Consider the following 115,343-nt stretch of genomic DNA (forward strand, 5'->3'; position numbering starts at 1 on the left):
TTATAATACTTGTTATCACCAGGTACCATGGTTTCTTCAAAATATTTTAGAGCATGATGATTTCATCTAAACACAATCAGAAAAATTTTTATTTTTCTATTACCTTACACTAGATTCATTAGAGCTATCGATTATTTTGTATTTATTTCCAGTTTTACTTCCAATTAAAAAGCCCCCTAAGCCCTTCCAAAAACACAAATTATCAGAAGGGTTTATCGTAATAATTTTGGAATTCTTAGGTTAAAAATCGAAAAATGAATAATAGAATAATTTTGATCATTTTCTATACTGCTAATTCTTACATTAACCCCACCACATTGCTAAAACAAATAATGACCAAAAGGAAGTCGGTAGACCTATGGTACTAATAACAAGGGTATATACACCAAATCTACCTTTTTCAATTATTTGTTTTTTAATAACTATATATGTTAATACAGGTGTGACTAAATACAAGAAAACACTTATCATTGTTAGGGCAGTTAAATAGTATATAGGGTGAATTTCTATAATATTTTCATTCAAAAAATAAGCAATTCCCTGACCAAATATTCCTAATATGGTAGCTAAAATGATACTTCCAATTATAAGAACATTAGCTTTTATCATCATTCTCACCTCCAATTAATAATCAACAATTAAAAGTCACAGCAAATCATTCAACTTTATTTCAAATCTACATTTGCTTATTTTCCACATGCTCTACTCCATTTTCTGTATAAGATTCTAAAATAATTTTCCCATTACCCTTATAATAAAAATACGTTTTATCATCATTCTTTAGTTTAATACCAACCATAAAATTTTTATTTCCACTTAAATTCGCTATAAACGATCCACTAGAGATAATATCCTTTTTAGAAATGTTTTTTTCGGTTGTCAAATAGTTAATTACACTACCTTCAACACTTTTTTCTTTAAATTTTATGTAAGCAATTAGACTTCCTATCAAAATAAATACAACGAATAATACAATCCAAATTTTCTTCCTCATTTAAACCACCTTTATATTTCCTCGGTATCATTTAGTGTAATTTTACACTTAACCTGTTGTTTTATCAACCCTTTTAATTCTTAATTTTCCCGACGAATGGAAAATGCCTACACTAAGTTACTTAGTATCGGCTCTATTTTTTAATAATTTTATTATCTTTTCAATGACTTTATTATTCTTTTCCTTTGTCCGAATGCTTCCATAGAAACATGATAGGAAGAGCTTTAGCCATATGGTTGTGTCCCTTGCATTGCGTGATCCAATTCTCCTTCATTACTTGACAGGATCCAAAATGGAAATGAGTATAACCCGCGACAAGGTTCCCCTTCTGATACTCCTCTAGCTTTTTTCCTCGCGTTCCCTTTGTTTCTTAAGCATATGGCATATGGAACTTCTCCTTTTGGATGGAAAAGTAGAGTAGTGTAATTCATGTCCTTTCTATTTTACATTGCCATGAAACAAGAAAAGCCATTCATTGAGGATTCTTTTATCCTATTATTCTCGATTTCATGTTCCACCCAATGGTCACCGTTTAAATCTTTGCTGTATTTCACACTTAAAAATACGCTACCTTTTTTTGTTATAGGCTATGTTAAATTTTATTGTTGATTTATTAAGAAAGGCTGTTTTCGTAAAGTTTTGTTGTTTTTGGTATTTAGATTTTCTGTGTTGAAATTTATCCATAGAAACATTTAGATGGGCTGACTCGTCTAATGAGAATGAGAATGATACTAATAATAAACTTTGGGAGGTAATATGATTTGAGAAAAGTTATTCTTATGTCATTATCCTTAACTTTTATATCTTCACTTCTTTTTGGTTGTCAACCGAAAGAAAATATCACTACTGAAACTGCTGTTAATCCAACTACTAAGACGGAAAACAATAAAAAACTGTCAATTAATAGTGATTTTAATAGCGTCAGCATTTCAAAAACAAAAGGTGTTGATGAAATTACTTTTGATGATAAAGAATCTATTGATGCCTTTCGAAGCATATTACCAAATGCAGTAAAAGAAGCTGGCATAGTTAATATGGCTGACCCCGAATTTTATTTGGACATCGGTTACAACAGAAAAAATCACCAAAGTTTGTATTTATGGATAGGCGAAAAAGGACAAAGAAATACATTTATGAAAACGGAAGATACGCACACCATTTATACGGTTTCAGAAGAGGAGACCGATAAATTGATTGAATTAGTTGATTCTCGCTTTAATTAAGCCTTCGTATAAAGTCTTTTTTATTTTTTGGTTATCGAAATCGAGAGAGATTGCTATTTAACTATATCTAGTCTAAGAAGATTTTTTTAGAAATAACTAGAATAACTGAAACAAATAGAAGGATGATTTAAAAGAATAATGAAAGGTTCCACAAGGAATCTTTCTACCAAAGAAGAAACGTTGTTTTCTTCTTTTCTTTCTTCCTTGAATGTTATTTCATCGCATTCTCACCCTATTTGTTCAACCCAAGCACCATGATTTACACCACCCCATCGGGTAGGCTTTCGTCAGCCGGACTGTTACGGTAAATTCTCACGCCTATTAGCCGAGCTTAAAACACGCTTTTCCTTACTGAACAGCGTGCTATTCGACGCAGGGGGAGCCTTTCAGAGCGTTACCTCCTCATTCGACTCCTCGACATAACCCCTTCAGTTTTAGAAATCTAAAACTGCCTGACCTTTACCGAAATTGTGTGACCACATTTCATTTAAGTCAGGAACAGTTCGCACAAACTATATGGCCCTTTAACGGAACAACTCTATTGTCACTCAACAGCTCATTAATTCACCTTTATATTCAGATGCTCTTTTCCTTTAAAACACCCCTTTAGATAACCATATCCAAAAGGGTACGGTGCAACTTTTTTCAAAACGGTTTAACTTTTTATAAACGGTTCATCTTTTTTTCAAATCTACAATAACACTGGTTATCACGGTTTAGCAGGGTTACTTCAAAATACTTTGGAGCATTGCCTCCCTTCCTTGGTCCGAGTACGTCACTTGAAACATATTAGGAAGAGCTTTAACCACATGATTTTGGTCTCTTACATTAATTGATCCAATTAGCCACCATTTCTTGATAGGTTCCAAAATGGAAATGGGTATAACCCGCGATAGGATTCCCCATCCGATACCCCTCTTGGTTGCTGCCGCGCATTCCTTTTGTTTATGTACTATCTTTATTGTTAGCTTTCTACGTTTGAAGAAACGTTGTTTTCTTCTTTTCTTCCTTCCTTGGTTGTTTAAGGATAAATAATAACTTTTCTGAAAGATACTCCACGAAATAAAGGGATATCTCTCTCTTTATTATAGTTCCTAATGCTCTTTCATGCTGTTGTAATCTGCTTTAGCATTGACGATTACATGATCTAATCCTTCAATCCCTAATTCTACTAATCTTGTAGTTACGGTTATATCTTCTATAGAAGGAGTCACATCACCGCTTGGATCCACTCATGGAGTTTTCCTAAGTCTAGCTTTTTAAGTATGCTTAGGATACTTTTAATTACTGTACATTTAAAATAGTAGCTCCAAATCGTTTTTTATCTACATAAGTATCAATTTGCCAATTCCCTTCTGACAATAAATTTATGGAAGAAGAGCAACAACGCATTGGATGGATATTGATAGATTTGAACAGGAAGTCCCTGACGTATCAGTCCAACGTGGTGTTAAATTTGTGATGAAGGTTCACTTTTAACTTCTGGAGGGATTTCAGCAGGAATTAATATGTCTTTTCATCTGATTTCTCCACTACATGGTAAAGAAGTTGCTATAGAGACAGCAAAACGAATGAAATATGAAATTAAGTTATAATTATCCTTTAACTAATTGAAGAAGAATGATATTACTGTTTATGTTTTATTTCTTCAACAAACGGGCACGTTTATGGAAGAACCCGTAGATTTAAGTATGAAGTTATATTTAATTATCAAACTTGGAATTAAAGTGGTTTAGAGTCTTTATCCATGAATCCTCACAAGATTGGTTGAAACCTTGTATATTATTCTTTCTATTAGGTCTGTATGCTTGAAATGGAATTGTCAAAAAATGACCACAATCTTGATAGGAAAAATGTTCATACCTGTGAATAAAATTATATTTATCTAGATATTTTTCAGCAATATTACAATGCTTGAAGGATGGCCATATTTCATCATCTACTGAAGATAAGAACAGGATATCCCCATTAATTTTTTCTAAAGGTATAGAAGCTTTTAGATTCTTTTTATCTTTTAATACAAAATCGTATAAATCAATAAGATTTACAGTTTTCCAAGATAAAAGTTTTTTTAAAAGAAAAGAGCACAATGCTTTCATTGAGATCCTTGCGTAAGGTATTTCACTTCCCTTAAAAGTCCATGAAGAATGACGAGACATTTTTTTATTTTTAGAAATTCCTTCGTAAACATAGCAACTAGGTGTATTAGCAACGATTTTTTTTATTTGAGGAAATAAAGTTCCGGCTAATAAAGCCATCTCGCCACCTTTTGAACGTCCATAAAGATATATTTGATTTCCTTGTGTTTTAGGGTGTGACTGTAAAAAAGAAATAGCATTTTCTATGTATTCTATTGGAATCTCTGATAAGTTTTCTGATAAACCATCAAGGCCAAAATAGGATAATGCAAGGGTGTGAAATCCATGAGAAGCCAATAACGAAGCTATCATCTGAGCTTTTTCAATTCTTCCATCACTACCACTAAGTACAATAATGCAAGGTTTAATCTCATTTAAAGAAGTGTTTATAAATAATCGGCCTGTAAGGTTTTCATTGTCAATTGTGGTGACCTTTACATTACTATCTTTAAATAGTCTTAAACAAGGTTTTTGACATACAACTTCATTATCTATAGTGAGAGTGAAAGTTACAGAATAACTTTCAAAAACATTTATAGAGTCTAGTTTTGTGGGGATATTTAGATTTTTATTAACTTCATATTGACTCATCGAAGAAAATAACCCCATTGAATCACAATAATTATAACTTCCATCAATCGGAATCTGTTTTGATAAGTCTACTACTCCTTCATCATTGGCGATAAAATAACCATAAGAATTCCAAACACCATATGAATGTTGTATTGGAATATTGATACACTGATAATTATCTGTCGAGGCTTCTATTTTTATTTTTTGATTAGGAAGTAGCCCTATAACCTTAATATTTATTCTTTCATCAGCAAAAGATTGATCTTTCGAAAAAATAATGTCTAATTGTTTTGTTTTCATTGACTCATTCCTTTCGTTCTATTTCCTAATATTCACTTTACCATTTTTAGGTTATTAAAGGGACTATTTTTTAATGTGCAATTTTGGTTAATATGGTACATACAAAAAGGCGAAAAACAACAGTTTTCGCCTTTTTCTCATTTTCTGCAGTACAATGAGAAAAAATCATACATTCAAATTTCTTATTTTAAAAAGGGAAACACGATTATGCAAATCTATAAAATTTTAACGCCTATTTATGTAAATGACCTGGAAAAAACCCTTCCTTTTTACGAAGAACTACTTCAAACCAATGCAGGAACAAGATTTCATTATGCTGAAAGGGAATTAAACAATGCCGTTGTTGGCCAACTTCTGCTTATAAGCGGAAACGGATGAAAAATTGGCAGCTGTAAGAAATATCGCTTTGTCTTTTTTAGTAGATGATGTTCTCGCTTATAAGACTTGGCTTTTGGATAATGGAGCCGTAATCCTGCAGGATATTACGAAAGTGTCGACAGGGTACAATATGATGGTGCAACAACCAGATGGTACGCTAATGGAATACGTTGAGCACACCAAAGTTGGTGAATAATGAACAATAGCACGAAAACGGGAAACAAAGGTGCTGCTATCTTCGGCATAATTCTTTATTCTTTTCTTCTTTTATTGAATGGTTTCTACGTTCGAAGAAACGTTCTTTTCTTCTTTTATTCCTTGATTAAAAAATAACAGTAACATCAAAAGATTTCCGAAGAAAAAAAGGGAGATTGCTCTCCCTTTGCCCGTGCTCTTTCATGCTGTAATAATCAGCTTTTGCATTGACGATTACATGATCTAATACTTCAATCCCTAATACTTTCCCGCATTCTACTAATCTTGTAGTTACGCTTATATCTTCTAGGGAAGGATTTACATCTCCGCTTGGGTGCTGGTGACTCACAACGATGGAAGCACTGTTATTAAGAATGGCTGCTTTAAATACTTCCCTCGGAATAACCAAGGAGACATTCAATCCTCCTACGTGTGCGCGGTGTACTGCTACTACTTCATTTTTGGTAGAAAGACACATCACGAAAAATACTTCTCTGTCTTCATCTCCGATAAACTTTGCGGCAACGATGGCTGCATCTTGAGGAGATCGTATGATATATTTTTGCTCGCCCTCCACTTCCTTGATTACTTGTTTAATGCGTACTACTTCATATACTTTTTTCATGTTTCCTCTCTCCTTTCTGCGTTTGAGAGAGGATCAACAATTCGCGCAAACAGGGGGAAGGGCGTGCTGACGAAGAAGCACGCTTGCCAGTTTTGGGTAGGAAAAGTCCAGAAAAGTTCCTTCTTTCTGGACTTTTTCGTTAGAAATCGAGAAAAGCCCAATAACTTAGCAAGCGTTCCATTGCGTAGTTGGCAAGGTTACGCTTGTTTAGCCCACTTGGCTTTTCCGCTTTCTTTCCCAAAACGCCCGCCCTTCCCGCTGTCATAAGCGAACTTGTTACAATAAGGAGAACGAAGGAAGGATAGAAAAGGAAAACAAACAGAAAAAAACGGCAAGGGTTCGATGCCCGCAGCCGTTTAGCAAATAGCTTTTTATTATTTGACATGGCAAAAAATAAAAAAGCGTTCTGTATGAAAGTTCTTTCTTCATACAGTCGTCTTTTTAGAGGCTCGATGCCTCTAAAAAGACGTGGTTTATTAGGGGAAAAAGAGCGATGTTTAAGCGAGCGAAAACGATTCCTGGCAACAGCCAGGAATTTCCCTCTTTTTCTTTATCTTTTAAGCATTTCGGCTCGTTCGATGCGGCGACCTGCCGCAAAGAAGACAGGAATCTACGGCATATAGGCGAAAGCCGTAGATTCCGTTGTTATCGGATTCTTTAGTGTCGAAGCGATACGTACGGAATGACAGAATAAAGTATTTCTTTTCTGATCATTCTGTTGTGCTGCCGCTCTATATCCTAAAAATTACTTGTTATACTACTTTCTTTTTTTCTTTATTTATTGTTTTATTTCTACGTTGGAAGAAACGTTTATGTTATCTTTTCTTGATTATTTAACACTTAAAATCACTTATAAATAGCATGTTTCAAATCGAATACTTTTAGAGAAAGTTCGTTATACTTTACATATCCGTATCGAATCAACCAAATAAAGAATCTTAAAATATCTAGGATTGAAGAACTTTTGTGAAAAAGTTTGATCATATTCTGCTTGTGTTGTGCCATTAATATTTGAGCGGATCTCATAACTTTTCCTAGTCTCTATACCTTTTTCTGTTTTAAATAAATTAAGATATAACGTTGAAACTAATTTTGTAGCACATCCAAAAACTTTTAATAGTACTCTTTTACCTTTATCCTTTATCCCTACATGCTATATACACGAAAACATTATAAAGCGTATTCACTTCAATTCGTTGACAAAGATGGCCCCAAGGTATATGCTATTAGTAACAGAACCCACCACGCCTCTTAACAATGCGGACCAAGGTGGGTCATTTTATTTATTCAAGGAGAAATGTTACGTTGGATTCTGAAAAAGATATTCCAAAAGTTAAATTACCCACTACATATACGGAACAAGTGGAATTATTTAAAAGCAGAAATTTACATATAGAGAATTCTGACAATGCTGAAAAAACACTACAAAGGATCAATTATTATCGACTTACAGCTTACGGACTTACTCTTAAAAATCCGTTAAATAAAGAGCAGTATGTTAGCGGTTCATCCTTTGAAACATTATTTTCTTTATACGAATTTGACCGAAAATTAAGATTATTGCTTTTAGGAGTATTAGAAACCATTGAAATAGCTTTCCGAACACATATTTCCTATGAGAGTGCTCATAAATTTGGTCCTCTTGGCTATAAAGACAAAGAAAACTTTATTAATGAAAAGTTTCATAAAGATTCTTTAGATGAATTGGATACATTGATTAAAAGAAGTCGTAAAGGTGAATTGTTTATTCAACATCATTATAAAAATTATCATGGAGAAATCCCTATTTGGGCGGCAATGGAAGTAACATCCTTTGGATTCTTATCCAAACTATATCGAAATTTAAACGAAGATGTAAAAAAACACATCGCTAAAATGTATTACAATGTTCCATACCTATACCTAGAAAGCTGGTTGCAAACATTATCGAACGTTCGTAATGTTTGTGCACACTATGGAAGATTATATAATAAGTTGTTAACGTTCAAGCCTCGCTTATTTACAAAAGAAAAATATCCACAGCATAAACATGATAATGCTGTGATAATTTAGGCAAAACTTTGGAATAATCTTCCCAAGCCATACCTTGACCATGAATTAATAGAAGTGGTGTTTTTCCATTACTTGGACCTTTACCATAGTTTAATACTGTACCATCCTTTAATTTTATTTGTTTTTCAATAAATCCTGAATTGTACATTTTTTTTAAAGGTTTCTTAATATAAGTCATATTCGTATAAAAATAAGATCCAACCAATATCACTATTAACAGGAATAAAACACCAGTAATTATCATCTTCTTCATCCTTTATTCTTTTATAAGGTATTCTGAATAAAAGCAGAACCTAATTGAATAGTGGATTCTCATTCAAATTTTGAATTCGATAACTATTCCTCATCTGATTCTTTTATAGGCTTCGAATTTAAAATAGCATCAGCAAATGCAAAGAATACTTCTTGTTTGACTAATGCTATGCCTTGTTTTTCATCACCTAACATTAATAGAGAGTCTCCTGGCTTAATATTAAATATATCTCTTGCTTCTTTTGGAATGACAATTTGTCCTTTTGTACCCACTTTCACAGTACCAAAAATATGTTTTCCTTCTGGATGTTCCATTATGAATCCACCTTCCTCTTCATTGTCGAATGTATTCTTTTTCTTATAAGTATAACTTTTCATACTCAGTATATAATTATCACAGATATAGTTCAAGGAATAACTGAATGGGAACAGAGAATATCGGAGAAAAACGATTGAAACTTTATTGGACAAGGGATTGAGAGGATATTGAAGTAGCAAAAGAGACACCCCGAAGCGACCCGAAATTTGTCGAATGTAAGTAAAATATTTGATAGTGAACGGCCCGTTCTTCATTCGCACCAATTCTCTACGAATCTTCTCGCTCTAGGCATGTAATTTTTTGGTACCATTTGACTCTCCTATCTTGGGTAATATCAGATTGAGACTTCTGAGGTCTATGAATTCACTGCTTTTAGGATTTTACGTTTGTTAGGTTATTCCTTTATCATGTGATTGGAACCAGTTTATCCCTTCCTTTTACTATTTAGTTACCATGAAGAAAATTATCTTCAAAATAACTGTATTTCACTTTTTTTTGGAAGTTAAAAAAATAGTTGCTTATTTGGAGAGAAGAACGAGAAAATATTAATTGTACATGGGATTGATATGAAAAAGACCCCGAACTCGCAAAAGATTTTTTTCACGAAATCAGAGTCGGATTAGCAAATGTTTATTTTGGGGTTACACCTTTAAAACCATATGCAAGACACACTCCACATGGTTTGGATGGTTATGACAGATATTTACAGATGTAGTAGCGTTTACCTTAACCTAGTTATTTCTTACTTCCATATTTTCAAAGTCAATGATTAATTTATTTATGAGAAAAAAATCACTCCCTATGATTCCGTCAAATCCATGCATCTCCCTAACATCACCGAGCTGTATAATGAAATCATTCAGTTGGTACTCATCTATATTCATACCGCTCACTTTTTGTTCAATGCAAATTTCAGTACCGCCAATTCCGTACATCTTTCGTGTTATCGCATTTTCTAGATCAAGCAATATTCCGATTTCCTCGCATAAATCCGTATCTAAGATGGTTGAAGAACAGCCAGTATCAAGTAGTACGTTACTAAACGTCTTTTTCTTTCCGTTGTATTCAATCTCAACCGAAACTAGAGGTAAATGATCATCCATTTTAAATTTCATACTCTTCTTCGCACACCTATATATGGCTGCTCAATTACCTTAGTTTCCTCATTATTTGTGTGAAAGATATATAATTCGCGATTTTGATTTTCTGCATGTAATTTTTTATACACTTTCCATGCGGCATTCCCATTTTCAAAGTCATCAATCACTGCCATTTCTTCAATGACTCTTTCTTTTCCTCTTGTTTCCGATTTTAATGCTTCTACTAAGACACAACGTTCTGGAAAATGATGACGTACTTCAGACCATTTCATTCACATGCGCCTCCAGTTCATTAATTAATTTCTTTTTATTATATCATTTTTATCATGCAAAAAATTAGATACCTTCCATTTGGGTCACACTGACACCTCAAAGCGCCTCGTAATTTATTGAATACAAGTAAAATATTTGATAGTGAGAAGCTCGTTCTCCATTCTCTCTATTTCTTTACGAATCTTCAGGTCAATAGAGCAGACACAATCTTCTATACTGCTAATCTAGCAATATTCGAAAAAATCTGGGACGTCACTGTAAATTGCACCCCTTATAGTTGACAGTTTAAATTCGGAAATCATGACCATAATGAATCTTAAAAGGAGTGATTTCCATGTCCAAGCAAAGAAGTTATAAACGTTATTCGTTTGAGTTAAAATTGGAGGCAGTTCAAAAGGTATTGGCAGAAGAAAGTGTATTAAAGGTTGCGAAATAATTCGATGTAACAGATCCAGATTACATTTTTAAAGACAGCGAAAGCCAATCAACTGAAAGTAGCATTCCAGCGTTTTTAGGAAAAAGACATATCTGAAACAGAAGCCTATTTAGATCAATGGCTTTCTTGAGCAAGACGGTCTCAAATTCCAGATATGGTTAAGTTGGCGAAAAGTATACACAAGGATCGTTATGGCATCCTTCAATGGTTTACGAGGTGTATCAATAATGGCATCCTCGAAGCAACAAATGGATTAATTCAAGCTGCCAAACGACAAGCAAGAGGATACCGCTTCACCAAAAACCTAATAACGATGATCTATCTTATTGCAGGTGGGTTGAATTTAAAGGTAACAGAGTTATTAGAGAGTAACCCCTTCATTTAACTTACAGACCACTTAGTAGTTAAATGAAGGGGTATTCCACTCAAAACTGCGAATAGCCCCATAATAAACATCTAATGTATTACTTTGTCCAATAACAGCAACAGGGTATGAATCGTTATCCTTTATTAAGTGTTCAAATTCATCTGGTTGCATTTCAATTTCAATTTCATGACCAGCGAACGAATACGCATATCTAGCCTTCTTATACAGTTCAATTAAAGTATTTACTATATGTTCTCTAATAACTGGTATATTAGCATCATCACTATCTTTAGGAAACATATATTCCCAACCAATTCCAAATAAAAAGCCAAAATAGTTGCTTTCTTTTTGAATTGTAAGATTTAATTCTCCTAGGCTTAACCCCAAGAATGAACCAGATAATTCAAATGTTGTATAGAAGCCATTTAGAAAAGATTTTTCTACTTTATTATTCTGAATTTCGTGTTCAAGCCAAACCTCACCATCAATATCTTTACTATATTTCACACTTATAAATTCGCTACCGTTTTTAGTTATAAAATCTCTAATAGTCTCCATTGTCTCAACTAAATCATTGTCTTTATTGAAAACAATACCGATATTAATATATCCACCTACACCCAATTAGTTCACCTCTTTATAATTAACTCACCAATACGTATAAAATTATCTTTTTGGTATGATTCGAGCTTATATGCAGTAATAAATTCTCCGTTTTCTTTAAAAAATGCAGCATTATTTCCATTGATGTGCATAACAACGGGGTCATCTTGACCACTATGTCTTGTTTTGTCAGAGCAGTATGCGTCGTCAATCATTTTCTCATAGCAGCTTTAGATAATGACTGGAGTTTATCGGGCAGTGAAAAGAGTTTGATAGTAACTTCAATTGATAAAATGTTTTGGAGTTGATATAATAGTATTATGATTATTAAACTGACAAAAAAACAAGAAGATGAAATAAGAATAAAAATTTTTAAGGCTCTTTCGGACCCGTTTAGATTAGAAATTATTAGATATTTAAAAAAGGTAAATCGCGGAGTAAGTTGTGGTGAAATCGGAGAGATAGTTAAAATTAATAAGTCAGCAGGTTCTTATCACTTTAAAGTTCTTCGAGAAGCAGGATTAACTCTTACACGAAAGGAGTCCAGAGAAAAATACGTAACTCTTAATTATGATATGTTTGATAAATATGTGACAAAATTTCTGGATTCTCTTTGAATTCAGAAATTTTTTTATTTGGGAATATTAAATTTGGTAGTTCATTCTTGAAAAGTAAATATATAGGTGGTATACTACATAAAAAAGTTTAAAAGTATTTGTACTTTTAAACTAAAATTTTTAATGGCGTATGTATTATTGTTAAAAAGTATTTGTATATTTGAACTAGAAAGGAGATGGAGATAATTATGGTAACCGATAATATTGCCGCTAAAAGTGTAGTGCGAGAGGGATTTCACCAGAATACAGAAAACCTTTCCGAAATGATTTCTTATTGTGTTGAGAAATTTCCGAATAAATCAATTATATATGCTGATTCTAGAGGGGAAAGAGTTACCACTTATCTCGATACCTATAATGAATCTAAGTTGTTACTTAGTAATTTGTATAAGAATGGAATTAATACTGGAGATATTGTTGTTATAGCCTTAGAGGAACATTCTGACTTTATTCCTTTAATTTGGGCCTGCGTTTTGGGAGGGATAATACCTTGCCCAATAATTCCTCGAGTTACAGATATGGAAGTATGGAGAGGAAGCCTAAATCATATATCAAAGTTGCTTAATAATCCCACCTTCATTATTTCATCGCGTAACCTTAAATTATTTGATATAAGTAATAAAATTCTCAAGGTAGAAGACTTACATAATTCTGTATCTACACCTACAAAAGTTGATAGCAATAACATTCCGGACATCGCTTTTTTAATGTTGAGTTCTGGTTCAACTGGTGCTCCAAAAGCAATTGTCTTGACTCATAAAAATATCCTTAATTCATTAGAAGGAAAGCGACTTGCTACAGGAATATCAGATACCGATATTACCATGAATTGGATTGCTTTTGATCATGTTGCGGCATTAACAGAGTGCCACTTCTTGCCATTGTTCACGGGTTCAACACAGGTTCAAGTTCCAGCGGTTGATATTGTTTCAGATCCACTCTTTTTTTTAAAACTAATTAGCAAATATCGAGTTTCCCATACATTTACTCCTAACTTCCTCCTGGGACAAATTACATCACTGGTAGATAGTGCAGATGGTGGTTTACCAGAAAAAATTCAGCAATTGGATTTTTCTTACCTCAAACGTATTATTTCTGGAGGCGAGGCTAACGTATGTGAAACAGGCGAACGCTTCTTAAATACATTTGCAGACTTAGGTATCAAGCGTTCAGTTATTTGGCCAGCATTTGGTATGACCGAAACCTGTGCTGGATCAATCTATTCAACTAATTTTGAGAATGAAATTGGCAAAAGTGAGTTCGCAACTCTCGGAAAACCTATTCCTAATTTGAAAATTCGAATTCTTGGGGAAAACGGAGAGGTCATGAAGCCAGGTCAAGAAGGGGAACTTCAGCTGCACGGTGCTATGATATTCAGTAAATATTATTCCAATGAAAAAGCTACAAAGGAAGCATTTACTGAAGATGGATGGTTTAGAACAGGGGATCTGGGCATTATTGAGCCCAACTCAGGATCTTTACGCTTAGTAGGGAGAAGTAAAGATAGCATTATTGTTAATGGTAATAATTACTTTCTTTACGAACTTGAAACAGTAATTGGAGGTCTTGAAGGTATAGCCCCTTCTTTTATTGCTGCATTCTCAACCCGACCAGTTGGATCAGATACAGAGTCACTTGTTGTTTTCTATACTCCACTGAGTAATTATAATACGCTTCAACAACTTAGAAATATTAATATTGCAATTAGAAATATCACTATATTACACTGGGGATTTCGTCCTCTTTTAGTGCTCCCTGTATCCAAAGATATACTTACTAAGACAAGTCTTGGTAAAATTCAGCGTTCCAAGCTGCAAAAGAAATACGAAGCAGGAGAGTTTGACAGTTTAATAGCAGATTTTTCTGGCTTAGAAAAAGAATATACTCCACCAATTGTTCCTGCTAAGTATGAATACGAAGAGAAAATAATCAATTTATTTTCGAAGATAACAGGAATTCCAATAAGGGAAATAGGTGCGACCAGTAATTTCTTTTCATTAGGCGGTACGTCACTAGAGATTTTACGTTTACTTACTAGTCTTAGAGAACAATTTGATGTCAAACGAAATTTTTCTTTAGTGGACTTGCTTCGAGCCCCTACACCAAGAGGGATAACTAGTCTTTTTTCTTCCAATGAAACTATTAATAAAGAATACAATCCAATCGTACCACTTCAGGAAAAGGGAGAGGGGACTCCCATTTTTATGATTCACCCAGGAGTTGGAGAGGTTTTGGTTTTTGTAAATATGGCTAATTTTTTCATGGATGAAAGACCTGTTTATGCTTTAAGAGCACGTGGATTCAATCCAGGTGAGAAATTTTTTGAGTCTTTTGATGAACTTGTATCTATCTATGTTGCTGCTATTAAGAAATATCAACCCCATGGGCCGTACTATATTGCAGGCTACTCCTATGGTGGAGCAGTTTCACTACCGGTTGCGCAAACTTTGGAAGCAATGGGGGAGAAAGTACACGTTTTAGTAATTGATGCTCCGCCAGTAATTGAACATCCTCGTGGTAAGGTTGATAGGGTAGAAAGTGCTCTTATGTTGTCTTTCTTTCTCGGCTTTATTGATAAAAGTCAACTTGATACTATTGGTAATAATCTAAGAGAATCTGAGGATATAAATCCAGTAGACTATCTTTTTTCATTGGCACCGACATCGAGAATTCGAGAGCTTGGACAAGATTTGACGACATTTAAACATTGGAATGATTTGGCTTATGGTCTTTCTCAAATTGGAGGTTCTTACAAACCTAGAGGAAGTGTAAATGACGTTACTGTCTTTTATGCTGAACCAATCTGGGGAAGTAAGACTGATTATTTAGCAACAATGTTAAAGAAGTGGGATAAATATTCTCGCTCCCCTGTGCGGTACATCGAAGTTCCAGGAGAGCACCATACAATCCTCAATCCTGAATTTGTTGATAAATTTCAGGAGATATTTCGATCTGAGTTATCGAAAATGGTCAGCAAACAAGGAGTTGAGAAATGATGAGTAATAATCACGTCCTATGCTATGATGAGGTCGGACAGGGTGAAGAGACCATGTTTGTTCATGGCTATATTTCCGATCGACGGATTTGGTCGCAGGTAAGAGAACATTGGCACGATTCGGGTCACTTATTTTTCCCTACTCTTGAAGGCTTTTGGGAAGAGTCTATGGAGGCCAAAGAAAGTGATTTTAGTGTTGATAATCATATTGAAGATATTATTGATTTCTTAGAAAAAGTTTGTACCTCGCCTGTTAATCTCGTTGGATGGTCATATGGAGCGTCACTTGTTTTGCTGGTTGCTGCAAGAAGACCAGATCTGGTGAAATCTGTGTTTGCTTATGAACCTGGCATTTCATCTTTTGTTTTAAATAAAGAAATATTGCAGCAAATCCAGTGTGATCGTGTAGAAATGGCAAGTCCCGCTATAGAAGCAGTAAAAGCTGGGAATACAAAAGAGGCTGTTAAGTATATTGTTAATGGAGCCTGCAACCGAGCAGGAGTATTTGAAGAATTCGATGAGGAACTAAAACAGAGATTCTTTGATAATGCAAGCACGGTTCCGTTGATGTTTACCAAACGGAGTGCCCCAAATTTACCCGTTTCTTCTGAGGACTTAAAAAGAATTTCGTGTCCTGTTACTATAAGTTACGGTGAATATGCTCGTCCTGCGTATAGGCTTGTCGCAAAGGAAGCTGCAAAAATAATTCCCAATTCAATAATACAGATCATTCCAGGCGCAATGCATGTTGTCCCGGTGACGTCCCCGGAGATATTCCTGCAGAAGGTTCTTGAACATCTCAGTGGAGTTGACAGGAGGGTAGCAGCCAATGGCAAATAAACAAACAAATTCAACTTGGGTACTCGTGCTTACATCGCTTGGTTTCTTCATGGCGATGATGGATTCGATGATTGTAACAACCGCGTCAACAGCTATTCGAAATGATTTTAGAGTTTCGGTTGGCGAGCTACAATGGGCGCTCAATGCTTATAACGTTACAATTGCAGCTGTTTTATTGATTGGTGTTGCGATTGGAGGTCGCATCGGGCACAGAAAGTTGTATAATATCGGTCTCTTTATCTTTGTATTGGGTTCAGTCTTTTGTGCATTATCAAGTAATATAGATCTTTTAATAGCTTCTAGGGTAATACAGGGAATCGGTGCCTCTGTAATGACCCCTATGTCGATGGCCATATTAACGGCATCTATTCCTCCTTCCGAACGTGGAAAGGCTCTGGGTATTTGGAGTGGGATAGGCGGGCTTGCCCTCATTGTAGGGCCTGCATTGGGTGGTTTAATTGTTGCTAAGCTCGCTTGGCAATGGATTTTTTGGATCAATGTTCCCATAGGTCTTATTGGTATTTATCTATCGCAACGTAAACTACCAGAAACTCAGTTACAGGGTAATCATTTAAACATCATTGATTCTATACTGATTGTCCTTTCTTCAGCAGGGGTTATCTGGGCGTTATCAGAAAGTACTTCTAAAAAGATCGAGATTTCAACAATAATTATTGGGGTGTTAAGTATTGTTTTGGGAATCATCTTTGTTTTGCGACAGAGGCATGAAAAAAGTCCAATGATTCCACTTTCTTTTTTCAAATCTTGGACTTTCAGTGGGGGAATCATCTCTACTTTTTTACTTTACGCATCTATGTATGGCGTAGTGTTTTTCTTGCCCCAATATTTACAGGTTGTAGATAAATCAAACGCATTGATTGCAGGGCTTCAGCTTTTACCTTGGACAGGGACATTGGTCATTGTAGCTCCAATAGCTGGAAAAGCTGTTGATAAATTTGGTGAACGCTTGGTAGCGATCACTGGTCTGCTTCTTCAAGGAATAGGTTATTTGTTGATTGTGCTAACTTTGGTACTAGGGAATCCATATTGGCTAATGGTTATTCCACTTATCTTTGCAGGTGCTGGCATTTCAATGGCAGGGCCCGCATTACAGAAAGCAGCACTTGGATCTGTTAGCAGAACTGAGATTGCTAAAGCGTCAGGGATCTATAATATGTTTCGGCTCCTTGGTGGTGCGGTAGGAATCACGGTTTCTGTTATTATCTTCTACGCTTTTGGAGATATAGTGACGACGACTGCATTTACGACTGGCTTTAGCGCTGCAATGATTGGATCAGGCGTTCTTTCTCTACTAGGCATTTTTTCCTCAGTTGGTCTTCGCTCAACTCTTGCAAAATGATTTGGGCGATAAAGCTTGATTTCAATATTGAGATTTTGCGATACACAATGTTACTGCCAAAGATTAGCAAAGAACGACTTTTTAGGATAAAGGAATATAGAAAACAAGAAGACAAAATTAGAAGTGTTTTTGCTGAACTTTTAGTACGATATGCGGTCAATCAATTTAGAGGTTGTTCTAATCAAGAAATTAAATTTTGTACTGGAATAAATGGAAAACCGCAACTAGTGCTCCCCAATAATATTTATTTTAATCTTTCGCACTCTGGTTGCTGGGTAGTTTGCGTGGTAGATAATGATCCCGTTGGAATAGATATTGAAAAAATTCAAGAAATTGAAATGGATGTGGCTCAGCAAATTTTCACGCAGAAAGAAAGCCAATTTCTTAAACTTTCAAAGAATAGTTTAGAGCGGAAAAAACGATTTTTTAAGATCTGGACGATGAAGGAATGCTTTCTAAAAGCTATTGGGGAAGGTTTAAGCAGAGACTTATCCTCTTTCTCGGTTGAATTTAATCAGAATTGTTCTCCTAAAATATCCTTTACATCAGAGGGAGAGGATTTAAATTGCATATGGAAATTTAAGCAGTATGAGATAGATAATGATTATATCCTATCAGTAGCTTATACAAGGAAAATAGAAAAAATTCAGATGGTTGATTCTCAAATTTTTTATGATGGTGCTGTTCAATCAACAAATTATCCAAAGATATAGATTATAATAATAAACCAGGTAAATTATATTTGATGAAATTGCTAGCATGTCCATCGTTACTGCTTAACTTATAAGAACCTGTCTGAAAAATAAAGATTAGATAAGATATACATTCGAGTAGAGATAAGATAATCCCTCCCTTTTACCGGCTCCACACATGCAGAGTCGGTGAAAGAGATAAACAAATAGGTACTTAAAGGTGTATAAAGAAAACAGGTTTTGTTATACGTGTACCGTAGTGAGAGGCAGACTCCAATATCGCAAAGTTTCATAGATTGCAAGCTTAAAAGCTGGATTATTCAGCTTGTTCATTCCTTTGTTTTATTTTCATTTGGATTGAAGGTCTGTCTACCCACTAGGACATCAAAAACTACATCCATATAACCCTTAGATGATTATCCTACTATTAAACACTTCAAACAAAGAATCGTGCTGTTCATCTAGTCAGATGGAACAACACTGTTTTTCATTAGCCTTTTCCCTTCTCCATATTTGCCCTCTCTTCCTACAGAAACTAATAATGTTTCATTTCAGGAGGTTATTACATAATCTACATGACTAGATTAAAATTTTCTCAAAAAATTCACTATTATTTTTAACATTTTAGAAAAAGTATTGTTGAAGGCTATGAAAGGGGAGATCACCGCAACCTTTGCATTATCGAAGGGAGGTGAACGCATGGAACCTATTCGTACAGAGTGGCAAGTGCGTTGTGCGTTTAATAGCTTTTGTAAACGAGTATTGAAGCATGAAGCAATCAATGCTTATAACCAAAGGCGACAACAACAAGCACATGAAATGACCTTTTCTGACCTTACACCACAAGAAGAAAATCAGCTTTGTTTTTTGGTTACAGTGCCGCCCCGAAGCGACCTGAAATTTGTCGAATGTAAATAAAATATTTGATAGTGAACGGCTCGTTCTCTATTCGCTCTAATTCTTTACGAATCTTCAGGTCAATTGAGTAGACACAAGCTTGTTCGTGATGTTCCATTCAAATATAATTGCATCGTTTGTTGTTTAAATTCTGCAGTAAAGGTTCAGTTCGGTGTGTTCTTTTATCCATGTTAGATTCTCTATTGTCTTATTCTCCTTGACCTAAAAATAATTGTTCAATTAAGTGTAGCTATCTAGAACAACTAAAATTAGATATTAAATTGTGTATGATCTATGACCATCACTATAAATGTTAATACAATAAAAAAAGATGACTCCTATAAAATACAGAAATCATCCTCTTCTTGTTGCCTAATATTTGTAGTAGTTTTTTCAAAACGTCCATTATAAAGGGGATACTTTGCACAAGGAAAGGATCCTTTTCGATTCTATCTCAATTCATCATCCAATGGTAAAACAACTTCATCCAATGTTTTTCTCCATTGACGTTTCATCTCTGGTCCATACTTTAATGGTTTAGCTTCTGGATGAGCTACTTTGTATAGATCATATTGCTTACTATCAATAACGCTTCCGATATTCGGTATCCGATCCACCCCAGGTACATATTGAATTGCTGATGAATGAAGTTCATTTTCAGCTACATACCAAGTATTCGCAAAATTTTCAATCACTTGATCATGAGCTTCTGTGAAATATCGTCGCTTCACGGCAAAAATATCTTCATCTGGATCGATTTCCTTATCATCAATTGCATTCAATATTTCTCGATAGACTTGCTTGACATTTTCAGACTTCTTCAATTTTTGCAGTGCATTTTCAATTTCATCACGAATGCCTTGATCATTTGCAGAATAAGTATCCAATAGTCGATCAATATACATGGAGTCAATATCGTAAACCTTAATGGCATTCTTGGCTCTTAATGAATCTGGCGAATTTGAAACTAAGTCTTCATTCTTGTCAGCAATTTCATTGCATAACTCTGCTATTGTTAACGCACAATTTGCACTTTCATTCTGTCCTAAGTTATACTTACTCACGCTTCGCCTCCTATTAAAATTGTACCTTTTATGTTTACAAAAACAGTGTAAGGTTAGATTAGTCATCAATCAATTTTCATGGAAAACATCTCAATAAATAAATCCCTAAAAGGTTCGTCAAGTGTGGCACAAACGAGTTTACTCCAGGTACTTATTTCAATCGAATCACTTTCAACACACCAGATTTTATAGTGCTCATCACCATATCTATCAATAGGAACTTCAGTGTCTGTTACAGAATCTCTGAATTTTTCTTCAAAGATATCTTTTGAGTACTGGTTTACAGAAAAATCAATGTGATTAAAGACTCTTTTATCTGGATAGTACTGTGCGTGCACATAATTCGTAATTACAAAATTATCTCTAACTTTCTCAGGACTCCATAATTCTTCAACTTCAATATGATAAAAATTACGACCATCTCGATCCCTATCTGGTTTAATTATCATAACAACTTTATCCAGATACTTAGGATCATAGTGAACTATAATTTCCTTTTTATTAACTAGCTTTTCAATATCCCCAAAGTCAACTGTTATTCCACGATACTTTTGAAAATCCATAGTAGCAGTGCTTATCATCTTATCTGCTGGTACAGCTACTTTTTCATCGCATCTAAGAAATAATTCTTTTTTATATATTTCGTCGTTAATTATCTTAAGAGTATACAGAACATCATCAGTAGCTGCTCCAATCGTAGTATCAAAAAATATATTATAAAGATAATATCTTCCATCAATAATAAATCCTTGCCTCAAAAACTTGGCTTCACTTATTAGGCTTAATCCATACTTATTATGCGAGTTTCTTAATACTTCATATTTACGTATTTCCGCAACACCCTCAATTTCTATCATTTTACTTTTTATTAGATAGCATACCAATGCATATACTAACAACTTATGATCAAATTCAAAATAGTCCTGAAATCTTAACTTTGATGATATAACAGACCAAAGTATTGGAACACTTTTATTAACTTCTTCGTACTCCTTTTTAGGTTTTAATAAACAAAAGCCACTATACCAGAAATTATTATCATCAAAGCATAGCCAACATAATTCTTCAACATCTACTTCACATATCAGATACTCTTCGTAAGCCTCCTCTACTAATGCTGATAAAAAGTATGGTATATTGTCCGGCTCATGAGTAAATAACCAAAATGTATCAGCAGCATAGTGTTTTAAATATACGTTAGGGTAAAAGATATGTGCCACTTCACCATGTGGCTGTTTTTTCATACTCCTAAATATGATAAATCTTTCTTTTCATACAATTATTTTAAACCTCCTACCTTCAATCGAAATCAATCGTTATTCTCTTTTTAAACCCGGTAAAACCGTCTCTAAATACTCCTGCCAATAATCAATTATCGCCTTCCATGTCATGAAGCCAATAGTACATTAACAGTATTTCAAACTCTTGCTTTCTTCCTTTTGTGAAGGACTTTTTCGGCATCTTTCTATATAGGGAATCGAGATTAAAAAGATTACTTTTTTGCTTGTAATCATAATCGTACTTTCTCCAAGTATGTTGACTTTTTTTTCTATGAGTTGAAGGCCAAATATCCTCATTATCAAAAAATCTATTTATCCAATCATAAGCAAAGGCAAGAAGATTAACCTGATGTTTTGCCCAAGTTTTATTGATCCAATCAGTTATTTCTTCCGATATTGATGGTATTCCAAAATTAAACCTTTGCTCGCTTTCTACCCTATGATAGTCTTTTATTAAAAGAAAAAGCATTTCCGTCTGATCCTTAAGAAACGGCAATCTTTTAATCAATCTTGAGTAACAATCATATGAAGCATTTCTAAATTCACTATCAGCATTATACAGAAAGAAGAACTCATTCTCCTTCAAAATGTTTCCAATGTATTTATGTATTTGCTTCCCATATTCATTATAAATGCCAACAACCCATTCCCTAACGTCAGGCTCATACTCCCTAAGCTGCTTACGATACTTCTCTAGCTTTTCATTGTGCAGTACTGTTTTTTCTTCAGCTTCCGTAATATTCAGATAGTTATTAAAGTACTCGAACACATAATCGACGCAGATTTTCATATTTTGAGTACGTGCATCAATGTCAAATTCATTGAGCTTATCTTCTTTTTTTCTTCGAGCAATGTATTCCTCAATTCTTAGCATTTAAACCACCTCAAGCTTTTTCACTCACATGGAGCATAGGTATCACCCTAACAACTCACGGATCTTTTCCGTAAGTATTGCTTTTCTTGCCTCATAAAATTTTTCGAAGTCCTCTATTTCAAGTGATACATCTTGCGGAATCATGGCCTGTTTACAAAATTCCGACTTTTGTTCATCGTTCATATCATTGTAATAATCAATGAGACGCATATCATTTTTGCTACCATTACTCCTACCTTCAAGTAGATGTAAGTTAGGTAGACGATTACGCATTCCACGCCATCTTTTCCACTCTTCCATACTAACAGCTATTGGTTTGCTGCCGTTAAATCTGTTATCTGGATGTAAATAATTTTTGTTCACAGTGACGCCCCGAAGCGATCCAAAACTTGTCGAATTTAAATAAAATATTAGATAGTTAACGGCCCGTTCTTCATTCGCACCAATTCTTTACGAACCTTCTCGCTCTAAGCATGTAATCTTTTGGAACTATTTTTCTCTCCTATCTTGGGAAATATCAGATTGAGACTTCTGATGTCTATGAATTCACTGATTTTGGGATTTTTACGTTTATTGAGTTATTCCCTTATCAAGTGATTGAAACCAGTTTATCCCTTCCTTTTTAGCCTCTTCAGGTGTATGTGTATTAAACTGAGCAAGTATGCTTGAATGAATTTGCTTCACTTGATTAGAGGATAAGCCAATCTCCTTGCAGGCAAGCAGCATATACCCCATCGCTTGTTCCTTATCCATTTCAATTTTAGTATTAATATTTTGTCTATCAGGGGATATAACTTTTATGTTGAAATCTTGATCAGTTAACTCTTTTAACACTTCCATAAAGAGATGCTTATATCTCTCCTTGATCCATTCTTTTGAAAAGTCATTTGCCGCCGTAATTACCAGTGTATGTTCGTCCAATATTTGGCCAGATGTCGGTGCAATCCAAGTATCGAATGAAGGTTTTGATATCCTACTTGAGATTTCTATTAAAATGATCTCCCATAAATCTTGTGAATCAGTTTTAGAGCTTGAATCAGTCATAAACTTATCCCTCCCTAATCAATATTTATTTTTATTATAACAAAGCAGATGAACCATTTACTTTTTAGTCACCATGAAGAAAACAATCTTCGAAATTACTTTTTTTGAAGTTGAAACTATATTTTCTTATTTGGAAAGAAGAACTAGAAAAGATTCATGGACATTGGATTGCTATGAAAAAGACCCCGAAATCGCAAATATATTTTTTAACGAATTCAGAGTCGGAATAGCAAGTATTTATTTTGGCTTTACACTTTCAAAACCATCTGCGAAACACATTCGACGTGCGCTGTATGCGGAAACATATCCACTGGCTGAATATACTCCACTTTATACTCTTTCGATAAATAATCAATATCCTTTGCCAATGTAGATGGATTGCATGACACGTATACAAATTTCTTCGGTTTTACTTTTTTAATTGCATCTAATAATTTACGGTCGCAGCCTGTTCGCGGGGGATCGACTACTACTACGTCTGGGCGCCAGCCTTCTTCTACCCATTTTGGCAGCCAGTGTTCGGCTGTGCCTGTTACGTAGGTGGCGTTTTCGATTCCGTGACGTGCTGCGTTTTTTTGGGCATCAAAGATGGCTGCTTCGATTGTGTCCATGCCGCGCACTTCGCTTGCTCCGTCTGCCAGCCATAATCCGATTGTTCCAACTCCGCAATAGGCATCGGCAATTTTTTCTTTGCCTGTTAATCCTGCTGCTTTTTTTACTTCATCGTATAATGTGACGGTTTGAATTGGGTTTAATTGAAAAAATGCTCTTGCGGATAATTCGAAATTTAAGTCTCCTAATGTTTCTTGGATGACTTCTTCTCCGCTTAAATGCAATGTTTTTTCTCCAAAAATAAGCGAGGTTTTGTTCCCGTTAATGTTTTGTACAAGTGATTTTACTTCTGGCAGTCTTTTTTGAATTTCTGCCATAATTAATTTTTTGCGTGGCACTTCTTTTTGCGTTGTTATTAACACGACTTGTACTTCGCCTGATTGAAAGCCTGCACGCGTTACGATCGTACGGACAATTCCTTTTTGTGTGCGTTCATTATAAATTGGAACTTGCAGCTCTTCTAAAATACGTCTTACTTCTTCTGACACTTTATTCGTTAAAGGATGCTGCACCATGCAGTTTTGAATCGGCACTAATCGGTGGGAATCTATTCCATATAAACCTGCGATGATTTTGCCATTTTTTTGCTGCCCTATTTGGAATTGGCTCTTATTGCGATAATTCCATGGCTCTTTCATGCCAAGAGTTGGACGAATATCCAACTTATCGACTTTAAGCTTTGTGTGCCGTTCCATCGATTGGATGACAATATCCCGTTTTTCCTTCAGCTGCTGATCATAAGCTAAATGCTGAAGCTGGCATCCTCCACATTGTTCGTAAATTGGGCAGGGCGCTTTTACTCGGAAAGGAGATGATTTTCGAATTTTTTTTATTTTTCCTTCTGAAAACTTCGGCTGAACTTTTGTAGCTTCTACAACGACCTCTTCACCTGGAAGTGCGCCAGGCACAAACACAACTTGCCGTTTGAAATAGCCAACGCCTTCCCCATTAATGCCTAAACGTTTTATTGTTAAAGGAAAGGTTTGACCTTGTGTCAGTTTCACCGTATTGGTTTGCTTTTTATCTTTCATTTTTAATGCTCCGTTCTTTTAGAAATCATCCTTTAATAGTAATACTTCTTTTTTCGAATATCCAGCATTACTCGATACTTCTCCATAAATAAAGAGACGCATAGCTTAAGTAAGGCTGCCAATTGACGATTAACGCTTCCATTTGTTCTTTTGTCGGCTTGTTTTCTAATTGAAAAAGCTTCTTTATCGCGTTTTGAATGCCAATATCTGCAATCGGAAATAAATTTTGTCTTCCCAACCCGAATAGTAAAAAGTTCTGTACCGTCCATGGTCCTATTCCTCTTAAAGGAAGCAGCTCTGTCATAATTTCTTCGTCTGTTTTTTGATAAAAACTATTTAAATGAAGGTTTCCGGCCACAATTTGTTTCGAAAGGTTTATAACATATTCTGCTTTTCGTGTGCTGAATTGCAATTCTCTTAATTCTTCAACGGTAAGTTCCGCCACTTTTTCTGGCTGTGGATAAAACCATACACCTTCTTTTTCAAAGCCATATGTCGTGACAAATCTATGAGTAAGTGTATAAGCAAATTTCAGATTCAATTGCTGATGGACAATGCATTTAACCAAGCAATTATATGGACTGAAATCTAATACGATTGGTGTTCCATGATGTATCTGAAATAACTCTTTTAAATCGGTTTGTTGAAAATGCTCATGAACAGATTGCAAGGAAATATCCCATTGAAAAATTCGCGTTAATTGTTGTAAAAGCAGCCCTTCCATCTCTCCTTCAATGCCATAAATTTCAAACTTGGGATTTTCCGTTGTTCCTATTGCCTTTACTGTAGCAACATACGGCACTTTTTCTAATAAAAGTGGTACTTTTACACTTCTGCCTGCTATATCCACTTGATGAAGGGGGTCTAATGCTAAACGGCTTAAAACTAAATCAAAATTATAAGGACCTATAAACTCAACTATCTGCAAAATGGATCATCCGTTCTCTTTTTTCTGTATTATAGCACTTTATTGTTGCAATTTTCTCGGTTTTTGTTGCAGTTTTTCCGATTATTGTTGCAATTTTCCTCATTATTGTTGCAGTTTTTTCGATATAGCTATTCTTCTACAAAAAACGCCATTTTTCGCCCATCATGATAAAAAAACAGACCCAAATTTGGATCTGTCATGAGGTTTTTTTCGTTAAATCATCAAGGCTTTTAAACGTATATCCTCGTTTCTTTAAGTCTTTAATAGCTTGCTCTAATGCGTCGGCATTATCTTTTGATACGGTATGCAGGAGCATAATACAGCCCGGATGCGCCTGTGCCATCATATTATCGTAGCTGTATTTCCAGCCTTTTTGTTGATCTGTTTTCCAGTCCACAAAAGCCAATGACCAGAATACTTGTGTGTATCCTAACTCTTTTCCTATTTTTAACGTACGCTCACTAAACACGCCACGTGGCGGCCGTAAGTAGGCCATGCTTTTTTGACCAGTCAGCTTTTCTGTTTCTGTTACGACCGTTTGTAATTCTGTTTTCAGCTTTTCATCCGAAACTTGCGTGAAATCTGGATGGTGATACGAGTGATTGCCGATAATATGTCCTTCTGCTACCATTCTTTTTACTAAATCAGATGCACTTGTTAAATAGTGGCCGGTGACAAAAAAAGTAGCTGGTACTTGTTCTTTTTTTAATACATCTAAAATTTTTGCTGTATAGCCATTTTCATAGCCATTATCAAATGTTAAGTAGAGTACTTTTTTATCTGGATTATCTTTATAATAAGCTCCATATTTACTCAGCAAATCATCTAGTTCTGTTCCTGCTTCTGCAGGCTGTTCGTTGGCAGCTTTTTTGAATCCCCAGTTGATCGGACGATTGGAGACATTCGCAAATGCAGGTTGAATGCCAACAAACAGCAAGAGACATAACATAACGCTATATTTTGCAATAACCTTCACTTTTTTTCCTCCTAACTTACATAACCTGCTCTTATTGTTTGAGTTAAAAAGGAAAAAATGCTTGGTTAATTTGGGTAAATTTTATTGAGTTTCTACTGTATTCTTTCTGGTAGATGAAAATTTTATTAAGCCGGATAATAAGAATAACATACTAACTGTCCATAAAACTCCTGCAATACCAAGACATAGAGAAATTTCTTCAGATGCCATCGGATGATTAACATCAAAACTGATTGCATTTAATGCTTGGTATATTGCCCAACTAAAAAACACAAAAAAACCAATAACCAGTCCATAAGCAGTTCGAAATGGCTTTCGTTGTTTTGAAAACATTAATAGCAATACAATGATAAACGCTATACCCATTATGATTGAAACTCCACCTATTAGCATACCCATTGTTTCTTGCTCCATTTGCATATTTCTACACTCCCGAACAAAAAATTTCTATCCTATTTATTTTAACATAAAATAACAAACTCTCTTGTAAAATGAAGACGAGGATTTGGAAAGGATTATTGCATTTTATTGTCAATTAGTCAGCAATTAATGTGTTATTTGTATCAAATAAATAAAGGGAGTCCAATTCATATGAAAATTGAACTCCCTATTATCTTGCTTTTTTAAAATTTACTGAAAAACAACTTCTTTAAATTGCCCCAATTTCTCTAAAGATGACTGTTCCACATCTTGATGAAGGGAATTGCCATGTGAATCCATTGTTACGACTGCTTTAAAGCCTTCGACACGTAAATGCCACATTGCTTCTGGGATGCCGAATTGCATCAGGTCGACCCCTTCAACAGATTTAATGCAATCCGCGTAATATTGGGCTGCACCACCAATGGCATTTAAATAAACGCCGCCATGTTCTTCTAGTGCTTTTAATGTTTTGGCACCCATGCCGCCTTTACCGATCACTGCTCGAATGCCAAACTTTTTCATTATATCGCCTTGATACGGTTCTTCTCTAATGCTCGTTGTTGGTCCTGCTGCTTTTACATGCCATTTGCCATCCTCGTCTTTTAACATAACCGGTCCGCAGTGGTAAATAATTTGGCCATTTAAATCGATTGGAGCGTCGTTTGTGCTTAAATGTTTGTGTATCGCATCTCTGCCTGTATACATCATTCCATTTATTTGCACAACATCGCCGACTTTTAATTGGCGGATATCTTCTTCACTGATCGGTGCTTGCAGTGTAATAACTTCTTCCTCACCAGTACTCTGTTTCGTTTCTTCTTGGTTAAAATTAATTTTGTCTCCGTCTTGATATTTCCATTCAGAAATAACTCCAGTCTCTGCGTTTACTTTTACCGCTAAACGACGGAATGCCCAACAGTTATAAGCAACAGAAACGAAGAAGCTTGCCGGAATTCTGTTCATTACGCCTACTTTACAGCCTAAAAGCGTCGTTTCGCCTCCGAATCCCATTGTTCCAATTCCAAGTTTATTAGCGTTTTCCATAACATAATCTTCAAGTGCAGCAAGTTCTGGATACGGATTTGTATCATCTACTGAACGGAAAAGCTGTTCTTTTGCTAAATCATATCCAGCAGAACGGTCTCCGCCAATTCCAACGCCGATGAAACCGGCGCTGCAGCCTTGACCTTGTGCTTGATAAACAGAATGCATGATGCATTTTCTAATGCCATCTAAATCACGGCCTGCTCTTCCTAACCCTTCAAGCTCACACGGAAGACTGTATTGAATATTTTTATTTTCACAGCCTCCTCCTTTTAAAATTAAAGCAATTTCGATGTAATCTTGTTCCCATTGTTCAAATTTAATAACTGGTGTGCCTGCTCCTAAGTTGTTTCCGCTGTTTTCTCCTGTTAAGGAATCAACCGAATTTGGTCTTAGCTTTCCGTTTTTAGTAGCTAGCTCTAATGATTCATAAATCGCTGCTTTTATTTCTAGTTGATTTGTTTGGATTGGTGTTTTAATTTTGAAAGTCGGCAAGCCAGTATCTTGGCATATAGGGGAAATTTCCTCATCAGCCATGCTAATATTTTGGGTAATCGTCGCTAAACTCATTGCAGAACGAGTCCCAGCACTTTCTAATGCCTTTGCTTTTTTAATTGCTCTTCGTACGTCATGTGGAAGATTTGTTGATGTCTCGACAACCAACTGATAGATGCTTTGTTTTAAGTTTTCTACATTCATGTCATTGCCCCTCACCCTATTTTTATTAATAGGAATTTAATCTACTGAAAATTATACTTTTCCTGACAAAAAGTTTTTTGTAATCGTTTTCAATTATTATTTTTGGCTGTTTTCTCAAAGTTTGTTGTTTTTATATAAAAAAATAGGAGAAGAAGTACTCAGCAGACGGAATACACGTAGACTCCTGTGGGAATGCGAGAAAGACGAGACCCCACAGGAGCGTATGCGACGAGGAGGCTCGACGCTCGCTAAACGGACGAAGTGTATGCAGGCTGCGCGTTTAAAAGCAACAATCTATACGAAAACAGCCTTATTTTTTTATAAAGTTATCCAAGAGGAAGAACCTTCTTTTTAATTGAGGTCCTTCCATGATTAGTTTGCATTTATTAATCTCGATGCTTAAATTCATTGCATTTTGATTCAATATCGTCAATCATTTCTATTAAACGGTCAATATCTTCTAACTCTGCTTCTTCTGGATCGATTGCATCCAATACTTCTAAAAACATATTTAATCTTGTTTTTAAAAAATCTACTTGTTCGTTTTTACCTGTAATCGAACTACCCAAAGAGAATCTCTCCTTTCACTATCATAATCATCCTACCGAACTTTTTTCGATTCGGCAATGCTTTTCCTTTTTCCTACCTATCATTTTACACCGTGTAGTAAAAGATGACATAAAAAAAGATTACCAATGGCCATTTTTCCTAGACTAGATACGATATCATGTTCCACTTTATGATACACTACTAAATAGATGCTTTACTAAAAACATATGTATATTAAGATAACGATTATCTGATTTTCTTCTATTAAATGCATCTTTATAAACAACAACATCGTGAAATCTTTCACTAAGTTTTCATACTCTATTTGATTCGAGCCAGCTTTTATTTGTTTTTTAAAAAGGGTTTGACAATCTTACCGTTTCGCTCAATAATGACTAAAGATTTGAATGAAGAAGGTGTAAATTAATGATTTCTCAAAACACATCTATTAACCCAAGTGTTGACCCGTGGGAAGCGTATATGGATATCGAGCAGCACGGGAAGCTAACACTTTCTAATATAGAATTTACGACCACTACATTATGCAATATGCGCTGTGAACATTGTGCTGTCGGGTACACGCTGCAGCCAAAAGATCCTAATGCCCTTCCGATAGACTTATTATTAAAACGATTAGAGGAGATTCCTCACCTTCGTTCTATCAGCATTACTGGCGGAGAGCCGATGATGAGCAGAAAATCGGTCGAAAATTATGTGGTGCCTTTATTTAAGTATGCACATAGCCGTGGTGTGAAAACCCAATTAAATTCTAATTTAACATTAGGATTAGATCGTTATGAACCGGTTATTCCTTATTTAGATGTTCTGCATATCTCGCATAACTGGGGAACAGAGGAAGAATTTGCAGAGACAGGCTTTGCGATGATGGCAAAAAAACCCACTTATGAACAAAGGAGCAAGCTGTTTCAAAATATTATTACAAACAGCAGAGCTTTAGTAGAAGCTGGTGTTGTCGTGTCTGCTGAAACGATGTTAAATAAGCGAACGCTTCCTTATTTAGAACATATTCATCGTCAAATTGTCGACGAAATGAAGTGTCAAAGGCATGAGGTGCATCCAATGTACCCATCAGACTTTGCTTCAACATTGGAAACCTTATCTCTTGATGAAATTCGCGACAGTATTCATCATCTGTTAGATATACGCGATGAAAATGTTTGGATGTTATTCGGCACCCTTCCTTTTTATCCGTGCAACAGCAAGGAAGACGATTTACAACTCTTAAATCGTCTATATAATAGTAAAAACGTAACCGTTCGTAATGATCCAGATGGACGTTCTCGTTTAAATGTTAATATATTCACAGGCGATGTAATTGTAACCGACTTTGGTGATACTCCCGCTTTAGGAAATATTCAACAAGACCACCTGGGAAGTATTTTTCAAAAATGGATGGCAACCGATTTAGCCAATTCTCTTAATTGCCACTGTCCAAGCGTTCGCTGTTTAGGGCCGAATGTGTTAGTGAAAAACAGCTATTATGAAGGCGTTGATTTTTCAAAAAGAAAAGCATTAATTGCAAAATAAAAAATGATTAAAATAATAGTCTGTTTATAATAAGAAGCGTCGAAGCTGGACAGTTCTATCTAACTTGAAACATATAAATTCTGGTGCTTGGACAAGGAATTGCTTCTCTTACCTTTGTTTTGTTCTTGATCAGGCGTCTCAAAGACTAAACTCGGGTTTTTTCCCCTTGTTTTGTCCTTGATAAGACATCTTAAAGACAAAACTCGGGTTTTTTCCTCTTTTTTGTCCTTGATAAGGCGTCTCAAAGACAAAACTTGGGTTTTTTCCCCTTTTTTGTCCTTGATAAGGCGTCTCAAAGACAAAACAAGGTTTTTTTCCTCTTTTTTGTCCTTGATATGGCGTCTCAAAGACAAAACTTGGGTTTTTTCCCCTTGTTTTGTCCTTGATAAGACATCTCAAAGACAAAACTCGGGTTTTTTCCCCTTGTTTTGTCCTTGATAAGACATCTCAAAGACAAAACTCGGGTTTTTTCCCCTTTTTTGTCCTTGATAAGACATCTCAAAGACTAAAACTCGGGTTTTTTCCCCTTTTTTGTCCTTGATAAGGCGTCTCAAAGACAAAACTTGGGTTTTTTCCCCTTGTTTTGTCCTTGATAAGACATCTCAAAGACAAAACAAGGTTTTTTTCCTCTTTTTTGTCCTTGATATGGCGTCTCAAAGACAAAACTCGGGTTTTTTCCCCTTGTTTTGTCCTTGATAAGACGTCTCAAAGACAAAACTCGGGTTTTTTCCCCTTGTTTTGTCCTTGATAAGACATCTCAAAGACAAAACTTGGGTTTTTTCCTCTTTTTTGTCCTTGATAAGGCGTCTCAAAGACAAAACTGGTTCTAACCACCTTGTTTTGTCCTTTATACCTTTAATGGCATACGAAAGGGACTTCCTAATATATAGGAGTTCCCTATTTTAGTTGAAATCAACAGTATTATTTAATAATTTAAGAAAAGCACACTCGTTTAAGTTGAATAATTATATACTTTCGTACCTTTCAAAAAAGGATGCAGCTGCATCCTTTTTCTTTTAAACTTATCTTGGCTTATCAGTTGCAAGGAATCCAAAAGAAATATGATCTTGCACAGGAATCCAGGCACCGATTCCTTGTGATGTCACGTTTTTCACGATAATCGTCTGTTTTCTTCCTTTTAACATTAAATATACTTCGCCATATGTTACTTTTCCCTTTTCATTTACAGCTGGTGCATATCCATATAAATAGCCAAGGTTTTTGGCAGGGATATTATAGACTTGGTCTTTTTTTGTTCCTGTCCCAATCACTGTTTCAAAAGCAAGTGGTAATCCTGATTTTTGCATTGCTTTTACGAGCATCATTTTTTTCACATCTTCTGCATTTGGAATTTTTGCTGTTAATCCGCCTCTCACTATTTTTTGTGCCTCTTGTACGTAATGAATTTGATACGGTGCATTTCCGCCTCTATTATCAAAGAAGTTGGTGTTAATTTTTTGATATTCCCAATTTGGCGCCGTTTCTGAAGACTCGTAATTTAATGGCCATTGCCCTAGATAAACAATTGCTTTATAGCCAAGTGTAAACGGTGTACTGTTAACTGATGACTCATTTAACATGCGAATTAAATCAGGATTTTCAATCTTTACTTTTGATGAATCAATAAGCTGTTGTGTTAATTCACTTGGCTGCAATTTCGGCATATCTTGCGCCGGATTCGGATACGTATTTTCTTTTGTTATGTTCATAACAGAATTCGGAATAGCTACTAAATTCGATTTAGGCAATTCCGCTTGCTTTTTTTCGTCTTTTTTTGCATAGGCAGGTGTTTGAGTTGTAAGCATCAATATAAAAGTTAATAGGACAAACGAGATTTTTTTACGCATAGTTAGAACTCCTTTTCATTTCAATAACGAATATTTATTGTTATTTTTTTCGGAGTTCGACATTTTTATCCATTAATTTTTTACAACAAAAGTTTTCTGCTTATTTCATCCATAACTTGTTCATGATTCCATTGCAATAAGGATGAAAAAATTGAATAGCTGGTCCGATGCCAAACGCAATAATAACAGTTCCAAGTCCAATTGGACCATTTACAAGCAAAGCAAACAGCAATGCTAATACTTCCCCTATTAATTTAGCCGCCATAATATTTAAGCCAAACCTTGTTTGCATACTTACCATAAAATGATCGATTGGATTTAAAGGAAATCTTGCTTGTAAATACATTGCAATTCCTAATCCAGCAATAATCAAACCAGCAATCAACAGTACAAATTGATTCTTAAAATAAAAATAATTAAAGCTGTTCAATAAAGCAGCCATCCAAAAATCGACAAAAAAACCGATTATAAATACAGTAATCAAGGAAAGGATATCCGGTCTTTTTTTCAACAAAAGTCCATTTACAAAAATTAACACAATGCCGATAATTACGATCCAGCTGCCAATGGTTAAACCGATTAAATGAGAAAGTCCTACATTTAATGCGTCCCATGGTCCTGCTCCAAGATTCGCTTTTATCGTAAGTGTTGCACCAAAAGATAATATGATAAGGCCAATTATATAAAAAAGACTGCGATAAAATACGGACATCTTATCTTCCTTTCTTTTTAAATAGACTGTTTTCTCAAAGTTTGTTGTTTTTTCAATAATACATATGGAAAAGCATTTCTTAGCAGCCTGCATACACGTAGTCTCCTGTATGAATGCGAGAAAGACGAGACTCCACAGAAGCGTATGCGACGAGGAGGCTCGACGCTCGCTAAACGGACGAAGTCTATGCAGGCTGCGCGTTTAAAAGCAACAAACTATACGAAAACAGCAATTAAATAATTACATGTCCTTAATACATATGCACAGTCTCAAAAAAACTTGTCCAAAAAATGCAGAAAATAATAATCTGAATATTTACAACTATCGAAAAATATACTATAATAAGCTTATCAAATAAAAGGAGGGCAGCTAATCAAACCGCTTTTTTAAACTAATAAAGGAGGATTATTAATACTATTGGATATTCATCAATCAAGCTTTATTTTATCGCAAATTAAAATGGAAAAAGGTTGGTGATTCGATGGAAGCGACTTGATTTACTTCCCTAAACAGAACATATTCATTTAAAGGTATACTTATTCAAACTAATATCCGAATAAAGAAAGGAAGATGTACATCCAAAAAAGCCCACCTGCTGTAAAGAAAGCAGGTGGGCTTCTGTTATGCTACTACCATTTACAATATATAAAATCCAATTCCCATAATGACATAGGCGGCAAGCAGCGTCGCACCTTCAAACCAATTTGTTTCCCCATCATTGGAAATAACGATCATTAACAATACCGACGCGGCCATAGAAACAAGCTCCGGCAACGTAAAGACCAAACTCATCGACGTTGGGAAAAATAACGAGATTAAAACAAGCAATGGTGCAACAAACATTGCTATTTGCAAAGTAGAACCTACTGCAATTTCTACCGCAATGTCCATTTTGTTTTTATATGCCATTACGATCGCAGATGCATGTTCTGCTGCATTACCGACAATCGCTACGATGATGACCCCAATAAATAACTCACTCCAACCGAACGACTCGGCTACGACTTCAAATGTATGTACTAAGTTTTCAGATACATACGCAACTGCTAGGGTAGCAATCGCTAAAATACCCATACTCTTTTTGACAGACCATTCCGGCGTCTCTTCATGAGCCTCATTGTTTCCTTTTGATTCTGACTGGTAAACCCCTCTATGTGTTACAAGTTTAAAGACCAATGCTGCTAAATATAATAAGATGAGAATGACGGATATTCCGACACTCAATGATTGCGTTTCGTTCCCATCCATAGATATGGAGAAAACTTCCGGAATTACAAATGCCACAATGACCGCAAACATTAATAATCCCGAATTATGGCGAGCATCATACACATTATAATGCTGTCTTTTGTATTTGATTCCTCCTATAAAAAAGGACAATCCAGCAACTAATAATAAGTTTCCAAGCACGGAACCGGTAAGTGATGCCAAGACTACTTCCGTTAATCCTTCCCTCAATGCAAAAATAGCAATAATTAATTCAACTGCGTTGCCAAATGTTGCATTTAATAGACCGCCAATTCTCGGTCCTGCGACGATTGCTAAGCTTTCTGTTGCTCTTCCCATAAAACTGGAAAGAGCAACAATCGTTAAACAATAAATGATAAACATTAAAATACTCGGCAAGTGTAATAAGGAGCCAATAACGGATAAAGGCACTCCTATAAAGGCCGCAAACATAAAGATTTTATTTACCATCCTAATTCCCTTCCTTTCATTTTAAGTTTAATTTTCCCTTTTCTGCTAAAGATAAACATCATGATATCAGAAGTACATTCCATTTCTCACTTATTTTAACATAGTTTAAACATAGAAAATAAAGGATCAACCAAATCTTTCGACAGTTCGCGGAATTACCGGAATTAACGCAGGATTTCCTTTCCTTTTCGCGAATTTATTGCTATTATGTTTTATTATTTTTCGGAAAACAAAAATTATTATAAACTAGTTAAGTTTTTAGAACAAAGTAATGGGAAATGCATATATAATATGGTAAGATGATTGTAATTAAATAATCTCTGTAAGCAATATGGATGATAACTTCGGCTAAAAATTCAATTGTATAAACAGTTTTTCGTAAGGAATAATGCTGTCACCTGTAGAGGTGGCAGCTTTCGTGTTTTTTAAGGGTAATGAATGTGATTCTCTCTCTCAATAAGAATTAGTCATCTTTGCTAAAAGAAAATAAAAAAGAAAACAGGAGGAATAAAAAATGACAACAGATACAAGAATGCTTTCACAAAGACAAATAGAAGAAGAAACTTTATTAGAAAAAGTAACGCCCCATTTAGAATTAATCGCTGCCATCATCAGCGGTGTTCTTATCTTAACAGGATGGCTGCTTAAGTCTTCACAACAAGAAAGCTTATCTATCGCATCCTATATACTTGCCTTTATTATCGGAGGCTTTGCAAAAGCAAAAGAAGGTATTGAAGAAACGATTGAAAACAAAGAATTAAATGTAGAAATGCTGATGGTATTTGCAGCAATTGGTTCAGCTATCATTGGTTATTGGACAGAGGGAGCTATCTTAATTTTTATTTTTGCAGTAAGTGGTGCCCTTGAAACATATACAATGAATAAAAGCAATAAAGAAATCTCCTCTCTTATGAGTTTACAGCCGGAGGAAGCAGTTAAGCTCCTTCCAGATGGCAGTGAAGTAGTTGTCCCTGTTGCTTCCTTGTCAATCACAGATAAGATCCTGATTAAACCTGGGGAAAGAATTCCGGCAGACGGAAATATACTAATCGGAAATAGTTCTATTGATGAATCGGCGATCACAGGTGAATCCGTACCAGTAACAAAAAGCATTCATGACGAAGTATTTGCTGGAACAGTTAATATTAATGGTTCTATTACAGTAGAGATAACAAAAAATACAAACGAAACGCTCTTTCAAAAAATTATTACACTCGTTCAATCGGCACAAAGTGAAAAATCTCCTTCTCAAGCATTTATTGAGAAATTTGAAGGAACATATGTAAAAGTGGTTTTAGCTTTTGTGTTTGTCATGATGTTTCTTCCGCACTTTCTATTTGACTGGTCTTGGAATGAGACATTTTATCGAGCAATGGTTTTATTAGTGGTTGCATCACCATGTGCCCTTGTTGCGAGCATTATGCCTGCCACTTTATCGGCTATATCCAATGGTGCACGAAACGGAATTCTTTTTAAAGGCGGCGTTCATTTAGAAAATTTAGCACATATTACAGCAATTGCTTTTGATAAAACAGGTACACTAACAAAAGGAAAGCCAGTTGTAACAGAAGTACTTGTTAAAGAAGGCTTATTAGAAAAAGAGATATTGCTGACTACTGCAAGTATTGAAAGTCATTCGAACCATCCATTAGCAAAAGCGATAGTTCAATATGCAAAATCTACTTACGAAGAAGAACTTCTTCAGCCGAACAGCATTCAAGATACTTCTGGATGGGGAGTAACTGCTGTTGTACAAGAAGAAGAATGGAGAATTGGGAAAGCAGAGTTTGTTGGAAAAGAAGCAGCCGAACAATTTCGTAACTATGCATACAATCGCTTAACAGAAGAAGGAAAAACAGTTGTTTTTGTCAAAAAAGCGGAAGAAATCGTCGCATTAATTTGCTTAAAAGATATTGTTCGTGACGAGACAAAAAAGGCGATCGACAAATTAAAACAACAAAATATTTATACCGTTATGTTAACAGGAGACAGTGAAAAAACAGCAAATGCCATTTCAAAAGAAAGTCATGTGCATGAGTATATAGCCGAATGTTTGCCTGAAAATAAAGTAACGCATATTAAAGAATTAAAAGATAAATATCAAAATGTGGCAATGGTTGGTGATGGCATTAATGATGCTCCTGCACTTGCTACGGCAACTGTAGGGATTGCAATGGGAGAAGGTACTGATGTAGCGTTAGAAACCGCCGATGTTGTCCTGATGAAAAATGACTTGCCAAGAATTGCCGAAGCAATAAAACTTTCGAAAAAAATGAACCGCATTGTTAAACAAAATATTATTTTTTCAATAACTGTAATTATACTCCTTATCAGCTCAAACTTTTTACAAATGCTTGATCTTCCATTTGGTGTAATAGGTCATGAAGGAAGCACAATCTTAGTCATTTTAAACAGTCTGCGTTTATTACGTTGATAATAATGATGATGTAACAGTTTTCATCGAATAAAAAAGGCTGACTCTCCAAAAATCGTTATTAACGACTTTTGGAGTCAGCCTTTTATCATTTAATGATAGCCATTTTGTCCATTTGCAGAACTGGATGTTTTATGTTTTGGTTTACTTTTCCCTTTTTGCTTCGTACCGCCGTCTTTTTTTGGCATAATGTGAATCCCCCTATTTTGAAATTTCCCCTTTAATAGTTTGTACTTCATGACATTTTTTATAAAGGTAAATAACGGATTAAACCTGCCAAGTGTCTACTTCAACATTTCTTTTTATCGGTATAATAGGCGTTAATTTCTCCGCCAATCATTATTATCACGCCTGTTAAATAAAACCATATCATCGTGATAATAATGGCTCCGATGCTTCCGTAAGTCGCTGAATAGTTGCCGAAATTTCCAACATAGTAGGAAAAACCGAATGAAACAATCACCCAGCCAACAGTTGCAAATAGTGCTCCTGGAATAGCACTGATGCATGTAATTTTTATATTCGGTGCAAACCAATATAATGCTAAAAAAACAATAAATAAAATAACTGGACTAACTAAAAAGCGCATAGCGCCCCAAACCGTTAAAAATTCATTAGACAAATTAAATTTGGAAAAAAGAAAAATACCTATTTGCTCTCCAAAAACCGGCAATAATAAAGCAATGACCACAACTGCAATCATCGCTAACGTTAAAACGATGGACATGGCTCTTGCCACAATAAATGAACGCGTTTCTTGCACATTATAGGCTTTGTTAAATGCTTTTACGATTGCATTTAAACCATTTGATGCAGACCAGATCGTTGCGATAATCCCGAACGATAATAATGTCCCATTTTTATTTAACACTTGTTCTAAATTTGATTCAATAATAATCATGCTGTCACTAGGTGCAAATGTTTCAAAAATCCCTAACAAGTCTTCTTTTGTTATCGGTAAATAAGGAAGTAATGTCATCATAAAAATGATAAGTGGAAAAATCGACAATAAAAAATAATAAGCCAATTGTGCAGCAAGATCAAACACATCATCCTGCTTTATTTTTTGTGCTAATTTCTTTATAATCGTGATAATGTCTCCTATTTTTCTTCACCTTCCTATACTAAAAAAGAAAATGGTTTGTACTATTATTAAAAGTGATACGTTGTTTTAATCTCCTGTAATAATGCTTCACAGCCCTCTGTAACTAACCCGTATACTTCTTCAAAATTACCTGTATAATAAGGATCTGGTACTTCTTTTCCCTTGTTTTGTTCCGTATAATCTAATAGCAAACGAGCTTTGGCAGTAGGGTCCGCACTTAATTTTTTCATGTTTTCAATATTGGTTGGATCCATAGCAATTAAATAATCGAATTGCTCAAAATCTTCTTTTATAAACTGCCTGGCAACGATCCCTTTTTCACTAATATTGTTTTGTTTTAATATATGTCTCGTTCCTTTATGAGGGGGATTACCAACATGCCATCCACCAGTACCTGCTGAATCGCAGCTTATTTTATCTTCTAATCCTTCTTTTTTTACAAGATTACGAAAAATTGCTTCTGCCATTGGCGAACGGCATATATTTCCTAAACAAATAAATAACACTTTTACTTTCATGATAGTTTCCTCCAATTTAATTATTACATACATACAATACACACTAGCATTCCTACTAAATTGAAGCAATCCTTCTGCTTTTTTCCTTCACGGCTGATTTATCAGCAGGCACAGAACAAGCACTTTTAAAAAAATATTGCAGTTAATTGGGCTGCTAGGCAATGACCATTGACTTTTTCGCAAACCCATGAAAAGATGTATTAAATAGAAGCTTAATATAGATTTAATTGAAGAAAGGAGAAATACAAAACATGAATTTAAATACGAAATCACCTGAGAATGTGGAGTATATGATTGAACAAATAAAGGAAAAATTAAAAGTTTTAAACTTCGGAGCTATTAAGCCATCTCATTTTGATGGGGAAATGTATGAAGAATTAAAAGAAATTTACGAACATGTCATGAAAAAAAATTCATTTAGTCCAAATGAAATGCAAGCAATTGCTGAAGAATTAGGTTCCCTTCGTAAATAATACCTTTTCACCAAAAGAGGGAACAAGTTCATCATTCCCTCTTTTACACTATAAAACGCTGCGTAAAATCAATATATCACATTTTATGATGAAGTGTAGCTATCCTTTTTTAAGCAGGAAGAAGAAGCTGTGGTTCATGATATACATAAAAAGCTATTTAGCTGATCTAATGAAAATCCTTCTGGAATAAACAATACAGCAATATTATAATAAGAATTTCTCCCTACTTAGGGAATCTTTTTATTTGTGATAAGATGAAGAAAAAACTTTTTTCCATTTGTTTACTCATTTCTTCATGGAGTTCAAGTAGACAATCGCCATTTATTTACCAATACGTCTCTGGATAAAATGTATATCTAATTAATAAAGGCTGTTTTCTAAAAGTTTATTGTTTTTGAATAAAATAATAAACTAGCTAAAACACTGAGCAGCCTGAATACACGTAGACTCCTGCGGGAAATGCGAGAAAGACGAGACCCCGCAGGAGCTAGCGACGAGGAGGCTCGGCACTCGTCCGCGGAAAGCGAAGTGTATTCAGGCTGCGGGTTTAATAACAACAATCTATAAGACAAGAGCGTTAATAAAAATACATGAAGGAATTGGACAACATCGAACAAATCGTTCTTTATATGGAACTTGTTGTTAATATTTGATATGATAGTAGTACAGATTTTGATAAGGTGAGTGAGGCTGTATGATTGGAGATCGTGTAAAGAAAATACGACAAGAAAAAAAAATGTCATTGTCAGAATTAGCCGAACAGGCTGGAGTTGCCAAATCGTATTTAAGTTCATTAGAGAGAAATTTACAATCCAATCCATCCATTCAATTTTTAGAAAAAATAGCTGCTGTTTTTCATATTCCTGTTGATCATCTTATCAACGAACAACAAAATAAAGAGGAATTAGATGCAGAATGGCTTAAAATCGTAAAGGAAGCGATGGATTCTGGGGTCTCTAAAAACGAGTTTCGAGAGTTTTTGGAATTTAACAAATGGAGAATTGAACAAAAAAAATAGAACCTCCATCGATAATGTAAGTTCTGCAACTGGGAAGGCACAAAGTTTGTGTCTTTTTTATTTTATGTAAAATACTAGGGAGATACGAATCTAAATTATTCATTAGCCGTTTTAAGAATTAAGCAATCATTTAAATTATTTCGAATAAAATTGCGCACTTCTTGTATATCCATACCGAGTTTTTTTGCTTCCATGATTAGTTGTATCCAATCTGTGTCCAGCTCTTCCTTTAATAATTTTTCATCTATCACTTAATTCTTCCCTCCCAAAAATACGTTTGTATTTTTGCAGTCCGGCTATCATCGTACATATACTTTAGACCCGTGACTTTGCGTCCCTTTCTTTCGAAAGGTTTGCCATTTTCATTACTTTCCCTTACTAACCAAAAAGACTACCTATTTACTATTTCTATATTATACAACTTAGTTCATTTTATATGTGACTTATTTTGTCGGATTATTATGCATTTTACGTTGTTTTTTCCTAGTATTTTCAACATTTTATTTATGATTCCATATAATTTGTCGAATTTTCTGCCAAGTTATTTTTTATCATTTTCCCTATCATCTTCTTTATTACCATCCATATTTTCATAGCCGTTTATAACTTTTCTAACTAAAAAATTTGTATGAATTTGTTCAAAAGTGTTTGCATCAAAAAATGGGTTTGTTGTTAAATCATTATGACATATAGGGCAATACCATGATCCTATCTCACTACTGCTAAAGGAAGGTCTATGACATTTATCACAATTTTTCCTGTATATATTCCCCACCCTCTTTTTTCTATCAATTTTATTCTTCTTAAATTGCAAATTGTGTCAAATTACAGCGGAAAGTTCTTTTTAAATGTTTATATCGTTCTTTTTATAGAACCATCATACGTAGTATAGTTCAAATCTCTTATTTTGGAAAATTCTAAAAATGTTCATTTTTTCTTTTTAACGAACAATTTTCGTTCTTTTTCTCGTCTTTTCTCTTATTAACTAGCTTTTTCATACTTTTTATCGAAGAATTTGTTCGTTATAATGAAAAATATATTTGTACAATACGTAAGGAGAATTATCTAAATGGTAGGAGCACGCATTAAGTCATTAAGATTAAAAAAAGGTTATTCTATTAATGAGCTGTCAGAACGTGCAGGTGTTTCCAAATCATATTTAAGCTATATCGAACGTGGCATCCAAAAGAATCCATCCTTACAAATACTTTCAAAGCTTGCTAAGACCCTAGATACCAATTTGGATGAACTGCTGGAAACAGAAGATGCCATTGTATCAGAAACAGTGGACGAAGAGTGGTTGAAGCTATTGGAAAATGCAATAAAGGAGGGGGTTACAAAAGAAGAATTTTCTTATTGTTTAGATTTTATCAGATTCAAAAAAAGGACAAATGATAAATAGAAAATCATGTTTCAAAAAGGCTTTTTTCGTATAGATTGTTGCTATTTAACCACAGCCTTTACAAAAAAAAAGAATGACTCCAATAGTCTTATCAATAACCATGGAAGTCACACTTTTAATTTTTTACTGTTCGCGGTTGTATTAAAATTTCTACTCGGCGATTTTTCTCTCTGTTCTTTGCTGTTTTATTACTAGCAATCGGTTTAAATTCTCCATACCCCTTTGCACTAAAGGAACTTGGATCCAAGTTATGATTATTTAGCAGCAGCTTCATAAAATTAATTGCTCTTGTAACGCTAAGCTCCCAGTTCGATTCAAATTTAGCATTACGAATTGGAACATTATCGGTATGACCACTAATAATAATACTTCTTGGTGGATCCATTACAAGTAATTTCGAAATTTCAGAGACCACTTTTTTGTCGTGATTCCGTATATCCGCACTTCCTGATGCAAACAAGACATTATCTCTTATTGAGACGAGTAAACCTTCATCCGTTAAAGAAGTTTCCAGCTTGTCTGTTAACTTTTTCTCTTTAATGTATGAATTTACCTTATCCTGAATTTTTTCTAACTCTTTTTGATCTTGCTGCTTCTGCATTTCTTTTAATTCTTCTTCTGTAATAGAAGATGATTCTTTTGTTTTCTGCTGTTTATTTGGATTGTCTAAGTCCACTTTTTCTTCTATAGGAGTTGATGCTGGGCTAGGATAGTCAAATATGCCTGTACCACTCTGAAATTGTTTATTAAAAACATCTGCAAGTGCTGCGAATTTTTTTGCATCGACAGAACTCATCGCATATAACACGATAAATAAAGCCAATAATAACGTTAATAAATCAGAATAGGGAACAAGCCAAGATTCATCTACATGATCTTCATGATGTTCCTTCTTTTTTCTTTTTTTACTCATTATTATTCACACTTTCTGTTTCTTCTAAGAATTTTTTTCTTTCAGCAAGTGGCAGATAAGAAGCTAATTTTTGTTCAATTACTCTAGGCGCTTCTCCTTCTATAATCGATAATATTCCCTCTATCATTAAATACTTTTGCTTTGCTTCTATTTGAGATTTTCTTTTTAATTTATTGGCAAATGGATGCCATAATACATATCCAGTAAAAATCCCCATTAATGTCGCTACAAAGGCTGCACTGATTGCATGTCCTAAGCCTTCTGCATCGTCCATAAATCCTAAGGCTGCTATCAACCCAATAACTGCTCCAAGTACTCCTAATGTTGGTGCATACATTCCAGCCTGTGTAAAAATAAGCGCTCCTGCTTGATGTCTCTCTTCCATCGCTTCAATCTCTTCTGATAAAACATCGCGAATATACTCAGCACTTTGACCATCAACAGATAAAGATAAACCATTTCGTAAAAAAGGATCCTCCACTTCATTCGTTTTTGCTTCTAGTGCTAATAAACCTTCTTTCCGTGCAAGCTGCGCCCATTCAGAAAACATACGAATAAGATCGGGGATGTTTTGTTGTTTTTGCTCCTTAAACAAAATCCCGAATAATTTCGGTACCCTCTTTATTTCACTTGTTGGAAAAGCAATAGTAACTGCTGCTGCTGTTCCTAATAAAATAATTAATATTGCTGCGGGATTGACCAATACTGCAGGGTTAACTCCTTTAAAAACCATACCAACGCCAACCGCAATCAACGCAAGTATTATCCCTATAAGAGACGTTTTATCCATTCAATTCACCTATCTTACTTCATAATATTTCCTCAAGCTGTTGAAAAACGTTCGCTCTCTTCGTCACTCCCCGTTTTTTGCGGTGCTCATTACCAGGTAAAAGTGGAGGAACGACTAAATACGCAACGTCCTGTTGCAACGTCGTTCTGACCAACTTCCTGTTAGCCGCCGCTCCTCAAAAAGGGTCATTCCTCGATAGACAAACGTTTTCAATCAGCCTGAAAGTTTGCAGTCTTACTTTTTCGATACTCTGCTGTATATTGTCAACACTCTTAATCCTCTACTCTATACTTCGACATTTCTTGTCATTTTTTTAGGGAATTTTTCTTTTATTTTTAGAAAATCCTTATTTTGTCACAAATTCTAAAACAAAAAGGCTCTTTTCGATAGATTGTTGTTATTAAACCCGCAGCCTGAATACACTTCGCTTTCCGCTGACGAGTGCCGAGCCTCCTCGTCGCTATGCTCCTGCACAAGTCTCGTCTTTCTCGCTTTTCCCGCAGGAGTCTACGTGTATTCAGGCTGCTCAGTGCTTCAACCATGTTTATTGTTTTATTCAAAAACAACAAACTTTTAGAAAACAGTCAACAAAAAAGACGACATTTTACAACATCCTCTTGAAGTTAAACATTTATTTGTCACTTTTCCCATAGTTTACTTTCTATTTTTTGCTGAAATTTTTTAAACGAAGCGGAATGTGAAGTGCCTCTCTTTTCTCTCATCATTTTATTAAATCGCAATAATTTTTCATTGTATTTTTTTTGCAGTTCTTCTTTTTCTTTATCACAGCATGTTTTTAATAAATCCTCGATTGTTAATAATTCCTGCTTTAGCTGATTTTCTTCTGGACTGAATCCGGCATTCTTTAAAACACGATAAGCCATTCGAAGTTCTTCAGGAACTGCAGCCAAGTCATCTTTAGGCAAAGTTTTTCCAAAACCAGGCAAATTGTTAAATTCTCCATTTTTATACGCTTTTTTTATTTTTTCTTCTGAAATGAGCGAGGAAAAATCCATAATAGACCTCCTAAATCTTTTCTTCATCTTACCAAAAAAAGGTGCGTGTATACAGTAACTTATTCTATGCTTCTTTTTAAGTGAGTATAGAAATGCAGCTTTTATCAGACAATAAAAAAGTCAAAGAAAAGGAGGAAAAAATAATGGCTCGCGGTAAACATTTTGAACATAAGAAAAAGCATCATCCAGGTCCTTTTCCTGAAAATACTCGTATGAGTACACATGTTAAAGATGCACCAGAAGATGAGGAATTTATTGTTACGCAGGAGGCTTTTAAGAATCGGGTGGAGGAGGAAGAGTAATTTCTTCCTCTTTTCCAGACTCGTGACAATCGTTTGCTTTCTTCGTTGCTCTCCTTCCTAAAATGATTATTTATCTAATTTAAATCCTTTTAATAAATCTGCAAATGCATTATTAATTGGTTCAGCTTCTTTTTCTTGCTGCTTCATATACTTCTGTACAGTACGTTTATCTACTTTTCCACCAGATTCTTTTTTACGTCTTGCTTCAAAAGCAGACATTTTTTCTCGATATCCACATTTGCATGCGAAGATTTGACCTGTGCCTTCACCACGAAGTTCCATTTTCTTTTTACATTGAGGACAGCGTGCGTTGGTTACGCGTGCTACGTTCTTTCTATGACCACATTCACGATCTTGGCAGACAAGCATCTTGCCTTTTTTGCCGTTTACTTCAAGCATTGGCTTTCCACAGTCAGGGCAAGACTTTGTTGAGATATTGTCGTGTTTATATTTTTTATTGCTTGCTTTAATTTCTGCGACAATTTCTTTTGTATGTTCTTTCATTTCATTAATGAATACATCTTTTTTTAGTTTCCCTTTAGCTATCAGCTCAAGCTTTTGTTCCCACTCAGCCGTTGTAGCTGGCGATTTTAATTCTACTGGTACTAAATCTAGTAGTTGGCGACCTTTAGAAGTGATATAGATTTCTTTTCCACCACGTTTTTCAATTAGAAATGAATTGAATAATTTATCAATAATATCGGCCCGAGTTGCCACAGTACCAAGTCCACCAGCTGATTTTAACGTATCTACAAGCTTCTTATCGTTTGTTTCCAAGTACTTTGTAGGGTTTTCCATTGCTGATAGTAAAGTAGCCTCTGTAAAACGTGCAGGCGGCTTTGTTTGTCCTGATGTTTGAGCGATTAACTTTGTTTTTAATACATCCCCTTTTTCAAGACGAGGTAATAACTGCTCTTTTACATCATCCGTTGATTCTTCCTCATCGAAACGGTTTTCATATACTTCTTTCCACCCAGCGTTAATTACCGTTTTTCCTTTGGCAATAAATTTTTCATCATTGATTTTTGCTTGTACTGTTAACTGCTCGTATTCAAAAGCAGGAAATAATACAGCTAAGAAACGTTTTACGACAAGGTCATATATTTTGCGTTCTTTATCTGTAAATGCTGAGAAATTCACATAACCTTCAGTTGGAATGATAGCATGGTGATCACTTACCTTGCTATCATCTACAAAAGCTTTCGTTGCTTTAATTGGCTTTTTTAAAACTTTATTAGCGAGTAAACGATATTCCCCTGCACCACACGCTTTTAAACGCTCTGGAAGCGTACTAACAATGTCTGAAGATAGAAAACGCGAGTCTGTACGAGGATATGTTAACACTTTATGTTGCTCGTACAGTTTTTGCATAATATTTAATGTTTCTTTAGCTGAATAACCAAAGATTTTATTGGCATCACGCTGCAACTCTGTTAAATCATATAGAGCAGGTGAGAATGTTTTCTTTGCTTTACGGTCAATGGAAACAACCGTCGCATCTTTACGTCCCAGTGATTGAACGACTGAATCGATTTTTTCTTTATTAAAGCTGCGACTATTGCCATTCGCATCTTGCCAAGTTAATTTAAGTCCATCTGTTTGCGCTTCAATGCCATAATACGTTTGAGGTTTGAAATTCTTAATTTCCTCTTCACGTGCTGCAACCATTGCAACTGTTGGTGTTTGCACATGTATACTGTTTTTAGGGCAGAATTTAATATATTCTTTTAATAGTGATTATATCAATAATAATTTCACCCAGGTACATTTTTATTCTGGGTATAAAAAGTAAAGAAGTATAGTAATTGAACTTACGGGAGGAAACTATGAGATTTGTTGTAAGGGAATTTGATGAAGCTTCAAAAAATGGAGAAATATTCAGTAGTATTGGTATCGGAGTTAAAGAAAATGATTATCTAATATTTCCTTCACCTCTTTCAAATTTCATAAAAAGAGAATATAAGAATAAAGGAAGGGATATTAATAGTCAAAGAAATGCAGCTTATGCAATAACAAGATTTTTAAATTATTTATTTAAAAATAAAGATAATTATCCTGAATTGATATTAAGGGGATTAAGCAGTTTAACTCTTCAACACGGAGCTGATTATATCTCCTATTTATCATTAAAAAGTAGAGCAAACGAATTAAAAAGTGGATATGTAAAAACTGAGATACAATATATAAATAAATTTTACTATTGGTTAATATCAGAGAAAATAATTAAACAAACTTTTAGTGTAGATTACAAGACTACTTATTATGGCAGGAAAAATACGCAAATAGAAAGTAACCTTTTTGAAACTACTAATGATTTAGACATTATTTTACCAATAAGAAATTCCATTCAAAATAATGTTATTAAAGACTTCGGTAAAAATAGAAATAGACTAATTATAGATTTTATTATGACAGCAAAGCGTATTGAACCACTAATGGCGTTAGGTATAGCTTTACAATTTTTTGGAGGATTAAGACGCTCCGAAGTTATTAACTTAAAACGCTCTAGTTTAAAATGGACTAATAGTAACCTAATAGTTGAGATTAGAGACAATCAAGACATCTTATTTGCCGATGCAATAAACAAAGCTGATATTCAAGTTAAATATCCAAGAGATCAAATATGTATTTGTCCTGAAATTATAAAGCCCCTGCATGAAGAGCACCTAAACACGCTAACTAAATTAACTAAAGGAACTTCCGAAGCACTTTTTATCTCAACACGGAATTTCAAAGCCTTAAGGGGCAAAAGATATTCAGCAAAAATTGATAAGATTAAACAACAGTTTCTGAATGACTTACTAATAAAAAATCAAGTCGAAGATTATATACTTTTAACAAACAACAAATGGTCTACACATATTGGCAGGGGTGTTTTCACTAACATATTAATAGATTTGGGTCTAACCCCCACCCAGATTGCATTAGCTAGGGGCGACAGAAGCTTACAGTCCGCATTAAGTTATGTAGATGAAAATACATTACTTAGCTCCATGAATTTAGCAATCAATAATTTTAACATGCTAAAGGAGGTGTAAAGCTTGCGTGACCATATGACACTAAAAGAAGTTTCAACCCTCCTTAATTTATCAATATATCAAACTAGATTATTTCTTAAAGAAGCCTCAATACAAAAGATAGGTATTAATAATTCTAAAGAAGTTATTTATGATACCAATATTATAAATAACTTACGGGATATTCTTGAAAAACGGTATAAAGACAATTGCTCAAATAAATATACTCCCAAAGAGCTTATTTCGTTGGGATGTACTGGACACGATAGAGCTATGCTTAAGAGCGAGCCTACTACCCTTTTCGATAGATATAAGAATTTTACTGGAGTAACTTACTTCTATGACAAATCAGAAGTAAATGCATATTTAGCATCTAAAAACAACAGTTGTGAACTATTGGCACTTTCACAAATAATGGAATTAGTGGGTTTTAAAACACCTGAACAACTTGAACGTGCATTAAATGATTGCAAAATTAGAAAGGAGAAAAAAGGATATAGCTCCTTTAAGTATTATAAGGACTCAGATATAAAATCCTTTATCGACCTGGTTGAAAAAAGGTATTCATTTAATAAAGCCAATCGCTTAAGTACTCAGCAAGTAAGAGAGCTTGGGTTTAGTAAATTAGACAGATTGAGACTCCAGACATATAAAGCAGAGCCTCTCGATAGGATTAAAGAATACGCTGGAGTCCTTGCCTTTTATGATAAGGACGAAGTGGAAGAAAAATTGCAACATAAGGATTTTCTGACTCGTACTATCTGTGAAAAGGAGGCCAGAAAATATTTAGGTTTTACAAATTCGAAAAAATTCAAAAAGGTAATTAAAGAATATGGTATTCCATTAACATCAAATGGAAAATATGAAATTATTTATTACGACAAGTCGAGTATAAGTTCTCTGAAAAATATTATAGATGAAAATTATGAACATAACCTTGAAACCAAAATAACTGGTGATCAAATAAGAGACTTGGGCTATTCTAGAAATCTTATTCGTAAATTAACCTCTATCCGTACACGACCTGTTGATAACGTATATAAGTTTGCGAACGCTTTTATTTTTTATGATAAGAAACAATTTCTATCTCTAACTAAAACTAAAAATGATTTAACTGAATATTATACTCCTGTAAAATTAACTGAATATTACACTTCTGTAGAATTAACGGAATTACTTGATATACCGAATAACATTAATAGATATATGGCTCAATTTAACATCTCCCCTATAAAAATTCCTCCATCACGTCAAAATTATTGGCCTAAGGGCGAGATAGATGATTTTGTTAAAAGGAGAACAGATTTATATAACTACTACGATTCGAATTATTATTTAATTAGCGACGTGGAACATTTACTAGGATATGACATAAGTAAATTCTACAGAATTTGCTCAGATTTGAACATTCCCTTAATTTCTGAAGAATTACCTATTGAAGTCAAGTTTAAGAAATTTTATAACTTTCATTTGGTTTTTCCGAAAGATAAGATCAATACCATTATTGCAAGAATACATGGCCAACATCGACAAATTACCGAAGATAATCGAACTGTTGCTTTAGAACCCGTTAACGTTATACAACATGATTTGAATATTACTCCGGAATCATGGGATTCATTTCAAATGTCTGAATATTTAGGTGATGGAAAAGATGTACCGATTACTGGAGAAGTCAAAAAAAAGTTCTTACCTACTAAAACAAATCATTCAACTACTGTTTCAGGGCCTATTAATGTTATACAACATGATCCAAATACCGTTTCAAGAATAAAAAATTCACTTCAAGTACTTGGGCATTTAGAAGATGAAAAGATCACACAGATTATAGAAGAAATAACAAACTATCCAATGCCATCCGTAAATGGCAAAATAAAAAATATAATTTCTGAAAAAGATTTAATAGCCAAATTGGACTATTCAAAGAAACAGTTTGATGAAAATAAAGAAAACTTTCAAATTCATAAATTTGAGCATGGAAATATTAATTACTATTTGCTAGAGGATTGTTCTAATCTGCTTAAAAAATTATATGAAGAGCAAAACAATTTATTAGGCTTAAACTATACCTTTGCTAAAGCAATTGTTAAAGTCCCCTGCACTGTATTAAATAAAAATAGAGAAAAGTTGCAAATACCATCTCATTTGAGATTTGGTCGCCTAAAAAAACTTAGAACTGTATATCCTAAGAAAGGTATTGATGGTTATTTAAAATCATTAAAAGCTTCCAATTTAATTGAGCAATATAAAAATGAATTAGAATACACTACTCTCCCAGATAAAATCTTTTTGAAAACAGTCAAAGAATTAGATATTCATTTTTCAAATTTAGTTAAAGATACAGAAAAGGCATGGCATAATTTTGTTTCAAAAAAATTATTAAGTTCAAACGGAAATATTAAAACGATCAAGAAACTTTTTGTTCGATTTATTAAAATAACAGAATTACTACAGTCGACGTTAATTTCAAAAGAAATTATGGACATGACTTCTAATGAGATTAATTTCGTATTTTTAAACAATAAAGTTCCAGGTACTTACAAAGAAGTTTTATATGGTTTCTTTAATCACTTACTTTTAAGCTTTCCCAATTGTAAGTACTTGGTTTCAAAGCTTAATAACCCCCATGCGGAAAAAAAGGAGCGATTAGTAAACTCTCAGAACAATAAGCAAATCTATTCGACTAAGGAGTTTTTAACACTACTGGACTACGTTAAAGACATTAAACTCCATAAAGACAATGCTATTTCCGAATATAAGGTAAAGTCAATAGACGGGATGAAGGGGAATTATGAATCCATTTGGTTTTACGTAATGCTTCATTTAAATAACGGATGGAGAAGTAATGATTTTATTGAAAAGATACCTCGTATCCCCTTATCTATCCCTGTGCAGGATTACAAATCATTTGAAAATCACAACTTAACTGAGCTTGAAGCTACAAAAATCATCTGGGAACTAACGTCAAATTTAATGAATGTTTATCATAACAAAAATGGTAAAAAGGCCTATTTCTTTATTTCTGAAGATATGGTATTACCCGTAGCTAATGCCATCGTTTTATGTGAACTTAATGCTCAAATGGCAGATTCAAAAAGAAATAATTTAATTGATTTAGGTAATTCAAACGAATTGACTGTCAGCATGCATGATAAGTTTTTCAAAACTTTCCCTATAAACAATTTTAAATTTAAATCTCTAAAGGCTAACAGTACATTTATAACCTTTGTGAATTCAATCCTAAAGCAAAAAACAAATCGTAACCCGTTGGAGATTACTAAATTCATTAGAAATCATGATTCTTTAGACACAACTAACAGATATGTACATGTAAATGAAGAGCATCTAAATAAAATTAGTAAGCAATTGTTCGATAAAGGTTACTTTGGCTATACCTATGATTATTTAAAACAAATTGTTATTGGGGAATCTCAAAATAGTTCTATAGAAAACAATGAAAAGAATCTGTTAGCCACAGTTTTCGGAGACATATATAAAGTTGAAAATTTCTCCATAATGTTAAATGCTATTGAAGAACAGAGGAAACCTTTATATGAATTCGTTCAGAATTTATCGGGAGAACAACAAAAGGAATTACTAGATTTAATAAATATGAATCAACTGCCGGCCAAAGATTCCTTTTGGCAATGTATTCTCGGCGATTGTTTATTCTTAGATAGAAAATGTAACAGTTGCCCATTTGCAATCCCGCATTTCTATGTCCTAACAAAGACGGTTTATAACCTAAATGATTTGATACCTAAATTAGAACAGATTAAAAACATTTCTTATAAAGGTGAAAAGGTTAGATTAGCAAATTTATTATACAAAAACCTTTCCTTAATAAGTGCTGCTAAAAAACAATTTGGAGAAAGTGTACTAAGCTCATTTTTAGGCAAGGACTATTCAGATTTCCTAAATAACATACGCAGCTTAGAGAGTATAAATGAAAATCTGACAATTGGAGGCACCTAATATGGAGAATAATCATAGTCTAGATTTTTCTTCTACCTCAACTCACTATAATGAAAGTCTCCGTGGTACTTTACAAGACAGGATAAACAGTCTTAAAGAATCGAGTGTGAAGCTTACAGCCGAAGCATCCAATAACAGATGGAACATTTATGATGAATATTTTTCACAAACATATTTTGTAGATTTTGGCTTCGATTCTTTTTCATCAAAGAAGTTTGATACTGACCAATTTATCTTGCTTTTAAAATCTTGGTTTATTTTACTTTTAGAGAATGATATTAGTTTCCATCACTTAACGAGAAAAATAAGGAGAGCAAAGGATGCATTGATCCTAAGTAAAGGATTTAATCTAGAAACAATAGATGAATTCGAACTTAACTATTTTTCTAAAGATCTTAAACCCAGTTCCTTACAATATAAAGCATCTTTACTACTAGAATTTCTAGACTTTTGCGAAGACCTGATAGTGCCAGAAGAATATCTGGAACTAATTTTAAGATACTATCAAAAACAGAATTCAGCAGCAATAAGAAAATTACCATCAAGCCGAGATGTTCTTAAATTTTCCCTAATTGTTGAGGTATACTTTTCTAATGAGGACATTGATAATGAATATTTGGACTACTACCCGATTTATTTATGGTGGAATTTAACAAATATTATCCCAATACGCATTAGCGAATTTTGCAATTTGAAATTTGATTGTTTAATCTCTAGCAAGGAAGGATATCTTTTAACTTTACCTAGAAGTAAAAATAAAAAGAATCGCAAAATAAATTACGATAAAGTTTTGATATCAAATAAAATTGCCAACTCAATCAAATTATATCAACAAAAAATATATTCAGTTAAACCAACTAAAACATTATTACAAACGTCTAGTACAACACGAAATGCAAAACCGGAAGTCTTTAATTACAGAAACTTCAAGAGTCTATTAGACAAATTTTATAGGGAAATTGTTTGTGAGAAGTATGGCTTTAAATTATTAGAGAGCAGTTCAGAGCCCCATACTCAATCACCTTACAATATCTTTAGAAAAATAAGACCAAATGACACTCGTCATTTTGCATTTTTAAATTTAATGTTGCAAGGTTATCATCCAAGTGAGATTGCTAGATTAGGGGGACACAATTCTGTTTATTCTCAAATGGCTTATCATAACCATTTGGAATATTGGATTGATTCCGACCTAATAAAGTTATTAACAAATCAAAAAAGACACACAGGTGACCTTTCAAACGAATTTTTCAAAGAGATTATTTTTAAAAATGCAATGAGTACTACTACGGAAGTTTCTGAAGTTGTTAAAATTCCATTAGAAATCGGTTATTGTACAGATCCATTACAAGACTGTCCTGTAGATGAGCATTATCTCTGTAAACATTGGAGAATAACCTTTGATGATTATCAAAAACATTATGATAAACTACAAACCATTCTTGTTAATCGGGAATCTGTTCTTAAATTATGCATCGATAAACTACTAGCACTTCATAAAACTGGTCTCATTCATCATAAAAATAATGTATATGATGAAAAAAATTCACAGTTCAATTACCAATTAGTAGAAAGTTCTAAGGAAGTAAAGGATGCATTATACCAGTTAGCAAAGCTAAAGGAAAGGTTTGAAATGTATGAAAAGTCGGGGGCGCAAGCCTAATTTATATCCCAAAGATATTCTTCTAAAGATTATTGATGATTTCTTAAGGACCCACGTAAATGTTCAAATTATAAAATATAAAGAAATATTCTCTTATGCACTAGAAGAATATAACAAAGGATTAGTAGATTTTAAACTTAGTGAAGATTTCTGGAGAAAACCTGGTCGGCAAGGAAAATTATTAGTTGATGAAATCAATAAGAAAAGAAGCGCTTTAATAGAGAACAATAATCAACACATTGAAATTATCCCAACAAATGATGTTATAAACAGACTATCACAAGACACTCCAGCTACCAAAAAAAAAATCATTAATCAACTGAAGGTAAATGAGCATGGCTATCGTAGAATATCTACGCGCTACAATCAACTTAAAGAAAAAGAAGCCAAGATGACACAAGAAATCATCGACCTTAAAGCTGAGATTGTAAATCTTAAGAACAATAACGAAATCTATCAAAATGTTCTTTTTCAATGGGCAAACCTATCAAGCGTTAAGGATCTTGGTTTAATAAACCTAATTACAACAGGAAAAACTAGATCTGCTACAGTGGAACAACTATTTAAGGATATTTTTAAAGAGCAGCCTAATAAGGCCATGCTAGGACTTAATACTGACAATGCGATTGATAATGTAGTTCCATTACCAAATAAGGCAAAAAATACACTTATCGAAGACCTAGATTTATAGTTTCTCGGTAAAGTGGCAAAATGGCAAAAACATATTTATCTTTTGATTAAGAGAACCTAACTTGCTAGCATGGGTTCTCTTAATGTAGGCCTATTTTTGTATATCACTATTATTTTTTAAACTTCTTCTGTTTTTTGCATCTCCTCTAAATACCATATAAGTTTTCAACTTCTTTAATTAATTCATGAGGTTTTATTTTTAAAACCTCACAGATAGTAAATATTGTAGTAATACTTGGCTGTCTTTGCGCACGTTCTAGTAAACCAATATAAGTTCGGTCTAGATCGCATTGTAACGCTAATTGTTCTTGGGAAAGTCCGGCCACGTTCCTGCGCTTTTTCAAGACTATACCAAAGGCTTTTGATATCTCCATATGCTCACCTCTTAGTTAATTAACTAAGAAATTCACATATATAATCGACCGACTATAGTCATCACGAAGAGGTGATGCTACAATATTAATAACATTTTTTGAAGGAGATTTTGTATGTCTAGTAAAAAATATAATGAAAATTTTAAAAAGAAAATTGTTCAATTACATCTTGAAGGAAGAGCAACAACTGAACTGGGTAAAGAATATAAAGTTTCACCAACCGCAATCTATTCTTGGATAAAGCTATATGCTGATGAATCAGCTATTTCTTTTAAAGAATTCAACGCTATTCAAAAAGAAAATAAACGTTTAAAACAGGAAGTAGAAATACTTAAACAAGCGATGACAATTATGACTTCCAAATAGAACTAATACGTCTCCTTATTCCATGTACTAAAACTGTGTTATATTAACGGTACAAGATATTAAAGGAGTATGAAGATATGGCAAAGAGCTTAGTATTAGCAGAAAAACCATCAGTAGCTCGCGATATAGCGAATGTGCTGAAGTGTAATAAAAAAGGTAACGGCTTTTTAGAGGGCGACAAATATATTGTGACATGGGCGCTTGGACATCTAGTAACCTTAGCTGATCCAGAAACTTACGATAATAAATACCAAAAGTGGAATTTAGAAGATTTACCGATGCTACCAGATCGTTTAAAACTAACAGTAATTAAACAGTCCGGTAAGCAGTTTAATTCCATTAAATCACAGTTAAATCGTAATGACGTAAATGAAATCATTATCGCAACAGATGCTGGTCGCGAAGGTGAGCTAGTGGCTCGTTGGATTATTACCAAATCCAAAGTAAATAAACCAATCAAACGTCTGTGGATTTCATCCGTAACAGATAAGGCTATTAAAGATGGATTCAATAATTTAAAACCTGGTAAAGCCTATGAAAGCTTATATTTCGCTGCTGTAGCTCGTTCTGAAGCAGATTGGTATATCGGACTAAATGCTACTAGAGCTTTATCAACCAAATATAATGCACAGTTAAATTGTGGACGCGTTCAGACCCCTACTGTAGCTATGATATCTGCACGGGAAGATGAAATTAAAAACTTCAAACCACAAACATACTATGGCATTGAAGCACAAACCGATTCAGTTAAACTAACTTGGCAAGATACCAACGGGAATAGTAGAAGCTTTAGCAAAGAAAAAAATGATGCCATTGTAAAATCACTTGGTAGTCAAGATGCAACAGTTATAGCGATTGACCGTAAAGCGAAAAAATCATTCTCGCCAGCACTTTATGATTTAACAGAATTACAACGTGATTCCAATAAATTATTTAGTTACTCGGCGAAAGAAACATTAAAGATTATGCAAAGTCTATACGAGTCACACAAGGTTTTAACGTACCCTCGTACAGATTCTCGCTATTTATCTTCGGATATCGTTAGTACGCTTCCAGAGCGCCTAAAAGCTTGTGGAATAGGAGAATATCGTTCACTTACAAATAAAGTGCTAAAAAAGCCTATTAAGCCTTCCAAAGCGTTTGTAGATGATAGCAAAGTCAGTGATCACCATGCGATTATTCCGACCGAGGGATATGTTAATTATTCTTCTTTCTCGGATAAAGAGCGTAAAATCTATGACCTTGTGGTGAAACGTTTCTTAGCCGTTCTATTCCCAGCTTTTGAGTACGAACAATTAACATTACAAGCGACCATTGGTAATGAGAAATTTATTGCTAAAGGGAAAACAGTTATTAACACCGGCTGGAAAGAAGTATACGAAAATCATTTTGATGATGAGGAGTCTTCAGATGATGTAAAAGAGCAATTACTACCATCTATAAAAAAAGGCGATGTATTGAAAACAAAATTAATTGTACAAACATCTGGTCAAACAAAGCCACCTGCTCGCTTTACAGAGGCCACATTATTATCTGCCATGGAAAACCCTACTAAGTACATGCAAACGAGCAATAAAGAGCTTGTAGATACGTTAAAAGCGACAGGTGGACTAGGTACAGTTGCCACACGTGCTGATATCATTGATAAACTGTTTAATTCATTCCTAATTGAAAAACGTGGTAGTAAGGAAATTTACATTACGCAAAAAGGTCGTCAACTGTTAGATTTAGTTCCAGAAGAATTGCGTTCGCCGGCTACAACAGCAAAGTGGGAGCAAAAACTTGAATTAATTGCAAAAGGTAAGCTGAAAAAAGACATCTTTATCAATGAAATGAAAAAGCACACAAAAGAAATCGTGATGGAAATTAAAGCAAGTGATAAAAAATACAAGCACGAAAATATCTCTACAAAGTCATGTCCTGATTGCGGTAAACCAATGCTTGAGGTAAACGGTAAAAAAGGCAAAATGCTTGTGTGTCAAGATCGTGAATGTGGTCACCGTAAAAACGTATCACGGGTAACCAATGCACGCTGTCCACAATGTAAGAAGAAACTAGAACTTCGTGGTGAAGGTGCAGGTCAAATCTTTGTATGTAAATGCGGCTATCGTGAAAAGCTATCAGCTTTTGAAGCGAGACGTAAGAAAGAATCCCGCGGTAAAGTCGATAAACGTACTGTTCAGAAATATTTAAAGCAGCAGAATAAAGAACAAGAACCTGTTAATAATGCACTGGCAGACGCTCTAAAAGGATTTAAGTTCGACTAATAATAAAAGCTGAGCATGCAAGAAATTCTACATGGCTCAGCTTTTTTATCTAAATATATTGTTTAATTGCAATAGCTTTTCATTCTTTCTACAATTATTTTGGACATTTTTATATTTTCAAGACCTAAATCGTAGAAAGTCATAAAAAATAAAGAGTGATACATATTATACATGAATATGTATCACCCTTTTACTTCTTGCTCATACGAATAGGTAAGAGTTTGAAGTTATCTCTCCCTTTTCCCCTCGTTTACACCAGTACGTGCAACTTTCACCGCATTAACAACTGGATTCCATGGGCCATACTTCGTAAATCGTGATTTTTTCTGACTTAAACGTATATCAAGACCTAACTCTTCTATTATGGAATAAGTACTTAAAAATGTATATGCTGCTGAAACATGGTAAGAGTGCCCTCTGTTTTCAACTGAAAATACTTGTCCATGTATAAGTGAAGCAGAACGGGGTGTAAATTCTCATTAGATTGCACTCCTTTGTAGCCTTGGAATAAGGTTTGATTAAATTAACTTAGTAAACCTTGATAAAAGTGCAAATAGAAAAAGTGTATTTTGAAAAAAGATTAATCAAAACACGCTTTTTCTATACTCAATTGAATCATCCTTTTATAAAAAAGTTTACTGAAGAACTGCTTTTTTGTAGGTTCTAGCCGAAGATATTATTTGAAACTTGGATTAATATTCTTTTCATAAAACCACTTTCGCTCTTTATTAAAGTTAATAAGTCGTTTATCTTCATAAATTATTTTCAATAATGGGATAAATTCACTTTCCAGAGTTAAGTTCTGATCCTCAGGATCAATTAAAGTATTAGATATAAAATGATACGCTAAGATTCTCTGTCTAGTTAGATCTGATTCTAAAAGATTTGTGATGCAATCAATATATAATTCCTTGAAGATTTTTTTCTTAGAATGACTCATATGTTTAAAATAAGACCCATAAGCAATAGCACTGTTACTCCTTAACATATGTGCGATAGGTTTGAGCTTTTCATCTTTTTCTTCTAAGTAATAAAAATTTTTGCTTAACAATATTTCGTGTAATAAAAATCTATTGTCAGTACTATTCTCAATTAGAACTCTGAATAAATAGCGCAAAAAGTATTCTGTATAAGTATCATTCAAATGTCTACCTTTTCTAATTTTACTTTCACTTATTTTTTCTAGGTTGTCAGATAAGAAGTTTATAAGATGATTTTGAATAACACTTTCCAGAGGAATCCCATTAACAAGCCGAGCAAAGTTGTTTGCTGCAATTTTTCCAATTGTTCTACTAATCCTTGTATCTTCTGTACATATAAACTCAGATATGCACCTTTTTAATTTTGTTAAATTTTTCAAGTCATTAAACATTACTTTACATAAACTTTCAAGGTAAACACCTAATTCATACTCTGAAATTCTTTCTAAATTTCTTCCTAGAACTTTACACTTTTGATCAACCCTAGCATTAGTATGCAACAGAAAGTACAATAAACCGAAAGTTTCTTTTTTATTTAAGATGATTCCCTCACTTTCCAACAATTTCCGAAATATTATTTCTTGACATTTAATACTAGTCTTTATTGCAACAAAGAATAATTGTTCTTTTCCATTATCGCTGTTTAAACCATTTGAAATCTCTTGAGTTAAAATTTTAATGTTATTTTCAATATCTGTGTCTAAGTAAAGTAATTCATAAATAAATAACTCATCTTTTAACTCAAAAAATGATTTTCTTAATAGTGAAAACTCCGACCAATCATTTTTCACTCTAAAATGCAATAGTATTTTATAAGCCCAATATAACGGAAAAACGAATTTAATGACTATATCTTTACGGTCCTCAAATGAATCTTTTGTTTCTATAATTCTTTTACTTGCAAGGTGAACTGAAAGCAATTCATAATAACTATGTTTTAATAATTGAAATAAGCTATTTGTTTCTCTTTCAGAATATGTCAACTTCTTATTATCAATTAAAAAACTTACAACCTGATCAATTTCATTATCGATTTGAGCATCTATTTCGTTAAACGACAGATTCCTTTTAGAGTATTCAATCATTTGCTTTTTCTTCACTTCAGAGTACCTTCTTATAAAATCAAAATAACAGATATTATGCAATTCTTTTTCATTATCACTAACAGTATTTGCGTAAACATAGCAAATCAAAGGGTTTTGCATTAACATTTTAATATTATTATTAATATTTATATTATCTGGAAGTTCATCAATAACATTTGTATCAATATCATAATTATTTAATATTTTGTAACACACTTTATGTTTATTGTTAACTGTACTCATATTAACAAATAAATTAAGAGCGTCATTTTCGGAATTATTTGAGAAACAATATTTTTCCAAGAAACCACTATTGTCCATTAACAAATATTGATCTAGTTCATTTATTAAAATACACCAGCTTATCCAATCATTTTTCGTATAACTCTCTATTTTTTCTTTTAAATCATAATAGATCTTTGCATTTGAATTACATAAAATGTGTAGATCATCAATAATAAAAATGACCCTAAAACTAACTCCATTTCTTTCAAGATTAATTACATAATTATTAATTTCAGACAAACTAGTAAATTTGCAATCTAAAAAATGGGTAAGATTAAATAATACTGCTCCTTCAAATCCTTTCTCTCTTATGTCACTAACAGTTAAAGGAATTCTAATTGAATAGCTTCCTATTTCTTTTTCTATAATATGAGATGATAGGATAGTTTTAAATAAATGGGTCTTCCCTGCTCCAGATTCACCGGTAATCATCAGGACTTTGTTATATCTATTGTTTAAAAGGGTATATATCTGGAATAATGATGGTTTAAAACCTTTTGTAATTCTATTATCTGGTAATTCCGCCAATATTAAATTAACCTTCTTACGCATATTAGTCCTATATTCGTCGAAGGAAATATCTAAACCATTAAATTCCAAAAGTTTATCAATAATTCCTTTCTCTCTTACCAAGCTATTATCACCGTAAGCCCTTGCAAATTCACTAATATGTAATATAATTTTTGTTTTCCAAGTGGGATCTTTAAAAAAATCATTAAAATAGGAGCTATTTATCAAATTATTATCTATTTCAGATTGAAAAGGTAGAGTCATATTATTTTCGAGAAAAGACTCAATCCTAATTAAATACATCTTAATCATTTTTTCAAAATCGTAACTTGATGGTTTAGTTATTGCTGTACCAAACATTTCTTTCATAGAATGAAATCCTTCACTAACCAAACCTTTAAGGTCATCAATTTTTTCGGTTATTTGGTTTAAAGAATCTGTTATGAATTTAACACTCTTATCCGACATTTCTTGTTCGGATTCTTTAATTATTTCGTCAAGTAAACTTTTATTCAATTTTCTATCATCAACTTTAGTATTTGAAGAACGAAGATATATTTCAGATAACAATCGAGTTAATAATAAATAAGTATATTTATCTGTATATCCTTTTAAACTATCTACACACTCCTGTTTTATAATTCGGACAGATTCTTCTCCTTCTACTTGTTCAAAATTCCACTTAATACTTTTCACAAAAGATTCTAGATAGTGGTCTTCGTTAATTCGATCAAATAATGGTTTAAATTCTTTGATTACAGTATCCTTTTCCTTTTTAAGTGAGTCTATTTCTTCGAACAAATCAGGATCTAGCTTAGCAATCCTTTTTTCTATTTTCTGGATTTCTGATTTCTTTTTTTTCTCTGTCATACCTTTCAATATTTCTTGAACTCTTAATTTACATTTAATGATAAGGTCATTACTCAAATTTTCTTGATCTTTATACCAGTTTTTAAGTATTTCGTCATTTCTTTTTATATTTGTATTAGTTTCAAAATGAAATTGACCATTGTAATCTGGGTAGAGATTGTAAAGAATAAAAAAATTGTAGATGGTTTTTTCAATCTCTTCGTCTTGAGTTCCTAAGTTGCTAGAGTAACATTTTACTTGTATGAATTTTAAACTTTTAACATCAGAATTTACTTCTTTAATATCATCTTCTGTTTCACAAAAAATTTCATTTTCTGTATTATTTATAGCATCACATACCCATGTTTTTAAGGTTTTTAGGTACTGATATAGGAATCCTCTATTAGTTTGTATAGCATCAGTATTAGACTTGCATTTTTCAAATAATAAAAGGACATTATTACTCATTACAATTTCTCCTTCAAACAGAAATTTACATAATCAATTTCGACAAATTATATCAAATACCTTCAATTTTATTATTTGTTAAATCCATAAATACCATAATAATAGTTAAAAATCTGATTAATCCTAAATATAAAGAACTTAAAATTTTATTCAACTCTGGTTCGTTAATTTATATCATTACTCTATCAAAAATATTATGGGCAAGGGGCTATTTTTATGCGACTGTAGGAACAGTGGATGAAGAAACAATAAGAAATTATATTGCCAATCAATTGAATGAAGAAAAGAATGACATATTTAGGATAGAAGAATGAGTTTAGTCCCATTTAGTTGGCTTAAGCTTAGGATCTTTCAGAAGACTTCAGTCTTAGTTAACGACTTTTTATCAATCTTTGTTTTATTATCAAGACCTAAATCGTAGAAGGGCATATACATATTAGTCATGTATAATATATATAACCCTTTACTTCTCGCTCAATAATCGCTCCCTTTTCTTGAATAAATATAAAGTGCCTATGAAAGAATATTGATGATGAAGAAATAAATGTATATACATTTTAATTTAAGCTTTCTTAATTATCTAAGCTAAATCATGTTAGGCTTTTAATAAATTCATTTTTCTTGCTAATTCAATTACGTCAGATATTGGTATAATTTCATTTGGCGATACACCATTTAATGTTGCTCCCTTTACTGCAACTCCTACGACTTCATTATTTTCATTAACAATAGGACCGCCACTATTCCCACCATATATAGTAGTCGAAATTTCGTAACGTCTATGCTTGCTCTCATGCATTCTTACTCCTTGTACTTCACCTTCTTGTATTCTAATTTCCTGCCCTTTTCTGTAGTCGGGAAATCCTATAAGCTCAATTGCTTGTCCTTTTTCAATAAATTCATTATATGTGTATCCTTGATTAGAGATATCCATATCTTTTACATTTAATATCGCTATATCTTTATCGATATCATAACAAACAATTTTTGCCCATTGTTGAATGTAATGATCTGTAGATTTGTAATATGCTATATTAAACTCTTTTGTAAATTTAAGATCAAATTCTAAAACATCTATTGCATCAGAAATAACATGAGCGTTTGTAACAAGACCTATATCTTTCAAGAGAAACCCGGTGCCCTGCCCATATACAAACTCTCCTAAATCACCATCCTCTGTTATAAAAAATTCCGTATCAGGATTATCAATAATATATGTATATCTCTCATGAAATTCTATATTAGATAATGGTAGTTTTATAGGTTGGAGTTTATTTATTTGTGCAATTTCATTAAATCGTTTAGCAAGTTTTAAGTACACTTTATCGTGTTTACCTTTTACATGTCCTACATGTGAAATCATTCCTCTTAAGACAAGAAACATATCGGGATTATTGCCTTCTTTCCTTTGGCGAAAAGGGTATTTGGATTCAAATATTTTTACTGCAACATCAAGTTTATCGAGATTTTTCTCTATACAATTTAAAATCGAACGAACTCTCCTGATATAAGTTCTATCAATATTAAGTTTTTCATTTACTACTATTCCTGTCACTGACTGATGTTGTTTCCGATTTTGAAGCCTTGTTTTTTCAGGATTAATTTTAAATCCATATTTTTCTACAATCTTTACTATATTTTCATTCAGTATTACATTACCATCATTATCTAAATAGGCAATTTCTTTAGGGAAGTGCCTTTTATTAGTGGAGAATGTAATGTCATCTGCATAGCGAGTATACTGGCTCCATTTTGTATGTTGAGCAACTCTTGTCAATTCTTTATCCAAACTTTTAGCAAGTATATTGGAGATAATTGGAGATGTAGCTGCACCTTGGGGTAAAAAACCTTTTGGATGACAACAAATGTTCGCTAAAGTAGTAGCTACAGTATCATTAAATTTAAAGTAAGCTATAAACATATGCCTTACTCTTCGAAATTTAATACTTTCAAAGAAATTCTCCAAATCAAAATTAAGTACAAACTTTTTATTTATATGTTCTGATGCGTTTGATACAATACTGCGATTTTTTACAAAACCATGGGATTTTTGATGGCTGTTGAAATTCAGGGTTAAGATATATGCTAGCTTCTTTTGAAGAATAGCTAAATTTGTTGAAGGAGAATAAATTGTACGTTCATTCCCATTTTTTTTAAGTAGTTTAAACATTCTATAATTTATATTCTTATCTCTAATCAGAATTTTCCATAAAAACTCAACTGGTATTTCTAATAGATTAGCTATATCCTCAAAGTCAGTTAAGCTTTTAAACCTAGTATTAATAACTGTATTATTGCTTTTCAGTTCAACCTTTACTCGGTTAGATATAGCAATCAACTCCTTACTAATAAAATAGGCAAGCAAAGATAATTCTACCCTTCTAGGCCATGAAGCGACCAAGTGACACACAATTAAAGACGACAATGCGAGAAAAAGTGCGCAGAATATGAGATACGTTTAAAAATCAGGTAGCGATTTCACCACCATTAGTCAATTAGTCCCTTGCTTGCCATTAAAATTATACTACATTTTTATATATACGGAAATAACCTAGTCTATAAGGAGTACACGTATTTAACTATAATGGCCAGATTGTTGAATAACGCAGTTGATGAGTTATACTAAAAATCGGAAATAGATTTTGAAAAATTATACTTAAACTAACAAGACAGAATAGTCTAATTCAAGAAAATAAGTTAAATTCAAATGAAAAATACTGTAAAATTTACTTATTACTAATTAAGGAAAATAAACTTATATGATTTATAACAAATTCCATATAGAGGTGGATTTATATGCCTAAAATTGACAATATACTAGCAATTCTATGGATGCTTAGTTCAGGTAAAAAAATTACTGCAAAACAAATTTCAAAAAAGTTAGAGATGAATATAAGGACTGTGTATCGTTATATTGATACACTTTCAACAAGTGGTGTACCAATAATTTCAGACACAGGACATAACGGTGGATACACTTTATTGAACAATTTTATTGAAGCTCCTCTTTTTTTTGATTTTGAGGAGCAAACCTCACTATTTCACGCTGCTGTTTTTGCAGAAGAAGCCGGATATTATGGAGGTGAAGTACTAAATAGAGCTATTTCAAAGCTAAGCAAATATTCAAATCAAGAGCAGGAAACAAAGATAAACCAACATTTAACCAGTCTTGAAGTAATAAGTCGATTAAATTCCCTCTCTATAGAACCTTTCTTGAAGGAGTTGGAGCAGGCCGTAGCTGATGGATACTCTGTAAAAATTCTATACCATAAAAGTGGCGAAGAGCAATCAAAGTATAGATTGGTTGATCCGTACAGAATTATTTATTGGAATAATAAGTGGTATGTGATTGGATTTTGTCATCTTAGGAATGATATCCGTAGTTTTAGAGTAAATCGAATTGAAAGTCTAATGCTAACCGAAAATAAGTTTAACTTGCCAGAAAATTTTTCAGCACGTGACTTTTTTATGAAAAACCTCCTTCCAACTATAGTAGATAAGGAAGAGACTATCCTTTTGATTATTAATGGTAATACAAGTGCGTTGGGTGATATTTGCCAACATTGGTTTTTAGGACATTATCTACAAGAACGGACTTCAAATCAAGCAGTATTTCTTCTTGAAAAAAATATGATACATAGATATGTACCTTATTTACTTTTACCGTACGGTAAATCTATTCAAGTTATTGAGCCAATAAGTCTTAAGAAAAGACTTATTGAAGTTTTGTCGGAATTAATAAAATTTCATCAATTATGATAACTTCCCTGACGTTAGCTGTCAGGGAAGTTATATTATAATAGGCTATATCAATTGTAATTGGAGTGTTATTGAATGCAAACAAAAAAAGTTTATCTTTATGTATTTAATACAATGTCAGACTGGGAATATGGATATTTAATTGCTGAACTAAACTCAGGAAGATATTTCAAAAAAGATTTAGTACCTTTAAAAGTAATTACAGTAGGAGCTAATAAAGAAATGATTACTACTATGGGAGGACTGAGCATAAAACCAGATATTTCCCTTGATGAATGTACTCTTGAGAGTAAAGATCTTTTAATTTTACCAGGAGGGACTACTTGGAGTGAAGAAATTCATCAACCTATCTTGGAAAGAATTGGCCAAGCTTTAAAGCTTGGCACTATTGTTGCTGCAATTTGTGGTGCAACTGAGGCCCTTGCGAATATGGGATACTTAGATACTAGAAAGCATACAAGTAATAATTTAGAATACACTAAAATGGTATGTCCTAACTATAAAGGAGAAAAGTTCTATGAGGTGGGATCTGCGGTATCTGATACGAATTTAGTTACTGCATCAGGAATAGCTCCTCTGGAATTTGCGATAGAAGTACTGAAAAAATTAGATGTATTTGCACCAGATACATTACATTCATGGTATAACCTAAATAAGACTCATAAACCTGAATACTTCTTCCAGTTAATGAATTCAATAAATAGCTGAGCTAAAAAATCAACTTAGCAGTTTTATATTAGTTCAAATAAAAATAATGAAGTAACTGAAAAGCTCACTTTCTCTATTTTGTTTTGCAGAGAAGTTGGGCTTTTTAATTTGGAATTTCCTTATCGTTGTAAATCCGCATTTTCCTGACGCTACCCCTAATGGAGATACAAGTAGTTCTTGCTGCTAGTAAGAAGAAAGTGAGTAACGGAGGTTAAATTTAGTGGTTACAGCTATATTGGCAACAATAATTTTTTTAGCAACACTTATTCTCGTTATCTGGCAGCCAAAAGGATTAAATATTGGTTGGAGTGCATGTGGTGGGGCTATCGTAGCTTTATTATTAGGTGTAGTTGGATTTAATGATGTACTTGAAGTGATCGGAATTACGTGGAATGCAACATTATCATTTGTAGCAATCATTCTTATTTCATTGATTTTAGACGAGATTGGATTATTTGAATGGGCAGCACTACATATGGCCAGAGCTGCTAAGGGAAATGGAATTAAAATGTTTGTCTATATTAGCATTTTAGGAGCCATCGTCGCTGCATTATTTGCAAATGATGGGGCTGCCTTAATTTTGACACCAATTGTTTTAGCGATGGTTAGAAATTTAGAATTTAAAGAAAAGATGATCTTTCCATTTATTATGGCAAGTGGATTTATTGCAGATACGACATCTTTACCATTCGTAGTAAGTAACTTAGTTAACATTGTATCTGCAGATTTTTTTAACATTGGATTTGTAGAGTATGCTTCAAAAATGATTATTCCTAACTTTTTCTCAATAGTAGCAACGATTACAGTCTTATTAATTTATTTTAGAAAGAACATTCCAAATACGTATGATTTATCAAAATTAAGAAAACCTGTAGAAGCTATTAAGGACTTTAAAATGTTTCGCCTTTCTTGGTATGTTCTGGGGTTATTACTAATTGGTTATTTTTCTAGTGAATTCACCCAAATACCTGTTTTAATTGTTGCCGGGGTCATTGCAATCTTCTTTTTATTGATGGCCCGAAGAAGTAATGCAGTCAATACAAAAACTGTTGTAAAAGGTGCTCCCTGGGCAATTGTCTTTTTCTCAATAGGGATGTATGTGGTCGTATATGGTTTAGGAAATGCTTGGCTAACTGAATCGTTAGCTAGTGTCATTCAAGCAACTGCTGGTCAAGGTCTATTTGTTGCAACAATAGGTATGGGCTTTATAGCAGCCTTCTTATCATCTTTGATGAATAATATGCCAACTGTCATGATCGATGCATTAGCTATTGCTGAAACCAATACATCTGGCACGATCAGGGAAGCTCTCATTTACGCAAATGTTATTGGGTCTGATTTAGGTCCGAAAATTACTCCAATCGGATCATTAACGACCTTAGTGTGGCTCCATGTTTTATCTCTAAAAGGAGTAAAAATCTCATGGGGAACATATTTCAAAACAGGTATTGTTTTAACGATCCCAATTCTACTTATTACCTTAATAGGTCTATACTTTTCTTTATTAATTAACTAAAAGGAGATATACATCATGACAAAAAAAACAATTTACTTTTTATGTACTGGAAACTCTTGCAGAAGCCAAATGGCTGAAGGTTGGGCAAAAAAACATTTAGGAAATGAATGGGAAGTAAAAAGTGCAGGCCTTGAAGCACACGGATTAAACCCAAATGCAGTTAAAGCTATGAAAGAAACAGGCATCGATATTTCTAATCAAACATCGGATGTGATTGATCCAGAAATATTAAATAATGCAGATTTAATTGTAACTCTTTGTGGTCATGCAGCAGACAATTGCCCAGTTACACCTCCTCATCTCAAACGTGTACACTGGGGCTTTGATAATCCAGCTGGAAAAGAGTGGTCTGAATTTCAGCGTGTTCGTGACGAAATTGGTGAACGGATTAAGCAATTTGGTGAAACCGGGAAATAAGAAGCATCTTGCATAAATACAAAAAGAACCCATTTTGATCAATCTTTTTTCAAAATAGGTTCTTTTTGTGGCTTTGAAATAAAGTTCGATAATTTATAATAAAGTCTAATCATTTATAAAAAAGAATGATAATTTGTAAAAAAATTTGATCAAATTCCTGTGTAGATAGGCAAGATATTTTCTTGTTCCACAAAAGGGCCAGATTGTTGAATAACAGTCTTTTAAGAAATGTTATCTAACGACGCTTGTGCAAAAATAATATTGTTGTTTAATTTACAATAAAGTCATTTAAAAAATAATATTAGTTGTTTAAAAATCTTTATTCCACGAACGGAGCAGGTTAGTGGAAGCAATAGTAATTAGGTTTGACTGGGAAAATTGTCGATGATATTAAAAAAGACACCGAAGTGCCTTATGTTTTTCAAATTAAGCATACCGATAAATTGAAATTTAATTACTTAACATTATGTTTATCTTGGGAGCGAGTTATTTTATCGGTGAATGTATACAAACCATGTAATGCTTGCTGTTAATAATGCTGACGAAATCAAAGCTGTAAGAACACTATATGTTTGCCAAATAAGTATCGTTGACCAATCGAAAGCACAGCACAGTATACCCAGGGCAATCGTAGCGATCAGGAAAATAACTGTTACGATTATTCTCTTTTTTGTCATTGGCTGCCGCTCATTCGTTTTCCTTCTGCGTAATCCTAAGAGAAATAGGAGAACGGCCAATAGGCAAAGAATAATAGTGATAGACGACAAAATGATATCCAAAAGCTGTGTGCCGCTTATTTCATATGACTGAGTTAGATTGCCGTCTAATATATCTTTAACTTTTAGTACCAGGTTTATATTGGTATTTGCGCCGTTGCTCAGCAAGCAGACGGCTGTTCGTTCATTTAGCAGTATGACTACTTCGGTTCTGAAATTTGGATTGCCCCCAGTGTGTTCTATAATCGTTTGGTCGGCGTTTACCGACCAGCCTGCCGCATAATACATATCGTTGACAGCCGAAACAGACATATCACCCCTATGTGATTTTTCGATAACCGTGTGAAATATTTCGGGTATGTCCTGCACAATACCCATCTGTATGCCCATCCAACGCGCCATATCTTTTGTATTAGAAATGATGTAGCCTGCGGGCTTATTCCCAGCATAATCCGGAGCTTTAAATGGAGTTGTCATAAAAAAGGAAGAACGGTAGCCCTGTGCCAACTGTCCAGTGGCTTGAGCATCTTCTTTATAAACATACGTCTGGTGAAGACCTAACGGCTGAAATACCTGTTCCCTCATAAAGTCTTCATAGCTTTGTCGCGACACAATCTCAATAACCAAACCCAATACGTCATAATTAACGGTTCCATAGTTATACTGTTCACCGGGAGGGAACGCCAATTCAGCATCTACGAGCATTTCCACAGTCTTTTGCAACATATCCGGTGTATTGCCTTGTGGAATACTTTGAGTATGCCTAATATTTGTTAGACCACTGGTATGGTGAAGAAAGTTATTTAGTGTAAGGCTTTGCATATCAACAGGTTTCCCTTGATACTTTAACGTAAACCAAGGTAAATATTTTTGGACAGGGTCAGTCATTGAGAGCAGCCCTTGCTCTTCCAACAGCATAATACCCATACCGGTAAAAGCTTTACTGACCGAGGCTAACTCATAGAGTGTATTTTCACTTGCAGACAACCCCTTTTCACGGTCAGCATACCCTGAAGAAAAGTAGAACACTTCATCATCAGCAAGTATTGAGATTGACATTCCCGGCACACCTGATATACGAGAGGCATCATCTAGCAACGCTTGTATTGCCGCAGATTTCGAATCAGACAACGCATAACTTTGTGTTGCGAATCCTGAGAATAATATAAATATCGTTAATACAAAAACAATAATCTTTTTCATAAACTCTCCTTTTTGGAAAATTATAATAGAATAATATAAATAACCTACTTTTACAACTACTAAACTAAATTTTAATTTATCTTTCTATTCACCTATATAATATCAAGTAATTGTGAAAAGTTACACTTAACGAACAGATGCGTTAGTTCAATAAGAAAAACGATCTTCAACAATCGGGCGCGATTGTTGAAGATCCAAAGTAGGAAATGATCAAACTTTTTTATAAAAATTACACATTGTTTCACAAAGAATTAACCCGTTCTGAACAAACTTTTTTCAAAACGGGTTCTTTTAATTTAACTTAAAATATGGGTCAGTGGGTTGTTTTTTGATCAAACTTTATTTTAAAGCTACACTTTTTATTTATCGTAAAATTCCGGTTTGTGAGGTGTTTTTGATCAAACTTTATTTTAAAGCAACAACAATAAAGTTTGGCAAAACCCTGTATTACCGAGCCGAAGAATTCTTCTTAATAGATTTATAATCATCCCTTTATTTTTTTCTGGTTAGATTATAGTTACTTGTATTTTTGCTTTTACCGTATGCATTATCAATATATTTATTTGGATCTTCAAGAAAATCTTCTTCACTAATCAAAGAAATATATGAACCTGTTAAAGAATTCACGTGTTTACATACATCACAAGTATATTCAGGAGGTTCCTGGTTGAATCTATTCTTGTGTATAATATCATAGAGATATTCATCATTCGTATGTATAGCAGCATGTCCATCAGATTTTGTAACTGAATATCTTAACCAAGAATAATCGCCATTGTATTTCATGACAACTCCTAGAACACCATTGGTTCTAGATGTGCGATCATTTCTCTTTATTTGTTTAAGTGAATATTCAATTTCCCAATCAATCCAGTTACTTAATTTCATATTCGGAGAGATTACAACGATAGTAACAGAGGTAGAATAAATCATATCCTTTAATTTCTCTTTGATATAATCAGTTGTTTTATCTGACATATCCGGTGATTCACTCGTTTCCCCTTGATAATATTCAGCATCATCCCCCAATGCCTCCACTATTCTGTCTCTTAAATCCTTAGCTTCAGAATATTTATAGGATATAAAAGTTTTATATGTCATTCAGATTCCTCCCACATATTGCTTAATGATTTTCTTATATCTGTTACGTTGTAAAGCTAGATTACCTATATCACTTTATGCATTAGTGCTTCACTAATTGGTTAATGATTTTTACTACCGTTTCAATTAGTTCGTTAGGAGTCTTGCTTTCATCACCTAAATCAGTATACAAAGGTTTTAATCCTTCAATTCCAACATAATTATCAAAATCATCCATAACCTTCTGCCATAAAACTTTAGTAGTAAAACCAGTAGCCCCTACTGGGATAGGGATTGCCCCATTTTCTGTAGAAATATTAAATTCCTCTATCATGCCATTAGCATCAAGTATCTTGTTAGTTTCATTATCAATCTTGTTTCCGAATATAAAGACAGCAATACCAACATTAGAAAGCATTTCTTTGCGATATTTAGTCCATAATTCAGATCGGGAAAGTTGCCCCCTTGTAATTTGTGGAAATGGTCTACACTTGAGCCTTTCTTCTACCTTGTTATTTTGACTTGAATAGAGTTCTTCTAATGCACCTGAAATGATACAACTCCCTATTCCCAAACCAAATCCAGAAACAATATTATTATTATTTTTAATGAGGGCTTTACTTAATGATGTGCTAAATTCAAAAGACTTCTGCTCACCCCATTCGCCATAATTACTCGCACTTCCGGATACAAAAATGTTTTTTCTTATAACCAGTGAAGTAATATGTTGAAGAATGTCTGTTATTTCAGGATAATCATCAACTAAAAGAACCTTAATACTATATCTTTTTAAATCTTTAATTTTTAAGTTTTGCTTAATTTCCGCATAACGGAATTCTTCTTCATTATTTTCATAATCATTTATATTTACCTTTTTCATAAAGCAATAGTGAGTTCTTGTATTTTCATTCAATAAAATTCTAATCTTACTTAAAATTTGAGATAAATTAGGATCATCAAAACTGAAACCAATAAATAAAAATGTTTTAGATACCAAATCCCCCCGCAAGGCTGTACTAAATAATTGCCTTTTTAAATCATACCCCTCATAATCATCTTTCGTTAGAACTGCTTCATGGGGTAAAGTACTATCTCCATGCATTTTATAAACAATTGCATCACTTCCTGGTACAGAATAACTCAAGTTTTCAGGTGCTATTTTTTTGTCCACCTTCTTACTCACAGCCTCCAAATTAGATTCAATTAACTGATCATAATTGGTTGTCCAATATGTACCTATAGGAAGCTTTGAGAGAATTTTATGATTATCAGTTATTGTTACACTTTTAGTAAATTCATCAATCAAAATTTGATTTATTTTTCCTCTCCCATTAAACTCGTTAACATGATATTGAGCTAAAGCTATTAAATCTGCTTCCAAATCGATATCTAGTTGTAAATCTTCAGCAACTTCCCGTAGTAATTCCTTCCAGTCCACATAGCCAGCAGGGCGTGAGAGACCTGCACCAGCAAATATTGCTGCATTTGAGTCTTGAATTGCCTTTACATAGGTTCTTAAAAACTCCCGAATACTTGGATCATTCTTCAAATTTCAACGCCCTCTCTTTGTATAAGAAATAATCGATACTAAAATATCTGTTGGTTTTTCTATTTTTAAGCTAGAAATTATCTTTGGAATGAAAAATACCATCAAATACAATTTTATCCAACTAAAAGAAGTTGTTCAACTTTATTAATCCTTTGAACCTATTTTTAAATTAGTTCATTCCTCTTAAACACCCTTTACTATACATTAGATTCTTCTTTATCGTTGCTCCTTCAAATTTTAAAGGTATGATTTTCAAAAATATGCCTTAGAGATAATTCGTTATTTTTAACATATGGTTATTTCTTTTGACTTCCTTCTCCATAACAAGATGACCAAAATATATCCCTATACAGAAAGATCATACAAATACTACTTCTACATAATCGCTATCACTAACGGTAATATTCATTAGTTTAGCTCCCTTTATTTGTTGAAATTTAATTCAATTGAACAAAGGAAACATTTCAACTATGGTAGGGAATTCAATATATTAAATTTTCAGTCTATTTAAACAAGAAGGCTCTTTATGAATCAAAATTTGATATGCTAATATTTAAAATTAAAATTTTAACCATAATTATTTGGGTTTAATTGATACAAGTCAGATAAATACTAGAAATATTAATTTCACCCTAGCTATTGACGGGATACATTTGCACACGCCCACAGTTTAATTGTGCGTTGAATTTTGTTGTTAAGGCACGAGTTGCATTTAAACCGATATACCAGTCTGCCTCTGAACGTGCTACTGCTGAAGCATATAAGTTTTCATAAGCTTTACCAGGCTTTAAGTTATTGAAACCATCTTTAATCGCTTTATCTGTTACAGAGGAAATCCACAAACGTTTGATAGGCTTATGAACTTTTGCTTTATCAATAATCCAGCGTGCAACTATTTCGCCTTCTCTGCCTGCATCTGTAGCCACGATTATTTCATTCACGTCACTGCGATTTAACTGTGCTTTTACAGCATGAAACTGCTTTCCGGTTTGTTTCATGATAACTAATTTCATGCGGTCTGGAAGCATAGGGAGATCTTCTAGGTTCCATGATTTATATTTATTATCATATACCTCAGGGTCTGCTAAAGTGACTAAATGCCCCAGTGCCCAGGTAACGATATATTTGTTTCCTTCTAAAAATCCATTTCCCTTCTTTGTACACTTCAATACATTTGCGATATCGCGTGCAACGGAAGGCTTCTCAGCAATTACTACAATTTTTGTCATTTGTTCGAACTCCTTTACTACTATATACCGTCTAATATACCATAGTTTGAAAGCAGAAATTATTTATACATTTCTAATTACAAAAGACGAAGGATTTGGAACAAGTCTCTGTGATTTATGGAAGACTAAATTTAAAGAGAGCAGAATGTGATATTCACTCTGCTCTATTTTTCATAAATTTTTTTAATAAACTCTCTAATTGTAATTCTTTTGTGCTTTTTACATGCCAATCTGCTTTTTGTAAATAGTCTTCTTCGCCAACTCCAACGGAAAACATCGGTGTTTGCATAATTCCACTTAATCCTGCTTCACCGTCTTCAATTGCAGCACAGTTTTTATACTCAACATCCAAAAGATCAGCCGCTGTTAAAAATATTTCTGGATCTGGTTTGCCTTTTTTTAATGAATGTGGGTCTACAATACATGTAAACCAATCACGTACACCAAACTTTTCTAATAAAAACGGCGCATTGGAACTGGACGATGCAATCGCCAACTTTATTCCGTTTGCTTTTAACTCCGAAAGAAAATCCTTCATTCCTGGAAGCATTTGCTCTTCAGTAAAGTCAGCAATCATCTCTTTATAGTAGTCACTTTTTTTATTTCCCAATAATATTTTTTCTTCATCGGACAATGATACATTACTTCTTGAGACAAGCTCCTCGATTAACACTGTTCGTGGAATTCCTTGAAAACGCAAATTATCTTCTATAGAAAAAGGAACGTTTAATTCCTCTGCAATTCTTTTTGTTGCCTCATAATAAAGGGAAACCGTGTCGGCAATAACACCATCAAAATCAAAAATAACCGCTTCTAATACTTTAGTCATGTTAGCCTCCTATAATTATTGCTTTTTTTATTATAGCCTATTAGTTTATTTCTGCCTGTAAAAAAGATACAATAATAAGGAATACTGCACCGATTGTATAAATACATACACTTAAAAGGCAAAGGAGCGTAAAAAAATGAGTACATTCCAACAAAATCTAGAAAAATATGCAGAGCTTGCTGTAAAGGTTGGCGTCAATATTCAAAAAGATCAAACGCTTGTTATTAACACGACGATTGAAGCAGCAGAATTTGTACGCATTATTGTAAAAAAGGCTTATGAAGCAGGCGCAGAGAATGTTGTGGTGAACTGGACAGATGATGTGGTTACGAGAACAAAATATGAACTAGCACCAGCAGAGGCATTTTTAGAATTTCCAAAATGGCGAGCGAAAGAAACGGAAGAGTTGGCGGAAAATGGCGCTGCATTTATGTCTGTATTATCTTCAAGCCCTGACTTATTAAAAGGGATTTCTTCTGAAAAAATCAGCAACTTTCAAAAAGCTTCTGGCAAAGCATTAACAACATTCCGCAAGTATATTCAATCAGACAAAGTCAGCTGGACCGTTATTGGAGCTGCTTCTAAAGCATGGGCAGACAAAGTATTCCCAGATGCACCAACCGAAAAACGAGTGGAATTACTATGGGATGCTATTTTTAAAGCTTCACGTGTAGATAGTGAAAATCCCGTGGATGCATGGTTAAAGCATGACGAAACATTACATAAAAAAGTGGATTACTTAAATAAAAAAGCATATAAGAAGCTTCACTATCGTGCACCTGGAACAGATTTAACGATTGAACTTCCAGAAAAACATTTATGGTGTGGTGCAGGAAGCATCAACGAAAAAGGTTTGGAATTTATGGCGAATATGCCAACAGAGGAAGTCTTTACTGTTCCTTATAAAACAGGCGTTAATGGTACTGTCTCTAGTACAAAACCATTAAGCTACGGCGGCAATATTATTGATCATTTTACTGTTACCTTTAAAGATGGGCGTATTGTGGATGTAAAAGCAAAGGAAGGAGAAGAAATTCTTCGTCAATTAGTTGAAACAGATGAAGGTTCACATTATTTAGGGGAAGTTGCCCTTGTACCTCACCGTTCTCCTATTTCACAATCAAATATACTGTATTATAATACATTGTTTGACGAAAATGCTTCTAATCATTTAGCCATTGGAAGTGCTTATGCTTTTTGCATTGAAGGCGGCAAACAAATGTCGAGTGAGGAACTAGCGGAACATGGATTAAATGAAAGCATCACACATGTAGATTTTATGATTGGTTCCAATCAAATGGATATCGACGGCATTACCGCTGATGGAAGTATTGAACCTATTTTCAGGAATGGGGATTGGGCGTTTTAATAAAATCACATGCGGCAACTACTGAACAAGTTAAAAATTGGATGTGATTATTAAATGATGTTATTTAACGTTTTGGTCATTACATTAACTCTTAAATCAAGGGTTCAAATATTTATTTCCAACCTACACTAATGAACAATTTACTTCTTCTTAATAAAATACACAAATCCCGAGATAATTATTTATCATCGGGATTTTTTTCTAATATATATCTTAAGGTTTCATCTAGTAAAAAGAATACACATGCAATTCCTAAAGAATAAAAAGTCAAAAACCATAAAAATATAATTGGTGCTATCCCCAAAATCAAATGAAAAGCAAAAGAAAAAAATAATCTTGCTTTTCCGATTTTTTTGGTAATAATTTCCACCAACAAAGAGCCAGGTAGACCGTATAATGTAATAGCAATACCTACATATAACATTGAAATAAAAATATTACTAAAAAAATTACTTTTATCAGCCAAAAAGGAACTTGGTGGTGTAAAAATTGCAATAAAAAAGCTGGAAATAACAAATGTAATACATGCTGTTAAGATCTTTCTCTTTATCATATAATAATCTCCTTGAAATAGTGAATCAAAAAGAATATTCCATTATAAACATCAAATATGTAGGCTGTTTTCTCTAAGTTTGTTGTTATTTAAGTAAAAAAAGGGGAGAAGAAGTACTTAGCAGACTGAATACACGTAGACTCCTGTGGGAATGCGAGAAAGACGAGACCCAAACAGGAGCGTATGGGAAGGCACTGAAAAAAGTGTTTTATTAGATATAATTATAGGTGAAACACTTAAATTTATTAGGGTGAAAATGGTATAGAGAGTTTGAAAACGACCATCATTTTGGTTAGGAGAGGCGTCCGCACGACTCCTGTGGGATTAGCGAGACAGGCGAGACCCTGCAGGAGCATAGCGACGAAGCGGCTCGACGCTCGCCCCACGGAAAGCGTGTGGTAAGCCTCGGAAAACCGAACGAAAACCTCTGCGTTGCTTGGATTGTCACTACCTATATATTATAGCATTTACTTTTTCAGTGGCCTCGCTTATGCGACGAGGAGGCTCGACGCTCGCTAAACGGACGAAGTGTATTCAGGCTGCGAGTTTAAAAGCGACAATCTTTACGAAAACAGCCTTTATCAACCATATTACCTTTTACTTAATTCCAATGTTTGAATGATTTGAGCATTGTTGACCAATATTTTAAGCTCGTAGTTGCCTGCATGATAGATGGCAACTGCTTCATTTTTCTTCTTGTTAACGAAGTATGCATCCGGTTCTCCCAGCATTTCCTTTACGTTTTCCAATGTTCCTTTTAGACGGATTCCTGGAATAGAAATTGCTGATACTTGCTCATTTTTTTTATTGTAATAATAGGTTACTTCAGGAAAAACCAACGTAATGACATCTTTTTTCACTTCTTCTTTTATAAAATGTTCATTCGATGTTTTGATCTCATTACTATTTGTTCCAATTGGATATTGACTTCCTATTAACATTCCCTCACTTGCTTTCCTAATAACAGAAGAGGTAATAGCTAAGTTTTTAAACGGATAATAGTACATCTCGTCCATCAGCCAATTTTCTACTATTCCTTTCTCTTGAACGGAAGTAACGTCCAACGGCTCTAATTTCAATTGTTTAGGATCAAGCGTCCATGTGGTAAACTCAAATGTTTTTTCATCTATTTTGTTGATTGTTTGTAAATAATTTTGTTGAATATTTTTTATCTTATTATCATAAATAGGAACTGCCTCATTCGTTAGAAATGATAATTCCCCGTTTTTTATCGTGTACAAATACGCCTTTGTTTCATCTTTGGCTGCTTGCTGAAAAATGGCTGCGATCGTATGCTTATTCACATAATATGTACTTTTGTTTTTATTCATTAAATTAAAAACGAAAGGCTCCTTCATCCCAGCAGCTTGTTTAAAAGCAAAGGGACCATTTTTTTCATTTGCTAAATAAAAAGAAAAATCCCCTTCGATAATTGGATCATCTACTTTACCAAATGTATTATTTTCTTTTAAAGTGTATTGTTTCTCTTCTTCACCAACTAAATAAGCTTCATACTCTTCATTTCCTTCTCTTATATTCCATTCATAAAGAGCTTTTTCTTTTACTTGAGACAGTTCCTTTTTTTCTTCTGTTTGTTTGCTATCGCTAATAGTTTCTAAATTTTGGTTCTTCTCATTTATTCTGATCACTGTCACGATGATTACAGCTAGACATATTAACACTAAAAAAATATATTGATAAGGTTTCATACTATTCTCCTGATTATTTCACGCTTCTAATTATCTTCCAATAGAGATGTTCCAAAATAGAGGAACGCTGTCGAATCTCTTCGCTTTGATTATCCTCCTTTTTGAATACGCTCTAATAATATTAACAAAAGGAGCTACGTTCTACAAAGCAAGCTTTTTCCAAATGCTCTTGCATCACCCGTTATTTCACCATCCAGAAGTGAAGGAAATGATCATTTTCTCCTAATTTCATCCCTTTTACTTGCCCTGCTACATTTTTAAAGGGTAGAATTTATGTATATTTTATATTAAGACTGTTTTTGTTTTTTACATAAAAAACATTTGGAAAAGTGTTTCTTAGCAGACTGAATACACGTAGACTCCTGTGGGAATGCGAGAAAGACGAGACCCCGCAGGAGCGTATGCGACGAGGAGGCTTGGCGCTCGCACTCGGAAAACGAAGTGTATTCAGGCTGCGCGTTTAAAAGCAACAATCTATACGAAAACAGCCTATATTAATTAATATTCTTTTTTTATCTTTATCCGGATGGGTTTACTATTTTTTTTACTATTGTTACTATATAAATCAATAAATCTATGTAGCCAAGAATGAAGGAGGTCAGCATTATGTGGAAAGAATTTAAACAATTTGCCATGAAAGGAAATGTAGTCGATTTAGCTGTTGGGGTCATCATTGGCACTGCCTTCAGCAAAATTGTCAGTTCCTTAGTAAAAGATGTTATCATGCCGATCATTGGCATAATCATCGGAGGACTAGATTTTACTACTCTATCCATCACCTATAAAAAAGCAAACATTCTTTATGGACAATTTATTCAAACCGTATTTGACTTCTTTATTATCGCGTTTTCTATTTTTATGGTCATAAAAGTGATCAATAAATTTAAGAAAAAAGAAGAAATCAAAGAAGAAGTAAAAAAAGCAGATGCTAAAGAAGAGCTGTTAATGGAAATTCGCGATTTATTAAAAGGTGAGGTTGTCAGAGAAAAATAATGAAACTTTTATTATTTTTCAACGTAAATATTAGAAAGTAACCAAAATGGAGGAAAGAACATGTACGCATATAGTACAAGAAATGAACAGATGCCGGCTGTATTAAGAGCTTTTGCCGTTTCATTAGGGATTGCCTTTGTTGGAACAATGGTTGGTAATTATATACCCGCATCGTTGTTTTTACCGTTAGCAATTTTAGAAGTTGTATTGCTTATTATTGCTTTCTTTTTAAGAAAAGGAAAATCTTTATCGTATGGCTTTTTATATTCCTTTACGTTTATTTCAGGGATTACGACATACCCAATTGTAGCGCATTATGTTTCTACAATAGGTGCAAATATCGTGATAATGGCATTTGGAACGACAACAGTTATTTTTGCCGGATTAGCGGTTTATGCAACAACGACAAAACGCGATTTTTCCTTTTTAGGCGGCATGCTGATGGCAGCCTTGCTTGCTTTAGTTGCCATTTCGATTTTTCATATGATTTGGCCATTAAATTCAACAGCCCTGCTCGCTTATTCCTTTATTGGCGTATTAGTATTTAGCGGCTATGTTATCTTTGATTTTAACCGCATGAAGCATCACGGCATTTCAGCAGAACAAGTACCATTAATGGCATTAAATTTATACCTTAATTTTATTAACCTATTTGTCAGCATTCTTCGTATTTTTGGTATTTTATCAAACAAGGATTAATGATGATAAAAAGCTGCTTCATGTGAGGCAGCTTTTTATTTTATTCAATCGATTGATAAGCCTGTAGGAATAAACGAATTCCTTCTTTAATCTCTTGCTCGTTTAAAAAAGAATAGCTTAATCGTATATAAGGGATATTGTTTTCTAACGGATCGCAAATTTTCCCGGGAACAAATGATATCGATTTTTCCAAAGCTTTCTGTTTCAATTGTTCTATTTCTATTCCATCGGGTAGCTTCACCCACAAATTTAATCCCCCAATTGGGCTGTCCCAATGAAACTTTTCAGCGGATAATTCTTTTTCCATCGTTTCCTTTCGTAATTGCAAGGCAATGCGCAGCTTTTCCATATGCAAATGCACTCTTTCTGATGTTAAATAATAAAGAAATGCCTTTTGATTTAACAATGGTGTTCCATTGTCTGCTAATGCTTTTCCTTTTACTAGCCATTTCATAATAACTGGATGGGCCAAAAGGGCACAAATTCTTAATCCAGGAGCTATATATTTACTAAAGCTTCGTAAATATATAACATATCCCCCAGTGTCATACGAAAATATAGGTCTGGGTGGTGTTTGCTGAAAATAAATTTCGTGAAAAGAATCATCTTCTACCATAATGCATTGATATTTTTCAGCAAGCTCCGCTAGTAGCTTCCGCTGTTCTATCGGGATTGTATATCCAGTTGGATTATGGAATGTTGGATTCATATAAAATAATTTCGGTTTATATTTTTTCATCAGCATCTCCACTTTTTCTAACGAAAAGCCGCCCTGCGTCATTTCAACTGGTAAAAGCTTCGCCCCTCTATTTAAAAAAATATCAACGGCTGCACTATAAGTTGGACTTTCTATTAATACATAATCATGAGATTGTACAAATACTTTTGCAATAATATCAATTCCCTGCTGTGCACCAGTTGTAATCATTATCGACTCTTCTTGAATATCGATGCCATCATTACGATAAAGATAGGCAGCCATTCCTTTTATTAATTCTCTGTCCCCCTTAACTGGAGCGTACGTTCCTAATAAATGGGGATAACGGTCAAAAATTTCTTTTACATGCTGTGACAAATATCGATTTGGCAATAATTTCGGATCAATCAGAGAAGTTGAAAACATATAATTTACAGCTTCACTATGTATTTCTGACAACCTGCTATTCTGCACATAAGAATATACTTTCGGCTGATTAAAATGATTTTCCCCTTCCTCTTTATGCAAAATAGGACTTTTCACAAAGTACCCTGTTTTATCCCTCACATAAACATATTCCTTTTCCTTTAATAACTGGAATGCTTTTAATACGGTTAAGCGATTTACCCCTAATAATTCTGCCAGCTCTCGAACGGATGGAAGCTTACTGCCTGCATGCCACTCCCCATTTTTTATTCGAAGGACAACATAATCATACACTTGATGATACAGAGGAGTTTTTGTTGAATTTGCCATGTTTCCCCACCTCCTATTATTATTATCCCTTTAATCCTAGCTCATCTGGTCTACTACTGATCATCTGGTCTATTTATTGTAACGTACTATAACTATTAGATGTTGTTCAAAAAGTCTGGGAACACAAGCTTGTGAATTTTTTGTTCTTATTGTCCTACTTTTTGAACACTTACGTATAGGAGGGATTTCTATGATTGTTTTTTTGTATAGTGTAATGTGTTTTATTTTTGGCACGACTTTTTTAGCAATAAAAGTAGGTATTGACGCTGGGTTTCCCCCATTCTTATCTGCTGGTATACGATTTTTATTAGCCGGCAGTATCATCTTTTGTTATTTTTCTTTTAAAAACCGTAATATTTTGCGTTTATTATTGTGTAAAGAGTTAATTATAACCGGATTTTCTTTAACCTTTATCACTTTTGCTTCTCTTTATTGGGCGGAGCAATATGTAACATCAGGGATTGCAGCGATTCTTTCAGCTACTGGTCCTATGTTAATTATCGTTCTTCAAAGCATCTTTTTGAAAAAACAGACAACAAAAATAAGTATACTTGGTATTTCTATCGGATTTATTGGTGTATTATTTTTATTTTTGCCAGGGTTATCAATTGATGTAAGTACAAAGTGGATTTTTGGATGCGGGATTATTCTATTAGGGGAAATTGGATATGCTGCTGGAACCATCTATTCCAGCAAAGTGATAGCAACATTTCAATCACAATCACCTATTGTGCTAAATGCTGTGCAGATGATTTATGGAGGTTTATTCTTACTCCTAATAGCTGTTTTTACAATGGAAAGCATACCATCGCTTAAAGCAGAAGGGATTATTTCTGTTATCTATTTAACAGTTGCTGGCTCAATGTTGGGACATACTATTTATTACTATCTTGTTGCGAAAACGAATACCTTTATTCCATCCACTTGGCTATATGTATCGCCAGTTATTGCTTTAACGATTGGACGTTTTTTTTATAATGAATATTTTCATCCAATTATGCTGATAGGCGCTTTCTTTATTATTTCCAGTTTAGTGCTTATTAACTTGTCTAAAATTACTGGCTACTTGACCGAAAAAAAAATATTATCTGCGAAATAAATCGATACTTGGTTTGCTGCTTAGCAAATTTAGACAATTATTTTCTAGGAAATTAAAAATCTTATCATTTCCTAGAAAATAATTTGTATTTCGACAGCATTCTTCTGCAGCATATTCTAGATTATCTTTTTTGTATATTATAATTGCTCGCTAGTTCTTCTGTTTCTTTTCTTCTTTTCTTGCGCATTTCAGCCCTTCTTTTGGCTGATTCATACAAGCGGATTTCTTCCTCTGTTTCAGGAATAACCTTTGGAACTGCTGTTGGTTTTCCATTCTTATCAATAGCCACCATTGTTAAAAAAGATAATGCGCATAAATGACATTCTCCTGTTAATAAATCTTCAGCCGTAATCTTCACAAAAACTTCCATTGAAGATGTCCCTGTATATGTAACAAAGGCTTCTAAACAGACAGAATTCCCTTCATGAATCGGATGCAGAAAATCGACAGAATCCGTAGAGGCAGTTACAATGCTTTTTCTTGCGTGGCGCATTGCAGCAATTGCTGCCGTATCATCAATATACGCCATCAGCTTTCCGCCAAATAATGTCCCATACGTATTCGTATCAGTAGGAAACACAATACTAGTTTTAGTTACAAATGACTCATTGCATTTTTTCGACTGCGTCATAGTTCCTCCTTAGATAGGATAATGGAGTTATCTTTCTTATTTTATTATCAGAATAGGTATGTCTTGAGTTGGACAACTGTCTAGCTTCGACGTACAGGATGTACTAGTGCCGATGTCGCCACAGGACGTGGCGTTCTTAATCGGCCAGCGCCTAGCCCTTATGAAAAATAACCCTTTGCCTCTAAAAGTAAAAAGCACTTTTTGAGTCAAATGAACATTTTTCTTCAGGGCTAATCAAGGCGCTTCTGCTTTTCTTATTGTTCCAAATATTCAATAGTACATACTTTGCTCCATTATATGTTAAGAAGGGAAGAAGCGTCTATCATGTACGGAGTTCAAATTATCAAAAACACAATTTATTTTTTTACATATATACTAATTTACTTGCCATTTTTGGCTTTAATTTATCTTTTGCCCGCTTCATTCTTGTTTTGACTGTTGATAGCGGCGTCTTTGTTTTATTGCTAATTTCTATTAATGTTTGATGATGATAATAAAATAACATAAGTGGCTCCGAATACATTTTTGGTAATTCATCTAATGTATCCATCATTTCTTCTTTTGCGCATTTTTCCATCATCTCTTCTTCTGGAGGCATCGAAACAGATGTATCGCGAGCATACATATAAACTGATTCTTCCCAAAACTTTTTCGCTTTTTTCTCTTTTCTCCAATAATCTCTGCATTTATTTATGGCAATTTTATATAACCAACTTTTCACTTTTTCATATTCTTCAAATGAAGGAAAGGCAATATAAGCAGAAATTAATACTTCTTGGTAAAGATCCTCTGCTAATTCTTTATGTTTTACTAACTTAAAAATATAATGAAAAATGGATTTTCCATATTCTTTGATGGCCGTTTCAAAATTATCTATTTTTATTGGTTCATTCTTTATTAGAGGCTCCATCCTTCTCCTCCTTCCCTTGATTTCAAGTCTATATTTAATAAACGTACGGCACGAATAGAACCCCTACACTTTTAAAAAAGTTTTTTCGAAAATATTACTTTACTGCACTCGATTAACAGGACTTAGCCAAATAGAAAATCCGATTTTTTTGCAAATCGTCAAATAATGCAATAAGGCTAAAATGACAGCACCTAAATTCATGCCAATTGCTATTCCTCCCATTTGCAGTTGACTTAAAGATCCAAGATAATAAATAGCCGTATAAGAAATAGCCGTAGACCAAATCGTATGAAACACTGCATCTTTTAATAAACCAAAACCGATTAAATACGCCTGCATCGGAATGATAAAATAATGCAATAAAAAATATGGCCATAGCAGCTGCACAATAACAGCAGCTTTAGATGAATGGAAAAAAGTAAAAGTCAACGGCTCTGCGTAAAAATAAAAGATACTTACAGCTATCACACCATAAATAATCGTAATAAGCATAACCTGCTGCAGCAGCTTCTGCAGCGTATGATAGTTATTATTTGCATATGCTTTCGAAACGGTTGGGATAAGCATCGTCATAAAGGAATGAGCAATAAAAGAAGGGAAAAAGCCAATTGTTAACGCAATTCCTGCAAGCATTCCAAATTGTTCTGTTGCGTTGGCAGCCGAAATGCCTGATGCAACAAGTGCCCCTTTTATTAAAAAAGGCTGAATGGCATGTGTGAACGCATGAAATATCCGCAGTCCTGTTGTTGGTACAGATACGGAAAGCAGATCCTTCCAAATTACTTTGCTGCTTAATACTTCATTTTCCCCTTTTTTTATTCGCTGATATTGAATATAAAACATATGCATTAAATAAAGAAAAACAACGATATCACTGCCGACAATAGTGCAAAAAGCAATTAATACAGAGGTGTCTAAATCAAAAGAAAACCATTGAAATAAAAATACGAGCATCCCTAACTGCACAATCTTCCGTAAAAAATTAGAAACAGCAATTTTCCCCATTTGCTGCTTCCCCATAAAAAAACCTCTTGCAATACTAGTGAAGGAAATGATCGGAAGCATTACTAAAACGAGCCATCTTAAAATAGGATGATAGGACTGAAAGATAGGAATGAGCGGAATGACGAAGGCGGCGATGATTGTTAAGATAATTGTAAAAATGATCGTCCATTTAATAACTTGCTGCAGCATACTTTGATGATATTTTGCGTCTTTTTCCGCAATAAACTTTGAAATAGAAACTGGCATCTCAAAACTTGCCAATAAAACGATCAAAAAAATCGTTGGCAAAACGGTCATAAATAAACCTAGTCCTTTTTCCCCTAACTCTCTTGCCATCACCATATTAATTAAAAATTCAATGCACTCACCAAAAAACGCGGTTACAATCAATAAAAAAGTTCCTTTATAAAATGAACTCATCGATCTCTCCTTTAATCTATCCCTTTTTCACATATGCATTTGTAAAAAGAGAGAAGTTATTCATTCGCTTTTTACAATATATATGAGACAAGTTCAAAAAATATTTTTATATTTTTTGAACAAGCTTTTTTAGATAGATAAGGAGGATCTTTCTTAATCAAACGTTTGATTAAGGTCCGGGAGGCGTCGGTTTTTCTACTTTTTAATAATGAAATTTAAGCAATCTTTATATGTAACTATTTTGAACGGATTAAATAACGCAGCTTGAAATTTATTCAACAAGGGAATGCTTAAAAGCATAAATAACTGCTTGCGTTCTATCTTGTACATGAAGCTTGCTTAAAATATTGCTTACATGCGTTTTTACTGTTTTAATGGCAATAAATAAGATGTCCGCAATTTCCTGATTGCTTTTTCCCTCTGCCATTAATAATAAGATTTCCATTTCCCTTGCTGTTAACTCTTCATGCGGATACTGCTGCCTTTTTTCCCGCATTTTAATCATCATTTTACCCGTTACTTCCGGCTCTAACACAATTTGACCGTGATAAGTGGCACGAACAGCATTTGCAATTTCACTTGCTTTTGATGTTTTTAGCATATAGCTTGTAGCTCCTGCTTCAAGTGCGGGATACACTTTTTCATCATCTAAAAAGCTTGTTACAATAATTATTTTTGCTTCTGGCCATTCGTTGATAATTTCTCGAGTTGCTTCAATCCCATCCATTTCATCCATCACTAAATCCATTAAAACAATATCAGGACGAAGCTCAAGCGCTAATGATACACCTGTTTTCCCATTGTCTGCTTCCCCAATCACATCGATATCCGGCTGTGCAGAAAGATAGGAAGATACCCCAATCCTTACCATTTCATGATCATCTACAAATAATACCTTTATCAATTATTTTCCCCCCTCATTTGCAGCAACGGCAGCTTTACTTCTAAACGGGTTCCTTTTTGCTTTAAACTAATAATCTTTAATTTCCCGCCTATTTCCGCTGCTCTTTCGTGCATATTTTGCAAACCGTATGAACCGGCTTTGCTGTTTTCCACATCAAATCCAACTCCATCATCAACCACTCTTAAAATAATAAATCCATCTCTTTCGATAAGCTGTACTTCTAAGACCGTTGCTTTAGCATGACGCAGCGTATTGGAAACCGATTCTTGTAAAATGCGAAATAAGTGGTCTTCTATGCCTTTATCTAAATTAATATCCTCTAATCTCCACGATATTTCGATCGTGACCTTTTGCAGCAATTCCGTTAATAACTCAATAACTCCTTCTTTTAATGTTTTCCCTTTTAATGCAACTGGCCTTAAATGAAGTAATAAAGCCCTCATTTCCAATTGGGATTGATGAATCGTTTCTTCGACTAATTTTAATTGTTTCGTTTCCCGATCATCAGATAATGGCCTTCGTTCATTTATGGCCGACAATAACATAGAAGCTGCAAATAATTGCTGACTAACTGAATCATGCAATTCTCTTGCCAATCGATTTCTCTCTTCCGCAATGACATTCTGGACTCTTATTTCTTGATCCTCGGCATGTTCAATTACTAGTTTTTGTGATAATTTTGTTTGTTCTATTAACTGATCTTGTAATTTCTTCAACTTTTTTGCGATCGTATTTATCTCTACATAGTAAGATTGATTTAATAATAGAGACCTCTCCTCATTGTCGAATAACTCCTCTAAATCGGAAATTTGCTTTCTCCATCCGTACCCTGATAAGAGTCCAAAGAAAATCCCAATCGTGATAGCCACACTAATTAAATACAGCAGAAATGGAACCTCCATTAATTCTTTATCCCATAATTCCATCCAATTATTTGGCGGAAACACCATTACATAACTGATGCTGAAAAAAAGAAAAAAAACAATTGCCGCACACACGCCCCAAAGTATTTGCCTTTGAACAATGCTCATATTCTTTTCACCTCTAAACTGCCAACGATACAGCTGGTGAATATCTTAACTCGAGTTTCAGCTAAATCAAAGGCTGCATTCCGCAGCTGAGTATTTCGGTTCAGAACATTATTTTCTTGCTCACCAAATATGTCATATGATCCAAACAAGACAGAATGATTGATGCTTACGTCCATATCATAAGGTACGTGCACCTTCACATTGCCAATCAGATTACGAATGAAAATAACTGTTTCTCCCTTAGGCAAAACCGTATAGCTTAAATCGATGATCGTATCGGCAACGCCTACTTGAATATTAACATCATTCCATTCATACACATGATCTGGTGTTTCATTTCGTTGAAAAAAAGTATTTTGAAACATTGGTTTCTTCTTATACAAATCTTCTTTTGTCTCTGTTTCGTTCTTGTCTAGAATAATCGGTTTTATGACTTCTATATCTTTTTTCTTTTGCACAAGCTGGATAAAATAATAAAAGACAATGCTTACTAAGATGAATTTAACCGTCACCATATGCAAAACACTCATAAGCAAGATAAAAAATCCAATCCAAAAAATAACTTTTCGGATTTTCCATTTACTCTGTTTGGCAAAATACATCATTCCTATCGAAACTAAAAAGGAGAAAATTAATCCCGGATTAAATACAAATACTTCTAATAGAAGTATAAATCCTCCGATGACAATAACCCAATTTGTGTAATCTTTTTTTAATCGATGAAACAATCGATTTCCCCCTTTCTTTCGTTTTCAAATACATGAAATAACTAGAATCTTTCTATCTATTTCATGTATTTGAAAGCACTTATCTTGTAATCTTAAGTAATATTTTTCCATTTTAAAAGGCTACCCTGAAAATAAGCACTGTTAAAAGGGGTTTTCCGAAGCTTATCGCTCGCTTTCCGCGGGGCGAGCGCCGAGCCTCCTCGTCACTTTGCTCCTGCGGGGTCTCGCCTGTCTCGCTAATCCCGCAGGAGTCGAGCGAACGCTTCTCCAAACCAACATAGTGCCAAAATCAACAATGAGCTTTAACATAGCTATTCTAAAAGGCGCAAGAAACTTACGCCTTTTTTGTCTAGCTTCAGCGCTAATCAAGGCGCTTCCGCTTTTCTTAGATTACCATTTTTTTTAAGAAGATAAAGAGTCTTCTTTGCTTTTGTCCATATCTTTTTCTAATTTCGCTATTTTCGCATCAATTGTATTCTGGTAATAAGTTGTATTGATTTTTTGTTCTAATGAATCGATATACTTTTCGATTTCTTCAAAGTTAGATGCTGCTTGATCATTTATGCCTTTTTCATCTAATACTTTATTCATTTTAACATGAGCATGCGTAATATTTTCTTTCCCCATCATTTCTAAGCGGCTAATATTCATGTCCTTTAGCTTATGGGTCATTTCGATATACTTCGTTTCCAATTCTATTAATTGTTTTTCTGTAATTTTTATGGACTCTTTTAAGCGTTGACTGCGTTCTTCATATTGGTTTTTTTCTAATAATGCAAATTGCAGCAATTCTTCTTCTCCTGCTTTTTCGGCAATAGCTGCTTGGTGGTTCCTTTTATTTGCCAGCTCTTCTGCCTGTTGCAGCTCTTTCGTAAATTCCTCTTTTAGCTTGTATTGGCGCTCCACCAATTTTTTTACTTTTTCCGTTTCTTTTTCGCATTCCTTTAAATATTGATTCAGAAGGCTAATTGGATTTTTATTTTCTTTTTTATCCAAAATTTCATTAATATCTGCTGCTACGGAATTTTTTATTCTTTTTAATAAACTAGTCATTGATTGCTCCCTCTTCTCATTAATTTTTGCTCATTTTATATAGATTGTTGTTCATTAACCCGCAGCCTGAATACACTTCGCTTTCCGCGGGCGAGCGTCGAGCCTCCTCGTCGCTATGCTCCTGTGGTGTCTCGCCTTTCTCGCTTTTCCCGCAGGAGTCTACGTGTATTCAGGCTGCTCAGTGCTTCCACAATGTTTATTATTTTATTCAAAAACAACAAACTTTTAGAAAACAGCCTTAATTTTTATTTAATTCTGCCCATTGTTTTTCAAAGTTTGCAAAAGGGTCATTATCTTTTTTGCTTGTTCCTGAAGCATTATTCCATTTTTTAAACACTACGTATAAAATATAAGCTGCTGCTAAACCTAAAATCGCTGGCAAGTGGCTAGCTGTAATGCCTAACATTACAACGCCTGCAATTCCCCATAATACCTTTTCCCATGTAGTGCTGCTTTTCAAAAACTGTTTAAACACAAGGTAAAGAATCGCCCCACTTATCACCAATCCAATTAATGGTCCGAGTTGTGACAATAAAATAATTGCCGCAACAGCTCCTATCAAAAATAATCCAAATTTTTTCATTTGTTTATCGCTCCTTTCTTATCTACTATGTTAGCTCGATTGTTATTTTTTCATAACGTGCTCCAGCTTGATTTTCCTCTAAGACTAAAGGCTTAGAAGATACTACTACCTTCAAAACATGTAAAAAGGGACAAAAAAAAGACCCTTCTGAGGTCTCAAATTGTTAAAATAGTATAATTTACTGATCGAAAACGCTTGCTAAGGAACTTCCTTACCCGACTAGTTTATTATAAATAATCCTAGCTCTAGTAGGTTCATGTGTTCCATGAATAATAGCCCGACCGTCTTGAAACAGCACAACTCGATAATCTTCATACTTGCAAGCAAGTAAATACGGATTAACTACCATATTTTGAACAGTGTCTTTCCATACTTTAGATAGTTGCTTTAAGTCGAGTACGCGGGCTGATCCAGGACGAATATGAATCGCATCCCTGCCGCATAAAACATCCGTTTTTGTCTGACTTTGCAAAGACAAATATGGATATACTGCATTTTTCCCACAAGTTGGACAGTTTTCGTTTTTCAATTTTGCTACATTGATTTCTGACTTTTCCATTTTCCAAATATCGTGGGACCATAATATCGGCTCTACCTTATACCCAGTGATTAGCTGCATTGCCTGCGTCACTTGAAATGCTGCGACTAGCTGGACAATTGGACTAATCACCCCAACCGTATCACACGTTATATTTTGTGAAGGAAGATGGTTTATTAAACAATGTAAACAAGGTGTTTCGTGCGGCTGGATAGAAAAAGTTAATCCATAGCTTGAAACACATGCACCAAAAACAAACGGAATATTATGTTTTACGGCTGCATCATTTAGGATTAATCTTGTTTCAAAATTATCAGTTGCATCAATCATGATTGATACATCTTCTATTAATTCCTCGATATTGTTTACATTAATATCCGTTACGATGCTTTTTACTGTTATTTCGCTATTTAAAGCTGCTAATCTTTTCTGTGCAGCAATTGCTTTCGGTAGTTTATTTTCTGCATCTTCTTCTGTATATAATTGCTGCCTTTGTAAATTGCTCCATTCCACATAATCTCTATCGACAATCGTAATCGTGCCCACACCTGCCCTGACAAGCATCTCTGCCGTTGCAGATCCAAGAGCTCCAGCTCCTAATATAATGGCATGGCTATTTTCGATTTTTTTTTGCCCTTTGTCGCCTAAGAATAACTTTTGTTTTAAATAGCGATTATTCAAGATGTCACCATTCCTGTTGTCGGGCTGCTTGCTACTCCATAGTTTTTCTCTGGGATTCTGCCCGCTTCAAAACCAAGCTGTCCAGATTCGATGGCAAGCTTCATTGCATAAGCCATTTTTACAGGATCTTTTGCAGCAGATACAGCTGTATTTAACAATACCCCATCTGCTCCAAGCTCCATCGCATAGGCTGCATCTTTCGGCGAACCAACCCCAGCGTCAACAATAACCGGCACAGATGACTGCTCAATAATAAATTGTAAATTTAGAGGGTTTAAAATTCCTTTGCCAGAACCAATTGGAGAAGCTCCAGGCATAATCGCATGTACGCCAAGCTGCTCTAAACGTTTGGCAAGCACCACGTCATCAGATGTATATGGCAATACAATAAACCCTTCTTCTAACAGCATTTCCGAAGCCTTTAATGTTTCGACAGGATCAGGTAAAAGCGATTTGTCACATCCGATTACTTCTACTTTTATCATATCGCATAATCCAGAGGCCTTAGCCAATTTCGCAATACGCACAGCTTCTTCTGCTGTCTTCGCTCCTGCTGTGTTTGGCAGAAGGGTATATCGGGATAAATCCAGCTGTTCTAAAAAATTAGGCTGTGATTCTTCAAATATATTCATTCTTCGTACAGCAAAAGTTAAGATTTCAGCACCAGACACATCCACTGCCTTCTTTTGGATTTCAAATGATGGATATTTCCCTGTACCTAACAATAATCTTGATTGAAATTCTTTATCTGCAATTTTTAACATATTCATCCGCCTCCTACAAAATGTATTAGTTCAACCGTATCGCCTTCTGAAAGATTACTAGAAGCATACTGGTCTTTCTCCATAATATCTTTGTTTAACTCGACTACGACAATTCTATTTTGCAATTCATACAATGCAAGCAAATCTGCAATCGTATTCACATCATCAGGCAGCGTTACCGATTTTCCGTTTAACCTTATTGTCACGATTCCACCTCCTTTATATAGATACTTTTTCCTGTCTTCCAACTTTAAAAGCTTCTATCCATTCTTGCTCTACTTGATTACCGACTATCAGATCTTTGATCATCTGACCTGTAGCGGGAGCCATTAAAATTCCATTTCTCTGATGGCCGGTTGCAAAAAATATATTTTCGTCTTCAGGATGACTGCCAATAAAAGGATACCCATCAAACGTCCTTGGTCTTAGTCCGGCCCAGTAAGAATCTATTTTCATTTCTGTTACACTTGGAAGCACCGCTTTTGCTTTGTTCATGATTTCTTCAAGGCCGCCGACAGTTGTTTTTTCATTCCAATCATTCCATTTTTGGGTTGCGCCAATGACGAGCTTATTATTATTTCTAGGTACGATATAATGCTGCTTATAAAAGATCGTATGTTTTAAAGCCATTCCTTCATTTATAACAGCTAAACATTCGCCTTTAACGGGAATAATTTGATTTGATAATCCTAGCTGCTGAAAAAAATAATTGCTCCACGCTCCGCTAGCGACAACAACGAAATTTGCTTCCACCTTTCCTGTTGTTGTGCTGATTTCATAGTGGCTGCTTTGTTTTTTTATGTCTAAAACCTGTGTATATTCAAATATAGATGCGCCAAAATGTTGGGCCGCTTTACTAAATCCATTGCACGCAGATGCCGGTGTAACGTGAACATCCTCTTTTAAATAAGCAGCTCCAAGAATGGAATGGACAACGGGCACCTTATTTATTACTTCTTCCGTTGACATCCACTCGACAGTTGGCAGGGATAAAATCGGCTGCAGCTCTTGTTTGTCTTCTTCTGTAAAGGCTAATTTCATGATGCCGCCTTTTTTCAACTCGATATCTATTCCACAAAGCTCTTTTATTTCATCCGAAAGTGTGTGATAGGAAAGCTGACTGCTTCTTACAAAAGAATATAATTTTTCAAATTCTTTGTATTCTGAATGGGCTCCAAGCATGCCCGCTGCAGCACTTGTAGATTTTCCTCCTACCTTCTCACTTTCAAATACGGCAATATTTATTTTTTCTTTAGCAAGATGATAGGCAATGGAGCACCCTATTATTCCTCCGCCTATGACCACTACATCAAATTTTTGTTTCATATTTTAGACACCTTTCATGAAGTTTCTTCACTGCTTCCAAAGGATTAGACGATGAAAAGATACCTGACATAACCGCAATTCCATCCGCGCCAAAATGATGTAATTGGTCTACTTTTTCCTCTGTAATGCCGCCAATTACATATAACGGAACAGACAATTCCTGTTTCATTTGTTGAATCGATTCAAGGGCAATCGGGGCTTTGCCTTTTTTACTATTTGTTGTAAAACAATGTCCATATAAGACATAATCTGCACCGTCTTTTTGTGCTTTTTTTGCCTCTGTTATCGTATGAACGGATGTCCCGATCACTTTTTCCGGATAAAAATCTTTCACTGCTTTCACCGGCAATCCTGCACCCGGCAAATGAACATTTTCAATATGCAGCAAGGCAGCAACATCTAAACGATCATTAATAACTAGCTTTTTTCTATCTACTCCTCTTTCTAATAATCGTAAACATAGCGTATACACTTCTTGAACCGGTTTTGTTTTTTCCCTAACATGGATAAAATCTACAAAATTATGAATATTCGAAATAATATCCTCGAGATCATTTACAGATTTCTGGCCGTCTGTAACAGCAAGAAGATTCACTGAAAATCCCTTCTTTCTCTATTTGAAATGCTGTTTTCGTATAGATTGTTGCTTTTAAACTCGCAGCCTGAATACACTTCGCTTTCCGTGGACGAGCGTCGAGCCTCCTCGTCGCATACGCTCCTGTGGGGTCTCGTCTTTCTCGCATTCACACAGGAGTCTACGTGTATTCAGGCTGCTTAGTACTTCTTCTCCCATTTTTCATGTAAAAAACAACAAACTTTGAGAAAACAGCCCTTTGAAATTACGTGAAGGTTGTTAACAACGTCAAAAAACCACTTTTCTACAAAGAAAAGTGGTTTAAAATATGCATCAAAATAGCCTATATAAAATATATAAGCATACAATACAATTCTCCACTTTCCTACGCAGGTACGAACCTGTTCAGGTTATGAGGGTTTAAAAGTAGCTACTTTTTTCTCAGCCCTTATCAAGGGATCCCCTAGTGATCATTTAATCATTCATTTATAAAGTTAATTTCATTTTATCATACAAATAAAATCAATCAACAAAAAAATTTGTAGTTATTACTATTTAACTGCAATAATAAGCTGTCTTCTTATTTTCTTTTCGCTGCTTTTTTTACAGGTTTATAGTCGACAATCTTTCCTTCATAAAAGTCTTTACGTGATAATGGAATCGCTAATTCTTTTGCCAATTGTTTTAGTTCTCTTTCTTCTCTTTCTGTTACAATATTTAGCACCATCCCATTTGCACCGAATCTTCCCGTTCTTCCCGAGCGGTGGATATATTGGGTTGTATCTGCTGCTAAATCATAATGAACGACATGCGTCACTTTTTGAATATCCAACCCTCTTGCGGCAACATCTGTCGCTAACAGCATATTTGTTTTGTTTTTTCGAAAACCATTTATAGATTTGGAGCGCTCCATTTTGTTCAAATCACTATGAAGCATGCTTGCTTGAAGATTTTTATAGGTTAATTTCTCATGTAAAACGGTTAAGTTCCCTATATCTTTTACAAATACAAGAATTTTACTGTCTGGCAATCTTGCAATCCGTTCCATTACTTTTATTTTATCCCGATACTCTGCTTGGAAATAGATGTGCTCTACTGTTGCAGCCTCGATTGTTTCATCTTTTTTAACGCGGATGATGTCTGGATCCTTTACTAACTCTTTCGCAAGATTGGCTGTTTTCTCTGTTAAAGTGGCAGAAAAGAGAATAACTTGTCGATCCAATAAAGTGGACTTCACAATCTGCTTTACTGATTCTATATGCTCAGCGACCAATAGCTGATCTGCTTCGTCCAAAACAACCATTTTTACTTCATGCATTTTTAATTTTTTTTGCTTAATTAATTCTAACGCTCTTCCCGGTGTACATATAGCAATATGTGGATTCTTCTTTAATTTTTCTAATTGCCTTTTTACATTCGCTCCGCCAATGAAAGAAGCAGCCCTTATGCCACTGCCTTCTCCCCACTTTTGTATCTCAGCTGAAATTTGCATCACCAGCTCTTGAGAAGAAGCTAATATGATTGCCTGCATCCCTTTATGTTCAGCATTTATCTTATTTAAAAGCGGCAGCAAATACGCCAATGTTTTTCCCGTCCCAGTAGGGGATTCTGCAATCACGTCTTTTCCTTCTAATATAAGAGGAATTGTTTTTTCTTGAATAGACGTAGCTCTTTGAAAATTTGCTTTTTCCCAATTTTTTTGTATAAACGGGGTTAAGTTTGTCCAAAATTGTTGATCTTTCATGTCCGATCTCCTTTATGTTTTATGCCTAAATGATAAAACATTTTTAAGCATAAAAATCTATTTACTTATTATAAATTATTCTCTAGAAAATTGATATGTAATCTAATACATTTATCGAATTGAACTGAAGCGATTGAAATTTGGAAATAAATCATCTACCCACGTAAAAAATCCAAGGAAAATGCTTCCTTGGATTTTTTAGAGTGCACATTTCTTATTTCGCTCCAGATAATGTCCAGTTGTAAAGTTCATTATGGAAACCGAATACTTTTGCTCCACCAACTTCTACATTTTTTGTAACAGCAGCGAAGTCATAATCAGAATATAAAGTAATCATCGGTAATTCTTCGTTCCAAATTGTTTGTAGTTCATTATAAATGGCTTGACGTTTTTCCATATCCGGCTCTTGCTTGCCTGCCGTTAATAATTCATCCACTTTAGGATTGCTATAGTTTGTATAGTTGCTTGAACCAGTGCTTCCATAATAAATCGATGCGTCTGGATCAATCGTATTTGTAAAACCGATTAATAAAAGATCATAATCTCCAGCTCTTGCTTTTGACATGATAGTTGGGAAATCATAAGTAGTCGTATTTAATTTTAATCCAATTGCTTTTAAATTTTCAGCAATAATATCTGCTGATTGCTCACGGACTTTATTTCCAATTGGTACAACAAAATCAATCGTTTTGTTAAAGTCCCAACCTGCTTCTTTTAGCAATTGTTTTGCTTTTTCTGGATCATATGAGTATGCTTTTAAGTCTTTATCTAAATATGGGCTAATGGAAGTATATGGCCCGTCAACAATTTCCCCTTCACCTTTTAATAACTTATCGACAATTTTCTGACGATCAATTGCATACGTAATTGCTTGTCTTACTTTCGGATCCTTTATTGTATCTGTATTAAAATTCATCGTTTGATAACCGTATGTTTTTTCTGTTTTCGTTGTCAAATTATCAAAGCCTTTTACTGTATCATAGTCTTGAACGGCAATTTTACCGATGCCGCCAGCAGCGTTCATATTAATTTCCCCTGTTTGCAGCTGTGCAACAAGGTTTGCAGCAGGCATAATTTTGACAAACAATTTATTTAACTTTACATTACCTAAATAGTATTCTTTATTTTTTTCATATTCTACATATTGATCTTTTGCATACTTTACAAATTTGAATGGACCATTTGTTACAGTTGGTTTTTGCATAAACGGATCTTTCTGCAAGTTTTCTGGTGCAACATCTTTTAACACATGTTCAGGCAGAATCATAAACTTAGAGCCTAATTGTTCTTTCACTAGATTCGGATCTAAAGGTTTTTTTGTTTTAAATTGGATCGTTTTTTCATCTACAATTTTTAAAGAAGGAATTTCTGTTACTCCATCTGGGAATTTCCCATTGTCTGTTAATCCATCAATAACAGTAAGGTATGCACCAACTGCTGTTTCTGTTTTTGGGTTTGCAACAAGATTCATCGTAAATGCTACGTCATTGGCAGTAACCGGTTTTCCATCAGACCAATTCGCATTTTTATTAATTTTAATCGTAAAGTTTTGATTATCTTGTGTTTCAAAGGACTCTGCAAGCTTTGGTTTAAATTCAAGCGGGGCAGTCATTTCTAAAAAAGTGTCAAACATAAATTTTTCCAACCATTGAGCGGCAATGTCGGAAGAGTTAATTGGGTTAAAACTTACCGGCGCATTTACTAAGCCGATATACATCGTATTGTCTTTCTTTTCTCCATCGGTCGAAGTAGTAGTAGGGCTTGTACATGCTGCTAACAATAGTAAAGATAAAATTGCAACTAAACTAAATGCTTTTCTGAATGCCTTCATCTGATTTCCCCCATCTTAGTAGTCTTATTATGCTAACATCACTTACTTTAAGCTTTTCGGATCCATTGCATCTCTTAATCCGTCTCCCATGAAGTTAATAGAAAGAACAGATAATAGAATCATAATGCCAGGTGGAATCCATAGCCAAGGTTGTGATGCTAATACCGTAATTGATTGCGCTTCTGTTAACATATTTCCCCAACTTGCAGTCGGAGGTTGTACTCCCATTCCAAGGAAGCTAAGTGATGCTTCCATAATAATGGCTGAGGCAATTCCAAATGTAGCGTTGACAAGAATTGGTGCAATACAGTTTGGAAGAATATGCTGAAAGACAATTTTAGGTGTTGAATATCCTAATGCAACGCCTGCTTTTACATAATCCATTTGTTTAATTGATAAAACACTTCCTCGGACTAGCCTTGCAATTGACGGCCATCCAAGCAGACCTAAAACGAAAATTACATTGATCAGCTTTGGGCCCATAATACTAACTAGAACTAGAATAACCATTAAATATGGAAAGGACATAAATACATCCGTTATACGCATGATGACCATGTCAACCCATTTCCCAAAATACCCTGCAATAGCTCCTAATACGGTGCCTATTGCAACATAAATTGCTACAGCACCAACTCCAACGGATAATGAAACTCTTGCTGCATACAATAGACGACTAAACAGGTCCCTTCCTACTTCATCTGTTCCAAGAATATGATCAGATGAAGGAGCTGCCGCGAATTCCCCATCCACGGAATAAGGATTATGTGGTGCCAATATTGGAGCAAAAATAGCAATTAACGCAATCAGTGTAAAAATTACTAAACCAACAACTGCCAACTTATGTTTAAAAAAACGTTTTGTTATTAATTTCAAATAACTTTCTTCTGCTCCGAGTTGTTCTTTGGCTGAAACTTTTAATGGATTATTAATCGAAATATCTGTATCCATCTTCATATTTGGCACACTCATTTTTTCTCCTCCTTCCTAGCTATATTTAATGCGTGGATCGACAACAGAATATAATACATCTGTTAATAAATTAGAAAATAATACAGCAAACGCTGCTAAAAAGTTAATAGCCATTAACGTAGGATAATCCCTTGAGCTGATGGATTGAATGGTCAATTGCCCTAACCCTGGCCACTGAAAAATTTGTTCTGTTACAACAGCTCCGCCAATCAATACTGGGATTTCCATACCGATAATTGTAATAATCGGAATAAGTGCATTTTTTAAAGCGTGTTTATTTGTAACAACAAATTCTTTTAATCCTTTTGCACGCGCCGTTCGAAGATAATCCTGGCCTAATACTTCCAGCATACTGCTCCTTACATATCGAACCGTACTTCCCGCGATGGAAGTTCCAAGTATCAAAGCTGGAAGAATTAAATGAATCAGCGTATCTGCAAAGTTCCCTTCACTTCCTAACGTAAACATGCCGCCAGTAGGTAAAATCTTAAATACTAATGCAAAAACATAAATACCACCTAATCCTAAGAAGAAGCTTGGGATAGATACACCTAAAAATGAAAAAGTTGTCGTTAAATAATCAATCCATGAATATTGTTTTGTAGCACTTATAATCCCGACTGGAATGGCAATGAGATAAGCAATCAACAGCGCTGTTCCCATTAATAATAAGGTTGGGCCAATTCGATCCACTATTAATTTCAATACTGGTTCATACGTTGTATAAGAAAAACCAAAATCACCATGAATGATATTATTTAACCATCTAAAGTATTGAATATAGATAGGATCATTTAAACCAAGCGCTTCTTTTTTTGCTTCTATATCAGCTTCGGTTGCATCTGGATTTAAATACATATCAACTGGATTTCCTGGTGCTAAATAAATGATAAAAAAGTTAAAGATGGTAACCCCAAATAAAACAGGGATAGCAATTAAAATTCTTCGGATAATATATTGAAACAAAATGGCTCCCTCCTTTAAATGTTATGAAAGTGGAAAGTGGCAGGCTACAGAATGTTCCATCCCCTCTAGAATTGGTTCACGTTCTTTACAAATTGCCTGTGCTATTGGACATCTTGTATGAAACCTGCATCCTTTAGGAGGGTTTGCTGGACTAGGAACATCTCCTTCCACTACAATTCTTTCCCTGTTTCGCATATGTGGATTTGGAATTGGGTAGGCACTTAATAGAACCTTTGTATACGGATGCTTAGGATTTTTAAAAATATCTTCCGTTTTCCCTAATTCAACAATTTTCCCTAAGTACATAACAGCAATTCGATCACTTATGTACTTAACCGCTCCTAATCCATGAGCGATAAATAAGTAGGTTAAATTGAATTCCTTTTGTAAATCTTTTAATAAATTTAAAACTTGTGCTTGAATGGAAACATCTAATGCAGATACTGGTTCATCACAAACGATTAATTTAGGATTTAACATTAAGGCACGAGCAATGCCTACCCTTTGTCTTTGTCCTCCAGAAAATTCATGAGGATACCTAGTTTTATGAAATTTTGTCAACCCAACAATTTCGAGCATTTTATCGACTTTTTTATTTACTTCTTCTTTTGATGCCAATTTATGTGCTAACAACGGCTCTGCCAACAAGTCTCCTATTCTTTTTCTCGGATTAAGGGAAGAATATGGATCTTGGAAGATGATTTGCATTTGTGTTCTGATTTTTCGCAATTCTGCACTTTGAATGGCTGCCAAATCTTGTCCTTCAAATAACACTTTCCCTTCCGTTGCTGGATCTAGCTTAACAATTGCTCGTCCTGTTGTAGATTTACCACATCCTGATTCTCCAACTAAGGAAATCGTTTCGCCTGGATAGATGGAAAAATTTAATCCATCAACTGCTTTTACATGTCCGACTGTTTTAGAAAAGATACCTTTTTTAATTGGATAATATTTTTTTAGATTTTGAATTTCAACAAGGGGTTTCGGTAATTCACTGACTATTCTGTCTTTTTCGGGTAATATTTCTACACTCATACATTTACCTCCCTTCCATTACTCCATTCTGGTGTGCTGCTGTTCTCTGTATAAAGCCAGCATCTAACTTTATGATCTTCTTTCTTGTCAACCATTAGATGTGGTGGTTTTTCAGTCACACACTTTTCCATCGCATATGGACATCTTGTATGAAAACGGCAGCCTTTTGGCATTTGTTGTAATGTTGGCACAGATCCAGGAATCGAATACAACCGTTGATTTCCTTCATATTCTAAGTGTGGAATCGAATCTATAAGCCCTTTTGTATAAGGATGCTTCGGTTCATCAAATAAAGTAAAAACGTCTGCTTCTTCTACTACTTGCCCTGCATACATAACAAGCACTTTATCCGCCATTTCTGCAATAACGCCTAAATCATGTGTAATCATCATAATAGAAGTATTGGATTCCTCTTTTAAGCTTTTCATTAATTCTAATATTTGGGCTTGAATCGTCACATCTAGAGCAGTAGTCGGCTCGTCTGCAATTAGTAATTTGGGTTTACAGGAAAGAGCCATCGCAATCATCACCCTTTGTCTCATTCCACCTGAAAGAGCATGAGGATATTCATCGATAATCACTTCCGCTCTCGGTATACCGACTTTTTTCAGCATCTCAACCGCATAGTTTTTCGCTTCTTTAGGTTTATAATCCATATGCAAACGAATTAATTCCACCATTTGATTTCCGATTGTAAAAACTGGGTTTAAAGATGTCATTGGCTCCTGAAAAATCATTGATATTTCATTTCCGCGAACATGCCTCATCTCTGCTTCTGTATACTTTGTTAAATCCTTGCCGTTTAATAGCACGGAACCTTTTTTTATATAGCCATGCGTGCCTAATAATCTCATGATAGATAAAGACGTAACACTTTTTCCACAGCCTGACTCTCCTACAATGCCGATTGTTTCGCCAGGTTTTAAGTGGAAAGTTACTTCTTCAACGGAAATAACTTCCCCCTTATCTGTTTTAAAAGCAGTTTGCAGCTTGTCTACTTCCAGCATATTTTGTCCCATTCTTCCCCCTCCTGTTGAATTCAAATTTATTGGCTGTTTTCGTATAGATTGTTGCTTTTAAACTCGCAGCCTGAATATACTTCGCTTTCCGGTGGGCGAGCGTCGAGCCTCCTCGTCGCATACGCTCTGCTTAAGTCTCGTCTTTCTCGCATTCCCACAGGAGTCTACATGTATTCAGTCTGCTGAGTACTTCTTCTCCATTTTTTCATTTGAAAAACAACAAACTTTGAGAAAACAGCCAATTTATTAAATCGACGTTTCTGCTAATCCTTCCTTCAATTCCGAAGTAGTATACTGATAGACAAGGCTTAAAAATACCTTTGCAGTATATAACATCGCTTTTTCATCAAATGTAAATTTAGGATGATGATGTGGATAAACAGCACCAATTTCTTTATTTTTAGCTCCAATGGAAAAGAAGCTTCCAGGCTTTTTCTGTAAGTAGTAAGAGAAGTCTTCCCCACCCATGCTCGGTTTTAATATTTCTACTAATTTCGCTTCAGGCAATGTTTTTTTTATAGATTCTACTAGAATATTGGTTTCTTTTTCTGTATTGACAGTGGAAGGATAACCTCTCGAATAATCAAACGTATAAGTCGCATGAAATGCTTTACATACACCACTGATTAGTTCTTCCATCTCTTTTTCTATTAATTCACGTACGTCTTCATCAAATGTTCGTACCGTACCAGTCAACTCTGCCGTATCTGCAATGACGTTTCCTGCATTTCCAGCATGAAAAGAGCCAATAGAAAGGACAGCTGGATATTGTGGATTTACCCTTCTGCTTACTATGTGCTTTAATTGATTGGCAATTTGTGCTCCAATTGCAATCGCGTCAATTGTTTGATGAGGAGATGCCCCGTGTCCCCCTTTTCCTTGGATTTTCAGTTCAAAACTATCACTTGCAGCAGATGTTGGTCCAACTCCATAAAGAATTTCACCAAGGGGACTTCTTGAAGCTAAGTGTGCCCCGTAAACAACATCGACTCCATCTAAACAGCCATCCTCAATCATTGCAATGGCACCACCCGGAGGAAGTTCTTCTGCATGTTGATGCAGCAACACAATATTGCCTGCAAGACTGTCTCTGTTATCATGTAATACTTTTGCAACAGCAAGCAATGTTGCCGTATGTCCGTCGTGACCGCATGCATGCATGACACCAGGAACTTTCGATTTAAACGCAACCTCTTTTTCATCTTGGATCGGCAGTGCATCGAAATCAGCTCGTAAAGCAATCGTTTTTCCAGGCTTGCTTCCGTAAATTTTTCCTATCACTCCATTACCGCCCACATTTCTTCTCACTTCGATACCGTATCCTTCTAAAATATCTCCAATCATTTTACTTGTATTTATCTCTTGAAAGGAAAGCTCAGGATTTTCATGCAGATGTCTTCTCCATTCCACCATCTGATCATACATTGCTTCTACCTGTTCAAACATCTTATTTATCATTGCAGCAACTCTCCTATCCAAATTTTTTTAAAAATTAATTGTCCATAGAATTATCTGATTATCCGGCATTAATAGAGCTTTTCTGTCTTAACGAACCGTTTCCGCCACATCCACTTCTACATTTAATACTAAATAATGGTGCACAATGCTTAAAAATGCTTTTCCGCCATAAATCATTGCTTTTTCATCAAAATCAAACATCGGATGATGATGTGGATAAGCAACTCCGTCTACTCTAGCCCCTGTATGAAAAAACATTCCCGGTTTTTCTAATAAATAATAAGAAAAATCTTCTGCCCCCATAATAGGAGAGGATTGAACAAGCATGTCCTTATTTAATGTATTGCTTACTACTTCTTTAAACACTTCTATTTCCGTTGCATGGTTATATACAGCTGGATACCCTTTAATAAAATCAATTTCACATTCTGCCTGCATACTTTCACATATCTGTTCGGTCATTAATTTTAGTTCCTTTTCCATAAACTCACGCAACTGTGTATCTAATGTTCTTATCGTTCCTTTTAAAGTAGCTGTATCTGCGATGACATTTTTTGCACTGCCTGCGTGAAAGGAACCAACCGATAACACAACTGGGTTTAACGGATCGACTCTTCTGCTTGCAATATATTGAAGCTGATTTACTAATGCTGTCCCCACTGCAATGGCGTCAACCGTTTCATGCGGCGCCGAACCATGCCCGCCTTTTCCTTTTACGGTTATTTCAAATGCATCTGCAGCAGCTTGTGAATAACCAGGAGTATAAAAATATTTTCCTAGTTCATTTAACGACGATAAATGGGTACCAAATACAACATCTACACCTTCTAAACAATTATCTTCAATCATCGCCTTTGCTCCACCAGGAGACAGCTCTTCTGCGTGTTGATGTAACAATACTATGTTCCCTGCAATCTGCTCTTTATGATCTTGTAAAACTTTCGCAACTGCTAATAATGTAGCGGTATGTCCATCATGTCCACATGCATGCATCACACCTGGAATTTTTGATTTATATGGTACGTCCTTTTCATCTTGGATTGGCAATGCATCAAAATCAGCACGTAATGCGATCGTTTTTCCAGGCTTTGCTCCATAGATCTTCCCAACTACGCCTCTTCCGCCTACATTCTTCTTCACTTCTATTCCAAAACTTTCTAAAATGCCTGCAATCATTTTAGGTGTTTCAACTTCTTGAAAAGAGAGTTCAGGATATTGATGCATATGTCTTCTCCACTCAACCATTCGTTCAAACATACCTTCTAATTCTTCATGCCAATTTTCTAACATAATGATCCCTCCTGTATATATTTCTATAAACATTGTATATATAATGGAATTTACTCCTATTTAGCAGTAATACCGTTTTATGTATGTGTATAGATGCTCATCAAATAATCACCTTTTAGAAAGTCGTTATATATAGAACGAATATTTTGATTTATCTAATTATTTAAACTATTTCTTATAAATTAACGCCAATTTGACCATTAGTATACTAAGTTATTTTAATTATCATCATAATAAAAATTAATGATAAATAATGAAGAAAAATTCACTATGATGAATATTATTTATTTTATCCCTTTGATTACGCTTTCAAATATTTTCATTTTTTTATATTTTTGTTATTATTTCTAACAAAAACCTACAAAAAAAATTTTTGAGTCCCTAAATTGTTTAGGCTGTTTTCGTATAGATTGTTGCTTTTAAACCCGCAGCCTGAATACACTTCGCTTTCCGTGGGCGAGCGTCGAGCCTCCTCGTCGCATACGCTCCTGTGGGGTCTCGTCTTTCTCGCATTCCCACAGGAGTCTACGTGTATTCAGTCTGCTGAGTACTGCTTCTCCCATTTTTTCACGTAACAAACAACAAACTTTGAGAAAACAGCCATTGTTTATAAACAAACAGTAAAAACCTAGTATGCATTTCCCCTCATAACCTCAATGAATGAGAAGTTAAGTAATTACAGTCTCCGTACTCTACAAAAAAACAGTAAAGAGATTATATAATCCCTTTACTGTTACGGTTGATAAGCTGCTTTACTCTTGCAAGTCCTATTTAAATCGTTTAGACAAGTAGTGGTAAAGTCCAGCTTCTTTATAAGTTAATTCAGTTATTTCATCCACATGTGCTTTCACTGAATCGGTTGCATTTTGCATGGCAACAGAATAACCAACCCGCTGCAATAGCGGCAAATCATTTTCGCCATCCCCAACTGCCAACACTTCATTAAATGAAAGTAAAAAATGGTCTAATAAATATTTAACACCTGTTGCTTTGTTTATATTCTCTGCTGTAACCTCGACATTGTGTTCTGTGGAAGAAGCATATGTAAATCCTGCTTCCTGTTTTAATTCCTTAAGAAAAGATATCCAAGCATCCATAGTTTCTTTCTTCTTATGAAAAAAGTATATTTTACTAATATGATGAGCATCTAAATATTCTTTCCATTGTATATGCTGTTCAACAGCAGCTTTCCTTGAACGCCATTCCATTTCTTCTACAGATAACGGGCGGCTTCCTTTAATGGCATCGAGAATCATCTTTTTATCCTCTAGCAGAACATAGCGCTCTCCTTCTGCAGGATGAATTTCATAATATAAGCCTCGTTCTCTTGTTTCCTCAATTAATAAGTCAACAAGAGACGGAGTTAATGAATGCTGAAACAACTGTTTGCCATTAATAAATGCTGACATTCCGTTTGAAGTGACAATCCCGTCTACTTCAAAGCCTTCCGGTACCGTATCTTTCACTTCTAATATCGTTCTTCCAGTAGCAATAAAAACTTTTAATCCTGTTTTTCTTAAATCGGTTAAATAATTGCTTAATTGGGGGCTTACCCTGCTTTCTTTGTTAAGCATTGTTCCATCCATATCTAAAACAAGTGCTTTTATTGTCATTATAAACTCCCTTTCGCTTTAAGAGAATGTTCAAATAGTATCACTTAATAAAATTCTTTTTTGAACTCACTTTTATTGAAAGAACTCTTGATACAGCGCCTTTACAGCATCTTTTGCTACCGGTTCTTTGACACCAAACATCATGCTTACTTCTGATGATCCTTGATTAATCATTTCAATGTTTACTCCTGCATCTGCTAATGCTTTAGAGGCTCTAGCTGTCGTGCCAACATTATGACGCATTCCTTCTCCTACTACCATAATAAGGGCTAAATCATGCTCAACGTGAATTTGATCTGCTTGCACTTCTTCTTTAATACGTTCGATAATTTCCGCTTCATTTTTTCCTTCTAGCTGATTTTGTCTTAAAATAATCGTTAAATCATCTATTCCTGAAGGCATATGCTCATAGGAAATCTGAAAATCTTCTAAAATAGATAATATTCTTCTTCCGAAACCTACTTCTCTATTCATTAAATACTTGCTTATATAAATAGAACAAAAGCCCTTATCATTAGCAATACCAACAACAGGTCCATTTGTATTATTTCTTGAAGCCACTATTTTCGTACCAGGCACAGTTGGATTATTCGTATTTTTAACATTAACAGGTATTCCTGCGCGATACGCCGGTATTAAAGCTTCTGCATGAAAAACTGAAAAACCTGCATAAGATAATTCACGCATTTCACGATAAGTAAGTTCTTTAATCGCTTTTGGGCTTGAAACAATAGAAGGATTTACAGAATAAACGGCATCTACATCTGTAAAGTTTTCATAAAGCTCAGCTTTTACTCCATTAGCTAAAATAGCGCCTGTTATATCTGACCCACTTCTTGAAAAAGTTACTACATTTCCTTTTTCGTTATAACCAAAAAAACCTGGGAAAACAATAATAGAATCATATTCTCTTAAAGCATATAAACGATCATATGATTCAGGAAGAACTTGGGCATTTCCTGGATCATCACTTACAATCAGCCCTGCATCTTTTGGATTGATATATTGTGCTTTTACCCCTCTTTGATTAAAAAAGTGGGAAACAAGTTTTGCATTATTGTCTTCACCACACGCCTTTACTGCTTCCAAATAAGATTTTTCATCTGATTTATCTCCATGTAAACTTTCTTCTAAATCTTCCTTTATTTTTGTTATGATTTCATTAGAAAGATCCAACTCTTTTGCGATATTTGCATATCTTTCCATAATAGTATCAATAAGATCTGTTGCGTCTTCTTCTGCCATCATTTTTTCTCCGCAGGCAATTAGAAGATCCGTCACTTTCATATCCTCTTCATATCTTTTTCCTGGAGCAGAAACAACGACAATTCTCCGTTTTTCATCTGCTTGGACAATACTTAACACTTTTTCTAATTGTGTTCCTGTTGCTAATGAGCTTCCGCCAAACTTTACAACCTTCATTTCTACAACTCCCATTATTCAATTAGTATATTCTGTAAATCATTTCTAAAAATTATCATACTCTATTTCTTTTACACTTTCTTATTATTACTGTTTATTGGGAAAGAATCAAGAACTTTTCCTTTCTGAAAAAACAATTGTTTTTTCAGAGAGGACAAAACAAGCCTTATATTAGTAAAAAAATAATTTTTCCAATAATACATGCACAAAAATATATAAAAGTAAAGAAAAGCGCTTTTCATTTTTTTCATTTTACGATATGATAATATTTAGAATTACGAAATTGTTTTCGGAAAGAAGTGTTAAATTTGGATGATCAGCGTTATTCGAAACGAAATTTAATCATTATGTGGTTCGCAAACTTTTTTGTTGCCGGCAGCATGACAATGGTTTTACCTTTTTTATCTTTGTATATTGAAACATTCGGAAACTTTACAAAAAACTATGTACAGCATTGGTCTGGATTATGTTTTTCCGTTACATTTGTATCTGCTTTTTTATTTTCACCATTTTGGGGTAAAATTGGGGATAAATATGGAAGAAAAAAAATCCTGATTATTTTAGGCTTTGGATTAGGGTTATCCATATTTTTAATGGGCTTCGCAACCTCTGTATGGCAGTTATTCATTCTTCGTTTTTTCACCGGTTTCTTCACAGGGTTTATTCCTATGTCGCAAGCATTTATTTCTACTCAAACGCCAAAAAAAATAGCAGGGCAAGTTCTCGGCTCCTTGCAGACAGGAAGCATTACTGGTATGTTAATTGGCCCGATGATTGGCGGTGTACTAGCTGATGTGGTTGGTTTCTCTTCAACCTTCCGTTTTACTTCCATTTTCCTCTTTATCTCTGTTGTTTTAGTTCTCGCAACAAAAGAATTTGTTCTTCCTATTACAAAAGGAACAAAAACACATTACTCAAGCAAAGAAGTGTTAGCTTTTATATGTAAAAACCCTATTTTTATTACCGTCTTGTTTATTTCTGCCTTAGTGCAGATTGCACATTTTAGCATTCAACCGATTCTTTCCCTATATGTCAGCGAGATTCATGGACCTGAAAATATTGCCTTATTTTCTGGCATTGCTTTTTCTGCCGCAGGTTTAGGCAATTTATTAATGGCAAAAAAATGGGGACAAATCGGCGATCGAACCGGCTATTTAAAAATACTTGTCATTCTTTTATTTACTGCTGGAATTATTTATTTGCCGGGCGGATTTATCCATCATTTTTGGCAGCTACTTATTATCCGCTTTATATTAGGTATTTCAATCGGCGGTATTATCCCTGTTAGAATTGCATATATTCGTCAAGAAGCTCCTATAGCCATGCAAGGCGAGGTTTTAGGATATGAAACAAGTTTGCGATTTTTTGGAAATGTAATCGGCCCAGCATTAGGTGGCATGGTCGCAGCATCTTACGGCTTCTCAGCTGTTTTCTTATCAACTAGTATTTTACTATTAATAAGCGGGGCCCTATTAATTACCATGATGCACCGACATCCAGAATTATCCAAACAATCCGCAACATAAAAGTAGAAAAATACACCGTTCATCTGTAAAATAAGAAAATAAGCATGCTGTCCAAAAATGATTGAAATTTTAGGAAAGCATGCTATATTGGGAGTACTCCCATATCTGTAATAAGAAAGGAAGTTAAAACATGGCAAAATCACAAGCAAAAAAGAAAAGAGATAAGTACTTGAAGGAATATGGATTTGATACAACGATTCGCAGAGGAAGCTGGGGAGCTATTCATCCTGTTACGAAAAAAACAAAAACGAAACAAGAACAACTCATAAAAAAACAAAAAAAACATCGAAAAAACCATTCTCACCACGTACAAGAGGATGGTTTTTTTGTTTTGGCTCTGTTAAACTTGCCTGTTGATTTCCGTTTCAGGCGTTCGCTTTCCGCGGGCGGTCCGGGAGCCTCCTCGGCGCTTTTCCCGCAGGAGTCTCACGCCTTCCACAACAATCAACATTGTGCCAAAATCAACAATAAGCTTTAACATAGCTTTTGTTTTAATAAGAAATGTTTATAGATTCCATATTCCGTATTTTTGCCGTCGTACTGTTTTTCTTGCTCTCATCCCTTTTTCCCGCCGTTGCATTTACAGTTTATCTTCTTCTAATGGTTCCATACTTTTACTCAGAATAATAGATGAGGTTAAATATAGTAGCTGTTTTGTTCGATATATTTTTATAAACATGCGTTTGATTTGGTGTAAATTGTAAACCATCTCCTGCTTCTAAGTTATACATATGTTCACCAATTTCTAAACTAATCTCTCCTTCCCCTACTAAGATATACTCCTCTCCAGGATGCTTTTCTGAAATATGACTAGCATTTTCATCCAACTGAATCGTATATATTTCAAATTTTTTCCCTGGATGAAAAGGAAATAACGAGAATAGCCGATACTGACTGCTGTCATCTTCAAATGCTACCATTTCCTTGATGCTAACTTTTTTAACTGTTGTGGAGGTTTCAGCCAAAAAATAGGAAAAAGACACTTGTAATCCCATTGCTATTTTCCAAAGCGTTGAGACTGTTGGATTTGATTTCCCTTTTTCAATTTGCGCCAGCATTCCTTTACTGACACCCGTTAATTCTGCGACTTTATCTAGACTGTATCCCCTTTTTTTTCGTAGATTCTCTAAGTTTTGTCCAACTGTATTCGTAATAGACTGCATTCTAATCTCCTTTAAATGAATAGTTGATTTATTTACCGAACCTTACTATAATGTTCATTATAACATACAAATAGATAATATATAATACAAAAAAGGAGAACAATGGTGGATACTTTAAATACTTCCTATAAAAAAGAAGCTTACACCCCTACATTTTCAGACGGGATAAAAGACTGTATTCCAACTTTATTAGGCTATATTAGTATCGGAATAGCTATGGGCATTGTTGGGGTATCATCCGGATTAAACATTTTTCAAATTTTTCTGATGTCTACTCTTGTTTATGCAGGATCTGCACAATTTATTATTTGTGCTATGCTTGCTGCATCTAGCCCAATCAGTGCTATTATTTTAACCACTTTTATCGTTAATTTAAGACATTTGTTGCTTAGCTCGGCATTAGCTCCATCATTTCGCTACTATTCATTATTGAGAAACATTGGAATTGGCAGCTTAGTAACAGATGAATCTTTTGGCGTTGCTATTATAAAGGTCGCAAAAAAACTCCCTATCAGTGACCGATGGATGAATGGGCTTAATTTAACTGCTTATATTGTTTGGATCATTTCTTGTTCACTAGGAGCTTATTTAGGAGGTTGGTTGCCAGACCCAAAAATTTTAGGATTTGATTTCGCTTTACCTGCTATGTTTATTGCGTTGCTTATTCTACAGCTGCAAACGATTCAGCATTCTAAATTAAAGCATTATGTATTTCTTATCATCTTAATGATTATATGCATGCTGCTTCTGTCATCCATTGTCTCTGGAAGCCTTGCTGTCATTCTTTCGACGATCATTGTTGCTTCAGTCGGGGTGGTGACGGAAAAATGACGATAACAACTGAATTTCTTCTCCTTCTTTTAGGATGTATGCTCGTTACCATTATTCCAAGAGTGCTGCCTTTTATATTAGTGCGTAATTTTTCCATACCAAAACCGGTCGAAAAATGGCTGTCCTTTATTCCAGTTTGCATTTTCACCGGATTAATTGTCGAAAGCTTGCTAATAAAAGACAAAGCAGGTTTACAATTAAATTGGACCGTTTTATTAGCGGTTGTTCCAACATTTATTGTTGCTATAAAAACAAAAAGCCTGCTGACAACCGTGTTATGTGGTGTTTTTTGTATGGCGGTCATTCGATTATTATTTTAAAAAGAGCTTTCCCATCGAAGGGAAAGCTCTTTTTTAACAGTAAACTTTATCGTTATCTTTTACTTTGCTTACACTAATGGACACGCTCATATCTTGTGTTCCACTTCCAATATATACCCCTTTTAATGGCGTAATATCTGCATAATCCCTTCCTGTCGCAACACAGATATGCTGATTTAATGCCATCATATTATTGGTTGGATCAAAACCGATCCAACCGTACTCTGGAATATACGCTTCTATCCATGCATGTGTTTGAGAATCTCCCCGCATAGCAGCGTCTTCTCCACCATATATATAGCCGCTCACATAACGTGCTGGGATACCGGCATTTCTACATATCGCTAACATGACATGAGAAAAATCTTGGCAAACCCCAGATCGTTTTTCAAATGCTTCATAGGCAACCGTTTTTACATGTGTAGCACCAGGTACATAGGCAAAACTATTATAAATATATTCATTTAATCTGTGCAAAAAGGTGTAGACATCCGTATCCTTTTCTCCTAGCTTGTCCATTACGGATTGAATCATTTCTTTTTTCAGCATCGTATAAGATGTGGGCATAAGAAACTCTGCATACTCTGCCTGAAATGATGCCATTTTCATTTTATTTTTCACCTGTTCACTAATAAAAATATCCTGCTTTTGATAATTAATTTCCAATAAAGAACGAGTTTCTACTAATAATTCATCATGAGAATCCCAAATATAAAAAGTACTGACTTCATTTCCCCAATAATCATCGTGATGATAATAAGTTGCTTGCGGATTTATGATAAGGTCATATTGCAATAACTTTTGACTTGTAGTTGACAATGGTTTGAAAATACATTGATTAATGCTTTGCTTCACTGGCAAGCTATATTTATAATGTGATCGTTGAAGCACTTCATATTTCATGTTGGAATCATCTCTCCTAGATAATATGTCTCCATTATCGTAATTCCAAGCGAATCACAAAGGAGCTGTAACCTTTGACAATATTCATGGAGTGAAATCGGTAAATTTTGCACTGAATGATAGCGCAATTCTTTATGTAACTCTTCTAGTTGATCATATAATTTTCTTGCATAATCATTTATTTGTTGTTTTTCCAACCGTTGAAAAGCATCGGTTAACTGCTGAACACTGTAGCTTGCTGAACGTGGCAACGTGTCATCAAATAGCAAATAATTAACTATTTTAATAGGGTCCATCGATGCTTGGTATTTTTGAATATAAGAATCATATCCGCTTAAGCTACTTAAAACAGAACTCCAAAAATGGTAGTGACTATCTTCATTTTCAACTCTTTCTATTTGTTTGTTATGATAACACACGTCAAGTGTTTGAGCTAATTTTCGGATAACCTCCAAATATTTGCCGAATACTAAAAATGAATATCCTTCTGTTCGTGGCATTAAAACTGAAATAATCCCTTGAAATAATAAATATTTTTCCCGAATACTTTGAAAATAGCGATTCAATTGTTCCATTTTTAAATCGGCTGGCCTGAAATTTTTTATTTCTAAATATAATTCATTTATTATTTCCCATAATTCGATTGGAATCATCTCACGAATCGTTCTAGCATTTTCTCTTGCAACCTTTATACAAGATAAAATAGAGTTAACATTAAATTTAGAAAAAGCTATGTACTGGATAACAGAGTCACGATCATATGTATCATATAATTTATTATAATCTTCTTTTTTGCTTGTTATTTCAATAACTTCTTTCCAATCACTTTCCGTGCCCAGCAATGGATTGTGATTTTCTAGAATAGTTACAATTCTTACTGATAGCAGCTTTGCCATGCAATCAGCTCTTTCCATATTTTGAGCTATCCAATAAAGAGAATCTGCCACACGACTTAACATTTATTCCGCCCCCTTGTCGTCTGCACTATTGCCTAATACCCATGTGTCTTTGCTTCCGCCGCCCTGTGATGAATTGACAACAAGCGAGCCTTTTTTTAATGCAACTCTTGTTAATCCCCCTGGTACAACACGTGGTTCTTCATTTAACAATACAAATGCACGAAGATCGACATGCCTGCTTTGAATTCCCTCTTCTGTATATGTAGGCAACGTTGAAAGAGAAATGGTAGGCTGCGCAATAAAGTTTTCCGGATTTTCGATTATTTTTGCCCGGAATATGCTTTTCTGCTCTTCTGTAGCATGCGGACCTATTAGCATATTGTATCCGCCAGAAGAGTTTCTTTCTTTAAATACAAGTTCATCCAAGTGATTTAATGCATAATCGTAATCTTCCTTTTTGGATAAAATATATGTTTTTACATTCGACAATATCGGCTCTTCATTTAAATAATATCGAATCATATCCGGAACGTATGCATATGTTGCTTTATCATCAGCAACCCCATTTCCAATCGCATTGGCAATAGATACATTCCCCGCACGATAAGCATCCAACAAGCCTGGTACTCCGATTAAAGAGTCTTCTTTAAACTCTAAAGGATCTAAATAGTCATCATCAATTCGTCGATAAATAACATCTACTTGCTGTAACCCTTTTGTTGTTTTCATATATACGACTCGGTTTTGAACAATCAAATCTCTACTTACCACCAGATCTATTCCCATCTGTTTTGCTAAAAAGCTATGATCGTAATAAGCTGAGTTAAACATCCCTGGTGTTAGCAAAGCAATTGTTGGGTTTTCTTTATTATTTGGTGCGATGCGTTTTAAAGCAGCATGCATCTCGTATAAATAATTATCCAACGACTGCAATTCATACCCTTTAAACATCTCTGGAAAAAGCTTTCTCATAATATAACGGTTTTGAAAAACATAGGAAAGCCCGGAAGGATTTCGAATATTATCTTCTAATACTAAATAGTTCCCTTTTTCATCCCTAATCAAATCAATGCCAGCAATAAAGACATGATTTTTTTCAGGAACCTTTACCCCGTATACCTGATGATAAAAATGGGGAGATGTTACAATTAATTCACGAGGAACTACGTTATCTCGCAAAATATTTTGTTCGGTATAAATATCCTCAAGAAAACAATTTAACGCTTTTACTCTTTGCTGCAGCCCCTTTTCAATGACTACCCACTCATTTTTAGGAATTATTCGCGGCAATGGATCAAAAGGCATCGTTCTTTCCGTTCCTTCTTCGTTATCATATACAGTAAATGTTATCCCTTGTCTCATAAAATCCTGTTCAGCTAACATATGTCTATTATTAATAGTATCCTCATCTAATGAAGACATATTTTCAAATAATGATTGGTAATGCATTTGCGGCTTTTCTGGATTTTCAAACATTTCATCAAAATAATGTTCTCTTATTTCATAATTTTTTATCATTTATTAAACACCCCTTTTACAAACTATTCGACAGAATACAGCAAATCCCTTCTAAAAATTTAGAATTTTATAAAAATTTTAATATATGTTACAAAATTAAAAAATAGCAAAAATACATAAATTATTCTACTTTCGTTTCGTTTCTGCGAAGTTTATAATAAAATTTTGGTTATATTATTGTTATAATCATAATAAGTACTTTTTTTATTTATCTATTTATCAGCTTAGTTTGTGTTCTTGATTACTTACTAAAAACTTCATATATAAAAAGAAAGGTGGTTATATAGATGGATAATAACTCAAATTTTATTAAAAGCATTATTAAAGAAGATTTAGAAACAGGGAAACATAGTTCTGTGGTTACGCGCTTTCCACCAGAACCAAATGGTTATTTACATATCGGGCATGCAAAATCCATTTTTATTAACTTTGGTCTAGCAGATGAATTTAACGGCAAAACGAATCTTCGTTTTGATGATACGAACCCATTAAAAGAAGATATTGAATATGTAAATGCTATCAAAGAAGATGTAGAATGGCTTGGATACAAATGGGAAAATTTACTTTTTGCATCTGATTATTTTGATGAAATGTACAACCGTGCCGTGTTGTTAATAGAAAAAGGACTTGCTTATGTCGATGATTTATCTGCAGACGAAATCCGAGAATACCGTGGAACTTTGACAGAACCTGGTAAAGAAAGTCCGTATCGTACACGTTCAGTGGAAGAAAACCTTCAGCTTTTT

The 115,343-nt window shown here is 34.3% G+C and carries 103 protein-coding genes, 6 pseudogenes and 2 riboswitches (1 of these 111 running past the window's edge); of the genes and pseudogenes, 38 read left to right on the forward strand and 71 right to left on the reverse strand.

From position 1 onward, the window contains the following. Window positions 1-303 precede the first annotated feature (303 nt). Window positions 304-612, reverse strand: a complete 309-nt coding sequence (locus tag ACTXGU_RS13985; protein ID WP_443482143.1) for a hypothetical protein — start codon at window positions 610-612, stop codon at window positions 304-306. A 64-nt stretch (window positions 613-676) separates the two neighbouring features. Then, the gene (locus ACTXGU_RS13990; RefSeq protein WP_443482144.1) at window positions 677-994 is read right to left on the reverse strand and encodes a hypothetical protein; all 318 of its coding nucleotides are present in this window, start codon (window positions 992-994) and stop codon (window positions 677-679) included. Between the two features lie 761 nt (window positions 995-1,755). On the opposite strand from ACTXGU_RS13990, the gene ACTXGU_RS13995 reads away from it, so the two are divergent. After that, window positions 1,756-2,217, forward strand: coding sequence for a hypothetical protein (locus ACTXGU_RS13995; protein WP_443482145.1), 462 nt, complete (start codon window positions 1,756-1,758; stop codon window positions 2,215-2,217). A gap of 1,094 nt (window positions 2,218-3,311) precedes the next feature. Here ACTXGU_RS13995 and ACTXGU_RS14000 read toward each other — a convergent pair. Continuing rightward, a complete protein-coding gene (locus ACTXGU_RS14000) occupies window positions 3,312-3,449 on the reverse strand; it encodes a JAB domain-containing protein (RefSeq protein ID WP_443482146.1) in 138 nt (45 codons plus the stop codon). Between the two features lie 139 nt (window positions 3,450-3,588). Here ACTXGU_RS14000 and ACTXGU_RS14005 point away from each other — a divergent pair. Continuing rightward, window positions 3,589-3,812, forward strand: a pseudogene (locus tag ACTXGU_RS14005) (DJ-1/PfpI family protein); the annotation flags it as partial. Between the two features lie 108 nt (window positions 3,813-3,920). Here ACTXGU_RS14005 and ACTXGU_RS14010 read toward each other — a convergent pair. Further along, entirely contained in the window at window positions 3,921-5,228 is a 1,308-nt protein-coding gene (locus ACTXGU_RS14010; RefSeq protein ID WP_443482147.1) for an acyl-CoA thioester hydrolase/BAAT C-terminal domain-containing protein, read from the reverse strand. Window positions 5,229-5,435: 207 nt separating this feature from the next. On the opposite strand from ACTXGU_RS14010, the gene ACTXGU_RS14015 reads away from it, so the two are divergent. Further along, entirely contained in the window at window positions 5,436-5,606 is a 171-nt protein-coding gene (locus ACTXGU_RS14015; RefSeq protein WP_443482148.1) for a VOC family protein, read from the forward strand. 4 nt (window positions 5,607-5,610) lie between these two features. Further along, window positions 5,611-5,802, forward strand: coding sequence for a VOC family protein (locus tag ACTXGU_RS14020; protein ID WP_443482149.1), 192 nt, complete (start codon window positions 5,611-5,613; stop codon window positions 5,800-5,802). Window positions 5,803-5,928: 126 nt separating this feature from the next. On the opposite strand, the gene ACTXGU_RS14025 is transcribed toward ACTXGU_RS14020, so the two are convergent. Beyond that, the gene (locus ACTXGU_RS14025; protein WP_443482150.1) at window positions 5,929-6,426 is read right to left on the reverse strand and encodes a JAB domain-containing protein; all 498 of its coding nucleotides are present in this window, start codon (window positions 6,424-6,426) and stop codon (window positions 5,929-5,931) included. Window positions 6,427-7,731: 1,305 nt separating this feature from the next. Here ACTXGU_RS14025 and ACTXGU_RS14030 point away from each other — a divergent pair. After that, window positions 7,732-8,478 (forward strand): Abi family protein, encoded by a 747-nt coding sequence (locus ACTXGU_RS14030; protein ID WP_443482151.1) that lies wholly within the window; start codon window positions 7,732-7,734, stop codon window positions 8,476-8,478. Here the strand turns inward: ACTXGU_RS14030 and ACTXGU_RS14035 are convergent. The 4 genes from ACTXGU_RS14035 to ACTXGU_RS14050 form a co-directional block, all read right to left on the reverse strand. After that, complete coding sequence (locus ACTXGU_RS14035; RefSeq protein WP_443482152.1) at window positions 8,426-8,731, reverse strand: alpha/beta fold hydrolase; 306 nt, start codon at window positions 8,729-8,731, stop codon at window positions 8,426-8,428. The two genes, ACTXGU_RS14030 and ACTXGU_RS14035, sit on opposite strands and share 53 nt — an antisense overlap. Window positions 8,732-8,814: 83 nt before the next feature. Beyond that, window positions 8,815-9,045 (reverse strand): AbrB/MazE/SpoVT family DNA-binding domain-containing protein, encoded by a 231-nt coding sequence (locus ACTXGU_RS14040; protein WP_443482153.1) that lies wholly within the window; start codon window positions 9,043-9,045, stop codon window positions 8,815-8,817. Window positions 9,046-9,780: 735 nt separating this feature from the next. After that, the gene (locus ACTXGU_RS14045) at window positions 9,781-10,164 is read right to left on the reverse strand and encodes a retropepsin-like aspartic protease (RefSeq protein ID WP_443482154.1); all 384 of its coding nucleotides are present in this window, start codon (window positions 10,162-10,164) and stop codon (window positions 9,781-9,783) included. Beyond that, entirely contained in the window at window positions 10,161-10,421 is a 261-nt protein-coding gene (locus ACTXGU_RS14050; RefSeq protein WP_443482155.1) for a hypothetical protein, read from the reverse strand. Before ACTXGU_RS14050 ends, ACTXGU_RS14045 begins: the two co-directional genes overlap by 4 nt. Window positions 10,422-11,000: 579 nt before the next feature. Between ACTXGU_RS14050 and ACTXGU_RS14055 the strand changes: the two are divergent. Next, window positions 11,001-11,243, forward strand: a pseudogene (locus tag ACTXGU_RS14055) (transposase); the annotation flags it as partial. 12 nt (window positions 11,244-11,255) lie between these two features. Here the strand turns inward: ACTXGU_RS14055 and ACTXGU_RS14060 are convergent. Both ACTXGU_RS14060 and ACTXGU_RS14065 read right to left on the reverse strand, forming a co-directional pair. Next, on the reverse strand, window positions 11,256-11,849 hold the full coding sequence (locus tag ACTXGU_RS14060; RefSeq protein WP_443482156.1) for an Imm64 family immunity protein: 594 nt from the start codon (window positions 11,847-11,849) through the stop codon (window positions 11,256-11,258). 5 nt (window positions 11,850-11,854) lie between these two features. Next, window positions 11,855-12,016 (reverse strand): annotated as a pseudogene (locus tag ACTXGU_RS14065) (SAR2788 family putative toxin); the annotation flags it as partial. 132 nt (window positions 12,017-12,148) lie between these two features. On the opposite strand from ACTXGU_RS14065, the gene ACTXGU_RS14070 reads away from it, so the two are divergent. The 6 genes from ACTXGU_RS14070 (at window position 12,149) to ACTXGU_RS14095 (ending at window position 19,250) form a co-directional block, all read left to right on the forward strand. Continuing rightward, on the forward strand, window positions 12,149-12,445 hold the full coding sequence (locus ACTXGU_RS14070; RefSeq protein WP_443482157.1) for an ArsR/SmtB family transcription factor: 297 nt from the start codon (window positions 12,149-12,151) through the stop codon (window positions 12,443-12,445). A 188-nt stretch (window positions 12,446-12,633) separates the two neighbouring features. After that, entirely contained in the window at window positions 12,634-15,441 is a 2,808-nt protein-coding gene (locus ACTXGU_RS14075; protein ID WP_443482158.1) for a non-ribosomal peptide synthetase, read from the forward strand. After that, window positions 15,438-16,280 (forward strand): alpha/beta fold hydrolase, encoded by an 843-nt coding sequence (locus tag ACTXGU_RS14080; protein ID WP_443482159.1) that lies wholly within the window; start codon window positions 15,438-15,440, stop codon window positions 16,278-16,280. Before ACTXGU_RS14075 ends, ACTXGU_RS14080 begins: the two co-directional genes overlap by 4 nt. Then, window positions 16,270-17,640, forward strand: a complete 1,371-nt coding sequence (locus ACTXGU_RS14085) for an MFS transporter (protein ID WP_443482160.1) — start codon at window positions 16,270-16,272, stop codon at window positions 17,638-17,640. The genes ACTXGU_RS14080 and ACTXGU_RS14085 overlap by 11 nt, the downstream gene beginning before the upstream one ends. A 47-nt stretch (window positions 17,641-17,687) precedes the next feature. Further along, complete coding sequence (locus ACTXGU_RS14090) at window positions 17,688-18,353, forward strand: 4'-phosphopantetheinyl transferase family protein (RefSeq protein ID WP_443482161.1); 666 nt, start codon at window positions 17,688-17,690, stop codon at window positions 18,351-18,353. 678 nt (window positions 18,354-19,031) lie between these two features. Further along, the gene (locus ACTXGU_RS14095) at window positions 19,032-19,250 is read left to right on the forward strand and encodes a hypothetical protein (RefSeq protein WP_443482162.1); all 219 of its coding nucleotides are present in this window, start codon (window positions 19,032-19,034) and stop codon (window positions 19,248-19,250) included. A gap of 428 nt (window positions 19,251-19,678) precedes the next feature. On the opposite strand, the pseudogene ACTXGU_RS14100 reads toward ACTXGU_RS14095, so the two are convergent. The 11 genes and pseudogenes from ACTXGU_RS14100 to ACTXGU_RS14150 form a co-directional block, all read right to left on the reverse strand. Further along, a pseudogene (locus ACTXGU_RS14100) lies at window positions 19,679-20,167 on the reverse strand (type I restriction endonuclease subunit R, EcoR124 family); the annotation flags it as partial. 191 nt (window positions 20,168-20,358) lie between these two features. After that, a complete protein-coding gene (locus ACTXGU_RS14105; protein ID WP_443482163.1) occupies window positions 20,359-21,537 on the reverse strand; it encodes a hypothetical protein in 1,179 nt (392 codons plus the stop codon). A 124-nt stretch (window positions 21,538-21,661) separates the two neighbouring features. Then, entirely contained in the window at window positions 21,662-22,447 is a 786-nt protein-coding gene (locus ACTXGU_RS14110) for a hypothetical protein (RefSeq protein ID WP_443482164.1), read from the reverse strand. Between the two features lie 42 nt (window positions 22,448-22,489). Then, entirely contained in the window at window positions 22,490-22,810 is a 321-nt protein-coding gene (locus tag ACTXGU_RS14115) for a hypothetical protein (RefSeq protein WP_443482165.1), read from the reverse strand. A 207-nt stretch (window positions 22,811-23,017) separates the two neighbouring features. Beyond that, window positions 23,018-23,491: a DnaA N-terminal domain-containing protein gene (locus ACTXGU_RS14120; RefSeq protein ID WP_443482166.1), complete on the reverse strand. Its 474-nt coding sequence runs from the start codon at window positions 23,489-23,491 to the stop codon at window positions 23,018-23,020. Between the two features lie 248 nt (window positions 23,492-23,739). Then, on the reverse strand, window positions 23,740-25,134 hold the full coding sequence (rlmD, locus tag ACTXGU_RS14125; protein WP_443482167.1) for a 23S rRNA (uracil(1939)-C(5))-methyltransferase RlmD: 1,395 nt from the start codon (window positions 25,132-25,134) through the stop codon (window positions 23,740-23,742). A 67-nt stretch (window positions 25,135-25,201) separates the two neighbouring features. Further along, window positions 25,202-26,062 (reverse strand): DNA-3-methyladenine glycosylase family protein, encoded by an 861-nt coding sequence (locus tag ACTXGU_RS14130; protein ID WP_443482168.1) that lies wholly within the window; start codon window positions 26,060-26,062, stop codon window positions 25,202-25,204. Between the two features lie 196 nt (window positions 26,063-26,258). Continuing rightward, window positions 26,259-27,011, reverse strand: a complete 753-nt coding sequence (gene pdaA / locus ACTXGU_RS14135) for a delta-lactam-biosynthetic de-N-acetylase (RefSeq protein ID WP_443482253.1) — start codon at window positions 27,009-27,011, stop codon at window positions 26,259-26,261. Between the two features lie 108 nt (window positions 27,012-27,119). Beyond that, window positions 27,120-27,458: a hypothetical protein gene (locus ACTXGU_RS14140; protein WP_443482169.1), complete on the reverse strand. Its 339-nt coding sequence runs from the start codon at window positions 27,456-27,458 to the stop codon at window positions 27,120-27,122. Window positions 27,459-27,668: 210 nt separating this feature from the next. Further along, window positions 27,669-29,204, reverse strand: a complete 1,536-nt coding sequence (locus ACTXGU_RS14145; RefSeq protein WP_443482170.1) for a fumarate hydratase — start codon at window positions 29,202-29,204, stop codon at window positions 27,669-27,671. A 386-nt stretch (window positions 29,205-29,590) separates the two neighbouring features. Then, complete coding sequence (locus ACTXGU_RS14150) at window positions 29,591-29,773, reverse strand: SE1561 family protein (protein WP_443482171.1); 183 nt, start codon at window positions 29,771-29,773, stop codon at window positions 29,591-29,593. Window positions 29,774-30,182: 409 nt separating this feature from the next. On the opposite strand from ACTXGU_RS14150, the gene yfkAB reads away from it, so the two are divergent. Next, window positions 30,183-31,301, forward strand: coding sequence for a radical SAM/CxCxxxxC motif protein YfkAB (gene yfkAB, locus ACTXGU_RS14155; RefSeq protein WP_443482254.1), 1,119 nt, complete (start codon window positions 30,183-30,185; stop codon window positions 31,299-31,301). Between the two features lie 138 nt (window positions 31,302-31,439). Here the strand turns inward: yfkAB and ACTXGU_RS14160 are convergent, their stop codons facing one another. From ACTXGU_RS14160 to cax, 4 genes are all read right to left on the reverse strand, one after another. Further along, a complete protein-coding gene (locus ACTXGU_RS14160) occupies window positions 31,440-31,700 on the reverse strand; it encodes a hypothetical protein (protein WP_443482172.1) in 261 nt (86 codons plus the stop codon). 623 nt (window positions 31,701-32,323) lie between these two features. Beyond that, on the reverse strand, window positions 32,324-33,148 hold the full coding sequence (locus tag ACTXGU_RS14165) for a YfkD family protein (RefSeq protein WP_443482173.1): 825 nt from the start codon (window positions 33,146-33,148) through the stop codon (window positions 32,324-32,326). Between the two features lie 100 nt (window positions 33,149-33,248). Continuing rightward, the gene (locus tag ACTXGU_RS14170; RefSeq protein ID WP_443482174.1) at window positions 33,249-33,953 is read right to left on the reverse strand and encodes a YczE/YyaS/YitT family protein; all 705 of its coding nucleotides are present in this window, start codon (window positions 33,951-33,953) and stop codon (window positions 33,249-33,251) included. Between the two features lie 543 nt (window positions 33,954-34,496). Then, the gene (cax, locus tag ACTXGU_RS14175; RefSeq protein ID WP_443482175.1) at window positions 34,497-35,558 is read right to left on the reverse strand and encodes a calcium/proton exchanger; all 1,062 of its coding nucleotides are present in this window, start codon (window positions 35,556-35,558) and stop codon (window positions 34,497-34,499) included. A gap of 514 nt (window positions 35,559-36,072) precedes the next feature. Between cax and ACTXGU_RS14180 the strand changes: the two genes are divergently transcribed. Continuing rightward, window positions 36,073-37,992, forward strand: a complete 1,920-nt coding sequence (locus tag ACTXGU_RS14180; protein ID WP_443482176.1) for a heavy metal translocating P-type ATPase — start codon at window positions 36,073-36,075, stop codon at window positions 37,990-37,992. A gap of 289 nt (window positions 37,993-38,281) precedes the next feature. On the opposite strand, the gene ACTXGU_RS14185 is transcribed toward ACTXGU_RS14180, so the two are convergent. Then, window positions 38,282-39,040, reverse strand: a complete 759-nt coding sequence (locus tag ACTXGU_RS14185) for a YihY/virulence factor BrkB family protein (RefSeq protein ID WP_443482177.1) — start codon at window positions 39,038-39,040, stop codon at window positions 38,282-38,284. Between the two features lie 104 nt (window positions 39,041-39,144). Next, a complete protein-coding gene (locus ACTXGU_RS14190) occupies window positions 39,145-39,615 on the reverse strand; it encodes a low molecular weight protein-tyrosine-phosphatase (protein WP_443482178.1) in 471 nt (156 codons plus the stop codon). Window positions 39,616-39,866: 251 nt separating this feature from the next. On the opposite strand from ACTXGU_RS14190, the gene ACTXGU_RS14195 reads away from it, so the two are divergent. Next, window positions 39,867-40,088 (forward strand): DUF1128 domain-containing protein, encoded by a 222-nt coding sequence (locus ACTXGU_RS14195; RefSeq protein WP_443482179.1) that lies wholly within the window; start codon window positions 39,867-39,869, stop codon window positions 40,086-40,088. 694 nt (window positions 40,089-40,782) lie between these two features. Beyond that, window positions 40,783-41,106 (forward strand): helix-turn-helix domain-containing protein, encoded by a 324-nt coding sequence (locus tag ACTXGU_RS14200; protein WP_443482180.1) that lies wholly within the window; start codon window positions 40,783-40,785, stop codon window positions 41,104-41,106. Between the two features lie 95 nt (window positions 41,107-41,201). On the opposite strand, the gene ACTXGU_RS14205 is transcribed toward ACTXGU_RS14200, so the two are convergent. Continuing rightward, entirely contained in the window at window positions 41,202-41,357 is a 156-nt protein-coding gene (locus tag ACTXGU_RS14205) for an anti-repressor SinI family protein (protein WP_443482181.1), read from the reverse strand. Window positions 41,358-41,389: 32 nt separating this feature from the next. After that, a riboswitch (cyclic di-GMP riboswitch) is annotated at window positions 41,390-41,474 on the reverse strand. 701 nt (window positions 41,475-42,175) lie between these two features. Between ACTXGU_RS14205 and ACTXGU_RS14210 the strand changes: the two genes are divergently transcribed. Beyond that, on the forward strand, window positions 42,176-42,508 hold the full coding sequence (locus tag ACTXGU_RS14210; protein ID WP_443482182.1) for a helix-turn-helix domain-containing protein: 333 nt from the start codon (window positions 42,176-42,178) through the stop codon (window positions 42,506-42,508). Between the two features lie 115 nt (window positions 42,509-42,623). On the opposite strand, the gene motB is transcribed toward ACTXGU_RS14210, so the two are convergent. From motB to ACTXGU_RS14225, 3 genes are all read right to left on the reverse strand, one after another. Beyond that, the gene (gene motB, locus ACTXGU_RS14215; RefSeq protein WP_443482183.1) at window positions 42,624-43,421 is read right to left on the reverse strand and encodes a flagellar motor protein MotB; all 798 of its coding nucleotides are present in this window, start codon (window positions 43,419-43,421) and stop codon (window positions 42,624-42,626) included. Beyond that, on the reverse strand, window positions 43,414-44,211 hold the full coding sequence (gene motA / locus ACTXGU_RS14220; protein WP_443482184.1) for a flagellar motor stator protein MotA: 798 nt from the start codon (window positions 44,209-44,211) through the stop codon (window positions 43,414-43,416). The genes motB and motA overlap by 8 nt, the downstream gene beginning before the upstream one ends. A gap of 638 nt (window positions 44,212-44,849) precedes the next feature. Continuing rightward, entirely contained in the window at window positions 44,850-45,227 is a 378-nt protein-coding gene (locus ACTXGU_RS14225; protein ID WP_443482185.1) for a J-domain-containing protein, read from the reverse strand. 143 nt (window positions 45,228-45,370) lie between these two features. Here ACTXGU_RS14225 and ACTXGU_RS14230 point away from each other — a divergent pair, with 143 nt between their 5' ends. Next, the gene (locus tag ACTXGU_RS14230; RefSeq protein WP_443482186.1) at window positions 45,371-45,529 is read left to right on the forward strand and encodes a hypothetical protein; all 159 of its coding nucleotides are present in this window, start codon (window positions 45,371-45,373) and stop codon (window positions 45,527-45,529) included. 66 nt (window positions 45,530-45,595) lie between these two features. Here the strand turns inward: ACTXGU_RS14230 and topB are convergent. Then, window positions 45,596-47,230, reverse strand: a pseudogene (gene topB, locus ACTXGU_RS14235) (DNA topoisomerase III); the annotation flags it as partial. A 125-nt stretch (window positions 47,231-47,355) separates the two neighbouring features. Here topB and ACTXGU_RS14240 point away from each other — a divergent pair. Genes ACTXGU_RS14240 through ACTXGU_RS14255 form a run of 4 tightly spaced genes read left to right on the forward strand, consistent with a single transcriptional unit; the run spans window position 47,356 to window position 54,875 of the window. Continuing rightward, window positions 47,356-48,567: a site-specific integrase gene (locus tag ACTXGU_RS14240; protein WP_443482187.1), complete on the forward strand. Its 1,212-nt coding sequence runs from the start codon at window positions 47,356-47,358 to the stop codon at window positions 48,565-48,567. Window positions 48,568-48,570: 3 nt separating this feature from the next. Then, window positions 48,571-52,521 (forward strand): hypothetical protein, encoded by a 3,951-nt coding sequence (locus ACTXGU_RS14245; protein ID WP_443482188.1) that lies wholly within the window; start codon window positions 48,571-48,573, stop codon window positions 52,519-52,521. 1 nt (window position 52,522) lies between these two features. Further along, a complete protein-coding gene (locus ACTXGU_RS14250; protein WP_443482189.1) occupies window positions 52,523-54,184 on the forward strand; it encodes a site-specific integrase in 1,662 nt (553 codons plus the stop codon). Beyond that, window positions 54,159-54,875 (forward strand): hypothetical protein, encoded by a 717-nt coding sequence (locus tag ACTXGU_RS14255; RefSeq protein WP_443482190.1) that lies wholly within the window; start codon window positions 54,159-54,161, stop codon window positions 54,873-54,875. The genes ACTXGU_RS14250 and ACTXGU_RS14255 overlap by 26 nt, the downstream gene beginning before the upstream one ends. A 145-nt stretch (window positions 54,876-55,020) precedes the next feature. On the opposite strand, the gene ACTXGU_RS14260 is transcribed toward ACTXGU_RS14255, so the two are convergent. Continuing rightward, the gene (locus ACTXGU_RS14260) at window positions 55,021-55,248 is read right to left on the reverse strand and encodes a helix-turn-helix domain-containing protein (protein WP_443482191.1); all 228 of its coding nucleotides are present in this window, start codon (window positions 55,246-55,248) and stop codon (window positions 55,021-55,023) included. Between the two features lie 114 nt (window positions 55,249-55,362). On the opposite strand from ACTXGU_RS14260, the gene ACTXGU_RS14265 reads away from it, so the two are divergent. Beyond that, complete coding sequence (locus ACTXGU_RS14265; protein WP_443482192.1) at window positions 55,363-55,614, forward strand: transposase; 252 nt, start codon at window positions 55,363-55,365, stop codon at window positions 55,612-55,614. A gap of 77 nt (window positions 55,615-55,691) precedes the next feature. After that, window positions 55,692-57,881: a DNA topoisomerase III gene (locus ACTXGU_RS14270; RefSeq protein ID WP_443482193.1), complete on the forward strand. Its 2,190-nt coding sequence runs from the start codon at window positions 55,692-55,694 to the stop codon at window positions 57,879-57,881. Between the two features lie 676 nt (window positions 57,882-58,557). Here ACTXGU_RS14270 and ACTXGU_RS14275 read toward each other — a convergent pair. After that, entirely contained in the window at window positions 58,558-62,058 is a 3,501-nt protein-coding gene (locus ACTXGU_RS14275) for a dsDNA nuclease domain-containing protein (protein ID WP_443482194.1), read from the reverse strand. 191 nt (window positions 62,059-62,249) lie between these two features. Between ACTXGU_RS14275 and ACTXGU_RS14280 the strand changes: the two genes are divergently transcribed. Further along, window positions 62,250-62,372 carry a transposase gene (locus ACTXGU_RS14280; RefSeq protein WP_443482255.1) on the forward strand — a complete coding sequence of 41 codons (123 nt, stop codon included), beginning with the start codon at window positions 62,250-62,252 and terminating at the stop codon, window positions 62,370-62,372. A gap of 281 nt (window positions 62,373-62,653) precedes the next feature. Here ACTXGU_RS14280 and ACTXGU_RS14285 read toward each other — a convergent pair whose 3' ends face one another. Then, window positions 62,654-64,423 carry a reverse transcriptase domain-containing protein gene (locus ACTXGU_RS14285; RefSeq protein WP_443482195.1) on the reverse strand — a complete coding sequence of 590 codons (1,770 nt, stop codon included), beginning with the start codon at window positions 64,421-64,423 and terminating at the stop codon, window positions 62,654-62,656. A gap of 431 nt (window positions 64,424-64,854) precedes the next feature. Here ACTXGU_RS14285 and ACTXGU_RS14290 point away from each other — a divergent pair, with 431 nt between their 5' ends. The 4 genes from ACTXGU_RS14290 to arsC all read left to right on the forward strand — a co-directional run bounded on the left by ACTXGU_RS14290 (window position 64,855) and on the right by arsC (window position 68,458). Beyond that, the gene (locus ACTXGU_RS14290) at window positions 64,855-65,817 is read left to right on the forward strand and encodes a helix-turn-helix transcriptional regulator (RefSeq protein ID WP_443482196.1); all 963 of its coding nucleotides are present in this window, start codon (window positions 64,855-64,857) and stop codon (window positions 65,815-65,817) included. Window positions 65,818-65,892: 75 nt separating this feature from the next. Beyond that, window positions 65,893-66,525: a type 1 glutamine amidotransferase family protein gene (locus tag ACTXGU_RS14295; RefSeq protein ID WP_443482197.1), complete on the forward strand. Its 633-nt coding sequence runs from the start codon at window positions 65,893-65,895 to the stop codon at window positions 66,523-66,525. A 220-nt stretch (window positions 66,526-66,745) separates the two neighbouring features. Beyond that, entirely contained in the window at window positions 66,746-68,041 is a 1,296-nt protein-coding gene (locus ACTXGU_RS14300; RefSeq protein WP_443482198.1) for an arsenic transporter, read from the forward strand. Window positions 68,042-68,056: 15 nt separating this feature from the next. Beyond that, on the forward strand, window positions 68,057-68,458 hold the full coding sequence (gene arsC / locus ACTXGU_RS14305) for an arsenate reductase (thioredoxin) (RefSeq protein WP_443482199.1): 402 nt from the start codon (window positions 68,057-68,059) through the stop codon (window positions 68,456-68,458). A gap of 491 nt (window positions 68,459-68,949) precedes the next feature. Here arsC and ACTXGU_RS14310 read toward each other — a convergent pair whose 3' ends face one another. From ACTXGU_RS14310 to pgmB, 5 genes and pseudogenes are all read right to left on the reverse strand, one after another. Beyond that, window positions 68,950-70,377 (reverse strand): serine hydrolase domain-containing protein, encoded by a 1,428-nt coding sequence (locus tag ACTXGU_RS14310; RefSeq protein WP_141434279.1) that lies wholly within the window; start codon window positions 70,375-70,377, stop codon window positions 68,950-68,952. Window positions 70,378-70,869: 492 nt separating this feature from the next. Beyond that, window positions 70,870-71,478 carry a TIR domain-containing protein gene (locus tag ACTXGU_RS14315; RefSeq protein WP_443482200.1) on the reverse strand — a complete coding sequence of 203 codons (609 nt, stop codon included), beginning with the start codon at window positions 71,476-71,478 and terminating at the stop codon, window positions 70,870-70,872. Window positions 71,479-71,560: 82 nt separating this feature from the next. Beyond that, window positions 71,561-73,006, reverse strand: coding sequence for an SIR2 family protein (locus tag ACTXGU_RS14320; protein ID WP_443482201.1), 1,446 nt, complete (start codon window positions 73,004-73,006; stop codon window positions 71,561-71,563). Window positions 73,007-73,659: 653 nt separating this feature from the next. Then, a pseudogene (locus ACTXGU_RS14325) lies at window positions 73,660-74,235 on the reverse strand (toprim domain-containing protein); the annotation flags it as partial. A 154-nt stretch (window positions 74,236-74,389) separates the two neighbouring features. Further along, window positions 74,390-75,064 carry a beta-phosphoglucomutase gene (pgmB, locus tag ACTXGU_RS14330; RefSeq protein WP_443482202.1) on the reverse strand — a complete coding sequence of 225 codons (675 nt, stop codon included), beginning with the start codon at window positions 75,062-75,064 and terminating at the stop codon, window positions 74,390-74,392. Between the two features lie 136 nt (window positions 75,065-75,200). On the opposite strand from pgmB, the gene ACTXGU_RS14335 reads away from it, so the two are divergent. Next, window positions 75,201-76,433, forward strand: coding sequence for an aminopeptidase (locus ACTXGU_RS14335; protein ID WP_443482203.1), 1,233 nt, complete (start codon window positions 75,201-75,203; stop codon window positions 76,431-76,433). Window positions 76,434-76,611: 178 nt separating this feature from the next. Here ACTXGU_RS14335 and ACTXGU_RS14340 read toward each other — a convergent pair whose 3' ends face one another. Beyond that, window positions 76,612-76,986 (reverse strand): hypothetical protein, encoded by a 375-nt coding sequence (locus ACTXGU_RS14340; RefSeq protein ID WP_443482204.1) that lies wholly within the window; start codon window positions 76,984-76,986, stop codon window positions 76,612-76,614. A 590-nt stretch (window positions 76,987-77,576) separates the two neighbouring features. Further along, a complete protein-coding gene (locus ACTXGU_RS14345; protein ID WP_443482205.1) occupies window positions 77,577-78,695 on the reverse strand; it encodes a hypothetical protein in 1,119 nt (372 codons plus the stop codon). Window positions 78,696-79,301: 606 nt separating this feature from the next. Between ACTXGU_RS14345 and mscL the strand changes: the two genes are divergently transcribed. After that, complete coding sequence (mscL, locus tag ACTXGU_RS14350) at window positions 79,302-79,688, forward strand: large conductance mechanosensitive channel protein MscL (protein WP_443482206.1); 387 nt, start codon at window positions 79,302-79,304, stop codon at window positions 79,686-79,688. A 60-nt stretch (window positions 79,689-79,748) separates the two neighbouring features. Continuing rightward, window positions 79,749-80,387, forward strand: a complete 639-nt coding sequence (locus ACTXGU_RS14355; protein WP_443482207.1) for a Bax inhibitor-1/YccA family protein — start codon at window positions 79,749-79,751, stop codon at window positions 80,385-80,387. 40 nt (window positions 80,388-80,427) lie between these two features. Here the strand turns inward: ACTXGU_RS14355 and ACTXGU_RS14360 are convergent, their stop codons facing one another. Beyond that, window positions 80,428-81,840 carry an aminotransferase-like domain-containing protein gene (locus ACTXGU_RS14360; protein WP_443482208.1) on the reverse strand — a complete coding sequence of 471 codons (1,413 nt, stop codon included), beginning with the start codon at window positions 81,838-81,840 and terminating at the stop codon, window positions 80,428-80,430. A gap of 190 nt (window positions 81,841-82,030) precedes the next feature. Between ACTXGU_RS14360 and ACTXGU_RS14365 the strand changes: the two genes are divergently transcribed. Further along, on the forward strand, window positions 82,031-82,939 hold the full coding sequence (locus ACTXGU_RS14365; protein ID WP_443482209.1) for a DMT family transporter: 909 nt from the start codon (window positions 82,031-82,033) through the stop codon (window positions 82,937-82,939). 121 nt (window positions 82,940-83,060) lie between these two features. On the opposite strand, the gene ACTXGU_RS14370 is transcribed toward ACTXGU_RS14365, so the two are convergent. The 23 genes from ACTXGU_RS14370 to ACTXGU_RS14480 all read right to left on the reverse strand — a co-directional run bounded on the left by ACTXGU_RS14370 (window position 83,061) and on the right by ACTXGU_RS14480 (window position 107,437). After that, window positions 83,061-83,570, reverse strand: a complete 510-nt coding sequence (locus ACTXGU_RS14370; RefSeq protein WP_443482210.1) for an acyl-CoA thioesterase — start codon at window positions 83,568-83,570, stop codon at window positions 83,061-83,063. Window positions 83,571-83,934: 364 nt separating this feature from the next. Continuing rightward, the gene (locus ACTXGU_RS14375) at window positions 83,935-84,480 is read right to left on the reverse strand and encodes an RNA polymerase sigma factor (RefSeq protein ID WP_443482211.1); all 546 of its coding nucleotides are present in this window, start codon (window positions 84,478-84,480) and stop codon (window positions 83,935-83,937) included. A 99-nt stretch (window positions 84,481-84,579) separates the two neighbouring features. After that, window positions 84,580-85,905 carry a polysaccharide biosynthesis protein gene (locus ACTXGU_RS14380; RefSeq protein WP_443482212.1) on the reverse strand — a complete coding sequence of 442 codons (1,326 nt, stop codon included), beginning with the start codon at window positions 85,903-85,905 and terminating at the stop codon, window positions 84,580-84,582. A 271-nt stretch (window positions 85,906-86,176) separates the two neighbouring features. Further along, window positions 86,177-86,809, reverse strand: a complete 633-nt coding sequence (locus ACTXGU_RS14385; protein WP_443482213.1) for a response regulator transcription factor — start codon at window positions 86,807-86,809, stop codon at window positions 86,177-86,179. Further along, window positions 86,806-87,840 (reverse strand): sensor histidine kinase, encoded by a 1,035-nt coding sequence (locus ACTXGU_RS14390; protein ID WP_443482214.1) that lies wholly within the window; start codon window positions 87,838-87,840, stop codon window positions 86,806-86,808. Before ACTXGU_RS14390 ends, ACTXGU_RS14385 begins: the two co-directional genes overlap by 4 nt. Beyond that, complete coding sequence (gene liaF, locus ACTXGU_RS14395; protein WP_443482215.1) at window positions 87,837-88,568, reverse strand: cell wall-active antibiotics response protein LiaF; 732 nt, start codon at window positions 88,566-88,568, stop codon at window positions 87,837-87,839. Before liaF ends, ACTXGU_RS14390 begins: the two co-directional genes overlap by 4 nt. Before the next feature lie 402 nt (window positions 88,569-88,970). Continuing rightward, on the reverse strand, window positions 88,971-89,621 hold the full coding sequence (locus ACTXGU_RS14400; protein WP_443482216.1) for a PspA/IM30 family protein: 651 nt from the start codon (window positions 89,619-89,621) through the stop codon (window positions 88,971-88,973). Window positions 89,622-89,859: 238 nt separating this feature from the next. Next, window positions 89,860-90,204, reverse strand: coding sequence for a lmo0954 family membrane protein (locus ACTXGU_RS14405; protein WP_443482217.1), 345 nt, complete (start codon window positions 90,202-90,204; stop codon window positions 89,860-89,862). A gap of 211 nt (window positions 90,205-90,415) precedes the next feature. Continuing rightward, a complete protein-coding gene (locus ACTXGU_RS14410; protein ID WP_443482218.1) occupies window positions 90,416-91,423 on the reverse strand; it encodes a ThiF family adenylyltransferase in 1,008 nt (335 codons plus the stop codon). Next, window positions 91,420-92,187: a thiazole synthase gene (locus ACTXGU_RS14415; RefSeq protein ID WP_443482219.1), complete on the reverse strand. Its 768-nt coding sequence runs from the start codon at window positions 92,185-92,187 to the stop codon at window positions 91,420-91,422. Before ACTXGU_RS14415 ends, ACTXGU_RS14410 begins: the two co-directional genes overlap by 4 nt. A gap of 2 nt (window positions 92,188-92,189) precedes the next feature. After that, entirely contained in the window at window positions 92,190-92,393 is a 204-nt protein-coding gene (gene thiS / locus ACTXGU_RS14420; RefSeq protein ID WP_443482220.1) for a sulfur carrier protein ThiS, read from the reverse strand. Between the two features lie 13 nt (window positions 92,394-92,406). After that, on the reverse strand, window positions 92,407-93,513 hold the full coding sequence (gene thiO, locus ACTXGU_RS14425; protein ID WP_443482221.1) for a glycine oxidase ThiO: 1,107 nt from the start codon (window positions 93,511-93,513) through the stop codon (window positions 92,407-92,409). Continuing rightward, window positions 93,497-94,108, reverse strand: coding sequence for a thiamine phosphate synthase (locus tag ACTXGU_RS14430; protein WP_443482222.1), 612 nt, complete (start codon window positions 94,106-94,108; stop codon window positions 93,497-93,499). Before ACTXGU_RS14430 ends, thiO begins: the two co-directional genes overlap by 17 nt. 344 nt (window positions 94,109-94,452) lie before the next feature. Further along, window positions 94,453-94,562, reverse strand: a riboswitch (TPP riboswitch). Window positions 94,563-94,667: 105 nt separating this feature from the next. Further along, complete coding sequence (locus ACTXGU_RS14435) at window positions 94,668-95,831, reverse strand: DEAD/DEAH box helicase (RefSeq protein ID WP_443482223.1); 1,164 nt, start codon at window positions 95,829-95,831, stop codon at window positions 94,668-94,670. A gap of 214 nt (window positions 95,832-96,045) precedes the next feature. Continuing rightward, on the reverse strand, window positions 96,046-97,662 hold the full coding sequence (locus tag ACTXGU_RS14440; protein WP_443482224.1) for an ABC transporter substrate-binding protein: 1,617 nt from the start codon (window positions 97,660-97,662) through the stop codon (window positions 96,046-96,048). Between the two features lie 42 nt (window positions 97,663-97,704). Then, the gene (gene opp4C / locus ACTXGU_RS14445; RefSeq protein ID WP_443482225.1) at window positions 97,705-98,634 is read right to left on the reverse strand and encodes an oligopeptide ABC transporter permease; all 930 of its coding nucleotides are present in this window, start codon (window positions 98,632-98,634) and stop codon (window positions 97,705-97,707) included. A gap of 15 nt (window positions 98,635-98,649) precedes the next feature. Further along, window positions 98,650-99,600 (reverse strand): ABC transporter permease, encoded by a 951-nt coding sequence (locus ACTXGU_RS14450; RefSeq protein ID WP_443482226.1) that lies wholly within the window; start codon window positions 99,598-99,600, stop codon window positions 98,650-98,652. Between the two features lie 21 nt (window positions 99,601-99,621). Further along, a complete protein-coding gene (locus ACTXGU_RS14455) occupies window positions 99,622-100,635 on the reverse strand; it encodes an ABC transporter ATP-binding protein (protein ID WP_443482227.1) in 1,014 nt (337 codons plus the stop codon). Continuing rightward, entirely contained in the window at window positions 100,632-101,654 is a 1,023-nt protein-coding gene (locus ACTXGU_RS14460) for an ABC transporter ATP-binding protein (RefSeq protein ID WP_443482228.1), read from the reverse strand. Before ACTXGU_RS14460 ends, ACTXGU_RS14455 begins: the two co-directional genes overlap by 4 nt. Window positions 101,655-101,900: 246 nt before the next feature. Then, complete coding sequence (locus ACTXGU_RS14465) at window positions 101,901-103,112, reverse strand: M20 family metallopeptidase (RefSeq protein ID WP_443482229.1); 1,212 nt, start codon at window positions 103,110-103,112, stop codon at window positions 101,901-101,903. Window positions 103,113-103,199: 87 nt separating this feature from the next. Then, window positions 103,200-104,402: an amidohydrolase gene (locus ACTXGU_RS14470; protein ID WP_443482230.1), complete on the reverse strand. Its 1,203-nt coding sequence runs from the start codon at window positions 104,400-104,402 to the stop codon at window positions 103,200-103,202. A 767-nt stretch (window positions 104,403-105,169) separates the two neighbouring features. Continuing rightward, window positions 105,170-106,015: an HAD family hydrolase gene (locus ACTXGU_RS14475; RefSeq protein ID WP_443482231.1), complete on the reverse strand. Its 846-nt coding sequence runs from the start codon at window positions 106,013-106,015 to the stop codon at window positions 105,170-105,172. Window positions 106,016-106,087: 72 nt separating this feature from the next. Further along, window positions 106,088-107,437: an aspartate kinase gene (locus ACTXGU_RS14480; RefSeq protein WP_443482232.1), complete on the reverse strand. Its 1,350-nt coding sequence runs from the start codon at window positions 107,435-107,437 to the stop codon at window positions 106,088-106,090. Window positions 107,438-107,745: 308 nt separating this feature from the next. Between ACTXGU_RS14480 and ACTXGU_RS14485 the strand changes: the two genes are divergently transcribed. Beyond that, window positions 107,746-108,963, forward strand: a complete 1,218-nt coding sequence (locus ACTXGU_RS14485) for an MFS transporter (protein ID WP_443482233.1) — start codon at window positions 107,746-107,748, stop codon at window positions 108,961-108,963. Window positions 108,964-109,093: 130 nt separating this feature from the next. Beyond that, entirely contained in the window at window positions 109,094-109,441 is a 348-nt protein-coding gene (locus ACTXGU_RS14490) for a hypothetical protein (protein WP_443482234.1), read from the forward strand. A gap of 136 nt (window positions 109,442-109,577) precedes the next feature. On the opposite strand, the gene ACTXGU_RS14495 is transcribed toward ACTXGU_RS14490, so the two are convergent. After that, on the reverse strand, window positions 109,578-110,126 hold the full coding sequence (locus ACTXGU_RS14495; RefSeq protein WP_443482235.1) for a helix-turn-helix domain-containing protein: 549 nt from the start codon (window positions 110,124-110,126) through the stop codon (window positions 109,578-109,580). Between the two features lie 102 nt (window positions 110,127-110,228). Between ACTXGU_RS14495 and ACTXGU_RS14500 the strand changes: the two genes are divergently transcribed. Together ACTXGU_RS14500 and ACTXGU_RS14505 are read left to right on the forward strand one after the other, a co-directional pair. Then, the gene (locus ACTXGU_RS14500) at window positions 110,229-110,957 is read left to right on the forward strand and encodes an AzlC family ABC transporter permease (protein ID WP_443482236.1); all 729 of its coding nucleotides are present in this window, start codon (window positions 110,229-110,231) and stop codon (window positions 110,955-110,957) included. Beyond that, on the forward strand, window positions 110,954-111,277 hold the full coding sequence (locus ACTXGU_RS14505; RefSeq protein WP_443482237.1) for an AzlD domain-containing protein: 324 nt from the start codon (window positions 110,954-110,956) through the stop codon (window positions 111,275-111,277). The genes ACTXGU_RS14500 and ACTXGU_RS14505 overlap by 4 nt, the downstream gene beginning before the upstream one ends. 33 nt (window positions 111,278-111,310) lie before the next feature. On the opposite strand, the gene ACTXGU_RS14510 is transcribed toward ACTXGU_RS14505, so the two are convergent. From ACTXGU_RS14510 to ACTXGU_RS14520, 3 genes are read right to left on the reverse strand one after another with little or no spacing between them, the layout of a single operon-like run. Next, entirely contained in the window at window positions 111,311-112,180 is an 870-nt protein-coding gene (locus tag ACTXGU_RS14510; RefSeq protein WP_443482238.1) for a transglutaminase family protein, read from the reverse strand. Continuing rightward, a complete protein-coding gene (locus ACTXGU_RS14515; RefSeq protein WP_443482239.1) occupies window positions 112,177-113,139 on the reverse strand; it encodes an alpha-E domain-containing protein in 963 nt (320 codons plus the stop codon). The genes ACTXGU_RS14510 and ACTXGU_RS14515 overlap by 4 nt, the downstream gene beginning before the upstream one ends. Continuing rightward, window positions 113,140-114,597 (reverse strand): circularly permuted type 2 ATP-grasp protein, encoded by a 1,458-nt coding sequence (locus ACTXGU_RS14520; RefSeq protein ID WP_443482240.1) that lies wholly within the window; start codon window positions 114,595-114,597, stop codon window positions 113,140-113,142. A 287-nt stretch (window positions 114,598-114,884) separates the two neighbouring features. Here ACTXGU_RS14520 and ACTXGU_RS14525 point away from each other — a divergent pair, with 287 nt between their 5' ends. Then, window positions 114,885-115,343 carry the 5' portion of a glutamine--tRNA ligase/YqeY domain fusion protein gene (locus ACTXGU_RS14525; RefSeq protein ID WP_443482241.1) on the forward strand. 1,191 nt of this gene lie beyond the right edge of the window, so 459 of the gene's 1,650 nt are visible here — the first part of the coding sequence; its start codon is at window positions 114,885-114,887; the stop codon falls past the right edge of the window.

Source organism: Niallia sp. 01092, from assembly GCF_052318935.1.
GTDB lineage: Bacteria > Bacillota > Bacilli > Bacillales > Cytobacillaceae > Niallia.

What these genes read in the sequence shown, in the direction of transcription:
- cax (WP_443482175.1), bottom strand. Translation starts at nt 35,558, where the DNA reads ATGGTAAATAAAATCTTTATGTTTGCGGCCTTTATAGGAGTGCCTTTA.
- ACTXGU_RS14365 (WP_443482209.1), top strand. Translation starts at nt 82,031, where the DNA reads ATGATTGTTTTTTTGTATAGTGTAATGTGTTTTATTTTTGGCACGACT.
- ACTXGU_RS14500 (WP_443482236.1), top strand. Translation starts at nt 110,229, where the DNA reads ATGGTGGATACTTTAAATACTTCCTATAAAAAAGAAGCTTACACCCCT.
- thiO (WP_443482221.1), bottom strand. Translation starts at nt 93,513, where the DNA reads ATGAAACAAAAATTTGATGTAGTGGTCATAGGCGGAGGAATAATAGGG.
- ACTXGU_RS14075 (WP_443482158.1), top strand. Translation starts at nt 12,634, where the DNA reads ATGGTAACCGATAATATTGCCGCTAAAAGTGTAGTGCGAGAGGGATTT.
- ACTXGU_RS14415 (WP_443482219.1), bottom strand. Translation starts at nt 92,187, where the DNA reads ATGTTAAAAATTGCAGATAAAGAATTTCAATCAAGATTATTGTTAGGT.
- ACTXGU_RS14170 (WP_443482174.1), bottom strand. Translation starts at nt 33,953, where the DNA reads ATGCAGGCTGCTAAGAAATGCTTTTCCATATGTATTATTGAAAAAACA.
- ACTXGU_RS14210 (WP_443482182.1), top strand. Translation starts at nt 42,176, where the DNA reads ATGGTAGGAGCACGCATTAAGTCATTAAGATTAAAAAAAGGTTATTCT.
- ACTXGU_RS13990 (WP_443482144.1), bottom strand. Translation starts at nt 994, where the DNA reads ATGAGGAAGAAAATTTGGATTGTATTATTCGTTGTATTTATTTTGATA.
- ACTXGU_RS14435 (WP_443482223.1), bottom strand. Translation starts at nt 95,831, where the DNA reads ATGAAAGATCAACAATTTTGGACAAACTTAACCCCGTTTATACAAAAA.
- ACTXGU_RS14265 (WP_443482192.1), top strand. Translation starts at nt 55,363, where the DNA reads ATGTCTAGTAAAAAATATAATGAAAATTTTAAAAAGAAAATTGTTCAA.
- pdaA (WP_443482253.1), bottom strand. Translation starts at nt 27,011, where the DNA reads ATGTTATGTCTCTTGCTGTTTGTTGGCATTCAACCTGCATTTGCGAAT.
- pgmB (WP_443482202.1), bottom strand. Translation starts at nt 75,064, where the DNA reads ATGACTAAAGTATTAGAAGCGGTTATTTTTGATTTTGATGGTGTTATT.
- ACTXGU_RS14050 (WP_443482155.1), bottom strand. Translation starts at nt 10,421, where the DNA reads ATGAAATGGTCTGAAGTACGTCATCATTTTCCAGAACGTTGTGTCTTA.
- ACTXGU_RS14025 (WP_443482150.1), bottom strand. Translation starts at nt 6,426, where the DNA reads ATGAAAAAAGTATATGAAGTAGTACGCATTAAACAAGTAATCAAGGAA.
- ACTXGU_RS14390 (WP_443482214.1), bottom strand. Translation starts at nt 87,840, where the DNA reads ATGAGCATTGTTCAAAGGCAAATACTTTGGGGCGTGTGTGCGGCAATT.
- ACTXGU_RS14355 (WP_443482207.1), top strand. Translation starts at nt 79,749, where the DNA reads ATGTACGCATATAGTACAAGAAATGAACAGATGCCGGCTGTATTAAGA.
- ACTXGU_RS14375 (WP_443482211.1), bottom strand. Translation starts at nt 84,480, where the DNA reads ATGGAGCCTCTAATAAAGAATGAACCAATAAAAATAGATAATTTTGAA.
- ACTXGU_RS14290 (WP_443482196.1), top strand. Translation starts at nt 64,855, where the DNA reads ATGCCTAAAATTGACAATATACTAGCAATTCTATGGATGCTTAGTTCA.
- ACTXGU_RS14105 (WP_443482163.1), bottom strand. Translation starts at nt 21,537, where the DNA reads ATGAAAAAACAGCCACATGGTGAAGTGGCACATATCTTTTACCCTAAC.
- ACTXGU_RS14190 (WP_443482178.1), bottom strand. Translation starts at nt 39,615, where the DNA reads ATGAAAGTAAAAGTGTTATTTATTTGTTTAGGAAATATATGCCGTTCG.
- ACTXGU_RS14520 (WP_443482240.1), bottom strand. Translation starts at nt 114,597, where the DNA reads ATGATAAAAAATTATGAAATAAGAGAACATTATTTTGATGAAATGTTT.
- ACTXGU_RS14295 (WP_443482197.1), top strand. Translation starts at nt 65,893, where the DNA reads ATGCAAACAAAAAAAGTTTATCTTTATGTATTTAATACAATGTCAGAC.
- ACTXGU_RS14310 (WP_141434279.1), bottom strand. Translation starts at nt 70,377, where the DNA reads ATGAAAAAGATTATTGTTTTTGTATTAACGATATTTATATTATTCTCA.
- ACTXGU_RS14180 (WP_443482176.1), top strand. Translation starts at nt 36,073, where the DNA reads ATGACAACAGATACAAGAATGCTTTCACAAAGACAAATAGAAGAAGAA.
- ACTXGU_RS14085 (WP_443482160.1), top strand. Translation starts at nt 16,270, where the DNA reads ATGGCAAATAAACAAACAAATTCAACTTGGGTACTCGTGCTTACATCG.
- ACTXGU_RS14230 (WP_443482186.1), top strand. Translation starts at nt 45,371, where the DNA reads ATGGCTCGCGGTAAACATTTTGAACATAAGAAAAAGCATCATCCAGGT.
- ACTXGU_RS14360 (WP_443482208.1), bottom strand. Translation starts at nt 81,840, where the DNA reads ATGGCAAATTCAACAAAAACTCCTCTGTATCATCAAGTGTATGATTAT.
- ACTXGU_RS14380 (WP_443482212.1), bottom strand. Translation starts at nt 85,905, where the DNA reads ATGAGTTCATTTTATAAAGGAACTTTTTTATTGATTGTAACCGCGTTT.
- ACTXGU_RS14275 (WP_443482194.1), bottom strand. Translation starts at nt 62,058, where the DNA reads ATGAGTAATAATGTCCTTTTATTATTTGAAAAATGCAAGTCTAATACT.
- ACTXGU_RS14405 (WP_443482217.1), bottom strand. Translation starts at nt 90,204, where the DNA reads ATGAAAAAATTTGGATTATTTTTGATAGGAGCTGTTGCGGCAATTATT.
- opp4C (WP_443482225.1), bottom strand. Translation starts at nt 98,634, where the DNA reads ATGAGTGTGCCAAATATGAAGATGGATACAGATATTTCGATTAATAAT.
- ACTXGU_RS14345 (WP_443482205.1), bottom strand. Translation starts at nt 78,695, where the DNA reads ATGAAACCTTATCAATATATTTTTTTAGTGTTAATATGTCTAGCTGTA.
- ACTXGU_RS14490 (WP_443482234.1), top strand. Translation starts at nt 109,094, where the DNA reads ATGGCAAAATCACAAGCAAAAAAGAAAAGAGATAAGTACTTGAAGGAA.
- ACTXGU_RS14505 (WP_443482237.1), top strand. Translation starts at nt 110,954, where the DNA reads ATGACGATAACAACTGAATTTCTTCTCCTTCTTTTAGGATGTATGCTC.
- ACTXGU_RS14480 (WP_443482232.1), bottom strand. Translation starts at nt 107,437, where the DNA reads ATGAAGGTTGTAAAGTTTGGCGGAAGCTCATTAGCAACAGGAACACAA.
- ACTXGU_RS14140 (WP_443482169.1), bottom strand. Translation starts at nt 27,458, where the DNA reads ATGCAAATGGAGCAAGAAACAATGGGTATGCTAATAGGTGGAGTTTCA.
- ACTXGU_RS14200 (WP_443482180.1), top strand. Translation starts at nt 40,783, where the DNA reads ATGATTGGAGATCGTGTAAAGAAAATACGACAAGAAAAAAAAATGTCA.
- ACTXGU_RS14515 (WP_443482239.1), bottom strand. Translation starts at nt 113,139, where the DNA reads ATGTTAAGTCGTGTGGCAGATTCTCTTTATTGGATAGCTCAAAATATG.
- ACTXGU_RS14195 (WP_443482179.1), top strand. Translation starts at nt 39,867, where the DNA reads ATGAATTTAAATACGAAATCACCTGAGAATGTGGAGTATATGATTGAA.
- ACTXGU_RS14240 (WP_443482187.1), top strand. Translation starts at nt 47,356, where the DNA reads ATGAGATTTGTTGTAAGGGAATTTGATGAAGCTTCAAAAAATGGAGAA.
- ACTXGU_RS14015 (WP_443482148.1), top strand. Translation starts at nt 5,436, where the DNA reads ATGCAAATCTATAAAATTTTAACGCCTATTTATGTAAATGACCTGGAA.
- ACTXGU_RS14095 (WP_443482162.1), top strand. Translation starts at nt 19,032, where the DNA reads ATGGAACCTATTCGTACAGAGTGGCAAGTGCGTTGTGCGTTTAATAGC.
- ACTXGU_RS14035 (WP_443482152.1), bottom strand. Translation starts at nt 8,731, where the DNA reads ATGAAGAAGATGATAATTACTGGTGTTTTATTCCTGTTAATAGTGATA.
- ACTXGU_RS14255 (WP_443482190.1), top strand. Translation starts at nt 54,159, where the DNA reads ATGAAAAGTCGGGGGCGCAAGCCTAATTTATATCCCAAAGATATTCTT.
- motB (WP_443482183.1), bottom strand. Translation starts at nt 43,421, where the DNA reads ATGAGTAAAAAAAGAAAAAAGAAGGAACATCATGAAGATCATGTAGAT.
- ACTXGU_RS14460 (WP_443482228.1), bottom strand. Translation starts at nt 101,654, where the DNA reads ATGGGACAAAATATGCTGGAAGTAGACAAGCTGCAAACTGCTTTTAAA.
- ACTXGU_RS14090 (WP_443482161.1), top strand. Translation starts at nt 17,688, where the DNA reads ATGTTACTGCCAAAGATTAGCAAAGAACGACTTTTTAGGATAAAGGAA.
- ACTXGU_RS14225 (WP_443482185.1), bottom strand. Translation starts at nt 45,227, where the DNA reads ATGGATTTTTCCTCGCTCATTTCAGAAGAAAAAATAAAAAAAGCGTAT.
- ACTXGU_RS14270 (WP_443482193.1), top strand. Translation starts at nt 55,692, where the DNA reads ATGGCAAAGAGCTTAGTATTAGCAGAAAAACCATCAGTAGCTCGCGAT.
- ACTXGU_RS14370 (WP_443482210.1), bottom strand. Translation starts at nt 83,570, where the DNA reads ATGACGCAGTCGAAAAAATGCAATGAGTCATTTGTAACTAAAACTAGT.
- ACTXGU_RS14120 (WP_443482166.1), bottom strand. Translation starts at nt 23,491, where the DNA reads ATGACTGATTCAAGCTCTAAAACTGATTCACAAGATTTATGGGAGATC.
- ACTXGU_RS14145 (WP_443482170.1), bottom strand. Translation starts at nt 29,204, where the DNA reads ATGAATGTAGAAAACTTAAAACAAAGCATCTATCAGTTGGTTGTCGAG.
- ACTXGU_RS13985 (WP_443482143.1), bottom strand. Translation starts at nt 612, where the DNA reads ATGATGATAAAAGCTAATGTTCTTATAATTGGAAGTATCATTTTAGCT.
- ACTXGU_RS14340 (WP_443482204.1), bottom strand. Translation starts at nt 76,986, where the DNA reads ATGATAAAGAGAAAGATCTTAACAGCATGTATTACATTTGTTATTTCC.
- ACTXGU_RS14260 (WP_443482191.1), bottom strand. Translation starts at nt 55,248, where the DNA reads ATGGAGATATCAAAAGCCTTTGGTATAGTCTTGAAAAAGCGCAGGAAC.
- ACTXGU_RS14070 (WP_443482157.1), top strand. Translation starts at nt 12,149, where the DNA reads ATGATTATTAAACTGACAAAAAAACAAGAAGATGAAATAAGAATAAAA.
- ACTXGU_RS14440 (WP_443482224.1), bottom strand. Translation starts at nt 97,662, where the DNA reads ATGAAGGCATTCAGAAAAGCATTTAGTTTAGTTGCAATTTTATCTTTA.
- ACTXGU_RS14470 (WP_443482230.1), bottom strand. Translation starts at nt 104,402, where the DNA reads ATGTTAGAAAATTGGCATGAAGAATTAGAAGGTATGTTTGAACGAATG.
- mscL (WP_443482206.1), top strand. Translation starts at nt 79,302, where the DNA reads ATGTGGAAAGAATTTAAACAATTTGCCATGAAAGGAAATGTAGTCGAT.
- arsC (WP_443482199.1), top strand. Translation starts at nt 68,057, where the DNA reads ATGACAAAAAAAACAATTTACTTTTTATGTACTGGAAACTCTTGCAGA.
- rlmD (WP_443482167.1), bottom strand. Translation starts at nt 25,134, where the DNA reads ATGAAAGATAAAAAGCAAACCAATACGGTGAAACTGACACAAGGTCAA.
- ACTXGU_RS14250 (WP_443482189.1), top strand. Translation starts at nt 52,523, where the DNA reads ATGGAGAATAATCATAGTCTAGATTTTTCTTCTACCTCAACTCACTAT.
- motA (WP_443482184.1), bottom strand. Translation starts at nt 44,211, where the DNA reads ATGGATAAAACGTCTCTTATAGGGATAATACTTGCGTTGATTGCGGTT.
- ACTXGU_RS14080 (WP_443482159.1), top strand. Translation starts at nt 15,438, where the DNA reads ATGATGAGTAATAATCACGTCCTATGCTATGATGAGGTCGGACAGGGT.
- ACTXGU_RS14315 (WP_443482200.1), bottom strand. Translation starts at nt 71,478, where the DNA reads ATGACATATAAAACTTTTATATCCTATAAATATTCTGAAGCTAAGGAT.
- ACTXGU_RS14045 (WP_443482154.1), bottom strand. Translation starts at nt 10,164, where the DNA reads ATGAAATTTAAAATGGATGATCATTTACCTCTAGTTTCGGTTGAGATT.
- ACTXGU_RS14010 (WP_443482147.1), bottom strand. Translation starts at nt 5,228, where the DNA reads ATGAAAACAAAACAATTAGACATTATTTTTTCGAAAGATCAATCTTTT.
- ACTXGU_RS14510 (WP_443482238.1), bottom strand. Translation starts at nt 112,180, where the DNA reads ATGAAATATGAAGTGCTTCAACGATCACATTATAAATATAGCTTGCCA.
- ACTXGU_RS14455 (WP_443482227.1), bottom strand. Translation starts at nt 100,635, where the DNA reads ATGAGTGTAGAAATATTACCCGAAAAAGACAGAATAGTCAGTGAATTA.
- ACTXGU_RS14165 (WP_443482173.1), bottom strand. Translation starts at nt 33,148, where the DNA reads ATGCGTAAAAAAATCTCGTTTGTCCTATTAACTTTTATATTGATGCTT.
- ACTXGU_RS14040 (WP_443482153.1), bottom strand. Translation starts at nt 9,045, where the DNA reads ATGGAACATCCAGAAGGAAAACATATTTTTGGTACTGTGAAAGTGGGT.
- ACTXGU_RS14335 (WP_443482203.1), top strand. Translation starts at nt 75,201, where the DNA reads ATGAGTACATTCCAACAAAATCTAGAAAAATATGCAGAGCTTGCTGTA.
- ACTXGU_RS14475 (WP_443482231.1), bottom strand. Translation starts at nt 106,015, where the DNA reads ATGACAATAAAAGCACTTGTTTTAGATATGGATGGAACAATGCTTAAC.
- ACTXGU_RS14400 (WP_443482216.1), bottom strand. Translation starts at nt 89,621, where the DNA reads ATGACTAGTTTATTAAAAAGAATAAAAAATTCCGTAGCAGCAGATATT.
- ACTXGU_RS14465 (WP_443482229.1), bottom strand. Translation starts at nt 103,112, where the DNA reads ATGATAAATAAGATGTTTGAACAGGTAGAAGCAATGTATGATCAGATG.
- ACTXGU_RS14495 (WP_443482235.1), bottom strand. Translation starts at nt 110,126, where the DNA reads ATGCAGTCTATTACGAATACAGTTGGACAAAACTTAGAGAATCTACGA.
- ACTXGU_RS14110 (WP_443482164.1), bottom strand. Translation starts at nt 22,447, where the DNA reads ATGCTAAGAATTGAGGAATACATTGCTCGAAGAAAAAAAGAAGATAAG.